The organism is Pseudomonas sp. GD03875, from assembly GCF_029840585.1.
Lineage (GTDB): Bacteria > Pseudomonadota > Gammaproteobacteria > Pseudomonadales > Pseudomonadaceae > Aquipseudomonas > Aquipseudomonas paralcaligenes.
Map to the genome: position 1 here is coordinate 111470 of NZ_JAOCCV010000004.1, position 113019 is coordinate 224488.

The following is a 113019-nucleotide window of genomic DNA, read 5'->3' on the forward strand; positions in this document are numbered from 1 at the left end:
ATGGCCAGCATTTCACCGAGCAGCTGCAACGGGCCGCCGGCAATCCTAAAGGCGCCACTGTGTTCGGATACTGGGTCAAGGACCCGGAGCGCTTCGGCGTCGTCGAATACGACGAGCAGGGTCGCGCCATCTCCATCGAGGAGAAGCCCGCCAAGCCCAAGTCCAGCTACGCCGTCACCGGGCTGTACTTCTACGACAACGACGTGATCGACATCGCCAAGGCGGTGAAGCCCTCGCCGCGGGGCGAGCTGGAGATCACCGACGTCAACAACGCCTACCTGAAGCGTGGCGACCTGCGCGTCGAGAAGCTCGGTCGTGGCTTCGCCTGGCTCGACACCGGCACCCACGACAGCCTGCTGGAGGCCTCGCAGTACGTGCAGACCATCGAGCACCGCCAGGGGCTGAAGGTCGCCTGCCTCGAGGAGATCGCCTACCAGCAGGGCTGGATCGACCGCGAATGCCTGCTGCAGCAGGCCAAGGCCTTCGGCAAGACCGGTTATGGCCAGTACCTCTACCAGCTGGCGGGAGAGACGCGGTGAAGGCCATCCCGACCCGGCTCGCGGAGGTGCTGATCCTCGAACCCCGTGTGTTCGGTGACGAGCGCGGCTTCTTCTACGAGAGCTTCAACGCCCGCGCCTTCGAAGAGGCCACCGGCGTGCGCCGGGACTTCGTGCAGGACAACCACTCCCGCTCCGCCCGCGGCGTGTTGCGCGGCCTGCACTACCAGATCGAGCAGCCCCAGGGGAAACTGGTCCGCGTGGTCGCTGGCGAAGTGCTGGACGTGGCCGTGGACATCCGTCGTGGTTCGCCCGGTTTCGGCCAGTGGGTCGGCGTGCGCCTGTCCGCCGAGAACAAGCGCCAGCTCTGGGTGCCGGAAGGCTTCGCCCACGGCTTCGTGGTGCTGAGCGAACACGCCGAGTTCCTCTACAAGACCACCGACTACTACGCGCCGGCCCACGAGCGCTGCATCCGCTGGGACGACCCGGAACTGGCCATCGACTGGCAGTTCGACGGCGTGCCGCAGCTGTCGGCCAAGGACCAGGCCGCGCCCACCCTGCGCGACGCCGAGCTGTTCCCATGAGAGTGCTGATCACCGGCCGCCACGGCCAGGTCTCCCGCGAGCTGCAACTGGCCCTCGGCGCCGAGGCGGAGCTGCTGGTGCTGAGCCACGAACAACTCGACCTGGCCGATGGCGACGCCATTCGCCGCCAGGTGCGCGAGCTGCAGCCGGACCTGCTGATCAACGCCGCGGCCCACACCGCGGTGGATCAGGCCGAGAGCGAGCCCGAGCTGGCCCATACGATCAACGCCAGCGCGCCCGGCGTGCTGGCGGAGGAAGCCGCTGCGCTGGGCGCTCCGCTGATCCACTACTCCACGGACTACGTGTTCGACGGCCGCAAGGCCTCGGCCTACGTCGAGAGCGACGCCACCGGCCCGCTGGGCGTCTACGGCCGCAGCAAGCTGGCCGGCGAGCAGGCGATCCGGGAGGTCGGTGGCCAGCACCTGATCCTGCGCACCAGCTGGGTGTACTCGCTGCACGGGCGCAACTTCCTGCTGACCATGCAGCGCCTGCTGCAGGAGCGCGAGGAACTGCGCGTGGTGGCCGACCAGATCGGCGCGCCGACCTGGGCCGGCACCATCGCCCGCGCCACGGCCGAGCTGGTCCGTCACTGGCGCGAGGGCCGCGTCGGCGCATGGGGCACCTACCATCTGACCGGGCAGGGCGAGACCTCCTGGTTCGGCTTCGCCGAGGCCATTGCGGCCCAGCTGAAGGCCCAGGGCAAGCCCTGCGCGCGCCTGCTGCCCATCGCCACCAGCGACTACCCGACACCGGCGCAACGGCCGGCCAACTCGCGCCTGGACTGCTCGCGCCTGCAGCACGAATGGCAGATCGAGCTGCCCGACTGGCGCCAGGCCCTGCTGGAGTGCCTGAACAGCCCGCGCTGAGGGCTGGCGGTGCATAATGCGCCGATCACCCCGGCGCACCGTCATGACCCAGCCTGCCACTCCCTACCGCCCCCGCTGGCGCAGCCTGATCCTGCTGGCCCTGCTGCTCGTCCCGCTGATGTGGCCGCTGCAGTACTTCGCCGAGCGCTACTACCGTGGCGAGCTGCTCGAGCAGAACCGGCAGACCCTCGACCTGTATGTCGCCAACCTGTACGGCACCCTGCGCCGCTACGAGACGCTGCCCTACATCCTGGCCGACCTGCCGCCCCTGCGGGCGCTGCTGGCCGCGCCGGACGACGATGAGCTGCAGGAGACGGCCAACCTGCTGCTGGACCGGGTGCGCCGCGAGACCGGCGCCGACGTGATCTACCTGATGAGCCCGCAGGGGCTGACCCTGACCTCGTCCAACTGGGACCAGATGGACAGCTTCATCGGTCGCGACTTCACCTATCGCCCGTATTTCCGCGAGGCCCTGGCCGGCAAGCACGGGCGTTTCTTCGGCCTCGGTACCACCTCGCGCAAGCGCGGCTACTTCTTTTCGAGTCCGGTACGCGATGGCGACGAGGTGATCGGTATCCTGGTGGTCAAGGTCGATCTGGACGACTCGGAGCGGCTCTGGGGCAGCACCCCCGAGCAACTGATGGTCACCGACAGCAACGGCGTGGTGATCATCGCCTCGCGCCAGGACTGGCGCTTCCGCGCCACCCGCGAGCTGGACAACGCGGAGCGCGCCGCCATCGTCGCCAACCAGCCCTATCCGACCCAGGCGCCCGCGCCGCTGCGCCTGGACGAGCGCGCCTGGCTGATCCAGAGCCGGGAGCTGGCGGAGAGCGGGCTGACCGTCAGCCTGCTCGCGCCACGCCAGCTGGTGGACCGCCCGGTGCGGACCACCCTGGTGGTGGGCGGTGCGGTGCTGCTGGCCGGGCTGCTGATGCTCGGCCTGCTGCTGCAGCGGCGGCGCCACTACATCGACCGTATCGCGCTGGACGCCAAGGCGCGGCGCGAGCTGGAGATGCGCGTGCTGGAGCGTACCCGCGACCTGGAGACCCTGAACAACCGGCTCAAGGACGAGGTGCTGGAGCGCGAGCAGACCCAGCAGGAGCTGCTGCGCACCCAGGACGAGCTGGTGCAGGCCGGCAAGCTGACCGCGCTCGGCACCATGAGCGCCAGCATCAGCCACGAACTCAACCAGCCGCTGGCGGCGATCCGCAGCTACGCCGACAACGCGGGCGTGCTGCTCGACCACCAGCGCCTGGACGACGCCCGCGGCAACCTGCGGCAGATCAGCGAGCTGACCGGGCGCATGGCCTCGATCATCGCCCACCTGCGCGCCTTCGCCCGGCGCGACCGTCACGCGCCGGAGAGCGTGGCGCTGCAACCGGCGCTGGAGGACGCCCTGGCCCTGGTGGCCAAGCGCCGCCGGGCGCTGGAGGTGGAGCTGATCCGCGACCTGCCGGACGCCACCCTGTGGGTGCAGGCGGGCGAGACGCGGCTGCGCCAGGTGCTCGGCAACCTGCTGTCCAACGCCCTCGACGCCCTCGCCGAGAAGGCGCCGCCCCGGCGCATCTGGCTGAGCGTGGAGACGACCGCGGAGGGCGTCGACCTGACCCTGCGCGACAACGGCCCCGGCTTCAGCGAGCAGGCCCTGGCCCATGCCCGCGAACCCTTCTTCACCACCAAGACCCGCACCCAGGGCCTGGGCCTCGGCCTGGCCATCTGCGAGACGCTGATGCGCGCCCTGGGCGGCGAGCTGCTGCTGGCCAATCACCCGGACGGTGGCGCGCGGGTCACCCTGCGGCTGCGCGGCGCCGAGCCCGGCGCCAACCTGCAACCTCCCGAGGAGTTTTCATGAGTGCCATCGACGACCGCGCCCAGGTCCTGCTGATCGACGACGACGAACACCTGCGCCAGGCCCTGGCGCAGACGCTCGATCTGGCCGGCCTGCGCGTCGAGACCCTGGCCGACGCGCGCGGCGTGGCCGAGCGCATCGCGCCGGACTGGCCGGGCGTGGTGGTCAGCGATATCCGCATGCCCGGCGTGGACGGCATGCAGCTGCTGGAGCAGCTCCACGAGCGGGATGCCGGACTGCCGGTGCTGCTGATCACCGGCCACGGCGACGTGCCGCTGGCGGTGCAGGCCATGCGCGCCGGCGCCTACGATTTCCTGGAGAAGCCGTTCGCCAGCGAGGCCCTGCTCGACGGCGTGCGCCGCGCGCTGGAGCTGCGCCGCCTGGTGCTGGAGAACCGCAGCCTGCGCCTGGCCCTGGCCGACCGCGACGAGCTGGGCGGCCGCCTGATCGGCCAGTCCCCGCCCATGCAGCGCCTGCGCGAGCAGGTGGGCGCGCTGGCCGCCATCCATACCGACGTGCTGATCCTCGGCGAGACCGGTGCCGGCAAGGAGGTGGTGGCCCGCGCCCTGCACGATCTTTCCGCGCGCCGTAAGGGGCCCTTCGTGGCGATCAACGCCGGCGCGCTGGCCGAATCGGTGGTGGAGAGCGAGCTGTTCGGCCACGAGCCGGGCGCCTTCACCGGCGCGCAGAAGCGGCGCATCGGCAAGTTCGAGTTCGCCAACGGCGGCACCTTGTTCCTCGACGAGATCGAGAGCATGAGCCCGGACGTGCAGGTCAAGCTGCTGCGCCTGCTGCAGGAGCGCGTAGTCGAGCGGCTGGGCGGCAACCAGCTGATCCCGCTGGATATCCGGGTGATCGCCGCGACCAAGGAGGACCTGCGCGCCGCCGCGGACCAGGGGCGCTTCCGCGCCGACCTGTACTACCGGCTCAACGTCGCGCCGCTGCGCATCCCGCCGCTGCGCGAGCGTGGCGCGGACATCCTGTTGCTGTTCCAGCACCACGCCGAGGCCGCTGCCCGGCGCCACGGCCTGCCGCCCCGCGAACTGCAGACGGGGCAGCGCGCCCAGCTGCTCAGCCACGCCTGGCCGGGCAACGTGCGCGAGCTGCAGAACGCCGCGGAGCGCTTCGCCATGGGCCTTGACCTGGGCCTGGACCTGCCCGGCGGCGCGTTGCCGGCCGGCGACGACGGGCAGAGCCTGGGCGAGCGGGTGGAGGCCTACGAGAAGGCGCTGATCGCCGCCGAGATGGCCAAGGGGCACAGCTCCGTGCGCAGCCTGGCCGAGGCCCTGGGCCTGCCGCGCAAGACGCTGCACGACAAGCTGCGCAAGCACGGCCTGGATTCCGGCGGCGACGAAGACTAGCGCTTCAGGCTGAGGCGTGCAGGTCCAGCCGGCGCAGCTCGATCCCGGCCGTCAGTTCGTCGAAGCCCGTCGCCGGAGCGTCCCCGGCGCCCTCCAGCAGTACCGCCCGCACCCGGAAGTCGCCCAGGTCCTCCACTTCCAGCAGCAGCGCCTGGATGACGCTGCCGTCGGCCAGGTCCAGCGCGGCCAGCCGCTGCAGCTGCGGCCACACCCGCGCCCCGGCGCCGATGAACAGGTTCGGCCCCTCCAGCCCCAGCTGCTGGGCGACATGGAAGCCGGCGGCGTTGCTCACGCTGTTGACGAACTCGAAGGGCTTGGGCTGGCGCTGCTGCACGCACACGGCGTCGAGCAGCGCGCCCATGGTCGGCCGCGCCGGGTGGCGCGAGGCCAGGTACAGGCCGCAGTCGCTGCGCACCCGGTCCTTGAGCAGGGCGGCGCCGAGCAGGGCCTGGAAGATCAGGCGGTCGATGCGCCGTGGTGGGCTGCTCAGGTACTGGCCCAGGGCGGCTTTCAGCGCCTTGTCGTCGAGCGCGGCGCTGCCGCTGATCTCGCTGGCGGCGATGACGGTCATGACGGTTCTCCCGCAAGACAACCCTGCAGGACCAGGCTGGCGTTGTTGCCGCCGAAGCCGAAGAAGTTGGCCAGCAGCAGGGCATCCGGGGCGATGGCCGTCGGCGTGGCCGGCAGCGGCAGCAGCGCCTCGCCGGCGTAGTCCAGCGCCGGCAGCGCGCCCCGGCGCAGGGCGGCGAGCAGCAGCAGGGGCTCGCTCAGGCCGCAGGCGCCGAGGGTGTGGCCGAGCCAGGGCTTGAGCACGGTCAGCGGTGGCATGGCCTCGGGGTAGAGCAGGCGCATGCCGGCGCTCTCGGCCAGGTCGTTGGCGCCGGTGGCGGTGCCGTGCAGCTTGGCCAGGCCGATCTGCCCGGCCGTGACGCCGGCTGTGTTCAGAGCGCGCTGCATCACCCAGTCGATGTGGCTGCCGTCCTCGCGGGTGGTGGTCAGGCTGCTGGTGTCGCAGGCGCTGAAGCCGCCGAGCAGTTTGCCCAGCGGTGCCGGGCCGGGCTCCGGGCCGAGCAGGGCAGCGCAGTAGCATTCGCCGAGGATCAGGCCGTCGCGCTGCGGGTGAAAGGGACGGTAGGCGCCGCTGGGGCTGGTCAGGTCGAGGGCGCCGAAGCCCTGTTGGGCGATGGCGCTGGGTGTCTCGAAGGCCAGCACCAGCACTCGGGCGTACTGGCCGGCGCTGATCAGCCGCGCGCCGTAGAGCAGGCCGTTGGCGGCGCTGGTGCAGGCGGTGTTGAGGGTGAAGGCGTCGAGGAAGCCGTGGCGCTGGCGCAGCCGCTCGGCCATCAGGTCCAGCGGCGTGGAGTGCTCGAAGCGGAAGCCGTCTTCCTCGGCCGCCCGCGCCTCCAGCTCGGTGATGTCCAGCGCGGTGCTGGCGACGATCAGCAGGCAGTCGTCGGCCGGCGCGTCGTCCAGGGTCTCGGCCAGCAGGCGATCCAGGCGTGCATCCAGCGTCTCGTCGCCGGCCACGGCGAAGTAGGGGCGCTCCTGCCGCAGCTCATGCAGCAGGAACGGGCGCGGCTGCGGCTTGCGGTCGGCCAGCAGGTTGCCCGCCACTTCGCCCAGGTCGGCGCCCAAGGCGCTGTGCAGGGCGCCGCGCTGCAGGTAGACCGGCTTCACCGCTGCTTACGGATAAAGGCGGCGATGTCGGCGATGCTGGCGAGGATCTTGCGGCCGTCCTTGGCGCCCTCAATGCGTACGCCGTAGTGCTGCTGCAGGGCCAGCGACACCTGCAGGGCGTCCAGGCTGTCCATTTGCACGCGGCTCTTGGCGCCGAACAGCGGCTCGTCATCGCTGATGCTCTGCCAGTCGATATCGTCTTCCTTGTCGCACTCACGAATCAGCAGTTGCTTGAGTTGTTGTTCTAGTCGTTCGTCCATTGCGTTTGCTGCACTCGTCTGCGGAACAGAAGCCAGCCACCGCCGCCCAGCAGGGCAGCCATCAGCAGCAGGCGGAAACAGTAGGGGGCGATGTCGGCGAGCGAGCCCTGGCCCACCAGCAGGGTGAGGAAGGCGTCCAGCGCCCAGCTCATCGGCGAGACTTCCGCCAGCTGGCCCATGGCCGCCGGCATCACGCTCTTGGGTACCATGATGCCGCCCAGCGCGGCGAGGATGATATTGATCCCGCCGCCGAGCAACAACGCCTGTTCGGCGCTGCGCGCCAGGCCGGCCAGCAGCAGGCCGAGGCCGCAGGTGGCGAGGGTCAGGCTGATGGCAAGTAGCAGATAGGCCGCCGGGCTGCCGGGCAGGGTCAGGCCCTGCAGGCCGAGCAGCGGCAGGCCGTAGACGCCGATGGCCAGCAGCAGGGCGAACTGCACCAGGTTGATGGCGAGATACGGCAGCAGCTTGCTCAGGGCCAAAGTGGCCAGGCTCAGGTCGAGAGCGCGGAAGCGCAGCAGCGCGCCGCTCTGCTGCTCGCGCTGGAAGCCGCCGGCCATCGGCAGTGCGACGAAGAACATGCCGAAGATCAGCCAGGCCGGCACGCTCAGCTGGCTGGCGTTGGCCCGGCCGCTGAGGTCGCCGCTGGCCAGCAGCTCGTGTTCCTCGACCCGGCTCTGGGTGCGCTGCTGCACCAGGGCCAGGCGCTCGGCCAGCGGCAGCCTGGCGTCCACGTCGCCACTGTCCTCAAGGAAGGCGAGCAGACGGGTCTGGGCCAGGGCGATGCGCACCGCGCCGCGCAGGTGCTGGCGCGACAGCTTGTCCAGCTGCGGCGGGAAGCTCAGGGCCAGCCCCGGCTGCTCGTCTTGCAGCAGGGTGTCGGCGAAGTCGGCCGGCAGGTCGATCCGCGTGCTGCGCGCATCGCCGTGGTCCAGCAGCTCGCTGCCCGGCAGCTGGGCGGCCAGGGCGGCGTGGAAGAATTCGCTGTAGGCGCTGGCCTGGGGCGTTTCCAGCGTCAGGCGCAGGGCCGGCGGCTTGTCCTGCAGGTAGTTGGACATGGCGCCGGCCATCAGCACCAGGAACAGGGTCGGCATGATGAACAGCACGGCCAGCGCGTGGGGGTCGTGCAGCAGCAGGAGGAATTCCTTGCGCACCAGGGCCAGCAGCCTCATAGGCGGCCTCCGTTGAGGCGCAGGTAGAGCTGTTCCAGCGACGGGCGGCCGAAGCGCAGCAGGCGCGGCAGTCCGGGCCGGTCGGCGAGGAAGCGGGTGATCTCCAGCAGCTGCGGGCCATCCAGGGCAGGAATGCGCAGGCCGCCCGGCAGCGGCTCGGCCACCAGGTGCAGGCGCGCCAGCAGCTCTTGCAGGCCGGCCGGCTCGGCGTCCTGCCATTCCAGCAACAGGCCGTGGCCGTCGTCGAGCAGCTGGCGGCTGTCCAAGTCCAGGCGCACCCGGCCTTCGTGCAGCAGCAGGATGCGCTGGGCGACCCGCTCGACCTCGTCCAGGTAGTGGCTGGTGTAGATCACCCCGTGGCCCTCGGTGGTCAGCCGCTCCACGGCGGCCAGCAGCAGCTGGCGGCTGGCGGCGTCGACGCCGACCGTGGCCTCGTCGAACAGGTACAGGCGCGCCGGTTGCAGCAGGCCGATGGCGAAGTTCAGGCGGCGCTGCTCGCCGCCGGACAGGCGCGCGGCGCGGCGCGGCAGCTTGTCTGCCAGGGCGGTGCTGGCGATGCACAGTTCCAGGCGGCGGGCGCGCTCGGCGCCGCGCAGGCGGTAGAGGTCGGCGAACAGTTCGAGGTTCTCGCGCACCTTCAGCTCGGCATAGAAGGCCAACTGCTGCGGCACCAGGCCGAGGCTGCGCTCGCCGTTCCAGCGGATTTCGCCCCGCTGCAGCGGCAGCACGCCGGCCAGCAGGGACAGCAGGGTGGTCTTGCCGGCGCCGTTGCTGCCGAGCAGGCCCAGACACTGGCCGGCCTGCAACTGCAGGTCGATGCCCTGCAGGGCCGGGGCATCGGCGCCGGGGTAGCGGTGGGAAAGGTCGATCAGCTCAAGCACGGACCAGCACCAGCAGGAGCTTGCCGTCCAGCAGCAGGCGCTGCCCGGCGTGGATGCTGAAGGCGTAGAGGGCGCCGGCCGGGCTCAGCGCCTCCTGAGTGGCGGCGACACGCAGCTCGCCCTCGCGGCGTGGCGGGTCGAAGTGCAGTTGCAACTGGGACAGCTTGCCCACCAGCGCCATGTCGATGGCGCTATCCTCGCCATATAGGGCACCATGCGCGGCGCACAGCTGGGCGGCGGCCTCGAACAGCAGGCAGGGCGAGGCGTCCGCGCCGAAGGCCGCCAGGTGGTGCCAGGCGGACAACCCCTCGATGCGGCCGGAGTCGTGGCCGAGCAGGGCGTCCAGCCACAGGGCGGGGCCCTGGTGCGGCAGCAGGCTGTGCAGTTGGGTGCGGTCCATTGCGTACGCCAGGAACTGTGAGGCCGGCAGTGTATCAGAGGCCTGGACGCGGCTGGCGAAGCGGCAGAGGGAGGAACGAGGGATGTGGATGCAGGTGGTGGGTTTTCTGGTCGGTTCGCTGATATTGCTCGGCATTTCCTGGCGCACGCTGCGCAACCCCCGGTCCCACGGCTTCTATCGCTTCCTCGCCTGGGAGGCGATGCTGGCGCTGCTGGTGCTCAACGCACCGGTCTGGTTCGAGGACCGCTACGCGCTGCACCAGAAGGTGTCCTGGGTGCTGCTGTTCGGTTCGCTGACCGTGTTGTTCCTCGGCCTCTACCAGCTGCGCCGCGACGGCCGGCCCGGCGAGCAGCGCCAGGACGACGAGCTGTACGCTTTCGAGCGCACCTCGCGGCTGGTCACCGGCGGCATCTACCGCTTCATCCGCCATCCGCTGTTCTGTTCGCTGCTGCTGCTGACCTGGGGCATCGTCTGGAAGGACCTGCACGGCGTCACCCTGCTCTTGGGCCTGGTGGCCAGCGTGCTGCTCTACCTGGCTGCGCGACGCGACGAGGCCGAATGCCTGGACTACTTCGGCGAGGCCTACCGCGAATACATGGGGCGCAGCCGGATGTTCATCCCCTACGTCTTTTAGCAGACGTAGGGCGGGTGAAACCCGCGTATTCCGAACTGAAACGCGGGTTTCACCCGCCCTACGGTCATTCCCAGTCCAGCCGCGCCAGCTTCCACTCGTCGCCCTCCCGCCACCATTCCAGCTTCACGCTGTAGTGGCGGGCGCTGTCCGGGATCAGTCCCTCGGCGCCGGTCAGGGCCACCTCGGCGCGGGTGTGGCCCCGGTCGCTGTAGGTGGGGTCGAGTTCGCTGCGGGTGCCGATGGCGATCACCCGCACCTGCTTGTGGCGCAGGAACAGCAGCGCCATGGTGCGCCGCGCCCAGTCCCGGTCGAATTCCTGGCGGGCGCTGAATTGCGGGTGCAGCAGGTCCAGTACCTCGTCGCTGCGCTTGGCCTCCAGCTCGTCCTGCAGGCGCTGGACGGTCGCCTCCAGCTCGGCCTGCGGATCGCTTGGCGCACAGCCGACGAGCAAGGCGCAGATCAGCAGAAAAGGCAGGGCAAATCGCTGGGTAGGCATGTTCAACTCCCGATTCATGGTTATGATGCCCGGCAGGGTCGGTCCGAGGTGGACCCAGGGAAACTACGCACAGACTCGGGAGTGCGCCATGCTGACTTTGTATCCGGAGATCAAACCCCACGCCCGCCATGAACTGGCGGTGGCGGAGCCGCACGTCCTCTACGTGGACGAGAGCGGTTCTCCGGACGGCCTGCCGGTGCTGTTCGTCCACGGCGGCCCCGGCGCCGGCTGCGATGCCGCCAGCCGTCGCTACTTCGATCCCAACCTGTATCGCATCATCACCTTCGACCAGCGCGGCTGCGGCCGTTCCACCCCGCACGCCAGCCTGGAGGGCAACACCACCTGGGACCTGGTGGCCGACATGGAGCGCATCCGCGAGCACCTGGGCATCGACAAGTGGGTGCTGTTCGGCGGCTCCTGGGGCTCGACCCTGTCCCTGGCCTATGCCCAGAGCCATCCGGATCGCGTGCATGCGCTGATCCTGCGCGGCATCTTCCTGTGCCGCCCGCAGGAGTTCGACTGGTTCTACCAGGAGGGCGCCAGCCGCCTGTTCCCCGATTACTGGGAGGACTACGTGGCGCCGATCCCGGCCGAGGAGCGCGGCGACCTGATGCAGGCCTTCTACAAGCGTCTCACCGGGCCGGACCAGATCGCCCAGATGCACGCGGCCAAGGCCTGGTCCTGCTGGGAGGGCCACACCGCCACCCTGCGGCCCAATCCGCAGGTGGTCGACCGTTTCACCGAGCCGCATCGCGCCCTGTCGATCGCACGCATCGAGTGCCACTACTTCGTCAATAACGCCTTCCTCGAGGAAGACCAGTTGCTGCGCGACATGCCGAAGATCGCCCATCTGCCGGGCGTGATCGTGCACGGCCGCTACGACGTGATCTGCCCGCTGGACAACGCCTGGGCCCTGCACCAGGCCTGGCCCAACAGCGAGCTGCAGATCATCCGCGACGCCGGCCATGCCGCCGCAGAGCCGGGCATCACCGATGCCTTGGTGCGCGCCGCCGACCAGATGGCCAGGCGACTGCTCGACCTGCCCCTAGAAGACGCGTGAAGCTGCTGATCCAGCGGGTGCGTGGCGCCCGCGTCGAAGTTGCGGGAGAGATCGTCGGCGCCATCGACCAGGGCCTGCTGGTGCTGGTCGGCATCGAGCCGCAGGACGACGCGGCGACCCTCGCCAAGGGCCTTCAGCGGTTGCTCAACTACCGGGTGTTCTCCGACGCTGTGGGCAAGATGAACCTGTCGCTGACCGATGTGAGCGGCGGGCTGCTGCTGGTCTCCCAGTTCACCCTGGCCGCCGACACCAAGAGCGGCCTGCGCCCGAGCTTCTCCAGCGCGGCGCCGCCGGCCCAGGGCCTGGCCCTGTTCGAGCAACTGGTGGCCCTGGCCCGCGAACAGCATCCGCAGGTGGCCACCGGCCGCTTCGGCGCGGACATGCAGGTACACCTGGTCAATGACGGGCCGGTGACCTTCCTGCTTGAGGTCTGAGCGCTTCGCTACCGGTCGTCGGCGCGGCGACCTGGCCCGATTCCTGCCTGCTTTGCGACTCGCCATCCACTGTCCGGGCGGTTAGGATTGCCCGCCTTGCCCCGGTGTCCGTGGGGGCGCGTCCTTGAAAATCGAGTTGTCCCCTAGGAGATAGGAATGAAGAAGTTTCTCGCATCTCTGCTGCTTTCCGCCTGTGCGGTGACCGGCCTGGCGCACGCCGGCATGGTCGACGATGCGGTCAAGCGCGGCACCCTGCGCGTCGGCATGGACCCGACCTACATGCCGTTCGAGATGACCAACAAGCGCGGCGAGATCATCGGTTTCGAAGTCGACCTGCTGAAGGCCATGGCCAAGGCCATGGGCGTCAAGCTGGAACTGGTGTCTACCAGCTACGACGGCATCATCCCGGCCCTGCTCACCGACAAGTTCGACATGATCGGCTCCGGCATGACCGTGACCCAGGAGCGCAACCTGCGGGTCAACTTCCCCGAGCCCTTCATCGTGGTCGGCCAGACCCTGCTGATCCGCAAGGAGCTGCAAGGCGAGATCAAGTCCTACAAGGACCTTAACGACACCAAGTACCGCATCACCTCGAAGATCGGCACCACCGGCGAGATGGTCGCCAAGCGCCTGATCGCCAAGGCCCAGTACCACGGCTTCGACAACGAGCAGGAAGCGGTGATGGACGTGGTCAACGGCAAGGCCGACGCCTTCATCTACGACGCGCCGTACAATGTGGTGGCGGTGAACAAGGCCGGCGCCGGCAAGCTGGTGTTCCTCGACGAGCCGTTCACCTTCGAGCCGCTGGCCTTCGGCCTCAAGAAGGGCGACTACGACAGCATCAACTGGATCAACAACTGGCTGCACCAGATCAAGCACGACGGCACCTACGAGCGCATCCACACCAAGTGGTTCAAGAAGAACGACTGGCTGAAAGAGATGGAATAAGCCCCGCGTCGGACTTCGGTCCTCGCTGGTGACGACAGGCCCGGCCCACAAGGTCGGGCCTGTTTCTGTTCCCCGCCATGAGCGAGATTTCCCGTGATTAGAAAACATCGTCGTACCTGGCCCTGGCACATCCTCACCGGGCTGATCCTGGCCCTGGTGGCCTGGGGCCTGTGGTACTCCACCTCGCTGATCTCCTACGAGTGGCACTGGAACCGCGTGCCGCAGTACTTCGCCTACCAGGCCGAGGAAGCCCAGCGCGCCGCCGACTACGGCAGTGTCAGCGCCGTCACCGAAGCGGACGATCTGAGCCGCGTGACCCTGACCGCCGAGGGCGGCGAGGAGCAGGTGCTCGAAGTCGCCAGCGACAGCCTGCGGGTGGCCGAGGGCGACGATGTCAGCGAGGGCGACGAGATCGGCGTCACCCGCCAGTGGGCCGCCGGCCCGCTTCTCTGGGGCCTGTGGACCACCCTGTGGATCTCCGTGGCCTCCGGGGCGATGGCACTGGTGATCGGCCTGGTCACCGGCCTGTGCCGGTTGTCCAGCAACCCGACCCTGCGCGACCTGTCCACCGTCTACGTCGAGCTGGTGCGTGGCACGCCGCTGCTGGTGCAGATCTTCATCTTCTACTTCTTCATCGGCACCGTGCTCAACCTGTCCCGCGAGTTCGCCGGGGTCGCCGCACTGGCGCTGTTCACCGGCGCCTACGTCGGCGAGATCGTCCGTGCCGGCGTGCAGTCGGTGGCCCGCGGCCAGGGCGAGGCGGCGCGTTCGCTGGGCCTGACCGCCGGCCAGTCGATGCGCCACGTGATCCTGCCGCAGGCCTTCAAGCGCGTGCTGCCGCCGCTGGCCGGGCAGTTCATCAGCCTGGTCAAGGACACCTCGCTGGTCTCGGTGATCGCCATCACCGAACTGACCAAGAGCGGCCGCGAAGCCATCACCACCTCGTTCTCCACCTTCGAGATCTGGTTCTGCGTCGCCGCGCTCTACCTCGTCATCAACCTGCCGCTGTCGCAAATCGCCAGCCGCCTGGAGCGGAGGCTCGGGAAAAGTGATTGAAGTCCGCAACCTGGTGAAAGTCTTCGACGCCCGCGGCCACGAAGTACGCGCGGTGGACAACGTCAGCACCACCGTCCGGCGTGGCGAGGTGGTGGTGGTGATCGGTCCGTCCGGCTCCGGCAAGTCCACCTTCCTGCGCTGCCTCAACGGCCTGGAGGAGCTTGACGATGGCTCGGTGAGCATCGACGGCGTCGACCTGGCCAACCCGAAGACCGACGTGAACGCCTACCGCCGCGAGGTGGGCATGGTGTTCCAGCACTTCAACCTGTTCCCGCACATGACCGTGCTGGAGAACCTGTGCCTGGCGCAGAAGATCGTGCGCAAGCGCGGCAAGGCCGAGCGCGAGGCCAAGGCTCAGGCGCTGCTGGCCAAGGTCGGCATCGCGCAGAAGGCCCACGAGTACCCGTCGCGCCTGTCCGGCGGCCAGCAGCAGCGCGTAGCCATCGCCCGCGCCCTGTGCATGGAGCCCAAGGTGATGCTGTTCGACGAGCCGACCTCGGCCCTCGACCCGGAAATGGTCGGCGAGGTGCTGGACGTGATGAAGCAGCTGGCCCAGGAAGGCATGACCATGGTCTGCGTCACCCACGAAATGGGCTTCGCCCGCGAGGTGGCCGACCGCGTGCTGTTCTTCGACCATGGCAAGCTGCTGGAAGACGCGCCGCCGGCACAGTTCTTCGCCCAGCCGCAGGATGCGCGGGCGCAGAGCTTCCTGCGCCAGGTGCTGTAGGGCGTTCTCGCCGGGGCTTGGGCGTCACTCCTGCGCGTGAGCGTCCGGCTCGGGCACACGCAGGCGCAGCAGGGTCCGGTCGTGTACCAGTATTTCGTCGCCAGAGGGAGAGATGGCCAGCAGGCGGGGGAAGGTGTCGGTGGCGATCCGTCCCAGCAGTTTTCGGCTGGGGATGTCCCATACCTCGACGGCATCCTGCTGGCTGGAGATGGCCAGTCGCCCGTTGGCGGAGAGCGCCATGGCCAGCACGTTGTTGTTCATCTCCAGCTCGAAGGTGCGCTGGTAAGGCTCGACCTGGTAGACCTGCACGCGCTTGCGCCATGCGGCGGCGAAATGATCACCGGCGGGATCGGTGACCAGCTCGACGTTGCCATCGCTGGCGAACCAGGGCGCGCGGCCGCAGTGTTGCACCGGTTTCAGCTCGGGCAGTGGCCAGACCCGGCATGCACCATCCGAATCCTGTGCCACGACATGGCGGCTGCCGCGCGTGAGCACGATTTCTCCGGGAGAGATGCCGAGCTTCCACTGGATGCTGTTGTCGCTGAGCGGGTCGTAGAGCATCGCCCAATTGCTGGGGTAGCTGCGTGAGAAGATCTTGCCGCTGTCTGTCAGGGCATAGTCGAAGCCGGCGGGGCTGAATGTTCTGACGGGATATTCCTGGCCGGTATGCCAGTTGACCAGGGTGTCAGGGTAGTTGATGTAGGTGCGGTTCGCGCGAACCGGGCGAGTGTCGCTTAAACCGGGGGGGCGGTGGGTATGCAGGCGCTTGGGTGGGTTTATCTGCTGGATGTTCACCCGGAAATCGTGGGGTTTGTTACGCATATCCCCAGCAGCGTAGTAATAGGTGTTGTCGTCAATGATGCCTGCATACCAGAGGTGAGGAATCGTAGAGCTTTTGGGATCTCCTGTTGGATTTCCGATGAAGAGCGACTCAATGGGTTCTTTCGTGACCAAGGCTGCGGTTTTGACCTGGAAGATGTCCACACCGGCGTACAGATCGCCTATCAGGTAGTGTTCACCGTCCGGGGTATAGGCCATCGTTTTCGGGGCCTGGGAGGTCGATCCGCTGCTGATGGGGATCAGCGGCTTGGCGCTGGCGCGCTGGCTCTCGATATCGTCGTCGCCCAGGGCATGGTTTGTGACCAGTCCGAAAGCCAGAAGAGATAGGGGGATGAGTCGCAGCATGGTGATGTCTCGCGAATGGTTATAGGACTACGTGCACGTAGCCGTAGAAGTACGGCAGGAACTGCCTGACGGTGAGGTTCGCGATCCTGTGGCTGGAGCGGCGATTGCCATCGCCCCAGGTGTAGCATTCGAACTCCAGGAGGGAGTCGAGAAAACTATCCGAGCCGTAGGCGGAGGGCGCCCAGCAGAAGCTGGATCTGCCGACCCGGATGGGAGAGCACAGCACGATCCAGTGGTCGGGCGTGCCCAGAAGGGTTTTCGGAGTGCCCTTGTTCAGCTTGTTGAGCGGTACTTCTCCTCCGACAGGACCGATGATCGCTGCGCGGATCAGCAGGCAGACCAGCCCGCCCATGCCAAAGTGCTGATTGGCCTCCATCAGGGTCTTGGCCGAGCCGCCGAAAACATAGTTGACCTTGCTGTCGGCGCCGCTGAACAGGCCGCAGGATTCGAACCACTCGACCATCTGACCGGCCATGGTGATACCGGCTATTTGCGAATCACCGCTGTTCATACTCAACAAGCCGTTGGATGAGTCGCGCAGGCTGGCCAGCGCCACCCAGTCCACTGGGTGCATTCCTGGCGCCGAGCCATTGCGGCAGGCCTGGCTGGGCTTGACGTGCAGTTGCCCCAGTTTCGCTTCGCCATGGAGCAGCAGTTCCGCCACGTAGCGCTTGTAGACTTCCTTGTGATGTTTGGCCAAGCAGTACATGAAAGCGGCCGGACCACAGAGAGGTGCAAGACCTTGAGCAATGTGGTGCGGGTTTTCGGCGCGCGTATTGATGGCTTCAACCAGGCCAGTGTTGGTATGTGCGCAGACAAAGGCGAGATCGGGATATCCCACACCTGGTGCGTTCAGGAACTCTTCAACGGACGGTTTCTTCGACATGGCGCAATCCTTTGCGTTGGCGGGAGCTGTTTTTCCTGGCGGCTGTGATCAAGGCGAGGGCAAGATCGATCCGGCGTAGGAGGGGTTCCAGCTTCCGTGCTGGCCATAGAGGCGGGTGAGATTCGTTTCCACTGCATTTCAGGGCAGTGACATTCTGCACAGCGCGCCCGGACTTTCCATGGGCCTCGTCACGCTTTGGGGCGTGCTTGAGTGCTCCGAGGCGAATCTCAGAACAGCCGCGCCAGCAGCGCCGTGACCGCCGTTTCCACCCGCAGGATGCGCTCGCCCAGCTGCACCGGCGCGAGTCCTGCTTCGCGCAGTTTGTCCACCTCGTAGGGAATCCAGCCGCCTTCCGGGCCGATGGCCAGGGTGACGGGGGCGGTCACTGCGCGGGGGCAGGGCGGGAAGTCGCCGGGGTGGCCGACCAGGCCCAGGGTGCCGGTTGCGATGGCCGGCAAGCGGTCTTCGACGAAGGGCTTGAAGCGTTTTTCGATGACGACCTCGGGCAGCACCGTGTCGCGGGCCTGTTCCAGGCCGAGGATCAGTTGCTCGCGGATGGCGGCGGGTTCGAGGAAGGGGGTCTGCCAGAAGCTCTTTTCCACTCGGTAGCTGTTGAGCAGCACCAGGCGCGGCACTCCCATGGACGCCACGGTCTGCAGCACACGCTTGAGCATCTTGGGGCGTGGCAGGGCCAGCAACAGTGTCAGGGGCAGCTTGGCCGGTGGCGGTTGATCCAGCTCGATGCGCAGCTCGGCGTGGCGCTCGTCCAGCGCCAGCAGCGTACCGCGGCCCATCGCGCCTCCGAGGCGGCCGACCCGCAGCTGGTCGCCGGTCTCGGCGCGATGCACTTCGTGCAGGTGCTTGAGGCGCCGGCCTTCGAGCACGGCGCGGTCTGCCGCGACGAAGTCGGCGTCCTCCAGCAGCAGCAGGTTCATTGCAGCGGTGCGGGTGGCTGGTCGTCGGGTTGGTCTTCGGGCTGGGCTTCCTCATGGTCGCTGCGCTTGCGCACCAGGCCGCCGAAGAACACGCCGACCTCGAACAACAGCCACATGGGTACGGCCAGCAACGTCTGCGAGAAGATGTCCGGCGGGGTGAGGACCATGCCGACCACGAAGCAGCCGACGATCACGTAGGGCCGGCTCTTGCGCAGGGTGTCGATGTCGACGATGCCGACCCAGAGCACCAGGAAGGTCGCCACCGGTATCTCGAAGGCCACGCCGAAGGCGAAGAACAGGGTCAGGACGAAGTCCAGGTATTCGTTGATGTCCGTCATCATCGCCACCCCGTCCGGGGTCACGCTGGCGAAGAAGTGGAACATCAGCGGGAAGACCAGGAAGTAGGCGAAGGCCATGCCGCCGTAGAACAGGAAGATGCTGGAAACCAGCAGCGGCAGGGCGACGCGCTTCTCGTGCTTGTACAGCCCTGGGGCGATGAAGCCCCATACCTGGTACAGGATGATCGGCACGGCGAGGAACAGCGAGCACCAGGCCGTCAGCTTGAACGGGGTGAGGAAGGGCGATGCGACGCCGGTGGCGATCATCGTCGCGCCTTCCGGCAGGTAGGCACGCAGCGGCGCCGAGACGAAGGTGTAGATGTCCTGGGCGAAGTAGAACAGCCCGGCGAACGCGATGAAGATGGCGATCACGCAGCGCAGCAGGCGCGAGCGCAGCTCGGTGAGGTGCGCTACCAGGGGCATCTCGGTATTCGGATCGGTCATGGCTGGCGCGGCGGCTCCGGGTTGGCCGGGGGAGTGGCGTTGTCGGCGGGCGCGGGCTGAGCCGCGGGCGGCACTTCCTGCGGGGTGGCCGCCGTCGGCTCGGGCGCGACCGGCGTCGGCGGCTGGATCGACTGCTTCAGCTCGCGCTCTAGTTGCAGGATCTGCTCGTTGTGCAGCTGCCGGCGGATTTCATCGGCGCCGACTTCGCGCTCCACTTCCGCCTTGATGGCGTTGAAGCTGCGCTTCAGGCGGCCGATCCACAGGCCGGCGGTGCGCACGGCGCCGGGCAGGCGCTCGGGGCCGAAGACGATCAGCGCCACCAGCCCGACCAGCAGCAGTTCCGAAAAGCCGATATCGAACACGCGTCAGTCCTTGCGCGCCGGCTCTTCGACCTTCTGCGCCTGGGCATCGATGGTCTGCGGCTTGTGCAGCTGTTCGCTGGCAGCCGGGGCCGGCTGTTGCGGCTCGGGTTTCTCGTCGTCGGTGTTCATCGCCTTGCGGAAGCCCTTGATGGTCTCGCCCAGGTCGGAGCCCAGGTTCTTCAGGCGCTTGGTGCCGAATACCAGCACCACCACGATCAGGATGACGACCCAGTGTTTCCAGTCAAAAATGCCCATGCAATCAGTCCTCGCAATGAATTCAGGAAGTGGGGCGCGCCGCTTTCTCGTCGTGCCCGGAAAGGCCGAAGCGCCGGTCCAGCTCGTCCAGCACGGCCTGCGGGTGCTGGCCGAGGGCGGCGAGCATGACCAGGCTGTGGAACCAGAGGTCGGCGGTTTCGTAGATCAGGTCGCTGCAGTCGCCGCTGGCGGCGGCGTCCTTGGCCGCCAGGATGGTCTCGACCGACTCCTCGCCGACCTTCTCCAGGATCTTGTTCAGGCCCTTGTGGTACAGGCTGGCCACGTAGGAGCTGTCCGGCGCCGCGCCCTTGCGCGCCTCCAGCACCTCGGCCAGGCGGGTCAGGGTGTCACTCATGCTTGTGTTCCTGGTAGATGGCGTGCGGGTCTTTCAGCACCGGGTCGACGGTGTGCCACGCACCGTGCTCGAAGACCCGGTAGAAGCAGCTTTCGCGCCCGGTGTGGCAGGCGATGCCGCCGAGCTGCTCGACCAGCAGGATGATCACGTCGGCATCGCAGTCCAGGCGCAGCTCGTGCAGCTTCTGCACGTGACCGGACTCCTCGCCCTTGCGCCACAGCTTGCCACGGGAACGTGACCAATAGATGGCGCGCTGCTCGGCGGCGGTGAGCGCGAGGGCTTCGCGGTTCATCCAGGCCATCATCAGCACCCGCCCGGTCTTGTGGTCCTGGGCGATGGCGGGAACCAGGCCATCCTCGTTCCAGTTGATTTCGTCGAGCCAGTCGGTCATTTCTGCATTCCGCCCGTTTCGGGGCTCTTTCCAGGGCGCTTGCGTACGCCGGTTATGAAAGGCCAAGTGTGCCAGCCATGGACGGCACTGGCTATCGGCGCAGGATCAATGCCAGGCCGGCGCCGAGGCTGAGCCAGGCGGCCCAGGCCGCCGGGGCGAGCACAAGTCCCTGGCTGACTCCGCCGGCCACCAGCGCCGCGCCGAGCAGGCGCAGCGGCCACGGGTTGCGCTGCTCGCGCCACGGCGCCGGCGGGTCGCTGGCGTGGGGTTGGCTCATGCGTTCGAGCAGGTCACGGGTCATGTTGGCGAGGTGCGGCACCTGCTCGACCTGGGTCTGCAGGTTGTGCAGCAGGTTGCGCGGGCTGACCCGCTCGCGCATCCAGCGCTCAAGGAACGGCTGCGCGGTGTTCCACAGGTCCAGGTCCGGGTACAGCTGACGGCCCAGGCCCTCGATGTTGAGCAGGGTCTTCTGCAGCAGGACCAACTGCGGCTGCACTTCCATGTTGAAGCGGCGCGCGGTCTGGAACAGGCGCAGCAGCAGCTGGCCGAAGGAGATGTCTTTCAGCGGCCTCTCGAAGATCGGCTCGCAGACGGTGCGGATGGCCGCCTCGAACTCGTTGACCTTGGTTTCCGCCGGCACCCAGCCGGAGTCGATGTGCAGCTGCGCCACCTTACGGTAGTCGCGCTTGAAGAAGGCCAGCAGGTTGCGCGCCAGGTAGTCCTGGTCCTCGTCGGTGAGGCTGCCGACGATGCCGCAGTCGATGGCGATGTACTGCGGGCTCCAGGGCGTGCGGGTGGCGACGAAGATGTTGCCGGGGTGCATGTCGGCGTGGAAGAAGCTGTCGCGGAACACCTGGGTGAAGAAGATTTCCACGCCGCGCTCGGCCAGCAGCTTCATGTTGGTGCGCTGGTCGGCCAGGGTCGCCAGGTCGGTTACCGGCACGCCGTAGATGCGCTCCATCACCAGCACCTTGGGTCGGCACCAGTCCCAGTGCACCTGGGGCACGTAGAGCAGCGGCGAGCCCTCGAAGTTGCGCCGCAGCTGGCTGGCGTTGGCCGCCTCGCGCAGCAGGTCGAGTTCGTCGTAGATGGTCTTCTCGTAGTCGGCCACCACTTCCACCGGGCGCAGGCGACGGGCGTCGGCCGAGGCCTTCTCGGCGATGCGTGCGGCGAGGAACAGCCAGGCCAGGTCGGAGCGGATGATCGGCCGCAGGCCGGGGCGGATCACCTTGACCACCACTTCCTCGCCGCTCTTGAGCTGCGCCGCGTGAACCTGGGCCACCGATGCGGAGGCCAGCGGGGCCACGTCGAAGCGGGCGAAGGCGGCGTCGATGCTCACGCCGAGCTGCTGTTCGATCAGCGCCACCGCGTGTGCCGGGTCGAAGGGCGGCACCTGATCCTGCAGACGTGCCAGTTCGTCGGCCACATCCGGCGGCAGCAGGTCGCGGCGGGTGGACAGCAGCTGGCCGAACTTGATGAAGATCGGGCCGAGGTCTTCCAGCGCCAGGCGCAAGGCTTCACCGCGGCTGCGCTCGAGCGGCTGGCGCGGCAGCCAGCGCCAGGGCAGGGCGAAGCGCAGGGCGCGCATCCAGGTGGGCAGCGGCAGGGTCAGCAACAGGTCGTCCAGGCGATAGCGGATGACCACGCGCAGAATGCGCAACAGGCGGCGGGCAGCGAGCAGGCTCATGGGTTCTTGTTCAGGTTGCGTGCGAGGCGGTCGATGCGCGCGTCGAGGCGATCGAGGGCCAGCTTGAGGTCGTCCAGTTCGTCGAAGCGGGCCTGGGCTTCGCGCTCGCCGACCAGGCTGCGCGACTCCTCGGCCAGGTAGTCGGCCAGGGTCTGGCGCAGGCTGTCCAGGCTGTCGCCGGCCCAGTTCACGCGGCTGCGCAGGTGGCCGGCGAGCAGCTGGCTGCCGACCGGGCCGAGCCAGCGCGAGAGTTCGTATTCCCAGTCCAGCTCCAGGTTCTGGAGGATGCCGGCCAGCTCCAGCAGCACGGCGCTGTCACCGCTGAGGGTGACTTCCGGGCGGTGCAGGATGGCGGTCTTGTCCTTGGCCAGAGCCAGGCGCAGCAGGCTGCCGGCCGGGGCGCTGAGGATGCAGTCGGCCTCACCCCACTGGCTGGCCAGTTGCAGGCCGTCCGCGCCAGGAAGGATGAACAGCTTGAGCGCCGGACTCTGGCAGTCGACCTCGATCACCTTGCCTTCCAGTCGGGCCAGGCGGGGCAGCGCGGTGCTGTCCATCTGCAGCACGCGGTTGAGGCCGTACTCGACGCCGGCCAGCAGACCGGTGACCAGCATCAGGGTTTGATACCGCGGTGCAGGGCGACGATGCCGCCGGTCATGTTGTGGTAGGTGACGCGCTCGAAGCCAGCCTCGACCATCATCGCCTTGAGGGTTTCCTGGTCCGGGTGCATGCGGATCGACTCGGCCAGGTAGCGGTAGCTGTCAGAGTCGTTGGTGATCAGCTTGCCGGCCAGCGGCATGAAGCTGAACGAATAGGTGTCGTAGGCCTTGGCCAGCAGCGGGTTGCCGGGTTTGGAGAATTCCAGCACCAGCAGGCGGCCGCCCGGCTTGAGCACGCGCAGCATGGAGCGCAGGGCGTTTTCCTTGCGTGTCACGTTGCGCAGGCCGAAGGCGATGGTGACCACGTCGAAGTGGTTGTCCGGGAAGGGCAGCGCCTCGGCGTCGGCCTGGACGAAGGCGACATTGCCGGCCACGCCCTTGTCCAGCAGGCGATCGCGGCCGACCTTGAGCATCGAGTCGTTGATGTCGGCCAGCACCACCTCGCCGGTCGGGCCGACCAGGCGGGAGAACTGGCGGGTGAGGTCGCCGGTACCGCCTGCGATGTCCAGCACGCGATTGCCCGGGCGCACGCCGGACAGCTCGATGGTGAAGCGCTTCCACAACCGGTGCAGGCCGCCGGAGAGCACGTCGTTCATCAGGTCGTACTTGGCCGCGACCGAGTGGAAGACTTCGGCGACCTTCTCCGCCTTCTGGCTTTCCGGAACGTCCTGGAAGCCGAAGTGGGTGGTCTTTTCCTGCTCTGGAGCCTTGCGCGGATCGTTCATGTCGCGGTCACCTGAATCGAAGTGGCGGCCATTCTAAACCCGTGGCCGGCCTTTGTCTTGACGCGGGGCGGAGCTGATATAGTCGCGTGACACAAGGTCGCAGCAGGAGTCGCCCATGTCCCGCATCACCGTCGAACGCACCCACTGCCTGGGCCTCGCCGCCGCCCGCAAGAAGGCCGAGGCGCTGGCCCAGCGCCTGGCCAGCGAGTACGACGTGAAATACCGCTGGAACGGCGACAGCCTGCAGTTCAAGCGCAGCGGCGCCGATGGCCATATCGACGTGGCCGCCGACAGCGTGCGCGTGGAGCTGAAGCTCGGCCTGCTGCTGTCCGCGCTCGGCGGCACCATCCGCCGCGAGATCGAGGAGACCCTCGACAAGCACCTCCAGGCCTGAAGTGCCGCGCCCCTAGTATGTGATTTCTAATTTTTCCCACTACCTTGCGCTCACGTCCTGGAAAGGGACGACCAGTCCATCACTTTGAACGTGAGGTGCACCATGGCCACTAAAGTTGCCGCCAAGAAGAAAGCCGTAGTCGCGAAAGTCGAAGACAAAGCTACCGTTCTCACCGATGTCAAAGCCTATGCCCGCCGGGTATGGCTGGCGGGCCTGGGTGCCTATGCTAAGGCCGGTGCCGAGGGTGTCGACTACTTCAAGGAGCTGGTCAAGGCCGGCGAAGGCGTCGAGAAGCAAGGCAAGAAACTGGTGAACGAGCAGGTCGATGCCGCCAACAGCCAGATCGAAACTCAGATCAAGACCGTCAAAAACAGCGTTTCCGAAGTCAAAGGCAAGGTCGAAGTGCAATTCGACAAGATCGAGAAGGCCTTCGACAATCGTGTCGCCAGCGCGCTCAACCGCCTGGGTATTCCCTCCAAGCAGGATGTTGAGGCACTCTCTGCTAAGCTGGACGAGTTGAATGCTTTGCTTGAGCGAGTGGCGCGTACCCAATAAGGAGAGCAGGATGGCTGTTAAGAAAACTACCGCGGTAAAACCGGCGGCAAAACCGGCAGTGAAGAAGCCGGCTGCCAAGAAGGAAAGCAATTCCTGGATCGGCGAGATCGAGAACTACTCGCGGCAGATCTGGCTGGCCGGCCTCGGCGCCTATTCCAAGATCAGCAAGGACGGCAACAAGCTGTTCGACGGCCTGGTCAAGGATGGCGAGAAGGCCGAGAAGAAGGCCAAGACCGAAGTCGACAAGCAACTGGACGTGGTCAAGTCCAGCGTCGGCACCACCGTCGGTTCGGCCAAGTCGAAGGTCGACGAGGTCAAGGGCAAGGCCCTGGGCAAGTGGAACGAGCTGGAAGAGGCCTTCGACAAGCGCCTGAACAGCGCCATCTCCCGTCTGGGCGTGCCCAGCCGCAATGAGGTGAAGGCGCTGCAGACCAAGGTCGACAGCCTGACCAAGCAGATCGAGAAGCTCACCGGCGTTTCGGTGAAGTCGGTCAAGCCCGCTGCCGCGAAGCCGGCCGTCAAGCCTGCGGCCAAACCCGCCGCCAAGCCTGCTGCGAAAGCGGCTGCCAAGCCGGCAGCGAAGCCTGCGGCCAAACCGGTGGCGAAAGCTGCCGCAAAGCCTGCGGCCAAGCCCGCTGCGAAACCGGCCGCCAAGCCGGCTGCCGCGAAGAAGCCGGCGGTGAAGAAACCCGCTGCGCCGAAGCCGGCCGCCAAACCGGCCGCTGCCGCCAAGCCCGCTGCTCCGGCACCGGCTCCGGCTGCTGCACCGGCAGCTCCGGCCGCCGCACCAGCGACGCCCGCAACACCGTCCTGATTCTTTCAGGATGTGCAAACGCCCGGCCCAGTGCCGGGCGTTTGCATTTCAGGCCTCAGGCTTCCAGATAGCGGCGGGCGATGCGTTCGGCGGCGTGGCGCGATCCGTCGGTGAGGTGCGGGGCGACCAGCATCATCACCTGGAATACCACCAGCCGCACTTCGCCATCCGCGCCGAGGATGCGCTGGTAGTCCAGGGAGAACAGCAGGGTCAGGGTGATCTGCTCGACCAGCTGGCCGAGCGCCTCGGTGTCGCTGCGCAGCTGGTCCTGGGCCTTGAGCCGCGCCAGCAGGCTGGCCAGGGTGCGCTTGAGCAGGTTGAGCCACTGGCGGATGCCGCGGGCCAGCTTGGGCAGGCGGCCGGAGAGGTTGGACAGGTCCTGGAACAGGAACCGGTACTGGGCCAGCCGCTCGACGATCAGGTGCAGGAACAGCCAGTAGTCTTCGGCGCCCAGTTCGGCCTCCGCGGGCGGGTCGAGCAGCGGTGCCAGTTCGCTCTGGAAGCGCTCGAACAGCTCCATCACCAGCGGCTCCTTGCCATGGAAGTGGTAATAGAGGTTGCCCGGGCTGATGCCCATCTCGGTGGCGATCTCGAGGGTCGAGACGTTCGGTTCGCCCTGCTCGTTGAACAGCTGCAGGGCACATTCGAGGATGCGGTCGCGGGTCTTCATTCCATGATCTTGTTCTGGCCGCCGGAGCAGCGACGATAACTGGCCGGGCGGTCGCTCGGCCAGTGCTTTGTCGGCGGCTCAGCGAACATGCACGTAGATGCCGGGCGCTGCTTCCATGGCCGGGTACTTGTTGCTGCCGACGCTGAAGATGGTCTCGCGCTGTTCACCCGAGCGCTGCTGGATCCATTCCAGCCACTGCGGCCACCAGCTGCCTTCCTTCTTCTCCGCGTCGTAGTACCAGGCGCGTGGGTCGCTGGTCAGCTTGCCGTTCTCGAAGTAGTTGGCCTTGGGGTTGCCCGGCGGGTTGAGGATGCTCTGGATGTGCCCGCTGTTGGACAGGATGAAGCGGCTGTTGCCGCCCAGCAGCAGGGCGGAGCGGTAGACCGTGTCCCAGGGGGTGATGTGGTCGTTGATGCCGGCGACGCTGAAGCTGTCCAGGTTGACCTTGGACAGGTCGATCGGCGTGCCGCACACCTCCAGGCCGCCACTGCGGGTCAACGGGTTGTGCTTGAACAGGTCGAGCAGGTCGCCGTGCAACGCGGCCGGCAGGCGGGTGTTGTCGTTGTTCCAGTAGAGGATGTCGAAGGCCGGCGGCTCCTTGCCCATCAGGTAGTTGTTGACCCAGTAGTTCCAGATCAGGTCGTTGGGGCGCATCCAGGCGAACACCCGGGCCATGTCGCGGCCGTCCAGCACGCCGCTCTGGTAGGAGCGGCGCTTGGCCGACTCCAGGGTCTGCTCGTCGGCGAACAGCATTGCCGGGCTTTCCACCTGGGCGTCCATCAGGCTGACCAGGTAGGTGGCGCAACCGACCTTGCGCAACTGGCGCTTGGCCTGCAGGTGGCCCTGCAGTGCGGCGATGGTCAGGCCGCCGGCGCAGGCGCCCAGCAGGTTCACTTCCTTGCTGCCGGTGATCGCGCGGCACACCTCGGTGGCGTCGTCCACCGCCTGGACGTAGCTCGACAGGCCCCATTCGCGGTGGCGTGCATCCGGGTTGCGCCAGCTGATCATGAACAACTGCAGGCCGTTCTTCAGGCAGTACTGGATGAAGCTCTTCTCCGGGCTGAGGTCGAAGATGTAGAACTTGTTGATCTGCGGCGGCACCACCAGCAGCGGGCGCTGGTACTGCTTCTCGCTCATCGGCTTGTAGTGGATCAGTTCGAACAGCTCGCAGCGGAACACCACCGAGCCCGGGGTGGTGGCCAGGTTGCGGCCGATCTCGAAGGCCTGCTTGTTGACCTGCCGTGGCATGCCGCTGTTGTGCAGCAAGTCGTCGAGCATGTGGCGCAGGCCACGCACCGCGCTGCTGCCGCCGCTGTTGAACAGCTCCTTGAGCGCCAGCGGGTTGAGCAGGGTGTTGGTGGGCGCCAGGGCGTCGTTGAGCAGGGCGAACAGGAAGTGCGCGCGAGTGCGGTCGTCCGGCGATAGGTCGCTCTCGTCGATCCAGGCCTTGAGCTGCTTCTGCCAGGCCAGGTAGGCCTGCAGGGTGCGTCGGTAGAAGGGGTTGAGGTGCCAGGTGGGGTCGGCGAAGCGCTGGTCCTGCGGGTTGGGCTGGTGCGGTGTGTCGCCGAGCATCACCCGGCCCAGTTGTCTGCCGAACGACAGCAGGTGTCGCGTGCTGTGCACCGGTTGGCGCAGTCCTTGGAACGCCAGGTTGCGCAGCGTGGAAAAGAGATCGCGGCCGCGCAGGCCGACCATCGCGCTTTGCGCGTTCATGAAGTGTGCGGGGACCGGCATGGATCCCGGTGCAGTCTTGTCTCGCATGAGGGCAGGCTCCGTCGTCGAACTGTCACATCCGGTGACAGCAAGGCTTGTACCAAGGCGCGCCGGAGAGCATTCCAGACTGCCGCGCAAAAATCATCCCTGTCCGGCATGCCCCGTTCGGGGGCGAAGCGTGCCGGAGTCGGGCGATCAGTGACTGCGAACGGGCTGTGGCTGCGGATGCATCACCGCGCGTTGCCGTTCCTCCTGGAGGAATTTCATGATGATAGGCGCCACCGCTTCGGCGCGCGTCACGAGGAATAGGTGACCGTCGTCGATGACGTGAAGTTCCGAGTTGGGGATGCGCCAGGCGAGCAGGCGCATGTTGACCAGCGGGATGAGCGGGTCATCGTCGCCGGCCAGTACCAGGGTAGGCTGGCGAATGCGATGCAGCCAGTGGATGCTGGTCCAGCCGAGGCCGGCGAACAGCTGCCAGTAGTAGCCCATCTTGCCGCCGGAACGCACCTTGCTGGCATGCGCCAGGGCCAGCTTGGGATCGCGGCGGAAGGCACCGCCGTAGATGTCCGGTGCGATGTGCACGCCGTAGGACGGCTGGATGTAGCGCCGCGGGCTGGCCATGCGCCAGAGCACCTTGGGCTTGCCCGGCACCATCACGGCGCCGGCCGAGGTGGCGGCCAGCACCAGCTTCTTGCAGCGTTCCGGGTAGTCGTGGGCGAACTGTTGCGCCAGCGCGCCGCCCCAGGAGACGCCAATGGCGTTGACCTGGCCGTAGTCCAGGTAGTCGAGCATGCGTGCGGCCAGCTTGGCCAGGCCGGGGAAACGGTAGGGTGTGGACGGTGTCGACGAGCCGCCGACACCGGGGACATCGAAGGCGATCACCTCCAGGTCCGGGTCGAGCGCGCGGACGAAGGGCATGACCAGCTCGAGGTTGGCGCCGATGCCGTTGAAGATCAGCAAGGGCGTCAGGCTGCTGCTGCCCGGGCGGACCGCGGTGCGGATGGTCTGGCCATCCAGCTCGATGGTGCGAAATACGAAAGGTTGCGGCATGCACTAGGCCCTATACATGGATCAGCGGAGAGCGACCTTCCGGGGCCGCTCGCCAGTCTCCCGCCGCTTGGCGGGCGCCGCCCGGGCCACTGGCCTGGGCGGCGTGCGGCACGTCCGGGTGCCGCGGGCAGTACTGCGCAAGGTGCAGCGTTGCCGGTTTCAGCGTTCGTGCACGTAGGTCCCCGGCGAGGCTTCGCCCGGCGCGTGGGCCTTGTTGCCCAGGCTGGTGGGCGCCTTCTTCAGCTTGCCCGAGCGTTCGGCCAGCCATTGCTGCCAGTGCAGCCACCAGGAGTCGGCGTGCTTGGTCGCATGTTCCAGCCACTGCTTGGAGGTCGCGGCCTGCTCGCTGTTGGTGGAGAAGCGCGCCTTGGGGTTGCCCGGCGGGTTGAGGATGCTCTGGATGTGGCCGCTGTTGGAGAGCACGAACTCGACCTTGCCGCCGAACAGCAGCGAGGACTTGTAGCAGGCTTCCCAAGGGGTGATGTGGTCGGTGGTGCCGGCCACGCAATAGATGTCGCTGGTGACCTGCTTGAGGTCGATCGGCGTGCCGCAGACCTCCAGGGCGCCGGCGCGGGTCAGGGGGTTGGTCTTGAACAGCTCGATCAGGTCGCCGTGCAGGGCGGCGGGCAGGCGGGTGGTGTCGTTGTTCCAGTAGAGGATGTCGAACACCGGCGGCTCGTTGCCCAGCAGGTAGTTGTTGACCCAGTAGTTCCAGATCAGGTCGTTGGGGCGCATCCAGGCGAAGACTTTCGCCATGTCCTTGCCTTCCAGCACGCCGGACTGGTAGGAGCGGCGCTTGGCGGCTTCGAGGGTCTTCTCGTCGGCGAACAGGGCGACCTGGGTGTCCAGCTTGGTGTCGAGCACGCTGACCAGCAGGGTCATCGAGTTGACCTTCTGCTCGCCGGTGGCGGCGTAGTGGCCGAGCAGCGAAGAGATGGTGATGCCGCCGGAGCAGGCGCCGAGCAGGTTGACGTCCTTGCTGCCGGTGATGGCGGTGACCACGTCGACGGCTTCCTTGAGTGCCTCGATGTAGGTCGACAGGCCCCACTCGCGCTGCGCCTTGGTCGGGTTGCGCCAGCTCACCACGAAGGTCTGCACGCCGTTGCGCAGGAGGAAGCGGGCGACGCTCTTCTCCGGCGACAGGTCGAACACGTAGAACTTGTTGATCTGCGGCGGCACCACCAGCAGCGGGCGCTCGTGCACCTGCTCGGTGATGGGCTTGTACTGGATCAGCTCCAGCAGGTCGTTGCGGAAGATCACCGCGCCTTCGCTGGTGGCCAGGTTCTTGCCGACCTCGAAGGCGTCCATCTTCACCTGGCTGGGCATGCCGCCGTTGTTGACGATGTCCTTGGCCAGGTGGGAGAGGCCGTCGAGCAGGCTCTTGCCGCCGGTTTCGAAGAAGCGTTTCACGGCCGCCGGGTGGGCCATGCTGTTGGTCGGCGCCATGGCTTCGGTCATCAGGTTGATGACGAAGTGGCCGCGGCTGGCGTCCTGTTCGGAGAGGTTGCTGTCCTCGATCCACTCGTGCAGTTCCTTGCGCCAGGCCAGGTAGGTCTGCAGGTAGCGGCGGTACAGCGGGTTCTGGCTCCAGGCCGGGTCGCTGAAGCGGCGGTCGTCGGCGTCGGGGGCAAGGGTGGACTGGCCGAGCACCACGTTCTTCAGCTCGAGGGCGAAGTGGGTGACGTGCTTGGCGCTGTGAAAGGGTTGCTTGATGGCCTGAGCCAGCACCATCCGGGCAGAAGTGAGTAGATCCTTGCCGCGCAAGCCGATCACCGGGTTCAGGCCCAAGGTGTTTTCCGAGGCTTGGCGATGCAGGTCATCATTATTCTTTTGGGTCATCTACGACGCTCCATTGTCCTGAGACGAATACCAACTGCAGCTGTGTGACGGCACAGGGCGAAGGGCTGGTACTGCTCGGGTTTACCGGGTGCGGAGCCAACTCCGCGCTTTCTTCGCATTTGCGCTGGGCAAATGCATGGAACCTGCCAGTTCCTTGGTTACCCGAGTTTCCATTTTTGCGCAAGTTCGCGAGTACCGAATGCGCGGCGCGCGGGAGTATGCCGGGCACGATTAGAAAATGCGCCCTAGGTGTGACGTGGATATGGCGGAGGTGCGAGACAGAGCGATCGCGAGCGGAGCTAGAGCATCAGTCTGACGACCGACTCGTTCGGATCGCGGGATTTGCCGGCCTGCTCGAGTTCGTGCAGGTAGTCGGCCCACAGCGTGTCCTGACGGGTGGCGAGCTGGTAGAGGTAGTCCCAGGTGTAGAGGCCGCTGTCGTGGCCATCGTCGAAGCACAGTTTCAGTGCGTAGTTGCCGGCCGGCTCGACGCGCTCCAGCGCCACGCCCTGCTTGCCGTGCTGGAGGATGGGCCGGCCGTGGCCCTGCACCTCGGCCGAGGGTGAATGCACGCGCAGGAATTCGGCGCCGAGGCTGTAGCGCTCGTCACCATAGACCAGCTCCAGGGTGCGGGAGGCCTTGTGCAGTTTGATGGCGGTGGGCATGCGCATCGCGGGGAGTCCTGAAGCGGGGTGGATAACGCATTATCCACCCCGCGCGCGCATCAGAGAATGTAGCGCGACAGATCCTCGTCCTGGGCCAGTTCGCCCAGGTGGCCGTTGACGTAGTCGGCGTCGATGCGGATCGGCTCGCCGTTCTGCTGGCCGGCCAGGTCGCCGGCGCTGAAGGAGACCTCCTCCAGCAGGCGCTCGAGCAGGGTGTGCAGGCGGCGGGCGCCGATGTTCTCGGTCTTCTCGTTGACCTGCCAGGCGATCTCGGCGATGCGCTTGATGCCGTCGGCGGCGAACTCGATATTCAGCCCCTCGGTCTTGAGCAGTTCGCTGTACTGCTCGGTCAGCGCCGCGTGGGGTTCGGTGAGGATGCGCTCGAAGTCCTGTGGCGACAGCGCCTTCAGCTCGACGCGGATCGGCAGGCGCCCCTGCAGCTCCGGCACCAGGTCGCTGGGCTTGGCCAGGTGGAAGGCGCCCGAGGCGATGAACAGGATGTGGTCGGTCTTGACCATGCCCAGCTTGGTATTGACGGTGCAGCCCTCGATCAGCGGCAGCAGGTCGCGCTGCACGCCCTCGCGGGACACGTCGGCGCCACCGACGTTGGCGCGCTTGGCGACCTTGTCGATCTCGTCGATGAACACGATGCCGTGCTGCTCGACCGCTTCAAGGGCGCGGGCCTTGAGGTCTTCCTCGTTGACCAGACGCGCGGCTTCCTCGTCGCGGACCAGCTTGAAGGCCTCCCTGACCTTGAGCTTGCGGGTCTTCTTCTTGCCCTTGGTCAGGCCGGAGAACAGGTTCTGCAGCTGGCTGGTCATCTCCTCCATGCCCGGCGGGGTCATGATCTCGACGCCGGCCGGCTGCTCGGCCACCTCGATGTCGATCTCCTTGTCGTCCAGCTGGCCTTCGCGCAGGCGCTTGCGGAACAGCTGGCGGGTGTTGGAGTCCTGGCTCGGTGCCGGGTCCTCGTTGAAGCCGGCGCGCGGCGGCGGCAGCAGGGCATCGAGGATGCGCTCCTCGGCGGCGTCCTCGGCGCGGTGGCTCATCTTCTGCACTTCCTGTTCGCGCAGCAGCTTGAGCGCGTTGTCGGCCAGGTCGCGGATGATCGACTCGACGTCGCGGCCGACGTAGCCGACCTCGGTGAACTTGGTCGCTTCCACCTTGAGGAAGGGCGCGTTGGCCAGCTTGGCCAGGCGCCGTGCGATCTCGGTCTTGCCGACGCCGGTGGGGCCGATCATCAGGATGTTCTTCGGCGTCACTTCCTGGCGCAGTTCGGCCGGCAGCTGCATGCGCCGCCAGCGGTTGCGCAGGGCGATGGCCACGGCGCGCTTGGCGTCGTCCTGGCCGATGATGTGGCGGTTGAGCTCGGAAACGATCTCGCGGGGCGTCATGGACATGCAGGCTTGCTCCAGCAGAAACCGCGCTTACTCAGCGCAGTCTTCCTCTTCGATGGTCAGGTTCTGGTTAGTGAAGACACAGATGGAGCCGGCAATGTTCAATGCCGCCTCGGTGATTTCGCGGGCGGACAGCTCGGTCTTCTGCAGCAGCGCGAGGGCCGCGGCCTGGGCGAAGCCGCCGCCGGAGCCCATGGCGATCAGGCCGTGCTCAGGTTCGACCACGTCGCCGTTGCCGGTGATGATCAGCGAGGCGTCCTTGTTGGCCACGGCCAGCATCGCCTCCAGGCGGCTCAGCGAGCGGTCGGTGCGCCAGTCCTTGGCCAGCTCGACGGCGGCCCGCACCAGGTGGCCCTGGTGTTTCTCCAGCTGGCCCTCGAAGCGCTCGAACAGGGTGAAGGCATCTGCGGTGGCGCCGGCGAAGCCGGCCAGCACCTGGCCGTGGTAGAGGCGACGGACCTTCTTGGCGTTGCCCTTCATCACGGTGTTGCCGAGGGATACCTGGCCGTCGCCGCCCATGACGACTTTGCCGTTGCGGCGGACTGAAACGATGGTGGTCAAGGGGTGGATCTCCACGCAGCGGGGCGATGTGCCCGAATGGAGATCAGATGGGGTGCCCGGCCCGGCTTTTCAACCGGGTGGGCGTCGAACGCGGTTCAGCGGGACTGGCGCTGCTGTAACAGCAGGTTGCTGAAGCCGCTGCCGGCCAGCTGCTTCTGCGCGCCGGCCAGTTGCTCGCGGTTGGCGTAGGGGCCGACCAGCACGCGGTGCCAGGTTTCCTCGCGGACCTTGCCGGACTCCACCTGCACGTTCTGGCCGAGCAGGAGGATCTGCGCGCGCACCTTGTCGGCGTCCTCGCGCTTACGGAACGAACCGGCCTGCAGGAAGAACTGGGTGGTGACCGGCGCCTTGGCCACCACCGGCGGCGGGGGCGGGGTCTCGCCGTTGAGCGCGGCCTGGGCACGGGCGGCGTCGATCTTGGCGGCTTCCTCCGGCGTCACCGGTTTCTGTTCCGGCGGCTTGGGCGCGTCGGCCGGCGGCAGGGCGTCCGGCGGGACGATGACCTCGGATTCCGGCAGCAGGGTGTAGAAGTCGTACTTCGGCTTGGCCGGCTCGGGAGCGACCTGGGGCTTCTTCTGCGGCTCGGGCGCGGTGCGCTTCTGCTCTTCCGGCTTGGCCCGCTTCACGTCCTCCCGGCCCGGCTCCAGGCTGAACAGGAACATGAAGAATCCGCCGATGACCAGGCCGCAGACCAGCCAGACCCAGCCCGGTACGGGCTTCTTCGCCGGAGCCTGGTAGCGGCTGGCGCCGCGCTTGGGCGCGGGCTTCTTCTTGGTCGCCACTTACATGCGCTCCAGGGTTTCCAGGCCGAGCAGTTCCAGGCCCTGCTTGAGGGTGCGACCGGTCAGCGCGGCCAGGCGCAGGCGGCTGTCGCGGGTGGCTTCGTCCTCGGCGGTGAGGATCGGACAGTTCTCGTAGAAGCTGGAGAACAGCCCGGCGAGGTCGTACAGGTAGCTGCACAGCAGGTGCGGGGTGCCTTTCTCGGCGACGCTGCCAAGCAGTTCGTTGAACTGCGCCAGCTTGGCGCCCAGGGCCTGCTCCTGCTCGGCGACCAGGGCGATCTTGCCGCCGATCTCGTCCACGCCCTTGCCCAGCTTGCGGAACACGCTGGCCACACGGGTGTAGGCGTACAGCAGGTAGGGCGCGGTGTTGCCCTCGAAGCTCAGCATCAGCTCGAAGTTGAAGCTGTAGTCGCTGGTGCGGTGCTTGGACAGGTCGGCGTACTTCACCGAGGCGATGCCGACCACGCGGGCGATCTCGCGCAGTTCGTCCTCGCCGAGCTCGGGGTTCTTGTCCTTGACCAGGGCGTAGGCGCGCTGCTCGGCCTCGTCGAGCAGCTCGACCAGTTTCACGGTGCCGCCATCGCGGGTCTTGAACGGGCGGCCGTCCGGGCCGTTCATGGTGCCGAAGCCCATGTGCTCCATCTCGAAGCCGGCGGGCACGAAGCCGGCCAGGCGCGCCGCGGCGAACACCATCTGGAAGTGCAGGGCCTGGCGCTGGTCGACGAAGTACAGCGCGCGGTTGGCCTTGAGCACGTTGGCGCGGTAGCGGGTCGCGGCCAGATCGGTGGTGGCGTACAGGTAGCCGCCGCCGGCCTTCTGCACGATCAGCGGCAGCGGGTTGCCCTCGGAGTTCCTGAACTCGTCCATGAACACGCACTGGGCGCCATTGTCCTCGGTCAGCAGGCCCTTGGCCCGCAGGTCGGCGACCACGTTGGCCAGGTCGTCGTTGTAGGCGCTCTCGCCCTTGACGTCGGCCATGCTCAGCTTGACGCCGAGGCGGTCGTAGAGCGCCTGGCAGTGGGACAGGGAGATGTCGTTGAAGCGGTTCCACAGGCGCAGGCACTCGGCGTCGCCGGCCTGCAGTTTGACCACCAGCTCGCGGGCGCGGTCGGCGAACTCGTCGGAGTCGTCGAAGCGCTTCTTGGCCGCGCGGTAGAAGCCTTCCAGGTCGGACAGCTCGCTTTCCGCGGCGATCGGGTTTTCCTGCATGTAGGCCAGCAGCATGCCGAACTGGGTGCCCCAGTCGCCGACGTGGTTCTGCCGGATCACGGTGTCGCCGAGGAACTCCAGCACCCGGGCCACGCCGTCGCCGATGATGGTCGAGCGCAGGTGGCCGACGTGCATTTCCTTGGCCAGGTTCGGCGCTGACAGGTCGACCACCACGCGCTGCGCCGGGCCGTTCTTGCGTACGCCCAGGCTGGCGTCGGCCAGTGCGGCCTCCAGGCGCTCGGCCAGGGCATCGCTGTTCTGGAAGAAGTTGAGGAAGCCGGGGCCGGCGATCTCCACCTTGCTGATACCAGCATCGGCCGGCAGCGCGGCGATCAGCTTCTCGGCCAGGTCGCGCGGCTTCTGCCCGGCCGGCTTGGCCAGCATCATGGCGATGTTGCTGGCGAAATCGCCGTGGCTCTTGTCCTTGGTGTTCTCCACCTGGATCGTCGGGCTCAGGCCCTCGGGCAGCACGCCTTCGGCGGTCAGGCGGGCCAGTGCTTGCTGGATCAGGTGGCGAATCGTGTCTTTCATGGTCTGCTCGGTCGGCCGCGGCTGGTCGAAAACTGCGCATTATAAGAGCAGCGGCAAGCTGCAAGCCACAAGCTGCAAGGAAAAGCATGCCCGGGCAATCGGGTGAAGGCCCTGGATGGAGGCAGGGAAAATCCCGTCATTCCTGCGCAGGCGGGAATCCATTGGTGTGTACTTGGGGTCCCCGCCTTCGCGGGGACGACGGAGTGTTGGTGTGCAGTTGCTGTTACACCCGATTCTCCCGATGGTGCGGCAGGGCAATCGGAAGGGCCTATCTGGACAAAGGTAGGTAGGAAATCCCGTTATTCCTGCACAGGCGGTAATCCATGGAGTGCTTGGCTCCGTGTCTCTGGATCCCCGCCCTCGCGGGGATGACGGGGGGAGGTGTGCGTGTCACCCGATTATCCTGATGGTGCAGGCAAGGTAATCCGGCGAATGTCCTGTACGGACAAGGCAGATAAGGAAATTCCGTCATTCCCGCGCAGGCGGGAATCCATGGGGCTGGCACCGTGTATCTGAGTCCCTGCTTTCGTGGGGACGAAAGCGTGTTGGGTTATGCACGCCGCTGCTACAGCTGATTGCTCTGAAAAGCGCACCCTGGCTTTGCTTGAGGCTTGTCGCCTAGAACAGATCGATCGGATCGACATCCAGCGACCAGCGCACCGCGCGGCCACCCGGCATGGCCTCGAGGATCGGCAGCCAGTGCGCCAGCAGCTTGTGCAGCGGCGCGCGGCTGGCGCATTGCAGCAGCAGCTGGGCGCGGTAGCGGCCGGCGCGGCGCTCCATCGGCGCCGGTACCGGGCCGAGCAGTTCGATGCCGGGCAGCTTCAGTTCGCCGCACAACTGTTCGGCGTAGGTGCAGGCCTCGTCGAGGAAGGCTTCGGCCTGCCCGGGCTTGTGCGCCTCGCCGCGCAGCAGCGCCAGGTGGGAGAAGGGCGGCAGGCCGGCGCCGCGCCGTTCGCTGAGGGCCTGCTCGGCGAAGGCCGGGTAGCCCTGCTCGGTGAGCTGGACCAGCAGCGGATGGTCGGCCAGGTGGCTCTGGATGATCACCTTGCCCGGCTCTTCGGCGCGTCCCGCGCGTCCGGCCACCTGCACGATGAGCTGGGCCATGCGCTCGCTGGCGCGGAAGTCGGCGGAGAACAGGCCGCCGTCGGCGTCGAGGATGGCGACCAGGGTGACGCGCGGGAAGTGGTGGCCCTTGGCGAGCATCTGGGTGCCGACCAGGATGCACGGCTCGCCCTTGTTGATGGTGGCGAACAGCTTGTCCATGGCGCCCTTGCGCGCCGTGGTGTCGCGGTCGATGCGCAGCACCGGGTACTGCGGGAAGAGCAGGGCCAGGCGTTCCTCGGCGCGTTCCGTGCCGGCGCCGACCGGGCGCAGGTCGACCTTCTGGCAGTCCGGGCAGTTGCGCGGCGGGCGCTCGACGTGGCCGCAATGGTGGCAGCGCAGTTCGTTGTGGCGCTGGTGCAGGGTCATGCGCGCGTCGCAGCGCGGGCACTGGCTGATCCAGCCGCAGTCGTGGCACAGCAGGGTCGGGGCGAAACCGCGGCGGTTGAGGAATACCAGCACCTGCTGGCCGGTCGCCAGAATCTGGCCGATGGCCAGTTGCAGCGGGCCGGAGATGCCGGCGTCCAGCGGCAGGCTCTTCACGTCCATGCGCAGGAAGCGCGGCGGCTGCGCGCCGCCGGCGCGCTGGTTGATGCGCAGCAGGGCGTAGCGGCCGGCGTGGGCGTTGTGCAGGCTCTCCAGCGAGGGCGTGGCGGAACCGAGGACGATCGGCAGGTTTTCCTGGCGGGCGCGCACCAGGGCCAGGTCGCGGGCGTGGTAGCGCAGACCTTCCTGCTGTTTGTAGGAAGCGTCGTGTTCTTCGTCGACGATGATCAGGCCGGGGTTCTTCAGCGGTGTGAACAGGGCGGAGCGGGTGCCGATGACGATGTCGGCCTCGCCGTCGCGGGCGGCCAGCCAGGCATCCAGGCGCTCGCGGTCGTTGACCCCGGAATGGAGCAGGGCGATGCGCGCGTTGAAGCGCCGGGAAAAGCGTTCCACCGTCTGCGGGCCCAGGTTGATCTCCGGGATCAGCACCAGCGCCTGGCGGCCGGCCTCCAGGCAGCGCCGGATCAGCTGCAGGTAGACCTCGGTCTTGCCGCTGCCGGTGACGCCGTACAGGAGATAGGCGCCGAAGCCGTCCAGGCCGGACTGCACGGCGTTGAAGGCGGCGCGCTGCTCGGCATTGAGCGGCAGCTCCGGCTGCGCCAGCCAGCCGCCGTGGCGCTCCAGCGGCGCGCTGCGGCGGATCTCGACGCGCACCAGGCCCTTTTCCAGCAGCAGGTCGAGGCTGTCCTTGTTCAGTTGCAGCTTGCTCAGCAGGGCGTGCGGCACGCCGTGGTGGTGCTGGGCCAGGGTGCGCAGCGCCTCGCGCTGGCGCGGCGCGCGGGCCAGGCGCGGGTCGTCCGGGCTGGCGCCTTCGAGCACATGCCAGTAGCGCTCCTGGCGCACCTCGGCCGGTTCGCCCTGGCGCAGCAGCACCGGCAGCGCCCAGCTCAGGGTGTCGCCGAGGCTGTGCTGGTAGTACTGCGCGGTCCATAGGCACAGCTTGAACAGCGGTGCCGGCAGCGGTGGGCTGCGGTCCAGCAGTTCGAGGGCGGGCTTGAGCTTGTCCTGCGGCACATCGGTGCTGTCCGCCAGCTCCACCAGCACGCCGATCACCTCGCGCCGGCCGAACGAGACGCGCAGGCGTGCCCCGGGCTGCAGCATCGAACGGGGCACGCCCGCGGGGGCGCGGTAGTCGAACAGGCGGCGCAGCGGCGAGGGCAGGGCGAGGCGCAGGATGGTGTCGGGCACGTGGGGCTCCAGGGTCGAGGCGGCGATGCTAGCACGGCCGCACGTCGCCACGGCCTGGCGGCGGCTTGCGCGCGGGTGGCGGTCTGGTATAGTGCGCGGCCTATTTCCGTGCGGTACTTGGCAGCGAGTCGAGTGGCGGCACACCCAACCGAGGAAAAAGCGATGAAAGCCGAAATCCATCCGCAGTACGACGAAATGGTTGCAACCTGCAGCTGTGGCAACGTGATCAAGACCCGTTCGACTCTGTGCAAGCCGATGAGCCTGGACGTGTGCTCCGAATGCCACCCGTTCTACACCGGCAAGCAGAAGATGCTGGATACCGGCGGCCGTATCGATCGCTTCAAGCAGCGTTTCGGCGTGTTCGGCAGCAAGTAAGCCGAAGCGTGGTTCGTTCCACGTTGTTGAGAAAGGCGTCCCTGGTGGGCGCCTTTTTCGTTTCTGTCTTTCTGGTTTCGCCCGTCCGGGCGGCCTGCCCGCTGGTCGAGAGCCTGGCGCCGCTGCGCGTGGCCAAGGTGGTGGATGGCGATACCCTGCGCCTGGCCGATGGCCGCAGCGTGCGCCTGATCGGCATCAATGCGCCGGAACGGGCGCGGGACGGTCGTCCCGCCGAGCCTTTCGCCGAGGCTGCGCGCAAGCGCCTGCAGACGCTGGTGGCGGCCAACGACGGACGGGTCGGCCTGCGGGTCGGCAGCAGGGCGCGCGACCAGTACGGCCGCACCCTGGCTCACGCGTACGACAGTGCGGGGCGTAATCTGGAGGCGCAGTTGCTCGCCGAGGGGCTGGGCTACCAGGTGGCTTTCCAGCCGGCCACCGGCCTGGAGGACTGCCACCGCGGCGCCGAGGACGAGGCGCGTCGCCAGCGCCTGGGCCTCTGGCAGCAAGCGACCGTGGTGACACCGTTCGACCTGCGCAGCGGCGGTTTCGCCCTGGTGCGCGGCAAGGTCGAGCGGGTGCAGCGCAATCGCGGCGGCCTGTGGATCGAGATGGATGGGCCGCTGGTACTGCGTGTCGAGCCCAAGCTGCTGCGCCACTTCGACGTCGCCGCCCTGCAGCGCCTGGCCGGTCGTGATGTCGAGGTGCGCGGTTGGGTGATTGACCGTTCCCGGCGCGGCGGCGTACAACCGGACCAGGCCCGCTGGATGCTGCCGCTGACCCATGCGGCCATGCTCGAGGTGTTGCCATGAAGAAGTTGCGTCTGTTCCTGCTGCTGTCCCTGCTGGCCCAGCTCGTCGGTTGTGCGACCAACCCGGCCACGGGGCGCACCGATTTCGTGATGATGAGCGAGCAGCAGGAGATCGCCATGGGCCGCAACTACGCCCAGGAGATCGCCCGGCAATATCCGCGCTACGCGGACGAGAAGCTGCAGGCCTACGTCCAGCAAGTGGGCGAGCGGGTGGCGCGCAACAGCCATCGCAGCAATCTCGCCTACAGCTTCACCGTCATCGACACCCCGGACATCAACGCCTTCGCCATTCCCGGCGGGCACATCTATATCCACCGCGGGCTGATGGCCTATCTCGGCTCCGAGGCGGAGCTGGCCGCCGTGCTCGGCCATGAGGTCGGGCATGTCACCGCCCGCCACAGCGTGCGCCAGCAGAGCCAGTCCACCGCCTGGGGCTTGTTTGGCCAGGCCGTGGCCATCGGCACCGGCGTCAGCGCCGCCGGCGATCTGACCAATGTCCTGGGGAGCGCCTTCGTGCGCGGCTACGGCCGCGACATGGAGCTGGAGGCCGACGGCTTCGGCGCCCAGTACCTGGCCCGCAGCAGCTACGACCCGCAGGCGATGATCGAGGTGGTGAAGGTCCTCAAGAACCAGGAGGACTTCGCCCGCGAAGAGGCCCAGGCCAAGGGCAAGGAAGTGCCGCCGGCGGGTTACCACGGCCTGTTCGACACCCACCCGGACAACGACACCCGCCTGCGCCAGGTGGTGGCGTCGGCCACTCCACTGGTCAACGGGCAGGGCGATACCGGGCGCGACGCCTACCTGAAGATGATCGACGGCATGCCGTTCGGCGATTCGGCCGAGGCGGGCGTGCGCCGCGGGCAGCGCTTCTATCATGTCGGCCTGGATTTTACGCTTGCGTTCCCTCCGGGCTGGGAGCTGATCAACCGTCCCGATTCGCTGGTCGTCCACCGCGGCGACGAGCAGGCTTTCATGGTCATGAAACTGGAGACGCTGGGCGAGAAGACCGACTCGCGCGCCTACGTCCGCAAGCGTATCGGCGATCTCAGCCTGAGTGGCGAGCAGAGCTTCAGGCAGAGCGGCCTGGACGTGACCACCGGCGTGCTGCGTGGTAGCGACGCCAAGCGCGTCGCGGTGATTGTCCGTGAGCGCGATGCCTTCCTCGTCGTCGGCGCGGTCAGCGGGCGTACCTCGCTGGCCAGCGCCGACGACCAGTTCATGGCGGTGGTGCGCAGCATCCGCCCGCTGCAGGCCGAGGAGCGCAAGCTCGGCGAGCCATGGCGCCTGCATCTGGTGCGCTACCAGGCGGGGCAGAGCCTGGAGGAGATCAGTCGGCAGATGGGTGGCGAGGGCGACAAGTTGAAGCGCCTGCGCCTGCTGAATGGTCTGTATCCGACTGGTCAGCCACTTCCCGGCGATTGGCTGAAGGTTGTCCGCTGACCCGCTCGGACCCCTGATCTTGTGGGGTTTGGCCTTCTTGCGTATGCTCGCTCGCCTGCCTTTCACAGCAAAGCGGAAATAGCCGAAATGTCCGATCTGAAAACTGCCGCTCTCGAGTATCACGCACAGCCCCGTCCGGGCAAACTGAGCGTGGAACTGACCAAGCCGACCGCGACCGCCCGTGACCTGGCCCTGGCCTACAGCCCGGGCGTGGCCGAGCCGGTGCGCGAGATTGCCCGCGATGCCGAACTGGCCTATCGCTACACCGGCAAGGGCAACCTGGTGGCAGTGATTTCCGACGGTACCGCGATCCTCGGCCTGGGCAACCTCGGCCCGCTGGCCTCCAAGCCGGTGATGGAAGGCAAGGGCGTGCTGTTCAAGCGCTTCGCCGGCATCGACGTGTTCGATATCGAAGTCGACTCGGAAAGCCCGCAGGCTTTCATCGACACCGTCAAGCGCATCTCCATCACCTTCGGTGGCATCAATCTGGAGGACATCAAGGCGCCCGAGTGCTTCGAGATCGAGCGCGCGCTGATCGAGCAGTGCGACATCCCGGTGTTCCACGATGACCAGCACGGCACTGCCATCGTCACCGCCGCGGGCATGCTCAACGCGCTGGAAATCGCCGGCAAGACGCTGCCGGAAGCCAAGATCGTCTGCCTGGGTGCCGGCGCCGCCGCCATTTCCTGCATGAAACTGCTGGTGAGCATGGGTGCCCAGGTCGAGAACATCTTCATGCTTGACCGCAAGGGCGTGATCCACGCCGGCCGCGACGATCTCAACCAGTACAAGGCGGTGTTCGCCCACACCACCGACAAGCGCACCCTGTCCGACGCCCTCGAAGGCGCGGACGTGTTCGTCGGTCTGTCCGGCGCCAACCTGCTGAGCGCGGAAGACCTCAAGCGCATGGCGGCCGATCCGATCGTGTTCGCCTGCTCCAACCCTGACCCGGAGATCAAGCCGGAGCTGGCGCATGCCGCTCGCAACGACGTGATCATGGCTACCGGCCGCTCGGACTATCCGAACCAGGTCAACAACGTGCTGGGCTTCCCCTTCATCTTCCGCGGCGCCCTGGATGTGCGCGCCACCCGCATCAACGAGGAGATGAAGATTGCCGCCGCCAACGCCCTGCGCGACCTGGCCAAGCTGCCGGTTCCGCAGGAGGTGTGTGACGCCTACGGTGGCATCAAGCTGGAGTTCGGCCGCGAATACATCATTCCGAAGCCGATGGATGTGCGCCTGATCACCGTGGTGGCCGATGCCGTGGCCAAGGCCGCGATCGAGACCGGCGTGGCGACCCTGCCCTACCCACAGAACTACCCGCTGAAGTCGGTGGACGATGTGTTCAACGGCTGATCGCCGATACAACGAAAAGCCCCGCTGATGCGGGGCTTTTTGTTTTCCGGCACTCGTCGATCAGAACAGGTCGATCGGAGCCGACTCGTCGGCGGGCAGCGGGCTGCCGGGGATGCCCATGCCCGGCTCCAGCTCGCTCATTGGTGGTGGCGAATCCTCGCTCTTGAACAGCTCGAAGTAGGCGTCCGGCGTGCCGGGGGAGGCCGCGCGACCGCTCACGGGGTCGACCCGCAGGCTGATCAGGCCAGCCGGCTCCGGCGGCAGGTGGTTGGGCTTGTCCTTGAGGGCGGCGCCCATGTAGTCCATCCAGATCGGCAGGGCCACGGTGCCGCCATACTCGTTGCGCCCGAGGCTCTCCGGTTGGTCGAAGCCCACCCAGACCGTGGTCATGTAGTCGGCGTTGTAGCCGGAGAACCAGCTGTCCTTGGACTCGTTGGTGGTGCCGGTCTTGCCTGCCAGGTCGCTGCGACCCAGCGCCAGGGCGCGGCGGCCGGTGCCGCGCTTGATTACGTCCTGCAGCATGCTGGTCATGATGTAGGCGGTGCGCTCGTCGATGATCTGCTCGGCGAGGACCGGTTGCTGGACTTCGGCATCGGGCTCCTCGATCCGCAGGGCGACATTCTGCTCCTCGACCAGCTGGGCGCTTTCCGGGGTGCGTGGCGGGTTGGCGGTGAACAGCGGTTTGCCGTCGCGACTGTCGATCCGCTCGATCAGGTAGGGCTGGACCTTGCGTCCGCCATTGGCGAAGGCGCTCCAGCCTCCGGCGATTTCCAGTGGCGTCAGGCCGGCGGTGCCCAGCGCCAGGGACAGGTTGCGCGGAAGGTCCTGGCGGTTGAAGCCGAAGGTGCTGATGTAGTCGAGGGTGTAGTCGATACCGATGGTCTGCAGCAGGCGGATCGACACGAGGTTGCGCGACTTGTACAGGGCTTCGCGCAGGCGGATCGGGCCGAGGAAGGTATTGTTGTCGTTCTTCGGGCGCCAGGCCTCGCCCATGCCGGCCTCCTGAAACACGATGGGTGCATCGTTGACCAGGCTGGAGGCGGTGAAGCCTGCATCCAGCGCCGCACTATAGATGAAGGGCTTGAAGCTGGAGCCCGGCTGGCGCTTGGCCTGGGCGGCGCGGTTGTAGTTGCTCTGCTCGAAGGAGAAGCCACCGACCAGGGCGCGGATCGCGCCGTTCTGTGGGTCGAGGGATACCAGCGCGCTCTGCGCGGAGGGGATCTGGCGGAACAACAGCGTATCGTCCTCCTCATTGCGTTCTACGCGGACCAGATCGCCGATCTGCGCGACGTCCGCGGGCTTCTGCGGGCGCGGGCCGAGGCTGTTGGTGTTGAGGAAGGGGCGGGCCCATTTCATGCTGTCCCAGGCCACCGGCTGCTCTTCGCCATTGCGCAGCAGCACCATGATGCCGCTTTTCTCCACCTGGGTGACGATGGCCGGTTGCAGGCCGCCGATGCTCTTGTACCTGGCCAACTCCTGCAGCCAGGCTTCGCGGGTGAGGCCGGGCAAGCGCGTTTCCGGGCCGCGGAAGCCGTGGCGCTGGTCATAGGCCACCAGGCCATCGTGCAGGGCCTTGTTGGCCGACTCCTGCAGCGCTGACGGGACGGTGGTCGTGACGCGGAAGCCTTCGGTATAGGCATCGCTTCCATAGCGGCCGACCATCTCGGCGCGCGCCATCTCGGCGATATAGGGAGCGTTGAGCTCGACCGGCTGTACGTGGTGGCGGGCCTCGATCGGTTCCGCCAGCGCGGCTTCGTAGCGGGCCTGGTCGATGGCGCCGAGCTTGTACATGCGGCCGAGGATCCAGTCGCGCCGCTCCATGCTGCGCTGCGGGTTGACCAGCGGGTTGTAGCGAGACGGTGCCTTGGGCAGGCCGGCGATCATCGCTAGCTGGCCGAGGCTGAGGTCGCGGATCGACTTGCCGTAGTACACCTGCGCCGCGGCCTCGATGCCGTAGGCGCGATTGCCCAGGTAGATCTTGTTGACGTAGAGCTCGAGGATCTCGTTCTTGCTCAGCTCGCGCTCTATCTGTAACGCGAGCAGGATCTCATTGGTCTTGCGCGAGAAGCTGCGCTCGCTGGTGAGGAAGAAGTTCTTCGCCACCTGCATGGTGATGGTGCTGCCCCCGGTCTGGATGTGTCCGCTTGCCAATAACTGCGTAGCAGCGCGCATCAGGCTGGTGAAGTCGACGCCATAATGGTTGGCGAAATTGTCGTCCTCGGCCGCCAGCAGCGCGCGGATGAAGTCGGGAGGGATGTCGTCGAAACGTATCGGCGAGCGGCGCATCTCGCCGAATTCGGCAATCAGCTTGCCGTCGGCGCTGTAGATGCGCAGGGGAATCTGCAGCTGTATGCTGCGCAGCGAGTCGACAGAGGGCAAGCCGGGGCTAAGGTAGAGGAAGGCTCCGCTGAAACTGAGCACTATCCCGCAAAAAGCGGCGACGCAGGACCACCAGAAAAACTTCAGCAAACGCATCAAGGTTCTTGGAATTCCAGATAAAAGAATGGGTTAAGTGTTGCGCGGTGCGAAAAGGGGAAAACTGTTCACATTATAAGCGGTTTTTTTGCGGGGGAGCCATTTGCGCTTCTGTCAAGACTGTTATTTAATGTGGAAAAACATAAATAGTCCGTAAGTCTCGGATGCAGATAGGAAATCGGTCGTGCTAGGGCTCTTCAATAAGAAAGCGAATACGCTTCTGGGGATCGACATCAGTTCGACCTCGGTCAAGCTCCTTGAATTGAGTCGCTCCGGAAGCCGCTACAAGGTAGAGGCCTACGCCGTCGAGCCACTCCCTCCTAATGCCGTGGTCGAGAAGAACATCGCCGAACTGGAAGGGGTCGGCCAGGCGCTCTCCCGTGTTCTGAGCAAGTCAAAGACCGGGGTGCGTACCGTTGCGGTGGCCGTTGCCGGCTCTGCGGTAATCACCAAGACCATCGAGATGGAAGCTGGGCTCAACGACGACGAGCTGGAGAACCAGCTGAAGATCGAGGCGGACCAGTACATTCCCTATCCTCTCGAGGAAGTGGCCATTGACTTCGAAGTACAGGGCGTCTCAGCACGCAATTCCGAGCGCGTCGAAGTGCTGCTGGCGGCCTGCCGCAAGGAGAACGTCGAGGTCCGCGAGGCGGCTCTCGGTCTGGCGGGTCTTACGGCCAAGGTCGTGGATGTCGAAGCCTACGCGCTGGAGCGTGCCTTCGGGTTGCTCGACTCTCAGCTGGGCGGCAACGCCGATGAGCTGACCGTGGCAGTCGTCGACATCGGCGCCACCATGACGACGCTCAGCGTTCTGCATAACGGACGCACCATCTATACCCGCGAGCAGCTCTTCGGCGGCCGCCAGCTGACCGAAGAGATCCAGCGTCGCTACGGCTTGTCCGTGGAAGAAGCGGGGCTGGCGAAGAAGCAGGGCGGGCTTCCGGACGACTACGAGAGCGAAGTGCTGCAGCCCTTCAAAGAGGCTGTGGTGCAACAGGTTTCCCGCTCCCTGCAATTCTTCTTCGCTGCAGGTCAGTTCAATGACGTCGACTACATCCTTCTTGCCGGCGGTACCGCATCCATTCCCGACCTCGATCGGTTGATCCAGCAGAAGATTGGCACCCCTACGCTGGTAGCCAATCCGTTCGCCGATATGGCGCTTGGAGGCAAGGTCAATGCCGGCGCGCTGGCTAGCGACGCGCCGTCACTGATGATTGCCTGTGGTCTGGCGATGAGGAGTTTCGACTGATGGCGCGGATCAACCTACTTCCATGGCGGGAGCAACTGCGCGAGGAGCGCAAGCAGCGCTTCCTCGTTGTCATGCTCGGAACACTGATCATCGCGGGCGGTTTGATTTTCTTGGGTGGGCAGTATCTCGATCGGGCCATCGCTCATCAGAACGCTCGCAACGAGTTCATCAAGAAGGAAATCGCGGTACTCGATGCGCGTATCAAGGAAATCAGTGAGCTCAAGGAGCGGCGACAACTGCTTCTCGAGCGGATGAAGATCATTCAGGATCTCCAGGGTAACCGTCCGGTCATCGGCAGGATTTTCGACCAACTGGTGCGCACGCTGCCGGATGGTGTGTATTTCACCGAGCTGAAGAGAACAGGGAAGAGCATCCTGATCGTAGGGGCTGCGGAGTCCAATAATAGGGTCTCTAATTTGATGCGGAATCTAGATGCATCAGATTGGCTTGCTGCGCCCAATCTTACCGAGGTCAAGGCCACTACAGCCGGTGCCTTGGATCAAGCGAATACCTTTCAGTTGACGGTTCAACAGACGCAGCCCGGAGAGGCGGTGGAGTCCGAGCCTGTAACCAAGCAGGCTCCGAAAAAACGGGCAGCGTCGGCTAAGAAAAATGGTGGTAAGAAGCCATGAGCATTGCAGAGTCTATTAATTCCCTTAAGCGAGTAGATCTGTCGGAGTTGGATCTGAATAACCTCGGCTCTTGGCCTCCAGTAGTCAAGGTTATTACCTGTATTCTTTTGCTGATAATCGCGCTTGCTTTGGGTTACAACTTCTATCTAAAGGATTTGCAGACGATACTTGATCAGCAGAGGTCTGGTGAGCAAACGCTGAAAGAACAATTCTCCTCAAAGGCATTTCAGGCTGCCAATTTAGAAGTATATAAGTTGCAGATGAAAGAGATGGAGGAGTCGTTTGGTACGCTGCTGCGTCAGCTGCCTGGGGATACAGAAGTCCCGGGGCTGCTGGAAGATATTACTAGGACGGGGCTTGGTAGTGGCTTGGAGTTCGAGGAAATCAAGCTGCAGCCGGAAGTGGCACAGCAGTTCTATATAGAGCTTCCTATCCAGATAGTGGTAGTGGGTGGCTATCATGATCTAGCCACTTTTGTGAGTGGTGTCGCCAGTCTGCCTCGGATTGTTACACTGCATGATTTTCATGTGGAAATACCGAAACCCAAAAGTGGTGAGGTTGCAAGTACCTCCAAGTTGCGTATGAAAGTTTTGGCTAAGACCTATCGCTACAACGATGAAGGGGGCAAGAAATGAGGTCGGCCCAATTCGCGTGCATGCTTCTCATGTTCTCTCTTGTAAGTGGTTGTGGGGGAGGGGATTTTTCTGATCTTCAGGCATTTATGGATGAAGTCAGGGCTCGCCCTAAAGGTGCCATAGAGCCGTTGCCTAAATTTCAGCCGTATGAGGCTTTTACCTATTCGGCGGCGGGATTGCGTAGCCCATTCCAGCCACCTGTCAAGATTGATCTTTCTTCGGCTCCTAAGGGCAGCAAGGAAGTGAAACCGGATGAGGCGCGTGTCAGGCAATTCCTTGAGGGATTCAACATAGAAACCTTCGAAATGGTCGGTACTCTCGCTAGGGATGGTGGTGTTTATGCGCTGGTTCGCGGGGCTGGAGGGGTTCACCGGGTCAAGGTTGGGGACTACCTGGGGCGAAACCATGGGCGTGTGACCGCGGTTGACGAGGCGGGAATCAGTGTTGTGGAAATAGTTCCCGATGGCGAGGGTGGTTGGCTCGAGCGGCCTCGCAGTCTCACTCTCAAAGAGCGCACATAGCTGCGAGGTTTGTATGAAGAATAAAATCGGATCTGTCGAACGGAACATGCCAATGATCAGCCAAATCTCTCGCCTTGCCGGGGCGCTCATGCTTGCGACTTTCATGCCGTCGGTGCTCGCGGCGGAGCTTCAGAAGATTGATGTTGCTGCTTTGCCGGGCGACAAGGTGGAATTGAAGCTTTCGTTCAACGAGCCTGTAGCCAACCCACGTGGTTATACTATTGAGCAGCCGGCCCGCATCGCGCTGGATCTGCCTGGGGTCTCCAACAAGTTGGGGCAGAAAAATCGCGAGTTGGGTGTGGGCAACGCGCGTAGCGTCACTGTCGTAGAGGCCAAGGATCGTACGCGCCTTATCGTGAATCTGACGACTTTGGTGCCCTATAGCACCCGCTCTGAGGGAAATAACCTTTTCTTGGTAGTCGGCGATGCTAGTGCTCGCCCTGCGTCTGCAGTTACCGCAGCTGCTGCGCCTGTTGCCACCCCAGCCAAAAAGCCATTTGCTTTGTCTGGTCGAGCGATTAACGGCATCGACTTTCAGCGCGGTGAGCAGGGAGAGGGAAGCGTTGTTATCGAGCTTTCGGATCCTTCGGTGAATGCTGATATCCAGGAGCAAGGTGGCAAGATCAATCTCAAATTTGCCAAGACCCAGCTGCCAGAGAATCTTCGCGTCAAGCTCGATGTCAAGGACTTTGCCACTCCTGTGCAGTTTGTTTCTGCCTCCGAATCAAATGGCGTAGTCAACATCTCAATTGAGCCGACAGGTTTCTATGATTACCTGGCTTTCCAAACTGACAATAAGCTGACTATTAATATAAAACCTCTGAGCCAGGATGATGTTGAAAAGCGTAAGGCTGAGCGCTTTGCGTATACTGGTGAAAAGCTGTCGCTCAATTTTCAGGATATTGATGTCCGCTCCGTGCTTCAGTTGATTGCGGATTTTACCGACCTTAATCTTGTGGCCAGCGATACAGTGCAGGGCAGTATTACTCTGCGCTTGCAGAATGTACCGTGGGACCAGGCACTGGATCTTGTTCTGAAGACCCGTGGCCTCGACAAGCGTAAGGTAGGGAATGTGCTTCTGGTTGCGCCCGCGGATGAAATTGCTGCTCGGGAACGCCAGGAGCTTGAGGCGCAGAACCAGATAGCCGAGCTGGCCCCATTGCGCCGTGAGCTTGTTCAGGTCAACTATGCGAAGGCATCCGATATTGCTCAGCTGTTTCAGTCTGTTGCCGCAACTGAAGGTAACGGTAGTAGTGATCGCGGCACGGTGACGGTCGATGATCGCACCAATAGCATTATTGCGTACCAGACTCAGGAGCGATTGGATGAGCTGCGGCGCATAGTTGCCCAGTTGGATATTCCCGTGCGCCAAGTCATGATTGAGGCGCGCATCGTTGAGGCTAATGTAGATTACGATAAGGCACTTGGGGTCCGCTGGGGAGGGAGTTGGTCTAGGGATCGTTGGAGTGTTTACGGCAAGGATGGTGCGACTTCATTTGATGATGATGGAAAAGTTTACCTCCCGGGCACAGATACTGTTGGTAATGTAAAGTTGCAGGACGGGGTTGCGCCGGTTCCTTTTGTTGACTTGGGGGCGATTGGCAGTACATCGGGCATCGGCATCGGTTATCTAGGTAGTAACGTCGTGCTGGACTTGCAATTGTCGGCTATGGAAAAAACCGGCAATGGTGAAATTGTTTCTCGGCCCAAAGTTGTTACTTCTGATAAGGAAACGGCAAAAATCCTTAAAGGAAGTGAGATTCCTTATCAGGAAGCAAGCTCCAGCGGCGCTACAAGTACATCCTTCAAGGAGGCGGCTCTTTCCTTGGAAGTAACCCCGCAAATTACTCCAGATAATCGCATTATCATGGAGGTCAAGGTAACAAAGGATGCGCCTGATTTTTCTCGCTCCCTTAATGGCGTTCCACCTATTAATAAAAACGAGGTTAATGCCAAGGTTCTGGTGAATGATGGCGAAACGATAGTGATCGGTGGTGTGTTTTCCAATACGCAGACTAGAGGGGTTGAAAAAGTGCCACTTCTGGGAGATCTGCCGTTCGTAGGAAGAGTTTTCCGCCGAGATACTGTTACCGACAATAAGGCCGAGCTTTTGGTATTCCTGACTCCGCGGATCATGAATAGCCAAGCTATTGCTGTGAATCGATAGCTCGTGTGCAATGTGGTCCTTGTAGGCCCGATGGGTGCTGGCAAGAGCACCATCGGGCGGCTGCTCGCGAAAGAGCTGAAGTTGCACTTCAAGGATTCGGACAAGGAGATCGAGCAGCGCACCGGTGCCGATATTCCCTGGATCTTCGATGTCGAGGGTGAGCAGGGCTTTCGTGAGCGCGAGCAGGCGATGATCGAGGAGCTTTGCGAGCTTGAGGGAGTGGTGATTGCTACCGGAGGCGGTGTGGTGCTGCGTCCGGAGAATCGCCAGGCACTGCGGGCAGGAGGGCGGGTCGTGTACCTGCATGCTTCTGTCGAGCAGCAGCTGGAGCGCACCTCTCGTGATCGCAATCGGCCGCTTCTGCGCAACGCCGAGCCTGGCAAGGTGTTGCGTAGCCTGATGGATATACGCGACCCGCTCTACCGGGAGATCGCCGACGTGATCATCGAGACGGATGAGCGGCCGCCGCGTCTGGTGGTGCAGGAAATCATTGATCGTCTCAACGCCCTGCCTCCCCGTTAAAGCCGGGGCCCATCTGCGTTATCCTATGCCCTTTCTATCCGGGGGCTTCATGCAGACTCTTACTGTCGATCTTGGCGAGCGCAGCTATCCCATTTACATCGGAGAGGGGCTGCTTGCTCGTCCTGATCTGTTCAAGCCGCACCTCGCGGGTCGCCAGGTGGCGATAGTCACCAACGAGACCGTTGCTCCCCTGTATCTTGAGGCGCTGAAGCAATCGCTGGAGGGCCAGGACATCGCGACGGTCGTCCTGCCGGACGGTGAAAGCTTCAAGACCTGGGAAACGCTGCAGCTGATCTTCGATGGATTGCTCCAGGCGCGTCATGATCGCAAGACCACCATCATCGCCTTGGGTGGCGGTGTCGTCGGCGACATGGCTGGGTTCGCGGCGGCGTGCTACCAGCGTGGTGTCGACTTCATCCAGGTGCCCACTACCCTGTTGTCCCAGGTGGACTCCTCGGTCGGTGGCAAGACCGGGATCAATCATCCGCTTGGCAAGAACATGATCGGGGCCTTCTACCAGCCCAATGCGGTCATCATCGATACGAGCGTGCTTCGCACCCTGCCGCCTCGCGAGCTGTCGGCGGGGCTGGCCGAAGTGATCAAGTACGGCCTGATCTGCGATCTTGAGTTCCTTTCCTGGCTGGAGGAGCGTGTCGAAGCCCTGCTGCAGTTGGAGTCCTCCGCCCTGATCGAAGCCATCGAGCGCTCCTGCGCGGCCAAGGCGCGTGTGGTCGGTGCCGATGAGCGTGAGTCCGGCCTGCGCGCGATCCTCAACCTGGGTCATACCTTCGGTCACGCCATCGAGACCCACATGGGCTATGGCGAGTGGCTGCACGGCGAGGCGGTGGGGGCTGGCACCGTCATGGCGCTGGAGATGTCCTCGCGCCTGGGCTGGATTTCGGATGTGGACCGGGATCGCGGCATTCGCCTGCTGTTGCGCGCGGGCCTGCCGGTGGTGCCGCCTGCCGAGATGGGCCCTGAGGATTTTCTCGAGCATATGGCGGTCGACAAGAAGGTGCTGGATGGCCGACTGCGCCTGGTATTGCTGGGGCGGCTCGGCGAAGCCGTGATCACCGATGATTTCCCGCGGGAAGTTCTGGATGCCACATTGCGTGCCGACTACGGCGCGCTGCGGACTCGGCTGGTACACCAGCCGCTTGGAGAGTAAGAGAGCTACATGACCAGTTTGCATGCCGACGAGGCGTTTCTCGCGCACTACCAGTTCACTCATGACCCCTTCGCTGCGCGGGTGCCTGGCTTCCGCTTCTACCCGGCGCAGCGCAAGCCGGTTCTGGGGCAGCTCCACCATCTGGCTCGCTACAGCCAGCTGCTACTGGTCGTGACCGGCCCCCATGGCAGCGGCAAGACCCTGCTGCGCCAGGCGCTGGTGGCCAGCACCAACAAGCAGACCGTGCAGTCCGTGGTCGTTTCCGCCCGTGGTGCCGGCGATGTCGCCGGTATCCTGCGCCAGGTGGCCCAGGGGCTGGGCATGCAGCAGGCGGATGTGCGTAGTGTCCTGGCCCAGGTCGCCCAGCTGGCGCTGACGGGGCAGGAGGTCTACCTGTTGGTCGACGATGCCGAACAGCTCGCCGACGCCGCGCTGGAAACCCTGTTCACCCTGGCTGCCGGCAATGCCGACGGCAGGCCACACATCTTCCTGTTCGCCGAGAGCGAGATCCTGCCCCGGCTCGAGCTGATGGCCGATGGCGAGGAGCGCTTCCACGCGATAGAGCTGTTGCCCTACGACGAGGATGAGACTCGCGAATACCTGGCCCAGCGGCTGGATGGCGCGGGTCAGGGCATCGATCTGCTGAGCGATGACCAGGTCGCCGATATCCACCTGAGTTCCGGTGGCTGGCCGGGAGCAATCAATCAGGCCGCCCGCGAGGTGCTGGTCGAGGCCATGCTGGCGAGCCGCTCGGCTGCGGGAGCGGGCGGTTCCGGTTTCGGATTGCCGAAGAAGCATCTGCTGGCTGTCGCCGTGGTGGCTGTCGCGCTTGGTGCGGCCTGGCTGATGCAGGGGAAGAAGGACAGCGCGCCACCCACTGTCGCCGAGTCTCCGGTCGAGCTGGTGCCCCAGGGCTCGGCTCCTGCGACCGTCGATGCTGAAAAACAGGCTACCCCGGCGCAGTCGTCGGGCGCATCCGTGGAGTTCAGCGGTACTAGCCAGCCGCTTCCGCTGCCACTGGTAGGGGAGGCGCAGCCGGTGATTCGCGAACCGCTGGCCCAGGCTTCCGGCATGGATGATGGCGAGGACGGTAGTGCCGCGGAGAGCCAGTCGGCGACTCCGCCTATGCCGGCTCCCTCTCCAGCGATAACGCCGGCACCGGTCACTGCGCCGGTAGTGCCGACCGTGGCGAGCGCGCCTGCTCCCGAGCCGGTCAAACCTGCTCCGGTCAAGCCTGTGCCAGCTCCGGCGGTGACGCCTCCGGCCACCAAGCCGGCGCCCGCCGCTGCACCTGCGATCAAGCCGGCGGCTCCTGCGCCCAAGCCTGAGACGACCGTAGCGAGCGCTGCTCCGGCGCCAGGCGCCGAGTGGTATGCCAGCCGTCCGTCAGGAAACTATGCCTTGCAGATTCTCGGCACCCGCTCGGAAAGCAGCGCCAAGGCATTCGTTGGCAAGAACGGCGGGGAATACCGCTATTTCAAGAAGCTGCACCAAGGACAGCCGCTTTACGTGGTGACCTACGGGCAGTTCTCCAGCCGCGCCGCCGCCCAGGCCGCGATCCAGTCGCTGCCGGCTGCGGTGCAGGCGGGCAAGCCTTGGCCGCGCAGTTTCGCCAGTATTCAGCAGGAAGCTCAGGCACGCTGAAATGAAAAGCGGGCGCGTCTGCGCCCGCTTTTTAGATGAGTGCGACATTTTTTCGCATCGTTACGCCTGCGAATTGCTCAATTCGTGATCATTATTGGTGCGCTAATGTTCGATATTGGTGCGCTCTGGTGGGGCTCGTTAACGTCCCTCCTATGTCCCTTCCTGTCTGCGTGCCCGGGTATTCCCCGGTATCTGCCCGCGACGCCGGCTGACGCCGTGTTCCTTCCTGGGGCGCTGGCGGCCTCAATGAATCGAGACTCAATGAAGTTGAGTGCATCAATCTGGTGCGCGTGTGATTTGTTGTCTGCCCTGTTTTGGTGATTTTTATTTTTCCTATCACGCAGGCATCTTTCTTTATTTCGTTTTTGCGACATTCGATGTTCATTGGGCGTCATTTTTGGCTTTGTCCATCCATTTCATCGTGTGTAGAATGGCCCCCCTTTTGCTTAGGCAAAGCGGGCGTATGCGCCAAGCAGATGCTCCGAATTAGAAAGACATTGCCTTCCGGGAAGGCATCCTGGTGAGAGTTCTATGAAAGCCGGCCTATTCCATCCTGATGAGTTCAAGGACAACTGCGGCTTCGGCCTGATCGCCCACATGGAAGGTGAGGCGAGTCATCACTTGCTGAAGACCGCCATCGAAGCCCTGACCTGCATGACCCACCGTGGCGGTATCAACGCCGACGGCAAGACCGGTGACGGTTGCGGTCTGCTGATCCAGAAGCCCGACCTGTTCCTGCGCGCGGTCGCCAGGGAGCAGTTCGGCAGCGAGCTGCCCCAGCAGTACGCCGTGGGCATGGTGTTTTTCAACCAGGACCCGGCCAAGGCCGAGGCCGCCCGCGCCAACATGAACCGCGAGATCGAGGCCGCCGGCCTGCAGCTGATCGGCTGGCGCAAGGTGCCGGTGGACACCAGCGTGCTCGGCCGCCTGGCCTTGGAGCGCCTGCCGCAGATCGAGCAGGTGTTCATCGGCGGCGAAGGCCTGGACGACCAGCCGTTCGCCATCAAGCTGTTCAGCGCCCGTCGCCGCTCCTCGGTAGCCAACGCCGCCGACACCGAGCACTACATCTGCAGCTTCTCGCCGAAGACCATCATCTATAAAGGCCTGATGATGCCGGCGGACCTGCAGCAGTTCTACCCGGACCTCGGCGACGAGCGCCTGCAGACCGCGATCTGCGTATTCCACCAGCGCTTCTCCACCAACACCCTGCCGAAATGGCCGCTGGCGCAGCCGTTCCGTTTCCTCGCCCACAACGGCGAGATCAACACCATCACCGGCAACCGCAACTGGGCCGTGGCCCGTCGCCTGAAGTTCGCCAACGAGCTGATTCCGGACCTGGAAGAGCTGGGCCCGCTGGTCAACCGCGTCGGCTCCGACTCGTCGAGCATGGACAACATGCTCGAGCTGATGGTCACCGGCGGCATCGACCTGTTCCGCGGCGTGCGCATGATCATTCCGCCGGCCTGGCAGAACATGGAGACCATGGACGCCGACCTGCGCGCGTTCTACGAGTACAACTCCATGCACATGGAGCCGTGGGACGGCCCCGCCGGCGTGGTGATGACCGACGGTCGTCACGCCGTCTGCCTGCTCGACCGCAACGGCCTGCGCCCGGCGCGCTGGGTCACCACCAAGAACGGCTACATCACCCTGGCATCGGAAATCGGCGTGTGGGACTACAAGCCGGAAGACGTGATCGCCAAGGGCCGGGTCGGCCCGGGCCAGATTCTCGCGGTGGACACCGAGACCGGCCAGGTGCTGGACACCGATGCCATCGACAACCGTCTGAAATCGCGCCATCCCTACAAGCAGTGGCTGCGCCAGAACGCCGTGCGCATCCAGGCCAAGCTGGACGACGACCAAGGTGTGGCCAGCTACGACGCCGACCAGCTCAAGCAGTACATGAAGATGTTCCAGGTCACCTTCGAGGAGCGTGACCAGGTGCTGCGCCCGCTCGGCGAGCAGGGCCAGGAAGCAGTGGGCTCGATGGGCGACGACACGCCGATGGCCGTGCTGTCGCAGCGCATCCGCTCGCCCTTCGACTACTTCCGTCAGCAGTTCGCCCAGGTGACCAACCCGCCGATCGACCCGCTGCGCGAGTCGATCGTGATGTCCCTGGAAATCTGCCTGGGCGCCGAGCGCAACATCTTCGACGAGTCCCCGGCCCACGCCAGCCGCGTCATGCTTAGCAGCCCGGTGATCTCCCCGGCCAAGTGGCGCGCGCTGATGAGCCTGACTACGCCGGGCTTCGAGCGTCACGTCATCGACCTCAACTACGACCCGGCCATCGGTCTGGAAGCCGCGGTGCGCAACATCGCCGACCAGGCCGAAGAAGCCGTGCGCGGTGGCAAGGTGCTGCTGGTCCTCACCGACCGTCACATCGCCCCGGGCAAGCTGCCGGCGCATGCCGCGCTGGCCACCGGCGCCGTGCACCATCGCCTGACCGAGAAAGGCCTGCGTTGCGACTGCAACATCCTGGTCGAGACCGCCACCGCCCGCGACCCGCACCACTTCGCCGTGCTGGTGGGCTTCGGCGCCTCCGCCGTGTACCCGTTCCTGGCGTACGAGGTGCTGGCCGACCTGATCCGTACCGGTGAAGTGCTGGGCGACCTCTACGAGGTGTTCAAGTACTACCGCAAGGGCATCTCCAAGGGCCTGCTGAAGATCCTGTCGAAGATGGGTATCTCCACCGTCGCCTCCTACCGTGGCGCCCAGCTGTTCGAGGCCGTCGGCCTGTCCGACGAAGTCACCGAGCTGTGCTTCCGTGGCGTTGCCAGCCGCATCCAGGGCGCGCGTTTCGTCGACATCGAGGCCGAGCAGAAGCTGCTGGCCGCCGAGGCCTGGAACAACCGCAAGGCCATCCAGCAGGGCGGTCTGCTCAAGTTCGTCTACGGCGGCGAGTACCACGCCTACAACCCGGATGTGGTCAACACCCTGCAGGCCGCCGTGCAGCAGGGCAGCTACGAGAAGTACCAGGAGTACGCCGCGCTGGTGGACAACCGCCCGGTGTCGATGATCCGCGACCTGCTGCAGCTCAAGCTGGCCGACCAGCCGCTGCCGCTGGATGAGGTCGAGTCGCTGGGTGAGGTGCTCAAGCGCTTCGACTCCGCCGGTATCTCCCTTGGCGCCCTGTCACCGGAAGCCCACGAGGCCATCGCCGAGGCGATGAACCGCCTGGGCGCGCGCTCCAACTCCGGTGAGGGCGGCGAAGACCCGGCCCGCTACGGCACCGTGCGCAGCTCGAAGATCAAGCAGGTGGCCACCGGCCGCTTCGGTGTCACCCCGGAATACCTGGTCAACGCCGAAGTGCTGCAGATCAAGGTCGCCCAGGGCGCCAAGCCTGGCGAGGGCGGCCAGCTGCCCGGCGGCAAGGTCAACGGCCTGATCGCGCGTCTGCGCTATGCCGTGCCCGGCGTGACCCTGATCTCGCCGCCGCCGCACCACGACATCTACTCGATCGAGGACCTGTCGCAGCTGATCTTCGACCTCAAGCAGGTCAACCCGGCCGCGTTGGTCTCGGTCAAGCTGGTGGCGGAAGCCGGTGTCGGCACCATCGCCGCCGGCGTGGCCAAGGCCTACGCCGACCTGATCACCATCTCCGGCTACGACGGTGGCACCGGCGCTTCGCCGCTGACCTCGATCAAGTACGCTGGCAGCCCGTGGGAGCTTGGCCTGGCCGAAACCCACCAGACCCTGCGCGGCAACGACCTGCGCGGCAAGGTACGGGTGCAGACCGACGGCGGCCTGAAGACCGGCCTCGACGTGATCAAGGCCGCCATCCTCGGCGCCGAGAGCTTCGGCTTCGGCACCGGCCCGATGGTCGCCCTGGGCTGCAAGTACCTGCGCATCTGCCACCTGAACAACTGCGCCACCGGCGTGGCTACCCAGAACGACAAGCTGCGCAAGGACCACTTCATCGGCACCGTCGAAATGGTGATGAACTACTTCACCTTCGTCGCCGAAGACACCCGCCAGTGGCTGGCCAAGCTGGGTGTACGCAGTCTGGGCGAACTGATCGGGCGTACCGACCTGCTCGACGTGCTGCCGGGCGATACCGACAAGCAGGGCAACCTGGACCTGACTCCGCTGCTTGGCAGCGACCGTATCCCGGCCGACAAGCCGCAGTTCTGCGAAGTCGAGAAGAACCCGCCGTTCGACCAGGGCCTGCTGGCCGAGAAGATGGTCGAGCTGGCCCAGGCCGCCATCGCCGCTAAGAGCGGCGGTGAGTACGAGCTGGATATCTGCAACTGCGACCGCTCCATCGGTGCCCGTATCTCCGGCGAAATCGCCAAGCAGCACGGCAACCAGGGCATGAAGGACGCGCCGATCACCTTCCGCTTCAAGGGCACCGCGGGTCAGAGCTTCGGCGTGTGGAACGCCGGCGGCCTGTACCTGCGCCTGGAAGGCGACGCCAACGACTACGTCGGCAAGGGCATGACCGGCGGCAAGCTGGTGATCACTCCGCCGGCCGGCAGCCCGTTCAAGACCCAGGAGTCGGCCATCGTCGGCAACACCTGCCTGTACGGTGCCACCGGTGGCCGTCTGTTCGCCGCCGGCACCGCGGGCGAGCGTTTCGCCGTGCGCAACTCCGGCGCCCACGCCATCGTGGAAGGCACCGGTGACCACTGCTGCGAATACATGACCGGCGGTTTCGTCTGCGTGCTGGGCAAGACCGGGGTGAACTTCGGTTCGGGCATGACCGGCGGCTTCGCTTACGTGCTCGACCTGGACAACAGCTTCGTCGACCGCGTCAACCACGAACTGGTGGAGATCCAGCGCATCAGCAACGAGGCCATGGAGGCCTACCGCAGCCATCTGCGCGAAGTGCTGGTCGAGTACGTGGCGGAAACCTCCAGTCCCTGGGGCACTCACCTGCTCGAGAACCTGGAGGACTACCTGCGCAAGTTCTGGCTGGTCAAACCAAAAGCGGCAAGCCTGGGTTCGCTGCTCAGCAGCACCCGCGCCAATCCGCAGTAATTGCGCCTGAGTAGTTTGATGAGGTTTTTGAAATGACTGAACGTCTGAACAACGACTTCCAGTTCATCGAGGTCGGGCGCAAGGATCCGAAGAAGAAGCTCCTGCGCCAGCGCAAGAAGGAGTTCGTGGAAATCTACGAACCCTTCAAACCGGCCCAGGCCGCCGACCAGGCACACCGTTGCCTGGGCTGCGGCAACCCGTACTGCGAGTGGAAGTGCCCGGTGCACAACTTCATTCCCAACTGGTTGAAGCTGGTTTCCGAGGGCAACATCCTGGCCGCCGCCGAGCTGAGCCACCAGACCAACACCCTGCCGGAAGTCTGCGGCCGCGTGTGCCCGCAGGACCGTCTGTGCGAGGGGGCCTGCACCCTCAACGACGGCTTCGGCGCGGTGACCATCGGCTCGGTGGAGAAGTACATCACCGACACCGCCTTCGCCATGGGCTGGCGTCCGGACATGTCCAAGGTCAAGCCGACCGGCAAGCGTGTCGCCGTGATCGGTGCCGGCCCGGCCGGCCTCGGCTGCGCCGACGTGCTGGTGCGCAACGGCGTGACCCCGGTGGTGTTCGACAAGAATCCGGAGATCGGTGGCCTGCTGACCTTCGGCATCCCCGAGTTCAAGCTCGAGAAGAGCGTGCTCAGCCGCCGTCGCGAAGTCTTCACCGGCATGGGCATCGAGTTCCGCCTGAACACCGAGATCGGCAAGGACGTGACCATGCAGCAGCTGCTGGATGAGTACGATGCCGTATTCATGGGCATGGGCACCTACACCTATATGAAGGGCGGCTTCCCGGGCGAGGACCTGCCGGGCGTCACCGACGCGCTGGACTTCCTGATCGCCAACGTCAACCGCAACCTCGGCTTCGAGAAGGCGCCGGAAGACTTCATCGACATGAAGGGCAAGCGCGTGGTCGTGCTCGGCGGCGGCGATACCGCGATGGACTGCAACCGCACCTCCATCCGCCAGGGCGCCAAGGCCGTGACCTGCGCCTACCGTCGCGACGAAGAGAACATGCCGGGCTCGCGCAAGGAAGTGAAGAACGCCAAGGAAGAGGGCGTGAAGTTCCTCTTCAACCGCCAGCCCATCGCCATCGTCGGCGAGGACAAGGTGGAAGGCGTCAAGGTGGTCGAGACCCGTCTCGGCGAGCCGGACGCCCGTGGCCGCCGCAGCCCCGAGCCGATCCCGGGCTCCGAGGAAATCATCCCGGCCGAGGCCGTGCTGATCGCCTTCGGCTTCCGTCCGAGCCCGGCCGCCTGGTTCGCCGACTTCAAGATCGACACCGACAGCCAGGGCCGTGTGGTGGCGCCGGAGCAGAACCAGTTCAAGCACCAGACCAGCAACCCGAAGATCTTCGCCGGTGGCGACATGGTCCGTGGTTCCGACCTGGTGGTGACGGCGATCTTCGAGGGCCGCAACGCCGCCGAAGGCATCCTGGACTACCTCGGGGTCTGACCGGGGGGCTCCGGCGGTGCGCATGGCGCACCCTGCGGTCGCGGCAAATCGTCGCGATGGACAAAAGGCACGGCACTCGCCGTGCCTTTTGTTTTTGGGTCTGCGAAAATGCCCGCACTTTTTCTGCGCCAAGGCGCGCGGCCTGCCTGTGATCCAGCAGCCCGCCCGGAGGAGGGGGCCGCCGCCTTGTGCCGCCTGCATACTCCCGCCGCAACGCTCCCTGCCGATTTCCAGGAACCCTGCCGATGTCCGCCCTGAAGAACGACCGTTTCCTGCGCGCCCTGCTCAAGCAACCCGTCGACGTCACCCCTGTGTGGATGATGCGCCAGGCCGGTCGTTACCTGCCGGAGTACCGCGCTACCCGCGCCAAGGCGGGTGACTTCGTCAGCCTGATGAAGACCCCCGAGCTGGCGTGCGAGGTCACTATCCAGCCGCTGGATCGCTACCCGCAGATCGACGCCGCGATTCTCTTCTCCGACATCCTCACCATCCCCGACGCCATGGGCCAGGGCCTGTACTTCGAGACCGGCGAGGGGCCGCGCTTCAAGAAAGTCATCAGCTCGATGGCCGACATCGAGGCGCTGCCGATTCCCGATGCCGAGCAGGACCTGGGCTACGTGATGGACGCCGTGCGCACCATCCGCCGCGAGCTGAACGGTCGCGTGCCACTGATCGGCTTCTCCGGCAGCCCCTGGACCCTGGCCACCTACATGGTCGAGGGCGGCTCCAGCCGCGACTTCCGCAAGTCCAAGGCGATGCTCTATGACAACCCGCAGGCCATGCACGCGCTGCTCGACAAACTGGCCCGCTCGATCACCGTCTACCTCAACGGCCAGATCGAGGCCGGCGCCCAGGCCGTGCAGATTTTCGACTCCTGGGGTGGCGCGCTGTCGTCGGCGGCCTACCAGGAGTTTTCCCTGCGCTACATGAAGCAGATCGTCGACGGCCTGATCCGCGAACACGACGGTCGCCGCGTGCCGGTGATCCTGTTCACCAAGGGCGGCGGCCTGTGGCTGGAATCCATGGCGGAGACCGGCGCCGAGGCCCTGGGGCTGGACTGGACCTGCGACATCGGCAGCGCGCGTCAGCGTGTGGGTAGCAAGGTGGCCCTGCAGGGCAACATGGACCCAGCCGTACTGCACGCCAAGCCGGAGGCCATCCGCGCCGAAGTGGCGCGTATTCTCGCCGCCTACGGCCCGGGCACCGGCCAGGTGTTCAACCTGGGCCACGGCATCACCCCGGAAGTGCCGCCAGAGCACGCCAAGGCCTTCTTCGAGGCCGTGCACGAACTGTCGGCGCAGTACCACCAGTAACGCCAAGGGCCGCAGACGCGGCCCTTGTGCTATTCGGGCTCAGGTTCAGTCGCGAGCGTAGCCCGCTCTTGCGGACGTTTCGGCCAGCAGCCGGTCGATCACCGGCGTCATCTTGGTTTCCGTGCTCTGATACTTCTTGACCGCCAGCAGACCGCGGCCACGGAAGCGGTAGTAGGCGCTGGCCAGCACGCGCCCCTGGGGATCGCGGATGCGCAGTTCGGCCATCGACAGGTAGGTGACCACCGACCAGGAGCGCCGCGCCGTGTAGTCGAGTATCTGCGGGCAGCCGCTGGCGGGTATCTGCCTGTACAGGCGGGTTTCTATGCCGTGGCGGGTGAAGCCGCGCTGCAGGGTGCCGAGGAAGTCGTCCACCTGCACCTCGGGGTTCTCCTCGATGCAGACGACGGTGGCGGGCGTCTTCAGGGGATCGACGCGGATGGTGGTACAGGCGCTGCTCAGGGCGATCAGCGGCAACAGCAGGCACAGGCGCGGTAGCGACATGCGGAGTCCTCGAAGGGCCGCATGGAACAGCGGATGCGCCCGGATGGGGTAGGCCGGCCCGAGCCGGCTGGGTAGCAACGATCTCGCGAGCTAGCGTCAGGCCAGGCGAAGTCGGGCGGGGGCGCGCAGTTTACGAGGTGTAAATGAGCAGCCCGAGCCCGGCTTCAACGACGCCTGGCCGACGCGCAGCAGATCGTTACTTGACGTTGGCCAGGTCGGCCTTCAGGGCGACGCCTGCCATCACCGCGCCGGCGTGGCACTCGTACTTCTGGACGTCGGAATAGACCACGTTCTTGTAGTTGCTGACGATGTTGACCACGGCGTTGGCGCCGGCCTGCTTGGCGGCGTTCTGCATGCGGATCAGGGCGGACTGCAGGGCCCAGGAGCAGGCGGCCTCGTCGCTCTTGTTGAAGGCGTTGGTCTTCTGGCTGGTGGTCACGCCGGACCTGACCACGCTGGCCTTGACCGGGTTGCCGGCCAGGTAGAACTTCACGCTGCCGTCCAGGCGACCGGCATTCAGGGCCTCCTGCACAGCCTGCTCGAACGGCAGGAAGTGAGTGGTGTCGCGCGCCTGGCTGATGCCCGGGATGACGGCGAAGAACAGGGCGGCCAGGGTCCAGGTTTTCAGTTTCATGGTCGTCTCCTTGACGATAAGTGACTCATGGGTTTTTCGGGAGATTCAGCTGATGCTGGATGTCCGCACGCAGGCTGTTGACCCAGCGATTGTAGTTGCGATGAATCTTGCCGTTCTTGTAGTCCAGGCCCTGACTGCTGCGGTAGCGGATCTGGATATCGAACGGACTGTACTCGACCGCGATCGAGGCGTGGTGGCGCTGGCGCACGTTTATGGAGGCGTAGATCACGCCCGGGTCCACGCGGCGGACCTGCCAGCGGCGCGCCTCCAGCACCGTGACGATCGCCTGCTGCAGTTCGACCTGGCTGAATTCCCGCTCCGGCGGCAGGCCGATGGCGGGATTCAGCACGGGCTTGGACGTGCTGCAGGCGGTGATGGCGAGCAGGCCGAGCACCAGCAGGACCGACTTCATCACGTGTCTCAAGGGCTCAGCTCCAGCGCCGGAAGATCAGCGAGGTATTGACCCCGCCGAAGGCGAAATTGTTGTTCATCACGTACTGGTGGCTCATCTGGCGGAATTCGCCGCGCAGGTAGTCCAGCTCGCCGCATTCCGGGTCTATGTCGTCCAGATTCAGGGTGTGCACGTAGTTGTCGCCGTTCATCATCTCGATGCTGAACCAGGATTCCAGCGCGCCGCAGGCGCCCAGGGTGTGACCGAGGAAGCTCTTCTGCGAGCTGATCGGCATGCGCGGGCCGAACAGGCTGCTGGTGGCCAGGCTCTCGGCCACGTCGCCCTGGGCGGTGGCGGTACCATGGCCATTGACGTAGCCGATGACGGAAGGTTCCAGTCCCGCATCCTCCAGGGCCAGCTCCATGGCGCCGCGCATGGTCGCCTGCTCCGGCTTGGTGGCGTGGATGCCGTCGGAGTTGCAGCCGAAGCCGACGATCTCGGCGTGGATTGTGGCGCCACGCGCCAGGGCGTGTTCCAGCTCTTCCAGCACCAGGATGCCGGCGCCCTCGCCGATCACCAGGCCGTCGCGGCCGGCGTCGTAGGGGCGTGGCGACAGGTGCGGGGTGTCGTTCTTCAGGCTGGTGGCGTAGAGCGCGTCGAACACCATGGCCTCGGTCGGGCACAGCTCTTCGGCGCCGCCGGCCAGCATCATCTTCAGGCGGCCGTACTTGATCGCCTCGTAGGCGTAGCCGATGCCCTGGCTGCCGCTGGTGCAGGCGCTGGACGTCGGAATCAGGCGGCCCTTGAGGCCGAAGAAGATGCTGATATTGGCCGCCGTGGTGTGCGGCATCATGCGGATGTAGGAGTTGGCGTTGAGGCCGTCGGCGACGGAGTTCAGCAGCATGTTGCCGAACGCCTTGATCTCGTCGGTGCTGCCGGTGGACGAACCGCAGGCCACGCCCATGCGGCCGTCCTGAATGCGCTCGTCGCCGAGCAGGCCGGCGTGTTCCAGGGCGCGCTCGGCGGCGTACACCGCCAGCTTGGAGACGCGGCCCATGCTGCGGGTCTGCTTGCGCGTCCAGTGTTTGGGCTGGACGAAGTCGTCCACCGGGCCGCCCAGGCGGGTGTTCAGTTCGGTGAAGCGATCCCACTCGCCCATGCGGCGGATGCCGCTGCGGCCTTCCTTGAAGGCGGCCGAAATGGTCGGCCAGTCGCTGCCCAGGGAGGTGATGCCGGCCATGCCGGTGACGACGACACGTTTCATCAGCACAGACCACCGTTCACCGCGAGGACTTGGCGGGTAATGTACGCCGCCTCGTCGGACATCAGGAAATTCACCGCCCCGGCCACTTCTTCGGGCGTGCCCATGCGGGCGGCCGGGATCATCTTGAGGATTTCCTCCACCGGCACCTGCTCGTCGAGGATCTCGGTGTCGATCAGCCCCGGCGCCACGCAGTTGACCGTGATCCGGCGCTTGCCCAGCTCGATGGCCAGGGCCTTGGCGGCGCCGATCACGCCGGCCTTGGAGGCGCTGTAGTTGACCTGGCCGCGGTTGCCGATCAGCCCGGAGACCGAGGTGATGCAGACGATGCGGCCCGGCGCGCGGCGGCGGATCATCGGCATGGTCAGCGGGTGCAGCACGTTGTAGAAACCGTCCAGGTTGGTGCGCAGCACCTGGTCCCAGTCGTCGTCGGTCAGCGCCGGGAAGGCGCCGTCGCGGGTCAGGCCGGCATTGCACACCACGCCGTAGTAGGCGCCGTGCTGCTCCACATCGGCTTCCAGTGCTTCGCGGCAGGCGGCGCGGTCGGATACGTCGAACTGCAGGATGCGCGCCTGCTGGTGGCCGAGTTCGGCGATCTGCGTCTGCACGGCCTCTGCTTCGTCACGGCGCGAGCGGCAGTGCAGGACGATGTCGTAACCGGAGCGGGCCAGGCGCAGGGCGATGGCCCTGCCGATGCCACGGCTGGAGCCGGTTACCAGAACTGTTTCAGTCATTGCGATTGCTCTTGTAGATAGCTCGCCACTTCCGGCGGGCGGAACACATTGAGGCGGGCGGAGGCGGCGATGTCGGGGCCGTCCAGATGACACTCGAAGACGCCCATGCCGTTGTCGTCCTGCAGCGAGCGCAGGGCCCTGATGCGCAGCTCCGCACCGGCGGGGAAGCGCTCGACGTTGCAGTCGTACTTGCGCGTGCCGAGGAGGAAGCCCAGCTCCACCGGCAGGCCGGCCTGGCGTGCCTGGCAGCCGGCATAGGCGGCCACGCTCTGGGCCATCAGCTCGATACCGACCCAGGCCGGCAGGCTGCCGTCGGCCAGACTGAACAGGCCGCCTGGGCGCACGGTGAGGCGGGTCTCGATCTCCTCGGCGCCGAAGCTCACGACCTCGTCAATCAGGATCATGTCGCCGGCATGGGGCACCAGCTCGGCGACGGGCCACAGACTCATGGCGCATCCCCCAGAACCAGTGCCACGTTGTTGCCGCCGAAGGCGAAGGAGTTGCTCATCAGCCGCCGGCCCTCGGCGCGTGCCAGGCGGTCACCGGCGCCGACCAGTTCCAGCGGCGCCAGCGCCGGATCGGCCTGGCCGTCCCACAGGTGCGGCGGCAGCAGGCCGTCGCGGTTGTGCTCGCTCAGGGCCAGCCAGCAGAAGGCCGCTTCCAGCGCGCCAGCGGCGCCCAAGGTGTGACCGGTCAGCGGCTTGGTCGAGGAGCAGGCCACGCCGGCGGGGAACAGGCCGCGCACGGCCTGGCTCTCCATGGCGTCGTTGTGCGCCGTGGCGGTGCCGTGCAGGTTGAGATAGTCGATATCGGTGGGCTCCAGGCCGGCGCTGGCCAGGGCCTTCTCCATCGCCGCGCGGGCGCCGAGGCCCTCGGGGTGCGGTGCGGAAATATGGTGCGCGTCGGAGGTGGCGCCGCCGCCGAAGAAGGCGATTGGGCTGCGCTCGCGGGTCATCAGGAACAAAGCCGCGCCCTCGCCGATATTGATGCCGTGGCGGTTCACCGAGAAGGGATTGCAGGGCTCGGCGGACACCGCTTCCAGCGCCGAGAAGCCGTTCAGGGTCAGCCGGCACAGGCTGTCCACACCGCCGCAGATCACCGCATCGCACAGACCCTGCTGCAACAGGCGATGGGCGCTGAGCAGGGCGCGGGCGCTGGAGGTGCAGGCGGTGGACTGGCAGTACACCGGACCGGCCAGGCCCAGCCAGTCGGCGAGGAAGGTGGCCGGCGCGGCCATCTCCTGCTGGGCGTAGTCGTACTCGGGCGGCACTTCGCCCTCGCGGATGAAGCGGGCGATGCCGTCGCTGGCCTCGCGGATGCCCGAGGTGCTGGTGCCCAGCACCAGGCCGACGCGGGCGGCGCCGTAGCGGGCGATGGCGGCGCGCAGCTCGGGTTCGATCTGTTGGGCGGCGGCCAGCAGCAGCTGGTTGTTGCGGCTGTGGGCGGCTTCGAGACCCGCCGGCATTGCCGGCAGCGCGGCACGCACGGCGCCGACTGTGAGGCGGCGGTCGCTGACCCAGCCGTCCTCGGCGCGCATGCCGGAGGCATCGCCGGCCAGCAGCGCGTCGGCCACCGCCTGCTTGCCTTCGCCCAGGGCGCAGAGCAGGCCGAGGGCATTGAGATAGCTGGGCATCAGTTGCCTTCTTCTTGATTCAGCGCGCGCACCTGGTAACTCAGGTCGCGGGTCGCGAGGGTGAAATCCAGTGCGGAACGGTAGCGGATTCGCCAGTCCGGGTTAAGCCGGCGCTGACCATCGGCGCCGCGTTGCCAACTGCCCGCGGGGTAGGCGGTCAGCGCGTTATCGGCGGTGAGGGCGAACAGCAGGGCGGCGAACAGCTCGCGGGCCTCGGCATTGGGTGGCAGCAGGCCGTCGTTGTGCCACTCGCCGTGCTCCAGTAGCTGGCGCGCCAGGGGCACGCCGAGCGGGTCGAACAGCGACCAGCGCAGGGCCTGGCCTTCGGCCTGGATCACCAGCAGCCAGTCGCGCTGCTCGGCGTTTTGCGTGCGCTCGATTTGCAGGCTGATCGGCAGCGCGGCGCTCAGGGCAGGGCTGCTCGCCGGCACGGGCGTGTGCCCGGCGCAGGCGCCGAGCAACAGGGTCAGAGCGAGCAGAGCAACCCGTAGCATCACGGCTTGCACGCCACCGCGTTGACCAGCGTCTCGTCGCGCTGGCCGAACGGCTTGGGCTTCATGATGCCCCAGCGCTCCAGCAGGCCGAAGTCCCTGGAGCGGCTCCACCACAGGTAGGGGTAGGAGACGTTGTTCTCGGTGAACTGGAAGCCCTGCTCGCGCAGCATGCCCAGGTATTCCTCGGCACTCTTCTGCACATGCATCGGGTGGCGGAACAGCCAGCGGATCACCCAGGTGTCGATGTAGAACTTGGTCGACTCGGCGAACAGCAGCAGGCCGCCCGGTTTCAGCACCCGCCAGAATTCGGCCAGGGCCTTCTCCTGCTCGACCAGGTGATGGAAGGTCTGGTGGCAGAACAGGATGTCGACGGAGGCGTCGGGCAGGTCGATGGCGGCGCAGTCGCTGGCGATCAGCTGCACGTCGAGGCCCAGGCGCTCGGCCTCGGCGCGGGAGCAGTCGAGGCTGTGCGGGTCGGCGTCGAGACCGATCATCCGCGCCGGGGCGAAGGCCTCCTGCAGCAGGCGGAACGAGCGGCCCTGGCCGCAGCCGGCGTCGAGCAGCACCGGCGCCTCGGGCAGCGGCGCGTCGATCAGGCGCTTGAGGTCGTTGATCGCCACCCGCAGCACATGGTGCTGCCAGACGTGGCTCTGCAGGAACCAGAAACCGAAGCGGGTTTCCTCGACGTAGGTGGGGGCGGCGCGTTCCATCGACAGATGTTCCTCAGTTGCTGGCGCAGATCTCGGCCAGCACGCCCAGGCGGCGCTTGGGCTCGGCGACATAGGGGTTCTTTTCGTCCCAGGCGTAGCCGGCGAGGATCGAGCAGATCATGCGGCGGATGTCCGGCGTGGCCTTCTCGTAGAAGATCACGTCCTGGAAGGTGCCATCGTACCAACCCTGCACGTACACGCGGAACGTATCCACGCCACGCTTGAGCGGGATGGCGAACTCGTTCTCCCAATCCACCGCCTCGCCGCCGAGCTGGCGGTGCAGCAGGCCGGCGGCCATGCTCGCCGAGCGCATGGCGATGGTCACGCCGGAGCTGAATACCGGATCGAGGAATTCGGCGGCGTTGCCCAGCAGGGCGAAGCCCGGGCCATGCAGGCTCTTGACGTTGGCCGAGTAGCCGCCGATGGCGCGGGCCGGGGTATCCCACACGGCGTTTGCCACCACCTTGCTCAGCGATGGGGTTTCCGCGACGAACTGCTTGAGGCAGGCGTCGAGGTCCTTCGGGTAGCCCTCGTAGTGCTCGGCGGCGGAAACCACGCCCAGCGAACAGCGGCCGTTGCTGAACGGGATGGTCCAGAACCACACGTCGCGCAGGGTCGGGTGGGTGGTGATGAGGATCTTCTCGCGGTCGAAGCCGGAGGCCGGGTCGATGCGGTCCTCGATGTGGGTGAACACCGCCTGGCGGATCGGGAAGGACGACGGCGTGTCGAGGTCGAGCAGGCGCGGCAGCACGCGGCCGTATCCGCTGCCGTCGAGGACGAAGGCGCATTCGACCTGGTACTCGTGGCCGTCGGCCAGGCGGCGCACCGACAGGCGCGGGCAGTCGCCGCTGAAGTCGGCGGCGAAGATCTCTTCTTCGTAGCGGATTTCCACGCCCTGACGCGCGGCCTCGTCGGCCAGCAGCTTGTCGAAGTCGGCGCGGATCACCTGGTAGGTCGAACCCTGGCCCTCGGTGAATTTGTCGCGGAAGTCGAACTCGGTGTAGCGCTCGCCCCAGGCGAACGCGGCGCCATGCTTGGTCTGGAAGCCGGCTGCTTTCACCGCGTCGAGCATGCCCGCTTCCTCGACGAAGTCCAGGCAGTGCGACAGCAGGCTCTCGCCGATGGAGAAGCGCGGGAAGCGCTGGCGCTCCAGCACCAGCACGTCGTGGCCCAGGCGCTTGAGGATGGCGGCGGCGATGGCGCCGGAAGGGCCGGCACCGATGACGACGACCTGGCGTTGTTCGAATTCAGGAGACTTCATAACGACCTCTCGCTTCATGGTTATTGGCATGCCGGCCCAGCAGGGCGGGCAGCAGAGTAGAGAACAGGCTCATCAGCAACAGGCCGAAGTACACCAGCGAATCGATCAGCTGGAGTTGCAGGAGCAGGTTGAGGAAGACGATCTCGGTGAGGCCGCGGATGTTCAGCAGCAGGCTCTCGTGCCACTTGATCCGCGCCGCGGCGCTCGGGTCGGCCCAGTGCAGGCCGAGCCAGCTGCCGAGTACCTTGCTCAGCACCGGCAGCAGAATCAGGATAGCGATGACCAGCCAGGAGTAGTGTTGACCTATGCCATGGAAGTCCACGCGCAGCACGCCGAACGTCAGGATCAGCGGCACCGCCAGGCCATTCATCAGCAGCTTCCATGGCCGCGCCGGCAGCGGCAGGACGAACGGCTGCCTGAGCCAGGCCAGGCACAGCATGTAGGCGATGCCGAACACCAGGGCGTTGAGCTTGAGCTGCTGGAACAGCAGCATCAGGGCGAAGAACGGCAGGCTGTAGAGCAGTGGGTGGCGCAGCCCGAGCCCGCGCAGCAGCAGCGGTAGCGCGGCGGCCGCCAGTGGCCAGAGCAGGGCGGCGGGGTGGCTGGTGCCCTGGGCCAGGCCGAACAGGCTCCAGCACAGGAAGTCCATCAGGATCGCCGCGTGCAGCAGGCGCTTGGTCGCCGCCGCGGGGTAGCCGATGCTCTGCAGGAACAGGTACAGCACCGGGATGGCGGTGATCGAGAACAGCAGGCCGATGCCCACCGAGCTGAGCCAGCTGCGCTCGCCGGGCAGCAGCCAGAGCGAGCAGGCCAGGCCGGCCAGCATCGGCACCAGGAAGCTGGGCAGGGCGATCTTCAGGCAGGCCGGACTGAGGTCCAGGTCGATCACGTCGCTGAGGATGTAGCCCAGCAGCAGGGCGAAGCACAGGCCGTAGAGCATGCCCAGCCAGGTCGGCGCCAGCAGGTCCTGGGCGCTCAGTTGCCAGTGTGGCTCGACCCACAACAGCAGCAGGGCGGGAATCGCGATGGCCGCCACCAGCAGCTGGCCGACGATGGGGATCAGCCGGCGCCCGCCGATGACGGCGACCAGGGCATAGATCGCCAGGGCCAGCAGCCAGAATCCGAGCACGGTCACGCGAGCACCTCCTTGTGGGGCCGTGGTGCGGCCCAGGGCGAGAGCAGGAAGCAGAACATCAGGCCGAGGCTGATCGCCAGACCGAAGTTGGCGATGGCCGGGGTCTGACTGAGCAGCAGCAGGCCGAACGACAGCCAGGCGGTGAGCGCCGAGAGCAGGGTGCCGAGCAGGCTGACCGCCGGCCCGCCGATGTTCTCGCGCATCAGGATGGCGTAGTCGACGCCAATGGCGGTGATCAGCAGCAGGCCGAACAGGCTGAATAGGGTCAGCGGCTGGCCCAGCCAGCCGAGGCAGGCCAGCGCTGCCAGGGCCGAGAGCAGCGGCAGGCAGATCACCCGCAGCGCGCCGCCGAGGCCGAACGGCAGGCACAGCAGCAGGAGGATAGCGGCGCTGGAGAGCAGTTTGAGTTCGGCGGCGCTGAGCTGGGTGGCGGCGAACAGGCCGTTCAGCTCGCCCAGGCGGTCGACCAGTTGCACGCCGTCCAGCCCTTCGGCGGCCTGTTGCAGCAGGGCCGCATCGTTCAGGCCCTGCAGGCTGACGATGCCGGCTACTCCGTTCTCATGGCGGCCCAGCCAGAGCGGCCGCCAGGCTTCGCCCAGCGGGCCGGCCAGGGCCTGTTCCAGGCTCGGCTGCGCAGTTTTCAGTAGTTCATCCAGCTCGGCGCGCAGCGCGGCGTCCGGCAAGCCCAGCTCGAGCAGCGGTTGCCAGTGCTGCGGCAGCTGTTCCAGCGCGGCGCGCAGCGGCGCCAGTTCACTGTCCGGCGCGCTGAGCTGGCTGAGGGCGCGGTAGCCGCGCAGGTGGCCATCGGCGACGGCGGCGTCCAGGCGCCGGCTCAGCTCGGCCTGGCGTTGCAGCAGTTGCGCTTCGTCGGCGCCGCGCACCAGGAAGAACTGGCTGGTGGGCTGCTGGCCGGTGAGTTCGGCGATGCGCCGGGCCTCGTCCATCAGCCTTGGTTCCTGGCCCAGCCACTGGCGCAGGTCGTTCTGCGGCTTCAGCTGCCACAGGCCGCCGGCGCAGAAGGCCAGCAGGGCAAGCAGCAGCGGCCAGCTGCCGGTGCGCGCCAACAGGCGCTCACGGCCTCGTACCAGGCGCTCGGCGGCGCGCCGCAGGCTGGGCGGCGGCGCCAGGCGCAGGTTGTTCAGCCAGGCCGGTAGCAGGCACACCGAGCAGAGGAAGGCGCCGATCAGGCCGGCGGCGGAGAACAGGGCGATCTGGGTCAGCGCCGGGAAGGGCGTGAAGGCCAGCGCCAGGTAGCCGGCGAGGTTGGTGCCCAGGCTCAGGGACAGGCCCGGCAGGGTTTCGCGCAGAGCCGCCCAGCTCGACCACTGGCCGTCGCTCCAGCTCTTGCTCAGGTAGTGCTGCGGGTAGTCGGCGGCGACGCCGACCAGGCTGGCGCCGAGCACCAGGGTCAGCGCGTTGATCTGGCCGAACACCAGCACGCAGGCGGTGCAGCCGGCCAGCAGCGCCACGCCCATGGGCAGCAGGCTGACCAGCACGCGCGGGCGGCGGAAGGCGAGCAGGAGCAGCAACAGGGTGCCGAGGGTGGCGCCGCCGCCGATCAGGGCGATCTCGTGGGTGGCCTTGGCCTGGCCGGCCGCCGCGTGCAGCACGCCGCCGGCCGCCAGCAGCTGGCCGCCTGCGGCCTCGACCTGCCGGCGCAGCTCGGCCACGTCGGCGGCGATCTGCGGCGGTGCCTGCATGTCGAAGGCGTCGCCGCGGGTGCGCAGGCGCAGCAGCGCCCAGGTCATGCCCGGCTCCTGCAGCAGCAGGGCGCCGCTGCCCAGGTCGGCCTGGATGCGGCTGCCGGGGTTGAGCGTCTGCTGGGCGCGCAGGCCGAGGCCGAGCCAGTCCTGCTCGGTGGGCAGCAGGCCGAAGCCGGAGAAGGTGTCGAACAGCTGCTGCGCCCGCTGCTCGACGAAGGCGTCCGGTTGCTCGATCAGCAACTGGCGGTCGCTTGGCGCGAGCAGAGCCAGGCGGCTGGCGCGCAGCTGCTGGCGGATGCTGTCGAGGTCGGCCTGCAGGCTCCACTGCACCTTGTCGAAACCGCCGCCGGCCTGCCACTGCTCGCCGGAGCGGCGCACCAGTTCGATGGCGCGCTCGCGCTGCGGGTGGCCGACCAGGATCAGCAGTTCCCGCGACAACGGCTCCTGCATGCGCTGCTCGGCCTGCTGCACCAGCGCATCGCCTGCGCCCTGGGGCAGCAGGGCAAGCATGCTGGCCTGCACCGGCGGGCCGTCGCGCCACTGCCAGGCGGCCAGCGCCAGCAGGGCCAGCAGCAGGGCGCCGAACAGACGCGGCAGGGCTTTTTGCAGGCTAGTGGACAAGGTCGGCGCGCTCCTGCGCGGTCAATGCGTCGCCGGCCTGGCTCTGCGGCAGCTTGAGGACGGTGCGGTCGCCCTGGGTCTCGATCAGCTCGATGCGCTCGACCAGCGCACCGCCGTCGATGCGGATGGCGCTGAAGATCTGCTTGAGCAGCAGGGAGTGGGGTGTGAGCTGGAGCTGCCAGGCGTTCTGCTCGCCGCTGAGTTCGAGGTCGAAGTCGCGCTCCAGGCCGGAGCGGTCGCCCTTGAGCACGGCGAGGAACAGGCGGCTCTGCTGGGCGGCGACGTCCTGGCCGGGTTGCTGCTGCCAGCCATCGGGCGTGCGGCGGGCGATACCGGTGTCGTCGATGCGGTAGTCCTGTTTGAGGGGCTTCTGCAGCAGCCAGAGCAGGCCGTGGTCGCGGGACAGGGTGAACTGGCCCTGGCTGGTCAGCGGAGTGGGCAGGGCGCGCAGGTGCTTCTCCTGCACGAAGGGGCCGCGCACTACGGTGGGCTTGGCCAGCTGGGCGCTGAGGTCGGCCAGGTCGAAGGCGTGGGCGTATGGGGTGCATATGCTCAGGAGCAGCAGGCCAGTGGCTTTGATTTGTTGGCTGATTGCCGAGCAGGCCCGATTCGAGGGTTTCGCCCCCCCGGGCGAGTTACTTTCTTCTTGCTTGCCCAAGAAGAAAGTAACCAAAGAAGAAGGGCCCCCCGGCATCCGGGTCTGGCCTGCGGCCAGACTCCCCTCGCTCCGGCACCGCTCCGGGGGCACGCCACGAAGGGACGTCCCTGTCCCTTCGTGCCTCGCTCGGCGTCCTGCCTCGCGTCCCCCTGCGCAGTGCCTGCGCTCGGCCTCCTGACGGGGAGTCTGCGCGCCTGATACTTCGTAGGGCGAGTGAAACCCGCGAGCGGTCTGTAGGAGCGAACTCTGCTCGCGAACGGGTACTCCCTCACCGATACGCCGGCCACCCCAACCCTCTCCCGGAGGGAGAGGGGGGTGTCCGTGCAGGGCTAGAGGTTGATGCCAGCTATTCGCTGCTGATTGGACAATGAAGATTGGGCCGGGAAACGGGGTCCCCTCAGAAGGCCGAGTGGAGTTGCTCTGTAGGGGGATGAGCCGCATGGATGCGGCGAAAGGCGTAAAGGGCCATGGATGGCCCTTGTACGCCGGCCCCCGGAAGAGCAACGGAGCGAGGGAAGTCGAGCGGAGCGAGACCCGGATGTGGGGCGCGCTTTCTCTTTGGTTACTTTCTCTTTGCGCGTGCAAAGAGAAAGTGACTCGCCCGGCGGGGCGAAACAGAACGTTCAGCAAGCGTAGAAAACCAGCCGGGCGCAAACCATTCACGCAATAGCCCTCTCCACCGCCTCAACAAATACCTTTGGCGAGGCTAGCAGCATCTCCCGCGTGGCGATCTCCACCGCCACCTGCACACTGCTGCCGCGCGTCATGCGCTCCCCAGTCGCCACGTCGGTGATCAGGTAGTTGATCTTCAGCCGGCTCTCCCACTCCACCAGATCGGCCCGCACCCTGATGCGCTGGCCGAACTGCGCCCCACGGATATAACGCACCTGCAGATCGATGATCGGCCAGGCATAGCCCGCATCGCGCATCTGCCGGTAGTTGTGGCCCAGCTTGTCGAGCAGGGCGCAGCGCGCCTCCTCGAAATACTTCACGTAGTGGCCGTGCCAGACCACCTCCATCATGTCCACGTCGAAGAACGGCACGAGGATCTCGATCTCCGCCTGCAGCACGCCTTCCTTACGCATGATGAAGACTCCCGTAGGGCGGGTGAAACCCGCGAACGGCCAATGCGGGTTGCACCCGCCCTACGCAAGAGACGTTACGCATAAAGCCCCCAATGGCGGCTGCGGATGCGTTCCAGGCACAGGCGCAGCTCGCTTTCCAGGGCGCGGTCCTCGATCACCGGTGGGAAGTCCTCGGCCAGCTGCGCGCGCATGGCGGCCAGCGGTGCCGGGATGTCGGTCTTGCCGGCGCGCTCGCGCAGCCACACGCCCTGGTTGGCGGCCAGCAGGGTGGCGGCGGCGACCTGCTCGGTCAGCTCCAGGCTGCGCAGGGCATCGCGCGCGGCGATGGTGCCCATGCTCACCTTGTCCTGGTTGTGGCACTCGGTGGAGCGGGAGAACACGCTGGCCGGCATGGTGTTCTTCAGCGCTTCGGCGGTCCAGGCGCTGGTGCCGATCTGTACGGCCTTGAAGCCGTGGTTGATCATCGCGGTCTCCGCCGGGGCGCCGGACAGGTTGCTCGGCAGGCCGTGGTTGTAGCGGGTGTCGACCAGCAGGGCGAGCTGGCGGTCGAGCAGGTCGGCGACGTTGCCGACCAGGTTCTTCAGGCTGTCCATGGCGAAGGCGATGTGCCCGCCGTAGAAGTGGCCGCCGTGCAGGGTGCGCTCGGTCTCGGCGTCGAACAGCGGGTTGTCGTTGGCGCTGTTCAGTTCGATCTCGATGAACTGCCGCAGCAGGCCCAGGCTGTCGGCCAGCACGCCGAGCACGTGCGGCGCGCAGCGTAGCGAGTAGCGATCCTGCAGGCGGTGCAGCGGCGGCAGCGGCTCGGCCACGGCCAGGTCCTGGCGCAGCCAGGCGGCGATCTGGGTCTGGCCCGGGTGTGGCTTGGCGGCGAACAGGCGCTCGTCGAAGTGTTCCGGATTGCCCTCCAGCGCCACCACGTTGAGCGCTGTGATGCGGGTGGCCAGCTGCAGCAGGTAGTCGGCGCGCGAATAGGCCAGGCAGGCCAGGGCAGTCATCACTGCGGTGCCGTTCATCAGCGCCAGCGCTTCTTTCGGGCGCAGGGTCAGCGGCGTCCAGCCGAGTTCCTTATGCACGTCCGCCGAGCTGCGCCGTTCGCCCTTGTACAGCACCTCGCGCTCACCGCTGAGGGTGGCGGCGACGTAGGACAGCGGGGTCAGGTCGCCGCTGGCGCCGACCGAACCCTCTTCCGGGATCAGCGGCAGCACGTCGTGCTCGAGGAAGGCCTGCAGGCGTTCCAACAGCTCCACGCGCACGCCCGACACGCCATGGCACAGCGACTGCAGGCGCGCGGCCAGCACGGCGCGGGTGCTGGCCTCGTCGAGCAGCTTGCCCAGGCCGCAGCCGTGGAAGGTGAACAGGTGCTTGGGCAGCGCCTCGACCTGGTGCAGCGGCACGGCCACCACGCAGGAGTCGCCGTAGCCGGTGGTGACGCCGTAGATCACGCCTTCCTTGTCCAGCAGGGTGTCGAGGAAGCGCGCGCCCTTGGCGATCTTCTCGCGATAGGCGGCATCGTTCTGCAACTGGGCTCGGGCGTCGCGCTGGGACAGGGCGACCACCTGCTCGATGGTCAGCGGTTGTTCGCCGAAGGTCACGTGGTCAAGCGGATAGGTCGTCATGCTCGTTCCAGAACGGGTAGAAGTTGAACCATTGTCGCGGAGCGTTCAGGCAGCGTTCGCCAAGACGCTCGGCATAGCGTTGTACCCAGCCGCGGATCACCTCGTCGCGCTCCCGGCGCGTCCACCGCACGCGCTCGGCGAAGGGTTCTAGGAGCACCTGGTAGCGGCCGTCGATCTTCAGGCAGCTCATCAGGTTGACCGGGCATTGCAGGAGCCCGGCCAGCAGCCAGGGCCCCTGGGGGAAAGCGGCGGGCTTGCCGAGGAAGTCCACCGTGACGTTGCGTCCGCCGTGCAGCGGCACGCGGTCGCCGGCGATGGCCAGCCACTCGCCGCGCTCCAGGCGCTCGGACAGCTGCAGCATGATCGCCGCGTCCAGTTCGCTGACCTGGATCAGCCGCACGTGGCTGGCGCCGGCCTCGCCCAACAGGCGGTTGAACTGCTCGGCGTGCTTGGTGTGCACCAGCACGTTCATCTGCACCTTCTCGCCCAGCTCGGCCAGGGCGCGGCAGACCTCGAGGTTGCCCAGGTGGGCGCCGACCAGCATCTGCCCACGCGGATCGCGGTGCAGATGGTCGCGCAGGCCGTGGGGATCGACCAAGGTGATCCTGTCCAGGCCGAGGCGGCCGTTCCATACGTCGAGCTTGTCCAGCAGGGCGTCGGCGAAGGCCATGAATTGGGCGAATACCGAGCCGAAGCGCGGCGCCAGGTCGGCGCGGCCGCTCCAGGCCGCCAGGTTGCGCTGGTACTGGTGGATGCTGCGCCGCGCCTGGCGGCCACGCACGAAGAAGTACAGGACGATGAGGTAGAGCAGCGGGGTCAGTGCGCGGCGGCCGAGCACACGCACGGCGCCGGCGGTGAATTTCATCAGCAGGAAGCTGCCGCGCTCGCGTTGGCCGGCCCAGTGTTCGGCCTTCTGCGCGTTCATCCACGCCACCTGCGCCAGAGGATCAGCGGTGCGCGCAGGAGCATGCCGAAGAACAGCTTGGCGTGCATCTTGGAGATCAGCGCGTTGTCGTGCAGCAGGCGGAAGTGCGACAGGCCGTCGAGCGGGTAGTGCACCTTGGTCGGCAGCCACTGCATCGGCTGGTTGCGCCAGGCCAGGCGCACCAGGATTTCCGGGTCGAAGTCCATGCGCTTGCCCAGGTTGCTGGCCTCGATCAGCGCCACCGTGGCCGGCAGCGGGTAGACGCGGAAGCCGCACATGGCATCGCGGATCGACAGCGACAGGCTGTTGATCCACACCCACACGTGGGTCAGGTAGCGCGCGTACAGACGGCCCTTCGGCACGCTGGCGTCGTACTGCGGGTAGCCGCAGACCAGCGCCTGCGGATGATCGCGGGAGGTGGCGAGGAAGGTGGCGATATCGGCCAGGTCGTGCTGGCCGTCGGCGTCCACCTGCAGGGCGTGGGAAAAGCCCAGGCGCTGGGCCTCGCGCAGGCCTGCCATCACTGCGCCGCCCTTGCCCTGGTTGAGCGGCAGGCGTACCAGATGGGTGTCCGCCTGTCTGGCCAGGTCATCCATCACCGCCGCGCACTCCGCGCTGGAGGCATCGTCCACCAGCACGCAGGGCAGGCCCGCTTCGTGCAATGCGGCGACCACTACAGGCAGGGCATGCTCGTGGTTGTACACCGGGATGACGGCGCAGGGCTTATGCATGAATGAGCTCCCCACTTCTCGTCATTCCCGCGCAGGCGGGAATCCAGTGGGCACGGAGATCGGTGCGGGCCTGGTCTGGATTCCCGCCTGCGCGGGGATGACGGAAGAATGAAGCGGCGCGGGGTCGCATGCCGGGCTTATGCACTGGCGGCCCCCAGCAGGATGCGGCCCGACGAGCAGGCCGCCTCGCCGTTGCGGTAGGCGAAGTACAGCTTGCCACGCTCGGCGTCGAAACGCAGGGTCAGTTGCAGGCGGTCGCCAGGGCGGACCAGCTGCTGGAACTTCAGCACTTCCATGCCGCAGAAGCGCGGCGGAAGGTCGTCGATCAGACCGCGTGCGAGCTGCTGGGCCCAGTCGACCTGCACCACGCCGGGCAGCACCGGGGTCTGGGGGAAGTGGCCGGTGAAGTGGGCCAGGTCCGGCGGCACGTCCAGTTCCAGCTGCCACTCGCCGTCGATCAGTTCGGCCTTGCGCGGCTCGACTCGGATCGGCCGTGGCGCGGCGACCAGCTCGTCGACCTGGCTCTGCGCCAGCTTGCCCTGGCTGCTGTAGGGCAGCTCCAGCAGCAGGCGCCAGCGGCGCGGCAGGGCGATAGCCTCGCAGTGGCCGGCCAGGTGGCGGCGCAGGGTTTCGGTGAGGGTCTTGCGGCCCTGGTTGCGCAGGGCGTGCAGGCCGGCCGGGCTCAGCGCCAGCAGGGCGCCGAGGAAGGCGCGGCCTTCCTGGATCACGCCGAGGCGGGCGTCGGTCACCCATTCATGATTGAGCAGGGCCTGTTCCAGCATGGGCAGGGAGATGCGCTTTTCTTCCAGTTTGACGATGCGGTCCAGCCGTCCGCGCAGGGCGAAGTGACCGTCGGCCCGCAGCTCGGCGGCGTCGGCGCTCTGCTCGATGTGCCCGGCCGGCAGGTAGGGCGAGGCGATGCGCAGGGCGCCTTCGTCGTTCAGGCTCAGCTCCACGCCGACGAACGGCGTCCACAGCTCGCCGCCCTGGCGCCAGGCGATGCCGCCGGTCTCGGAGCTGCCGTAGATTTCGGTAGGGCTCTGGCCGAGCTGCTCGCCCAGCTCGGCGGAAACGTCCGCCGGCAGCGCGCCACCGGAAGAAAACACCCGGCGTACCGAGCCCAAGGCCTGCCAGTCGAGGTTGTCGCCCATTCGTTTCAACAAGGCGGGGCTGGCGACCCAGGCGAAGGCCGGCTGGCCTAGGCTCTCGCGCTGCAGATCCTCGGGGAAGGGCAGGGCACGGCGCCAGAACGGGCGGCCGGCGCACAGCGGCCAGAGCACGCGGAACAGCAGGCCGTAGATGTGCTGGGCGGCGACGCTGCCGAGGATGGTCGCGCCGGCCAGATCGGCGCCCCACAGCCGCTCCAGGGCCTCGACCTCGTTGGCCAGCTGGCGCAGGGACTTGTCGATCAGCTTGGGTTCGCCGCTGGAGCCGGAGGTGCACAGGGTCAGGCGGCAGGTGTCGAGGTCGAGGGCGGCGGGAGACAGCGGCTCGCCATCCAGCTCGTCGAGCGAGTCCAGCCACAGATCGGCCTGTTCGGCGAGACGCTGGCGGTTCTGCTCCTGGGCGTCGGCCGGCAGCAGCACGGCGGCGCCGGCGCGCCAGGCGCCGAGCAGGGCGATGGCCAGTTCGCCGGCATCCTCCAGGTACAGCGCCACGCGACGCACGCCGCGTGCCTTCAGGGCGCCGGCCAGGCGCAGGGCGCGCTGCTGCAGCTGGGCATGGTCGAGCGCCGGCTCCAGCGCCACGGCGCGGCCGGTCAGGGGTTGCAGCAGCTGATCGGCGATTCCCAGCCAGCTCATCCATCTCTCCTTACCCGCTGGCGGATCAGCCACTCAGCGGCGAACAACAGCCCCATCAGGGCATAGGCGATCAGCCCGGTGTAGAGCGTCCACCAGGCCAGCGGCGCCCACAGGGTCAGTGCCACCACCACCAGGGCGTTGGCCAGGAAGAACCCTGCCCAGACCCCGGTCACCTTGCGCGTGTAGCGCACCGCGTGCGCCGGCAGTTCCGGCTCGCGCAGGCGCGCCAGGCGCTCGACCAGCGGCGGGCCGTAGATCAGGCTGAGGCCGAACAGGGCCAGCAGCATCAGGTTCAGCAGCACCGGGTACCAGCGCAGCAGCGCCGGCTCGCCGGCCAGGCCGAGCAGGACGCAGAAGGCCAGCGCGGCACCGGCCATCCAGCGGCTGCCCGGCTTGCCCTGGCTCAATGCCCGGGCGAGCCACAGGCCGCCGAGCAGGACGGCGAACAGGCGCGGCGACAGATGCTCCATCCCGTAGTACACGGCGAACGGATAGAGCAGACCGGCCAGCACCAGCAGCAGGCCGAGCAGGCGTCCCATGGGTCAGCTGGCGGCCGCTTCGGCGTTGATCAGCTGGTACACGGCCTCGACCACGTCGCCGACGGTGCGCACGGCCTTGAATTCCTCGGCGGCGATCTTCTTGCCGGTCTGGCGCTTGATGTGGTCGATCAGGTCGACGGCGTCGATGCTGTCGATCTCCAGGTCCTGGTACAGGTTGGCTTCGAGGGTGACGCGCTCGGCGTCCAGCTCGAACAGCTCCACCAGGGCGTCACGCAGGGTGGCGAAAATCTCATCACGGCTTTGCATCGCGAACGTCCTCAGGCTGCCTGTTTCGAGGCGACGAAAGCCGCCAGGCTGGCCACGTTGGCGAAGTGTTGGCGGGTGTCCTTGGCCTCGGCGTCGATCTTGATGCCGAAACGCTTCTGGATGGCCAGGCCCAGTTCCAGTGCGTCCACCGAGTCCAGGCCCAGGCCTTCGCCGAACAGGGTCAGGTCGGCGGCGATGTCCTCGGCGGCCATGTCTTCCAGGCCGAGGGCGTCGATGATCAGGTTCTTGATCTCAAGCTGCAGATCGCTCATCTGTTGCGAGCTCCTTCATGAAGTGTTGATGCAGGTGGTCATTGAGCTTGCGCGAGGCAATCGGCAGCGGGGCCTGCTCGGTGTATTGCCGCGGGTCGATATCCTCCCCGACCCGCAGGCGAAAATGGAAACGACGCGACGGAATGCTGTACCAGGGTTCGGCCTTGGTCAGCGTGGTCGGCGTCACACTGATCGCCACCGGGGTGACGATACGCGCGCCGCGCACCGCGATGGCTGCGGCGCCGCGGTGGAACTCCGGGGCCTGCCCCGGCGTGGTGCGCGTGCCCTCGGGGAACACGATCAGGGTCTGGCCCTGCTGCAGCGCGCCGGCGGCCTCGTCGAGCATGTCCATGCTGCCGCTGTTGCTGATGTACTCGGCGGCGCGGATGGGGCCGCGCATGCAGGGATTGTCCCACAGGCTCTGCTTGACCACGCAATTGGCGTCGCGGATGAAGGCGATCAGCACCACCACGTCGATCAGCGAGGGGTGGTTGGCGATCACCATCTGCCCCGGACGGCCCAGGCGCTCGGCGCCCTCGACCTCGTAGGTCAGCACGCCGCTGCGGAACATGAACTGGACGAACCAGTAGAAGACGCGGCTGACCACGGCCCGGGCGCGGGTGCGGCGGGCCAGGGCGTCGCCCGGCAGCAGCGCCAGCAGCGGGAACACCACCAGGCGCAGCAGCACGCCACCCATGCCGAACAGGGTGAAGCTCAGCGCGGTGGCGATCAGGCGCCACCAGTAGGGCGCGCTGTACGGGCTCAGGCCCTGATGCGTGACCAGTTCCATTGCCGGCGTTTCCAGTGGTGTTGCAGGGAGCCCGCGTCGCTCGTCAGCGCACGGACCAGTTCGAGGGCATGGGGCCAGTCGGCTCGTGGACCGCGGCCTTCGGCCAGGTCCAGTCGCCATTCTTCGCCCGGGCGCAGCAGCAGGGCTACGGCATAGGGGAAGGGCACGTCGTCGATATAGGGGCCGTACAGCGCGGGCGGGGTTTCCTCGGCGACGACCAGCAGCACGTCCGGGGCGCCTTCGCCGAGCAGGACGGCGGCTTCCAGCAGGGCCTGCTCCAGGCCGTCGCCCTCGGCCGCCAGGGCGGTCATCTCGCTGGTGTCGCCACGCTGGATCGACCACAGGCCGATGATGGCGTTGTGCACCGAGAGGCTGAACTGGGTCGGCGACAGGGGCTCGTCCCGGGCCAGGTCCTCGAGGATCGCGAGGGTGCGCGGCGTTTCGCCGTGGCGCGAGGCGAACACCAGCGGCATGGGGCCGTATTCTTCGGCCAGCGGCCAGGCGACGTGGAAGGCCATCCGCGCCAGGCGGCTCAGGCGGCGACGCTGCAGGGCCGGAAGGAAGCCGACATCGGGCTGTTCGCCGCCGTCACGCGGGGCGAAGGGGGCCTGTTGCCAGGCGTGCCAGTCGGCTGCGCTGTCCAGGCCGGGAGCCCAGGCGCGCCATTGTTCGATCCTGAAATTCGTCACGCTGAGAGCTCTATCTCGGCCCTGCCGAGGGCATCCTTGTGTACTGCGATCTGCCCGTGGGAAAGGGTGCCGGGAAAATGGCGAGGTGGGCCGCATTATCCAGACGGTGCGCGGGCCGTGCAAATCTTGACAGGTCCGTCCTGACCGGAGGTCGGCCGCCGCCGGTGCTTATTCCTCGCCCTTGCGACGGGGTTTGCATAGAATCCCCAACCATCTGCGATCAGGGAGGTGTGACATGCGGCGCGTGGTGTTCAATCAGAAGGGCGGCGTGGGCAAGTCCAGCATTGCCTGCAACCTGGCGGCGGTCAGCGCGGCCGAGGGCTACCGGACCCTGCTCATCGACCTGGATGCCCAGGCCAACTCCACCCACTACCTCACCGGCCTGACCGGCGACGACATCCCCATGGGGATCGCCGACTTCTTCAAGCAGACTCTCTCGGCCACTTCCTTCAAGAAGGGCAAGGTGGACATCTACGAGACGCCCTTCGACAACCTGCACGTGATCACCGCCACGGCCGAGCTGGCCGAGCTGCAGCCGAAGCTGGAGCAGAAGCACAAGATCAACAAGCTGCGCAAACTGCTCGAAGACCTGGCCGAGGACTATGACCGGATCTACCTGGACACCCCGCCGGCGCTGAATTTCTACACGGTTTCCGCGCTGATCGCCGCCGATCGCGTGCTGATCCCCTTCGATTGCGACAGCTTCTCGCGCAATGCGCTGTACGGCCTGCTGCAGGAAATCGAAGAGCTGAAGGACGACCACAACGAGGATCTGGAAGTGGAAGGCATCGTGGTCAACCAGTTCCAGCCGCGCGCGACCCTGCCGCAGCAGCTGCTCGACGAGCTGATCGCGGAAGGGCTGCCGGTGCTGCCGGTGAACCTGATGAGTTCGGTGAAGATGCGTGAGTCCCACCAGGCCTGCACCCCGCTGATCCATCTGGACCGCAGCCACAAGCTGACCCAACAGTTCGTTGAGCTGCACAACCTGCTGGAAAGCTGATTTCCTGCGATGCGCCCTGTGTATTACTGATGGTGCGGAGAGGGCTGCCGTAGGGTGCGCCGTGCGCACCAGCAGGCCCGTACAGGGAGCGCACCCTACATGAGCAAAAGGCGCCTTCGGGCGCCTTTTTCGTGGGCTGGGTGCAACCCGCGTGGTGTCGATTTCGGCGGCGCGGGTTTCACCCGTCCTACCGCACCACGAAGATGTCGCAGGGCGCCTTGTGCAGGTAATGCTGCGCCAGGCTGCCGAGCAGGGCCTGGGACAGGGCGCTGCGCCCGTGGCTGCCCAGTACCAGCAACTGCGGCTGGTGGGTGGTGATGTGCTCCTGCAGGGTGCGCAGGATGCCGCCGGTGCGCACTTCGTGGCTGAGCCTGGGCGCCTCGGGCGGCAGGCGCAGCGATTCGTCGTGGATCAGCTGGTCGATCAGCGCGCGCTGGGTCAGCAGCTCGGCTTCCTGGGCATTGCCCTTCTGCGGCTCGAACACGTGCAGGGCATGCACGTTCGCCTCGCCGGGCAGCAGCAGGCAGGCCTGGTGCAGGGCGGTGCAGGCGCACAGGGAGAAGTCGATGGCGGCCACGGCGCTGCGGTAGGGCTCGGCCTCGTCGCGGGCGGCGAGCAGCAGCGGCACCGGGCAGCGCCGGGCGATGCGGTCCAGGGTGGTGCCGGAGAAGAATTCGTGGCGCTGGTGGTGGGCGCCCAGCACCAGCAGGTCGGCGCCGGTCTGCTGCACCTGCTCCAGCACGCCGTCGGCGGGCTTGCCCTGGCACAGGCGCAACTGGCTGCCGGGCGGCGCGTATTCGGTGAGGTTGCGGTCCAGGGTCTGCTCGATGCGCTCGCGCTCGGCCTGATCGAGCTTGGGGTCGAACACGTGCAGCAGCGTGAGTCTGGCGTTGTGCTGGCGGGCCAACTGGCTGGCCCGCCGCAGTGCGAGGTCGGCAGTACTGCGCAAATCATGGGCAATCAGAATGTGGCCTGTCATTTCGTCCCCTCTATGGCGCGATTGTGGCGCCGCGCTGTGAACCTCTGAGGGTTCTTACTGTGGTCTCCTTTGATAGACCCGCTTTTGATTCAGGGCAAGTTCCGTGTGTCAGTGTTTGCGCAATTGATACAGAGCGCTCGTTTCTGCCACCACTTCGCCAGCCGTATCGAGCAGTTGCAATTCGAGGCGGTAGTCGGCCTTGCCGGCGCGCTCGGCCTCGGACTGGATGCGTTCGATCTCCGCCCCATCGAGGCGCGCCTCGACCGAGATGTCGCTGGTCGCCGGGCGGCGGAAGCGCAGGTTCATTTCCTTGATCAGCGGATAGAAGCGCTGCACGTCGAAGCTGGTCAGGAACAGCGCGCCGCCGGGAATCTCGGCCAGGGTGAACAGGGCGCCGGCGTAGAGCGTACCGATGTGGTTCTGGTTGCCGGCCAGCGGCATGCGCAGGCGGACGAAGCCCAGCTGCAGCTCCTCGGCCTTGAGGCCGCTGCGTCTGACGAAATCGATCTTCTCTTCGGTGAATGCGCGGGCCATCTCGGCGGGTAGCGGCATGGCGGGGCTCCTCGTGTGGATGTCCCGAGACTAGCCGCTGCCTGCCGTGGAGCAATGACCGCGGCGCTCGCCGCGGCTGACCGATCCGCTCAGGCGATGCCCTGGCCGCGCAGCCAGCCGAGCAGCTGCGGCAGGGGCAGGGCGCCGGACTGGCGGCCGACCTCCACGCCTCCGCGGAACAGGATCAGACTGGGAATGGAGCGGATGCCGAGTTGGCCGGCCAGCTGCGGGTTGGCCTCGCTGTCCAGCTTGCCCAGGCGGCAGCGTCCGCGCAGCTGGGCGGCGGCCTGGGCGAAGGTCGGCGCGAATGACTTGCACGGCCCGCACCAGTCGGCCCAGACATCCACCAGCAGCGGCAGGTCGCCCTTGAGCTGCGCCGCGAAGCTGGCCTGGGACAGTTCGAACGGGGTGCCGGGCAACACCTCGCTCTTGCAGCGGCCGCAGTGCGGCGCGTCGCCCAGGCGCTCGGCCGGGATTCGGTTGAGGCCGGCGCAACTCGGACAGGGAATCAGCAGGGGATCGCTCATGATCGGCTCCAGTGAGGAATCCTGTCCTATCTGGAGCCGATCCCGGCGCTTTGCAAGGGCCGATCAGCCGCGCGCGGCCTCCAGCGCCTGCTCCAGGTCGGCGCGGATGTCGTCGAAGTGCTCGATGCCGATCGACAGGCGCACCATGTCACGCGGCACGCCGGCCTTCTCCAGTTCCTCGTCGTTGAGCTGGCGATGGGTGGTGGAGGCCGGGTGGCAGGCCAGCGACTTGGCGTCGCCGATGTTGACCAGGCGCACCACCAGCTTGAGCGCGTCGATGAAGCGCGCGCCGGCCTCCTGCCCGCCCTGGATGCCGAAGGACAGGATCGCCGCCGGCCTGCCGTCCATGTAGCGCTGCGCCAGCGGGTATTCCGGATGGTCCTCCAGGCCGGCGTATTTCACCCAGGCCACCTGCGGGTGCTGGCGCAGGTACTGGGCGACCTTGAGGGCGTTCTCGCAGTGCCGCTCCATGCGCAGGGCCAGGGTTTCCAGCCCCTGCAGGATGAGGAAGGCGTTGAACGGCGACAGCGCCGCGCCGGTGTTGCGCAGCGGCACCACGCGGCAGCGGCCGATGAAGGCGGCGGGGCCGAAGGCCTCGGTGTAGGTCACGCCGTGGTAGGACGGGTCCGGCGTGTTGAGCAGCGGGAAGCGCGCCTTATTCTCGGCCCAGGGGAATTTGCCGGAGTCGACCACGATGCCGCCGATGCTGGTGCCGTGGCCGCCGATGTACTTGGTCAGCGAGTGCACGACGATGTCGGCACCGTGATCGAAGGGGCGGCAGAGGATCGGCGTGGCCACCGTGTTGTCGACGATCAGCGGCACGCCGTGGCGGTGCGCGGCATCGGCCAGGGCCTGCAGGTCGACGATGTTGCCGGCCGGGTTGCCGATGGACTCGCAGAATACCGCCTTGGTCCTGTCGTCGATCAGTGCTTCAAGCGCGGCGATGTCGTCGTGGGCGGCGAAGCGGGTCTGGATGCCGAAGCGCGGCAGGGTGTGGGCCAGCAGGTTGTAGGTGCCGCCGTACAGCTTGGCCACCGAGACGATGTTGTCGCCGGCCTCGGCGACGGTCTGGATGGCGTAGGTGATGGCCGCCATGCCCGAGGCCACGGCCAGCGCGCCGACGCCGCCCTCGAGCGCGGCGATGCGTTGCTCCAGCACGTCGTTGGTGGGGTTCATGATGCGCGTGTAGATGTTGCCGGCGACCTTCAGGTCGAACAGGTCGGCACCGTGCTGGGTGTCGTCGAAGGCGTAGGAACTGGTCTGGTAGATCGGCACCGCCACCGCCTTGGTGGTCGGGTCCGGGCTGTAGCCGGCGTGGATGGCGAGTGTTTCCGGTTTCATGCAAGGCGTTCCTTCAGAATGGGAAGGCACGCAGCATGTGGAAAACGCTGAGGCCCGGTCAATGCGCTGAGTCAATGAAGCGGGCCCGGGGGCTAGAACGTTTTGGTCGATGCTTAGATCAACGCAGTGCCATATAGATGTTGAAGGCGCTGATCAGGGTGATCAGGCAGCCGACGATGGTCATCAGGGTGCGCGCCGGCAGCTTCTTGCACAGGTAGGCGGCCAGCGGCGCGGCGAACAGCCCGCCGAAGACCAGGCCGGCCACCATCAGCCAGGTGTTCAGCTCGCCGGCCAGCAGGATGAAGGAGGCCGCGCTGGACAGGGTGAGGAAGAACTCGGCGAAGTTCACCGAGCCGATGGTGGTGCGCGGGTCGCTGCCGGAGCCGAGCAGGCTACTGGTGACCACCGGGCCCCAGCCGCCGCCGCCCGCCGCGTCGACGAAGCCGCCGAACAGGGCGAGCTTGGCCACGTGCTTGGGCGCCTTGCGCTGGGTGGCCACGTGGCGATAGGCCTTGTGCAGGATGTACAGGCCCATCAGCAGCAGGTAGGCGGAAATGAAGGGTTTCATCACATCGCCATCGAACTGGGTGATCAGCACGGCGCCGAGTACCGCGCCGATAATGCCCGGTAGCAGCAGGCGCAGGAACAGCGACTTGTTGACGTTGCCCAGCTTGGCGTGGGAAATGCCGGACAGGCCGGTGGTGAAGACTTCGGCGATGTGCACGCTGGCGCTGGCGGCGGCCGGCGAGGCGCCGGCGCTGAGCAGGAAGGTGGTGGCGGTGATGCCGTAGGCCATGCCCAGGGCGCCGTCGACCACCTGGGCGAGGAAACCGACCGCCACCGCGCTCCAGAAGGTCGGGCTACTCAGTGCGCTCTCGATGATCTCCAGGCCGCTGTGCCCGCCGTTGTCGCCGAAGAACAGGCGCCAGGCCAGGAAGCCGAGCAGGCTCACCAGAATCAGCACGGCCGCCCACATGGCGGCGCGCAGCACCGGATGGTCGTCGGGGTGGCTGACGTAGTCTTCGACGGGAGGCAGGCCGAGCGCTTCATGCTCGGCATTGAGCGGGCTCTGGCTGAGGTCGAGGTCGCGAATTTTCATGCAGCGGCTGCCTGACAGTTGGTGGTAGAACAGGCTGGAATAAGCAGGCAGCGAAGATAATGGGCTGTATTTAGATAGTCTAAGAATGTTTCTGTAGGTTTATATTCTTTTAAGTTCTGAGTCGCCACGACTCTTCCCAGGATGCCACATGACTTCCAGCGATCGCCCCGGCAATGCCACCCTGGTGCTTCTGGCCTCCCTCTATTGCGCCCAGGGCCTGCCCTCGGGGCTGGTGGCGCATTCGCTGCCGGTGCTGCTGCGCCAGAACGGGGTCGATCTGGCTCTCATCGGCCTGCTGAAGCTGCTGGCCCTGCCCTGGCTGCTCAAGGCGCTCTGGGCGCCCTGGGTCGACCGCGTCGGCTCGCGCCGGCTGGGCCATCGCCGGGGTTGGATCCTGCCGATGCAGGCCGTGGTCATCACCTGCCTGCTCGGACTGGCGCTGATCGAGCCGCAGGCGCTGTTCGGTACGGCATTCTGGCTGCTGGTGGGCACGCTGCTGATCATCAACCTGGCCGCCGCCACCCAGGACATCGCCACTGACGGCCTAGCTGTGCGCCTGCTGCCGGAGCGCTGGCGCGGCCTGGGCAACAGCCTGCAGGTGGGCGGCTACAAGGTGGGCATGCTCGCCAGCGGCAGCGGCCTGCTGCTGGTGGTCGACCCGCTGGGCTGGAACCTGTCGGTCGGCCTGCTGGCCGCGGCGCTGATCCTGCTGACCCTGCCGATCTGGCTGTTCCCCGAGAAACGGCTGCTACCGCAGCACGTCGAGCAGGCCGAGCCTGCCGGCCCCGGCCTGCTGTGGCGCCACTACAAGGGCCTGCTGGCGCAGCCGGGCATGCTGGCCTGGCTGGCGGTGGTGCTGACCTTCAAGCTCGGCGACACCCTCGGCTCGCCGATGATCAAGCCGATGCTGGTGGACCAGGGCTGGTCCACCGCCGACCTCGGCCAGCTGACCCTGATCAGCAGCGTCGCGGGCATCGGCGGCGCGCTGCTCGGTGGCCTGCTTTACGCCCGCCTCGGCGCGCTGCGCTCGCTGCTGACCTTCGGTTCGCTGCAGGCCCTGGGCATCGCGGCCATGGCATTGCTGGTGGGGCGCGGTGGCGAGACCGTGCTGGTCTATGCGGTGTCGCTGTTCGAGCAGGTCGCCGACGGCATGTCCACCGTGGCCCTGTTCGCCGTGATGATGCGCATGTGCCGCCCCGAGCACGAAGGAGCCGACTTCACCCTGCAGGCCAGCGCCCAGCTGCTGCTCGCGGGCCTGGTGGGCGGCTGCAGCGGCCTGCTGGCCAAGGCCGTCGGCTTCGAGACGCTGTTCGTCGGCGCCGGCGCGCTGGGCGCGGCCGTGCTTGGGGTGGTGGTGTGGTGTTTCGCACGCCAGGCGCGGGAGCGGCTCGCCTAGCCGATCAGGATCATCGGCCTGTCTTCGGGTAGCCGCCCCGCTTGCTAGAGGCCTCGCACAGGCCGCCCTTGTTGCCAGCGGCGGCGTGCCGCAAAATCCGCAGTGATTTCGGCCGCCCGGGCGAATTTTCTGGTAGTCGACCGGTGTTTGCGCCGTAGCGGTTGACCTGGAAAAGGATGGGAAAGGCTGTATCGTGAGCGACTTGCCCTTTTTGTGTTGTCCAAGCGTGCGCAGAGGGGTGATATGACTATCCGGGGTTGTCTTTGTGAGTCGAACTGATGTTTTGCAGGAGGTCCGTTCCGCCAAGGCCGAGGCATGCGTTTCGATCCTGATGGCAACCTATAACGGTGCGGATTTCATCCGGGAACAGCTGGACTCCATCCTGCGGCAATCCCATCGAAACTGGGTACTGCACGTATCCGACGACGGCTCGACCGATGCCACGCTGGACATCGTTCGCGAGTACGCGGGGCGTCTGCCGGATGGACAGGTCCTGTTGTACGAGGGGCCGCGCGACGGATTCGCCCAGAATTTCCTGTCCCTGCTCCGCCGCCCCGAGGTCAAGGCGGATTTCTACGCCTTCTGCGACCAGGACGACATCTGGCTCGAGGACCGGCTGGCCCGTGCATTGAGCCGGATGGCCCCGGTCCTGGCGGCGGATGTGGGGGTGCTGTACTGCTCCCGGACCTGCCTGGTGGACGAGGTCGGCAACGCGATTGGTTTCTCGCCCCTGTTCCTGAACCGGCCGGACTTCCGCAATGCGCTGGTCCAGAGTGTGGCGGGTGCCAATACGATGGTGTTCAGCAACGCCGTGCGCGATCTGCTGGCCCGGGTGCCCAGGGGGGCCGACGTCATCTCCCACGACTGGCTGGCCTATATCCTGACCAGCGGCAGCGGTGGCGCGGTCATCTATGACCAGGAGCCTTCCATCTACTACCGCCAGCATGGGGACAACCTCATGGGCGCTAACGCCACCCTGCGCGGGCGGCTGGAGCGGCTGTTCAAGATGCTGCGCGGCGAGTTCCGCGCGTGGAATTCCAGCAACCTGCGCATCCTGGCGGACTTCGTGGACGACCTCACCACCCAGAACCGTCGGGTTCTGGAGCTGTTCTCCCGCGCCCGCGACGCTGGCTTCTTCAGCCGCGTGATCTTTCTGAGGCGTTCCGGCGTGCGCCGCCAGACCCGCCTGGACAATGTGGCGCTGCTGATCGCCACGATCCTGGGAAGGATCTGACGCCGCTCGGCTGGGCGCGCATGGCGCCCCTCGCGCAAATCACTGCCTCACGACGAACAACTGATCTCCAGCCGCTTGCCCCATTCCGGTGGGCGCTCGGTGTAGCGTTGCATGCCGGGTTGCTCCTCGAACGGGCGTGACAGCACCGTGTGCAGTTCGCGGACCGGGCCGTAGTCGCCGCGCTCGGCGGCCTCGATAGCCTGCTGGGCCAGGTAGTTGCGCAACAGGTAGAGCGGGTTGACGGCGTGCATGCGCGCGCGGCGGGCGTTCTGGTCGGCGCCTTCCCGGGCCGCGCGTTCGCGATAGGCCTGGCCCCACTGGTCGAAGCCGTTCAGGTCGATGAAGTCGTCGCGCACTACGGCCAGTGCCTGCGCAGGCGCCTGGTCGCCCAGGCGACGGAAGAACAGGCTGTAGTCCACCGCGCCGTTCTGCATCAGTTGCAGCAGGCGCTCGATCAGTTCGGCGTCGCCGTCCTCGGCCCGGATGAAGCCCAGGCGGCGGCGCATCAGGTCCAGGTAGTGGGCCTGGAACAACGGCAGGAACAGGCCCAGGGTCTCGCGCAGTTGCTCCACTTCGACGAAGGGCGTCAGCGCCTGGGCCAGGGCGCTGAGGTTCCAGTGGGCGATGGGTACCTGGTTGCTGAAGCTGTAGCGGCCGGCGTCGTCGGAGTGGTTGCAGATGTGGTTGGCGTCGAAGTCATCGAGGAAGGCGTAGGGGCCGAAGTCGAAGGTGATGCCGAGGATGGACATGTTGTCGCTGTTCATCACCCCGTGGCAGAAGCCGTAGGCCTGCCACCTGGCGATCAGCTCGGCGTTGCGCTCCACCACTTCGCGGAACATCGCTGCCCAGGGGTTTTCGTCCGCCAGGCAGGCGGGGAAGTGGCAGGCCAGCACATGCTCGCCCAGTTCCTTCAGCCGTTCGTGCTGGTTGGTGTAGTAGAAGTATTCGAAGTGGCCGAAGCGCACGTGGCTGGGCGAGAGGCGCAGCAGCATGGCGCCGGTTTCCTGCTTCTCGCGCCACACCGGCGTGCTCGATCCGGTCACGCACAGGGCGCGGCTGGTGGGGATGCCGAGCGCGTGCAGGTATTCGCTGGCGAGGAATTCGCGGATCGAGCTGCGCAGCACGGCGCGGCCGTCGCCCATGCGCGAGTAGGGCGTCTGGCCGGCGCCCTTGAGGTGCAGGTCCCAGTGCTCGCCGGCCTGGTTGACCACTTCGCCCAGCAGCAGTCCGCGGCCATCGCCGAGGCGCGGGTTGTAGACGCCGAACTGGTGGCCGGAATAGACCATGGCGCGCGGTTCCGCGTCGGACCACAGCTTGTGCCCGGTGAACAGCTCGGCGAACAGGGTGGTCTCGGCCACTGCCGGGTCCAGGTCGAGCAGGGCGAAGGCCGCCGGGCTGGCCACCACCAGGCGGGGGTTGTCCAGCGGCTCGGGCAGCACCGGGGTGGAGAAGGCGTCGCCGAGGCGGGCGAAGCGGTTGTCGAACTGCAGCGCGTCGAGAGTCTTCATGGGCTCAGCTTGTCACGGGCACGCGGCCCTGGGGAGGTCGCGGGGATGGGCGGTCCCCGCGCGGTACATCAGCGAGGCGGCTGTTCCAGCACGTGCTCCTCGCCGGTTTCTTCCGGGGCGGTGGCGCTCTGGCGGCTGAGGATGATGTCCATCTTCGGCACCGAGGCGATGTTGATGTCGTTCTCCTGGAACAGCTGGTCGATGCGCCGGTTCAGCTCGTCGGTGGCCAGGCCACGGTCGCCGAGCTCGCGCACGTACACCTTCAGCTCGTGCTCCAGGGCGCTGGCGCCGTAGGTCTTGAGCTGCACGTTGGGAGCCGGGTCGCGCAGCACCCGGCTGTTTTCCTGGGCGGCCTGCAGCAGCAGCTTGCGCACCAGTTCCAGGTCCGCGCCGCGGTTGACGTTGTAGACCAGCACGATGCGGGTGACGGTGTCGGTCAGGGTCCAGTTGATCAGCTGGCTGGTGAGGAGGATCTGGTTCGGCACGATTACTTCCTTGCGGTCGCTGTCAGTGATGTGCGTGGCGCGGATGCGGATGCGGTTGACCGTGCCGGTGACGGTGCCGATGGTCACCAGGTCGCCGATGCGGATCGGCCGCTCGAACAGCAGGATCAGACCGGAGATGAAGTTGGCGAAGATCGCCTGCATGCCGAAGCCGATGCCCACCGAGAGCGCCGCCACCAGCCATTGCAGCTTGTCCCAGCTGACGCCGAGGGTGGACAGCGCGGCGACGAAGCCGAGGCCGCCGATGGCGTAGGAGAGCAGGGTGGTGGTGGCGTAGGCGCTGCCCTGGGCCAGCCTCAGCTTGGACAGCACCAGCACTTCGAGCAGGCCGGGCAGGTTGCCCGCCAGGGCGATGGTGATGACGGCGATGATCAGCGCGCCGAGCACGTCGAGCAGGCTGATGGGAATCTGCGTGGCGTTGGCGCCGGTGCCGGCGGAATACTGGTAGAGGGTGATCTGGTCGAGGTAGGCGAACACGCTGATCAGGTCCGCCCAGACCAGGTACATGCAGGCGATGAAGCCGCCGAGCAGGGCCAGGCGGATCAGGCGCAGCGACTGCTGGTTGATCTGCTCGATGTCCATCACCGGCTCCTCGACCACCACTTCGTCGCCTTCGGCGTTCTCCTTGGTCTGCGCCTGGCGCTTGGCGAGCACCCGCGCATAGGCCAGCCGGCGCGCGGCGACGGCCATGCCACGGACGAAGGTGGCCTCGATCAGCAGCACCAGGATCAGCAGGTAGAGGGTATTGATCAGGCGGTCGGTGAGCTTGAGCGAGGTGTAGTAGTAGCCGAAGCCGACGGCGACGATAAAGGCCAGCGGCAGCAGGGTGACGCCGATGCCGACCAGCAGGCGGAACGGCGGCGTCTGTTCGCGCATCGGCTCCGCCAGCAGCAGGTTGCTGAGGATCAGCGTCATCAGGGCGTAGCCGGTGATCACCACGAGGATGCCCACGGCGTCGTCGGCTAGGGCCTGGGGCTGGTGCTCGGCGACGGTCACCACCGCCACCAGGGCCATCACCACCAGGCCCAGGCGGCGGATCTGCTTGTTCAGCAGCGCCACCTGCGGTCGCGGCCAGCGGAAGTGCAGCTCGGCGACGCCGCCCGGCGAGAGGATGCGGTAGAGGGTGTAGAACACCAGCCAGGCCTGGGCCATTTCCAGCAGGGCGCTGCCGAGGGTGGCGTTCTGGCCGCGGGCGTCGAGCAGCAGGGAGACGCCGCAGAGGGCGAGCAACAGGGTGACCGGCAGGGCCAGCAGCACGTTGATCAGGATCGCCAGCGGCGTGTGCATCTGACTGTCGCGCTTGTAGTGGCCGATGTCCTCGTGCAGCGCCTGGAGCTTGTCGTACAGCCAGCGGCGCCGCCAGAGCAGTGCGCCGATCACCAGCAGCAGGGGGATGAACAGCCAGGGGCGGTCGACCAGGCCGGCGCGCAGTTCGCTTACTCCGGCGCTCCAGGGCATGGTGGTCAGCTGGCGCTCCAGCTGGCGCGGCAGCTGCTCCAGCCAGGACAGGTCGAGGGGCCGGTTGCTGGGAATCCAGAACATCTGTTCATCGAGCGTGGCGCGCAGGGTGCCGATCATTTCCTGCAGCTGCTTCTGGTTGAGCTGCAGGGTGATGGATTCGTTGAGCAGCGCGTTCAATTCGCGGTTCATGTGCTGCAGCAGGTCGTTGCGGGTGGTGACCAAGTCCAGCAGCGTCTTGCGCAGCTCGGGTGTCACCTGCTCCTTGGGCTGGCCGGCGAGCAGGTCGTCGACGTAGCCCTGCAGGTTGCCCAGCTTGTCGCGCTCCTGGTTCAGCTCGAACTGGTAGAGGCGGATGTCGGCGATCTCGTCGGCCAGGTCGCGGTCCACCTGGGGCTTGGGCAGTGCCTGTTTCTGCTCGTAGAGGATCTTGGACAGCAGCAGGCTGCCCTTGAGCACGGCGATCTGCTCGTCCAGGGCCTGGTCGACCTGGCTGACGTTGTCGAGCTGCTGCTTGGTCTCCAGGTTCATCCGGGTCAGCTGGTTGAGCCGGTCGGTGGCGCGCAGCAGATAGTCGGAAATCTTCAGGTTGATCGCGCTTTCCTTCGCCACCAGGCTGTCCGGGGTGGCCTTCTCGGCCTCGCGGGAGAGTTCGGCGACCGTTTCCTGCGAGCTTTTCCGGCGCTTCTCGCTGATCAGGGCCTGCAGGTCGAGATTTTCCTGGTCGAGGCGGCGGATGCGTTCCTGCAGCAGTTCGTGGCGGGCGCTGCCGAGGTCCTGCAGCAGGCTGTTGCCGGCCAGCTCCTGGCGGCGCAGTTCGGTCTGCGCCTCTAGGGCGGCCAGCTCCGCGTTGAGCTGGCCGCGGCGCTCGGCGGACAGCGGCTTGCCGGCCTCCTTGCCGGCCTTGAGCAGGCCGTTGATCTGCAGGGTGCGGGTCTGGTTGCTGCTGATCTCGGCCTGGGCCCGCTCCGGGCGGGTCTGCGCGGTGATCAGCAGGCTGTTGGCCTCGGCCAGCGACTGCTGCCAGTTACCGAGCTTGGCGCTGCGCTCGTTGAGCTGCTGTTCCAGCTGCTCGACGTTGGCCCAGCCATAGCGGGTGGCCACGTTCAGCGGCGGCAGGTTCTTCAACCGGCCGAGTTCGCGCTGGGCCTCGCCGGTCAGGCGCGGGGCGTCGCGCAGCTGAATCTTCAGCGCCTCGAGCTTCTGCTGGCTCTCGTCGCGGGCCGCGAGCAGGACCAGGGTCTGTTCGAGCTGGTTCTTGATCTCGCTCTGCTCGGCCTCCGGCAGCTTGCGGTCGGCCAGGGTGCCGAGGCTTTCCTGCACCACCTTGGAGGTGGGCGGTTCGGCGGCGGCGAGCGGATTGGCGGTCAGGCAGAGGCCGATGAGCAGAGCGGTGAGCAGGGGGCGCAGGAAAGACATGGTCGCGGATGCGGTCCGTGGGCGAGTTGCGGCTAATGATATGCCAGGCGCCTCAGCGGCGCCCGGCCGGTTCTCAGAGGAAGAGTCCGGGCTTGGCCTGACCTTCCGGGAATCGGACGCCGACCTTGCGCACCTTGTTCCCTTCCATCAGGGCGACGGTCCAGGTCAGGCCGTTCCACTCGACCTGGTCGCCGAGGATCGGCTGGCCGCCGATCTCGTGGGCGATGAAGCGGCCCAGGGGCGTCTGTCCGTCGGTATCGCCCAGCGGCAGGCCGTAGAGCGTGGCGATGGCCGCCAGCTGGGCGTCGCCTTCCAGCACGAAGTCGCCGAAGAAGCGCATGTCCTGGCCGCGCTGGGGCGCCTGGCTGAACAGCTTGCCGAGGGCCGGCAGGTCGTGTTCGTGGCCGATCACGCAGAGGATGTCGCCGGCGTCCAGGGTGGTACTGCCGGACGGGTGCAGCAGTTCGGTGCCGCGGAACAGGGCGGCGACGCGGGTGCCGCCGGGCATCTTCAGGTCGCGCAGCGGCGCGCCGATGCACCATTTCTCCGGGCCGAGGCGGTAGACGAACAGCTCCCACTCGCTGGTCGGGTGCACCTCCAGGCCGCTGCGCGAGATCGGTGCCGGCTCCGGCGGCACCGTCACCCGCAGCAGTCGGGCCGCCAGCGGCAGGCTGGCGCCCTGCAGCAGCAGCGACACCAGGACGATGAAGAAGGCCAGGTTGAAATACAGCTGCGAGTGCGGCAGCCCGGCCATCATCGGGAACACGGCGAGGATGATCGGCACCGCGCCGCGCAGGCCGACCCAGGCGATGAAGGCCTTCTCGCGGTCGTGGAAGGCGCGGAACGGCAGCAGGCCGACCACCACTGACAGCGGGCGGGCGAACAGGATCATCCACAGCGCCAGGGCCAGGGCGGGAATGGCGATGGGCAGCAGGTCGTGCGGGGTCACCAGCAGGCCGAGCACCAGGAACATGCCGATCTGCGCCAGCCAGGCCATGCCGTCGAGCATGTGCAGGATGCTGTGGCGCGAGCGGATCGGCCGGTTGCCCAGCACCAGGCCGCACAGGTAGGCGGCGAGGATGCCGCTGCCGTGCAGGAAGTTGGTCAGGGCGAACACCAGCAGGCCGCTGCTGACCACCAGCAGCGGGTAGAGGCCGTTGGGCAGGTTGACCCGGTTGATCAGCTGCAGCAGCACCCAGCCGCCGCCGAGGCCGAGCAGGGCGCCGATGCCGAACTCGCTGAACAGGTGGCCGACGAAGGCGATGCTGATCTCGCTCTGGCCCTTGGCGAGCATGTCGATCAGGGTCACGGTGAGGAACACCGCCATCGGGTCGTTGCTGCCGGACTCGATCTCCAGGGTGGCGGTCACCCGCTCGTTAAGGCCCTTGCCACCAAGCAGGGAGAACACCGCCGCGGCGTCGGTGGAGCCGACGATGGCGCCGATCAGCAGGCCCTGCATCGGGTTCAGGTCGAACAGCCAGGCGGCGGCCATGCCGGTCAATCCGGTGGTGATCAGCACCCCGACCGTGGCCAGCGACAGCGCCGGCCAGAGCGCCACGCGGAAGCTCGACACCCGGGTGCGCAGGCCGCCGTCGAGCAGGATGATCGCCAGGGCCAGGTTGCCCACCAGGTAGGCCAGCGGGTAGTTGCTGAAACCGATGCCGCCGGGACCGTCGATGCCGGCGACCATGCCGACGGCGAGGATGATCACCAGGATCGGGATGCCCAGGCGCGAGGAAATCGAACTCACCAGGATGCTCGCGCCCACCAGCAACGCGCCGATCAGGAACAGGCTATTGATGGAGGTGGCGTCCACGGGCGGAGCTCCAGGCGTTTGCGGCGGCGATGAGTGGTGAGGCAGGGAACGATCGCGCAGGGACGCGCGGTGCATGCCGGATTCTAACCTGAGGCGGGCGCGGGGCCGCAAGCGGGAGATAGAGGACTGCCGGGAGAGGTGGCTGCTTGGACTGATGGCCTTTTGCAGGCTATGTCCCTGTTATGTGTTGGTGGAGCAATCCTGCTGTTGTGGGAGCGGCTGGGTGGCATTCCGATTGGCCGAGAAATTCGCGGATAAATCCGCTCCCATAAGGCGTGCAACATTCAACGGGGTGTAGCCCGGATGAAATCTGGGATGCTCCTCCTCGGACTCACATAGGGTGCGCCGCACGCACCGCTGGCTCCGCGGCTGCACCCTGCACCGGCCAGCCAGGCCGGATGCAGGGGCAAGAGCGTGACGTTTAGAACCAGTCCGCCCGCATCTCCAGGCAGGTATCGTCGCGCGCCTCCAGCAGCGCCAGCTCGTGATGGCAGGCCGGCACTTCCCAGGTCAGGAAGTAGCGGGCCGCCTGCAGCTTGCCCTGGTAGAACTCGGCGTCCGCCGCGTTGTTGCGGGCCAGGCCTTCCTCGGCGCGGATCGCCTGTTCCAGCCAGCGCCAGCCGATCACCGCGTGGCCGAACACCTTGAGGTACAGCGCCGAGTTCGCCAGGCCCTGGTTGACCTTGCCGGCCATCAGGTCGCCAATCAGCGCCAGGGTCACGCTGCCGAGGCGGTTGACCAGTTGCTCCAGCGGCTGGCGCAGGCGGCCAAGCGACTCGAAGGCTTCGGCGCGGCGGCAGGTGTCCTGGATCAGGCCCATCAGGCGCTTGAGCGCGGCGCCACCGTTCATCGATACCTTGCGGCCGAGCAGGTCGAGCGACTGGATGCCGTGGGTGCCTTCGTGGATCGGGTTGAGGCGGTTGTCGCGGTAGTACTGCTCCACCGGGTATTCGCGGGTGTAGCCGTGGCCGCCGAGAATCTGGATGGCCAGCTCGTTGGCCTTGAGGCAGAACTCCGAGGGCCAGGACTTGACGATCGGCGTGAGGAGGTCGAGCAGCTCCAGGGCGCGGGTACGGTCCTCGGCGGTCTCCAGGGTATGAGTGTCGTCGAACAGGCGGGCGGCATACAGGCCCAGATCGAAGGCGCCTTCGACGTAGGCCTTCTGGGTCAGCAGCATGCGCCGCACGTCGGCGTGTTCGATGATCGCCACCTGCGGGCTGGTCGGGTCCTTGCCGTCCGGCTGGCGGCCCTGCGGACGCTCGCGGGCGTATTCCAGCGAGTACAGGTAGCCGGCGTAGCCGAGCATGACCGCGCCCATGCCGACGCCGATGCGCGCCTCGTTCATCATCTGGAACATGTAGCTCAGGCCATGGTGCGGCTTGCCGACCAGGTAGCCGACGCACTCGCCGTTGTCGCCGAAGTTCAGCGCGGTGGAGGTGGTGCCGCGCCAGCCCATCTTGTGGAACAGGCCGGCCAGGGTCACGTCGTTGCGCGCGCCCAGCGAGCCGTCGTCGTTGACGTGGAACTTGGGCACGATGAACAGGCTGATGCCCTTCACCCCGGGCGGCGCGTCCGGCAGCTTGGCCAGGACCATGTGCACGATGTTCTCGGAGATCGGCTGGTCGCCGCCGGAGATGAATATCTTGTTGCCCTTGAGCCGGTAGCTGCCGTCGGCGTGCGGCTCGGCGCGGGTGCGGATGTCCGACAGCGAGGAGCCGGCGTGCGGCTCGGTCAGCGCCATGGTGCCGAAGAAGCGGCCGTCGATGATCGGCTGCAGGTAGCGCGCCTTCTGCTCGTCGCTGCCGAAGGCCTCGATCAGGTTGGCCACGCCCATGGTCAGCATGGAGTAGGAGCTGGTGGCGCAGTTGGCCGACTGGAAGTGGGCGAAGCAGGCCTGCGACAGCAGGTTCGGCAGCTGCATGCCGCCGGCCTCGAAGTCGCGGGTGGCATTGAGGAAGCCGGCGTCGTGGAAGGCGCGCAACGCCGGCTCGACCTCGGGGATCAGCACGGCGGCGCCGTCCACGTACTGCGGCTCGTGCTCGTCGTTCTTGCGGTTGTGCGGGGCGAACAGCTCCTCGGCGATGCCTCGCGCGGTGGCGATGGCGGCATCGAACGTCTCGCGGTTGTGGTCGGCGAAGCGCGGGCGCTGGGTCAGGGCTTCGGCGTCCAGCACTTCGTAGAGTTCGAAGGCCAGGTTGCGGGAACTGAGCAGGGACTCGGACATGAAAGGACTCCTGTGAGATGGCCGAAGTCTAGTTCGGTGAATGAATGTCGCCTAGCAACATCCATAAGCGTGATAAAGGCGCAAAACATGTAGGAGCGAGCTCTGCTCGCGAAATCGACAGCGCACACGTTTCGCGAGCAGAGCTCGCTCCTACAATTGCGCGTGCGGGCTACAATTCGCGCCCCGTTCCAGGTAAAGCGTCCATGAACTACCGCCACGCCTTCCATGCCGGCAACCACGCCGACGTGCTCAAGCACCTCGTCATCAGCCGCATCATCGCCCTGCTGTCGCGCAAGGAGGCGCCCTTCGCCTACCTCGACAGCCACGCCGGCGTCGGTCTCTACGACCTGCAGGGCGACCAGGCCAGCCGCACCGGCGAGTGGCTGGAGGGCATCGGCCGGCTGTGGCAGGCGCCGGACCTGCCCGAGGCGGCCGCCGACTACTTCGGCGTGCTGCGGGACCTCAACCCGGATGGCCGGCTACGCTACTACCCCGGCTCGCCCGAGCTGGCGCGCCAGCTGACCCGCGAGCAGGACCGGGTGCTGCTCAACGAGAAGCACCCGGAAGACGGCCAGCTGCTCAAGGACAACATGAAGGGCGACCGCCGCGTGGCCGTGCACCTGGGTGAGGGCTGGCACGTGCCGCGTGCCCTGCTGCCGGTGGCGGAGAAACGCGCCCTGCTGCTGATCGACCCGCCGTTCGAGAAGGCCGACGAGCTGGAGCGCTGCGTAGCCGCGCTGGACGAGGCCATCGGCCGCATGCGCCAGACCGTGGTCGCCATCTGGTATCCGATCAAGGACGAGCGCCAGCTCAGGCGCTTCTACCAGGGCCTGGAGAAATCCAGCGCGCCCAAGCTGCTGCGCGCCGAGCTGTTCGTCCATGCCCCGGACGACGCCGGCCGCCTGGCTGGCTCCGGCCTGGCCATCGCCAACGCGCCCTGGGGCCTGGAGGACGAGCTGAAGCAACTGCTGCCCTGGCTGGCCGGCAAGCTGGCGCAGAGCCAGGGCGACTGGCGCCTGGACTGGCTGATCGCCGACTGACCTGCACTCAAGGCCCGGCGCGCTCGAAGGCGCCCAGGTCGCAGCGGGCGATGCCGTCGCCATCGCCGTCGCGAGGGCGGGTCAGGCCGCGCTGGTCGTGGCCGGGGCAGGCGCCCTCGGCGCTGTCCAGGGCGGCGCTGGTACGGCGCAGGGCGTGGGCCAAGGTGCCGTTGTTCTCCGCCAGCGGGAACAGCTCGCGGGTGAGCACCTGGTCGTTGTCCACACTGATGCTGCCGACGCAGTTGCCGGCGTCGCTGCCCAGCAGCAGGCCGCGCACGTTCATGGCGACGGCGCTGTCCCGCTGGTGGCAGTTGCGCGGCTCGCCGGTCTCGCGCTGGCGATTGCCGGCGACGATGACGTTGCGCAGGTCGACCGTGCCGTCGTAATTGAGCAGGCCGTAGCCGTCGTTCTCGGCGATGGTCACATGACTCAGCGTGGCGCTGGGCGTGCCACTTAGCTGCGGGTTGTAGCGGTCGCCGTTGTCCAGCGCGGCGCCCTTCTCGCCGCTGTAGTTTTCGCTGAGGGTCGAGTTGACCAGGCTCAGGCGGCCCAGGTTGAGGATGGCCCCGCCCATGCCGTCCGGCGCGGTGCGATTGCCGACCAGGGCGACCCGGGCCAGGTCCGCCGTGCCCTGGTTGAACAGGCCGCAGCCCATGCCCACCTCGTGGTAGTCGATGCAGCGGTTGAGTTGCAGGCGGCTGTCGCGCACCAGCAGCGTGCCTTCGTTGTACAGGGCGCCGCCCTTGCCCATGGTGGTTTCGCCGCCGTCCACCAGGTTGTTTTCCGCGCGCACGTGATGCAGCCGGGCCGTGCCGAAGTTGGCCAGCGCGCCGCCCCGGCTCTCGGCCAGGTAGACGTAGGAGCGGTTGTCGATCAGGTTCACGTCCGTCAGTTGCAGGGTGCCGCGGTTGCGCAGCGCGCCGCCGTCGTGCTGCGTGAGGCCGTTGTGCAGGCTCAGCCCGCGCAGGGTGAGGCTGGCGCCGCTGTGCACGTCGAGCAGGCGGTCGACCCGCTCGGCGTCCAGCACGGTGCGCCCCGCGCCGGCGCCGACCAGGGTGATCTGTCCGAGCACGTCGAGGTCGCCGACGAGGTTGGCGTCCTCTTCGATCACCTCGTCCTGGGCGCCCCGGCGGTTGGCCAGGGCCAGCCGGTAGGTGCCGGGGCCGAGCAGGATCAGGCTCGCCTCGGAGGGCGCGGCATTGGCGGCGGCCACCGCCTCGCGCAGCGAGCAGTGCTCCACGGTGCAGGCGCCGTCCGTCTCGTCGAGCGGGGTGGTGACGCGCAGCTCCTGGGCTAGGCTTGGTAGGGCCAGGCAGGTGAGCAGGCCGAGACAGGATGAAACGCGGGATGAGCGGGGAAGGGACATGGCAGCCCTCGCGGAGTCGGGTGGACGGGGACTGCTGGGTTCGTCGATGGACCCTGCGCCGCGCGCCCGGGTTCCCGTTCCGGTGCGGGTGGTGGCGGTCGTCCGCCCACGTGGGTGGCGGAGTCCGGCCAGTTTCCCCGTCGGCGCGGTGGAGCGCAGCCCCGCGCCATGCGGTTTTCGCCGCCGGCACCGGATTTGCTAATGGCTGCGCGACCTTTTGTCCCCCGCTGGCACAAAAGCCGTCAACTCCCGGCTCGTTTGGCGGTCAACCGACCGAACGGCCCCTGTCTCGACTCCCCACCCGTCGACCGCGACGGATCGGCGAACGCGCCTCGCAGAGCGCGGCCCGAGCGTGGGGCCGGTCGATCCGCCTTGCCAATCGCACATAGGTCATTGCCATGAAGAAACTCCTGCTGGTCCTGTTCTGCCTCGTCGCGGCGGGCTGCTCCGAGCCGCCCAAGCCGGAACGCTCCGTCGACGTGCTGCTGATCGGCGGCGGCGTCATGAGCGCCACCCTGGGCACCTACCTCAACCAGCTCGAACCGGGCTGGACCATCGACATCTACGAGCGCCAGGACAAGGTCGCCGAGGAGAGTTCCAACGCCTGGAACAACGCCGGCACCGGCCACTCGGCGTTCTGCGAACTGAACTACACGCCGGAGACCGCCGATGGCGGCATCGACATCAGCAAGGCCGTGGCGATCAACGAGTCGTTCGAGATCTCCAAGCAGTTCTGGGCCCACCAGGTGGACCTGGGCGTGCTCAAGGAGCCGAAGTCGTTCATCAACAACGTGCCGCACATGAGCTTCGTCTGGGGCGACGACAACGTCGCCTACCTGAAGAAGCGCCATGCCGCCCTGCAGCACAGCACGCTGTTCCGCGGCATGGAGTACTCCGAGGACCCGGCGCAGATCGCCCGCTGGGTGCCGCTGGTGATGACCGACCGCGACCCCGCGCAGAAGATCGCCGCCACGCGCATGCCCATCGGCACCGACGTCAACTTCGGCGAGATCACCAAGCAGCTGATCGGCTCGCTGACCCAGCGCGAGGGCGTGTCCCTGCACCTGAGCCACGAGGTGCGCGACCTGGTGCGTAACGACGACGGCAGCTGGACGGTGGTGGTCGCCGACCTCGCCAACGACGAGAAGGAGAGCAGCATCAAGGCCCGCTTCGTGTTCATCGGCGCCGGCGGCGCGGCGCTGCCGCTGTTGCAGAAATCGGGCATCGAGGAGGCCGATGGCTACGCCGGCTTCCCGGTGGGCGGCCAGTTCCTGCTGACCCGCAACCCGGAGATCGTCGCTCAGCACCAGGCCAAGCTGTACGGCAAGGCCTCGGTGGGCTCGCCGCCCATGTCGGTGCCGCACCTCGACACCCGGGTGATCGACGGCGAGAAGGTGCTGCTGTTCGGGCCCTTCGCCACCTTCTCCAGCAAGTTCCTCAAGCACGGCTCGCTGTGGGACATGTTCGCCGCCATCAGCACCGACAACATCGGCCCCATGACCCACGCCGGCTGGGACAACCTGGACCTGACCCGCTACCTGATCGGCCAGCTGATGCTGAGCCAGGAAGACCGCATGCACGCCCTGCGCGAGTACTTCCCCGACGCCCGCGACGAGGACTGGGAGCTGATCACCGCCGGCCAGCGCGTGCAGGTGATCAAGAAGGACGCGGACAAGGGCGGCGTGCTGCAGTTCGGCACCGAGGTGGTGAGCTCCGCCGACGGCAGCATCGCCGCGCTGCTCGGCGCTTCGCCGGGCGCCTCGACGGCGGCGCCGATCATGCTGACCGTGCTGGAGAAGTCCTTCAAGGACAAGGTGCAGACGCCGGAGTGGCAGGCGCGTCTGAAGGAGATCATCCCCTCGTACGGGCAGAAGCTGAACGACGACCTGGAACTGACCAACCGCATCCGCGCCTCCACCAGCGAGCGTTTGCAGCTGATCCATGTGCCTGTCCAGCCGGAAACCGTGGTGGCGGGAGGCGATACCGCCCGGTGACGGCGCAGGCCGCGATGCCTGTTGCCTAGGAGAACGCCGCGACTTCCTCTACGGAGTCGCGGCGTTTTGCTTTTCGGGCGCGTAGGGCGGGTGAAACCCGCGTGTCGGCTCGCGGGTTTCACCCGCCCTACCGGCCGCGCTGGTTCGGATCGACGTAGTAGGTCAGCTGCTGGCGCGGGTTGAGGTATTCCAGCGCCTCCGGCGGCAGCTGCGATGGGCGCAGGCTGCGGGCGATCGCCAGTTGCGGCTCGTGCTCCAGGTTGACGATCAGCGCCTCGGCCTTGGGAATGCTCGGCTCGTACAGGATCAGCGTCGGCCTGAGCGGCAGGGTGGGGTGCATGGCCAGCACCAGGGCATGGCGCTCGTCCTCCAGCTGCACCAGGCTGCCCGGCGGGTAGATGCCCATGCAGCGGACGAAGGCCCGCAGGGCCACGTCGTCGAAGCGCTCGCGCTGCTGCTTGAACATCAGCGCCAGGGCCTCGTGAGGGCTCAGGCCGTCGCGCGGGTTCGGTGGGTTGCACAGGTTGTCGAAGGTGTTGGCGATGGTCACCAGCCGGCTCAGCCGGCCGATGGCCGCCTCGCGCAGGCCGCGCGGGTAGCCGCTGCCGTCGCAGTGTTCGTGGTGTTCGTGGATGATGCGCAGCACCTCGTCGTCGAGCATCAGCTGCTGGCCGCGGCGCACGCCGAACTCGCAGTGCATCTGCAGCAGCTTCTGCTCTGGGCGGGTGAGCGGCTCGGTCTTGAGCAGCACCTTGCTGGGAATCTCCAGCTTGCCGATGTCGTGCAGCAGCGCGCCCAGGCCCAGGCTGTGGCAGGCCTCGCTGTCGTAGCCGAGCTGGCGGCCGAGCATCACCGACAGCACGGTCACGTTCAGCGAGTGGAAGTAGGCGTCTTCGGAGGCCTTGCCGTTGATGCTGTGCAGCGCCGCGCCATCCTCGCCGGACAGCGCGTCGACCAGGTCGCGCACCACCTCGCCGGCCAGCTTGACCGCCTCCTCCGGCTGGTTGCGTAGCGTCTGGTTGAGCGACTTGACTCGCTGGCTGGCCTGGATGAAACGGCGATCCACCTCGGCCAGGCGCTTGCGCAGGACACCCAGTTTGGCGGCGCGTGCCTGGCGCGCCAGTTCCTCGGCGCTGGCTGGCGCCTGGGGCGCGGGCTCCGGCCGGGTTTCTGGCGGCGGCAGCGGGAGGGGATCGCAGTCACTGCGCGCCGGCTCGTAGCGGAGCTGTTCCAGACCGAGGTCGCGCAGGGCCTTGAGCTGGTGCTCGTCCCTGATCTTGAAGTTGCTGAAGGTGAAGTCGTGCTCCCACCAGCTCAGGTCCAGGTGCACGTAGAGGCCTACGCGCAGCTGTTCGGGCGAGATGGGGACGGTGGTGGCGGGCATGCCGGGCTCGCTGGGTGATGGCTTCGTGATGGCAGTCTAGCGGCTTGCCAGGGGCCTGGCAGCCGGGGCTAGGCCATCACGTCGATCGAGTTGCCCAGGTTGGGCGGGTTGCTCGGCGGGGTGACCTGGGGAATGGCCTGGATCAGGCCGATGGCGCTCTCGGCCTGGAGGTCCAGCGTCTTGCGAAGCAGGAGGACCGCCGCCATGGCCGACGCCTGGGCGGCGCTGGCGTTGGAGACGGCGCTGGCGATGCTGCTCAGTTCCATGGGGGTTCTCCGGAGAATCGGCCTAAGCGGTCGACTGCGCGGCGGGAGCGGAGGTTCCCTCTCACGCCGGCAGGCACACCCCGGTCCCGCCCAGCCCGCAATAGCCGTTGGGGTTCTTCGCCAGGTACTGCTGGTGGTAGGCCTCGGCGTAGTAGAAGGCCGGTGCCTCGGCGATCTCGGTGGTGATGGCGCCGAGCCCGGCCTTCTCCAGTTCGGCCTGGAAGCGCTGCTCGCTGGCCTCGGCGGCGGCCAGTTGGGCGGCGTCGGAGCAGTAGATGGCCGAGCGGTACTGGGTGCCGATGTCGTTGCCCTGGCGCATGCCCTGGGTCGGGTTGTGGGCCTCCCAGAACACCTTGAGCAGTTGCTCGTAGCTGGTCTGCTGCGGGTCGAACACCACCAGCACCACCTCGGTGTGGCCGGTCAGGCCGGAGCAGACTTCTTCGTAGGTCGGATTCGGCGTGTGCCCGCCGGCGTAGCCCACTGCGGTGGTCCATACCCCCGGCTGCTGCCAGAAGCGGCGCTCGGCGCCCCAGAAGCAGCCGAGGCCGAAGACCGCCTGCTGCAGGCCGGCGGGGAAGGGCGGCTTGAGCGGGTTGCCGTTGACATAGTGCCGCTCGGGCACCTGCAGGCTCTCGGCGCGGCCCGGCAGGGCCTGCTCGGCGCTCGGCAGTTCGAGCTTGTGGGCGAGGATTTGCGAACGCAGCACCATGACGGGCTCCTGTGAGAGGGCGGAGTGGAACATAGCTTACTCCGCCGGTGCGGCGGTTGAAGCGGGAAAGGCAGGCAGCTCGTCCGGGAACCGGCTCAGGCGCCGCCACGGCAGGGATAGCGGCGCAGGCTGTCCAGCAGTTCGCGGCCGGGAATGGGCCGGTCGAACAGGTAGCCCTGGCCGACGTCGCAGTGCTGGCGGCGGAGGAAGCCGAGCTGGGCAGCGGTCTCGATGCCTTCGGCCACCACCTTGAGCTTGAGGTTGTGGGCCATGGCGATCACCGCGGAGGTGATCTCCATGTCGTCCTCGTTCTCGGGGATGTCCTTGATGAAGCTGCGGTCGATCTTGATCACGTCGATGGGGAATTTCTTCAGGTAGCTCAGCGACGAGTAGCCGGTGCCGAAGTCGTCCATCGTCAGTGTCAGGCCCAGGGCCTTGAGCCGCGCCACCTGCTGGCGGGTGGCGTCGTCGCCTTCGAGCAGCAGGCTCTCGGTGAGTTCGAGTTCCAGCAGGCGGGCCGGCAGCTGTTCCTCGTCGAGGATGGCGGCGATCGAGCCGACCAGGTCCGGGTCGGTGAACTGCTTGGCCGACAGGTTGATCGCCACCTGCACTTCGCCCATGCCTAGGGTGGCCAGTTCCATGCTGGTGCGGCAGGCCTGACGCGCGACCCACTTGCCGATGGGGATGATCAGCCCCGTCTCCTCGGCCACGCTGATGAACTGGTCCGGGCTGATCATGCCCTTCTCCGGATGGCGCCAGCGCAACAGCGCCTCCAGGCCCACCAGCTGGCCGGTGCGCAGGCACAGCTGCGGCTGGTAGTAGACCTCCAGCTCGTTCTGGGTCAGCGCCCGGCGCAGGTTGTTCTCGACGAACAGCTTGTGGCTGGCCTCGGCATTCAGCACCTCGGTGAAGATCTGCACCTGGTGCTTGCCGTTGGCCTTGGCCTTGTGCAGCGCCAGGCCGGCGTGCTTCATCAGGGTGTGCGGGTCGGCGCCGTGCAGCGGGGCGCAGGCCAGGCCGACGGTGCCGGTGACGCTGATCAGCTGGTTGTCGACGAACAGCGGCTTGTCCAGGGTGCCCAGCAGTTCCTGGGCCAGCTTGAGGCCCGCGTCCTGTCCGGCGCCATCGAGCAGCACGGCGAACTCGTTGCTGGCGAAGCGGGCCAGGCTGGTGCCCTGGGTCAGGCTGTTGCGCAGGCGCCGGGCCAGGTTGGTGAGCAGCTTGTCGCCCGTCTGGTGGCCGAGGCTGTCGTTGATCCGCTTGAAGTTGTCGATGTCCACCAGCAGCAGGCTGAAGGCCTGGCTGCCCTGGCGGGCGAAGCGTTCCTCCAGGCAGCGGATGAAGTAGGGGCGGTTACCCAGGCCGGTGAGGTTGTCGCTGTAGGCCAGGCGCTCGATGCGCTGCTGGGCCAGCTTGCTCTGGGTGATGTCTTCGTAGATGCCGATGTAGTGGGTCAGCTCGCCGTCGTCGTTGTACACCTTGGAGATCGACAGCTGGGCCCAGTAGGGCTCGAGGTTCTTGCGCCGGCTGCGGAACTCGCCCTGCCAGCTGTTGCGCTCGGCCAGCCCGGCCTGGGCGTCGAACAGCAGGTCGCCGAGGTTCTCCAGGGCCGGCAGCTGGGACACCCGCCGGCCCTGCACTTCCTCGGCGCCGTACTGGGTGATCGAGGTGAAGCTGGGGTTGACGTACTGCACCAGGCCGTCGCGGTCGAACAGCAGGAAGGCGCTGGCGCTCTGTTCCACGGCGCGCTGGAACAGGAACAGGGCGCTGGTGGCGTCGCGCCGCTGCTGGTTGCTCATGGCCTGGGCGAACTGGTCGGCCAGCTCGCCGGCGAAGGCCACCTCGTCGGCCTGCCAGGTGCGTGCCGGCCCGACGTGCTCCAGGCAGAGGATGCCCACCACCTCGCCGCCGAGGCGGACGCTGGCGTCGAGCAGCGCGCCGATGCCCAGCGGCTGGAGGTAGTCGGGCGCCAGCTCGCTGGTACGCGGGTCGGCCTGGGCGTCGTGAGCGTCGATGGCGCGGCCGCTGTGCAGGGCTTCCAGATAGCGGGGGAACTGGCTGGCATCGATGGCGGCCGGCAGTTCGTGGCGGTCGATGTCGCGGCGATACAGGGCCACCGGCTCCAGCTTCTCGCCGTGCAGGTGCCAGATGCTGGCGCGGGCCACGTCATAGGTTTCGCAGGCTGCCCGGGTGATCAGCTCGGCCGCCTCGCGCAGCGGGTCCAGCGCGTTGTAACGGTGGCGGGCCAGCTGCACGATCAGGTTCTGCTGGGCGCGCGAGCGGGTCAGGTGTTGCAGGTGGTCTGCCTGGGTCTGCTGGTGCAGTTCCAGTTCCGCCCTGAGCCGGGTGTTCTGCGCCTGCAGTTCTTCCAGGCGCTGCGTGGCCAGCGTGTCCCCGGTCTCGGCGGTCACCTGCAGGTAGCCCCGCAACAGCGACCTGCCGCGCTGCCGGAACGGCTCGCCGATCTCCAGCATGTGCAGCGCGCCATTCGGCGTGTGCAGGCGATAGCGCACGGAATAGTGCTGGGTCTGCGCCACTTGCCGCTGGATTTCGTCATGCAGACGGTAGCGGGCCTCGGGCTCCATCAGGCTGGCATAGGGGGAGTCGAGCAGGGCGCAGAGTTCGCTGGCGCCGACGCCGAGCTGGCGTTCGCATGAGGGATCGAGGAACAGCAGGGTCCAGCTGGGTTCGTTCAAGCGTTCGAAGCGCAGCATGCCGAGGCGCGAAGGCACTGGCAACTGCGTCACAACCTCGGCCGCCTGACGGCTGGCGGCATCGGGATGGCTTTTCATCGAACGGTTGGCTTCCAGTATGCTGCCGGTCGGGGCAGGCTAGAGTCTGTTACATCAATCGAGTTCGGCAAGGGTGCATCATGCGGCTGGGACTGACAAGAAGACTGAGCGGGTTGCTGCTGTTGCTGAGCCTGGGCGTGGGAGCACCGGCGCAGGCCAGCGAGAGTCAGCTGAGCGGAGAGGAGCAGGCGCGCTATCTCGCCGAGCTCAAACGGCTGTATCTGACCAAGGACGATCGCAAGGCGCTGCTCGACCACAGCAACGCGCTGCTCGATACCTACGCATTGCGCGCGGGCTACCAGATCGGCAAGTCGCCGGCACAGCGCAGCGACCTGCGCTACCAGCTGAGCATCGCCGGAGCGGGCGAGCTGCTGTTGCGCCAGGAGACCCGCCAGGCGCAGAGCAACAGCCTGACGGTCAGCAACCAGCGCCTGTCGGTGTTCGGCGTCGACCCCTACATTCATTACGATTGCCCGTATGGAGGAATCACCTGCGTGCTGAACAACCCGGCCGATGGCAGCCCCTGGATCACGGTGCTGCGCGACCACCAGGGCGCCGCCGACCTGGCCAAGGCGATTAGTTTCCTGATTCGCAATCTGCAGAAGAACTGACGCGGCACTCCATCCCCGCCTGTAGGAGCGGCCTTGGCCGCGAAGCCCTTGACCAAGAGCTTCGCGGCCAAGGCCGCCCCTACAACAGGTTTGCTGCGGATTAGAGCAGCAGGGTGCGGATATCCCCGAGCACCTCGCCCAGGCGCTTGGTGAAGCGGGCGGCGGCGGCGCCGTTGATCACGCGGTGGTCGTAGGACAGCGACAGCGGCAGCATCAGGCGCGGCTGGAAGGCCTGGCCGTCCCACACCGGCTGCATGGCAGCCTTGCTGACACCGAGGATCGCCACTTCCGGCGCGTTGACGATCGGTGTGAAGCCGGTGCCGCCGATGTGGCCGAGGCTGGAGATGGTGAAGCAGGCGCCCTGCATGGCGTCCGGCGAGAGTTTCTTGGTGCGCGCCTTCTCGGCCAGCTCGGCGGCCTCGCCGGCCAGTTGCAGCAGGCTCTTGCGGTCGACGTCGCGGATCACTGGCACCAGCAGGCCGTCCGGGGTGTCCACGGCGAAGCCGATGTGCACGTAGCCCTTGCGGATCAGCGCCTTGCCGCTCGGCGCCAGCGAGCTGTTGAAGTCCGGCAGTTCCCTGAGCAGATGGGCGCAGGCCTTGAGCAGCAGCGGCAGCACGGTCAGCTTGACCCCGGCCTTCTCCGCCACCGCCTTCTGCGCCACGCGGAAGGCTTCCAGCTCGGTGATGTCGGCGTTGTCGAACTGGGTCACGTGGGGCACGTTGAGCCAGCTGCGGTGCAGGTTGAGGGCGCCCACCTGCATCAGGCGGGTCATGGCCACTTCTTCCACCGGGCCGAACTTGCTGAAGTCCACTTCCGGGATCGGCGGGATGCCGGCGCCGCCGGTGGCGCCTGCCGGCGCGTCCTTGGGCCGCTGCAGCGCGGCCTTGACGTAGGCCTGCACGTCTTCCTTGAGGATGCGGCCCTTGGGGCCGGTGCCGGGGACGACGGCCAGGTCGACGCCGAATTCGCGGGCGATCATGCGCACGGCAGGTCCCGCGTGCACCTTGCTGCCGTCGCGCACGGGCGCGGTGACCGCGGCCGCCGCTGCGGACAGGGCGGCGATGGCACCGACCTCGGCGGCCACCTCGGGCCGGGCGCCGGGCGGGGTGCGGTGCACGGTCGAGTCGGCAGGTGCGGCTGCTTCTTGCGGAGCGGCCGGCGCGGCAGCGGCTTCCTGCGGGGCGCCTCCCGCCACTTTCAGTTTGAGGATCGGGTCGCCGGTGCCGACCTCGGCGTCCAGCTTGACCAGCACTTCCTCCACCACGCCGGCGGACGGCGAGGGGATTTCCATGCTGGCCTTGTCCGACTCCAGGGTGATCAGCGACTGGTCGGCCTCGATGCTGTCGCCGACCTTGACCAGCACTTCGATGACCTTGGCCTTGCCGGCCGAACCGATGTCCGGCACGCGGATGTCCTGCACGCTTTCGCTGGCGGGGGCGGCGGCCGGTTGCGGCGCGGCGGCGCCGGGCGCCTCGGCTTCGTCGGCGGCCTGGGTCGGCGCGCTCGGTTCGGCAGCGGCGGCGGGCTCGGCCGCCGGGGCATCGCCCTCGACGTCCAGCACCAGCAGCTCGTCGCCTTCCTTGAGGCGGTCGCCCAGCTTGACCTTCAGCTCCTTGATCACCCCGGCCTTGGGCGAGGGGACCTCCATGGAAGCCTTGTCCGACTCCAGGGTCAGCAGGCTCTGTTCGGCCTCGATGCGATCACCGACCTTGACCAGCAGTTCGATCACTTCACCTTCGCCGCCGATATCGGGTACGCGAATCAACTCGCTCACAATGCGTCTCCTCAGCAGTCCAGGGGGTTGGTTTTTTCGGGGTCGATGCCGAACTTGGCGATGGCGTCGGCCAGTACCTTGGCTTCGATTTCACCCCGGTCGACCAGCGCCTCGAGCGCGGCCAGCACCACCCAGTAGCGGTCCACCTCGAAGAAGTGGCGCAGTTTCTTGCGGCTGTCGCTGCGACCGAAGCCGTCGGTACCGAGCACCTTGTATTCCTTGCTGGGCACCCACTGGCGCACCTGCTCGGCGAACAGCTTCATGTAGTCGGTGCTAGCCACCACCGGGCCCTTGCGTCCGGACAGGCATTCCTGGATGAACGCCTGGCGGGGCTTCTGGCCCGGGTGCAGGCGGTTCCAGCGTTCCACGGCCAGGCCGTCGCGGCGCAGTTCGTTGAAGCTGGTGACGCTCCACACGTCCGAGCCGATGTTGAATTCGTCACGCAGGATCTTCGCCGCCTCGCGCACCTCGCGCAGGATGGTGCCGCTGCCCAGCAGCTGGACGTGGTGGGCGGCCTCCTTCTTGTCTTCTTCGAGCAGGTACATGCCCTTGATGATGCCGTCCTCGGCGCCGGCCGGCAGGGCCGGCTGCTGGTAGGACTCGTTCATCACGGTGATGTAGTAGAAGACGTTCTGTTGCTGTTCGATCATCTCCTTGATGCCGTGGCGGATGATCACGGCCAGCTCGTAGCCGTAGGTCGGGTCGTAGGTGCGGCAGTTGGGGATGGTCGAGGCCATGATGTGGCTGTGGCCGTCCTCGTGCTGCAGGCCCTCGCCGTTGAGCGTGGTGCGCCCGGCGGTGCCGCCGACCAGGAAGCCGCGGGCGCGGCTGTCGCCGGCGGCCCAGGCCAGGTCGCCGATGCGCTGGAAGCCGAACATCGAGTAGAAGATGTAGAACGGCAGCATCGGCTGGTTGTGCGTGGAGTACGAGGTACCGGCGGCGATCCAGCTGGACATGGCGCCGGCCTCGTTGATGCCTTCCTCGAGGATCTGGCCCTTCTTGTCCTCGCGGTAGAACATCACCTGGTCCTTGTCGACCGGCTCGTAGAGCTGGCCCACCGAGGAGTAGATGCCGAGCTGGCGGAACATGCCTTCCATGCCGAAGGTGCGCGCCTCGTCCGGTACGATGGGCACGATGCGCGCGCCCAGGTCCTTGTCCTTGACCAGCTGCGAGAGGATGCGCACGAAGGCCATGGTGGTGGAGATGTCGCGGTCGCCGGTGCCGTCGAGGATCGCCTTGAGGGTGTCCAGCGGCGGGGTCGGGATGCTGAAGCTCTGGGTGCGGCGCTGCGGCACGAAGCCGCCGAGGGCGCCGCGGCGCTCGTGCAGGTACTTGTATTCCGGGCTGCCCGGCTCGGCCTGGACGAAGGGCAGGTTTTCCAGCTCGTCGTCATTGACCGGGATGTCGAAGCGGTCGCGGAATTTCTTCAGGCTGTCGATATCGACTTTCTTGGTGTTGTGCGCGGTGTTCTTCGCCTCGCCCGCGCCGGTGCCGTAGCCCTTGATGGTCTTGGCCAGGATCACGGTCGGCTGGCCCTGGTGATTCACCGCCTGGTGATAGGCCGCGTACATCTTGTAGGGGTCGTGGCCGCCGCGGTTGAGGTTCCAGATCTCCTGGTCGGAGAGGTCCTTGACCATCTCCTTCAGCTCGGGGCTGTTGAAGAAGTGCTCACGCACGTAGGCGCCGTCCTTAGCCTTGTAGTTCTGGTACTCGCCGTCGATCACCTCGTCCATGCGTTGCTGCAGCAGGCCGTCCTTGTCCTTGGCGAACAGCGGGTCCCAGAAGCGGCCCCAGACCACCTTGTTGACGTTCCACTCGGCGCCGCGGAACACGCCTTCCAGTTCCTGGATGATCTTGCCGTTGCCGCGCACCGGGCCGTCCAGGCGCTGCAGGTTGCAGTTGATGACGAAGATCAGGTTGTCCAGCTTCTCGCGGCCGGCCAGGGAGATGGCGCCGAGGGATTCCGGCTCGTCGCACTCGCCGTCGCCCATGAAGCACCAGACCTTCTGCTTGCCGGCGGGGATGTAGCCGCGGCTCTCCAGGTACTTCATGAAGCGCGCCTGGTAGATCGCCTGGATCGGGCCCAGGCCCATCGATACGGTGGGGAATTGCCAGAAGTCCGGCATCAGCCAGGGGTGCGGGTAGGAGGGCAGGCCCTTGCCGTCCACCTCGCGGCGGAAGTTGTTCATCTGCTCTTCGCTGATCCGCCCTTCGAGGAAGGCGCGGGCGTAGATGCCGGGGCTGGCGTGGCCCTGGTAGAACACCAGATCGCCGCCGTGCTCCTCGGTCGGGGCCTGGAAGAAGTAGTTGAAGCCGATGTCGTAGAGGGTCGCGCTGGAGGCGAAGCTGGAGATGTGGCCGCCGAGATCCGGGTCCTGCAGGTTGGTGCGCATCACCATGGCCAGGGCGTTCCAGCGCACCAGCGAACGGATGCGGCGCTCCATGAACAGGTCGCCGGGCATGCGTGCCTCGTGGCCGACCGGGATGGTGTTGCGGTAGGGCGTGGTGATCGCGTAGGGCAGCTGGGTGCCGCTGCGGGTGGCCAGTTCGCCCATGCGGGTCAGCAGGTAGTGGGCGCGGTCTTCACCCTCTTTGTCGAGGACGGACTCGAGGGCGTCCAGCCATTCCTGGGTTTCGACGGGATCGAGGTCTTGCATGGCTTGCTCCAGGGCGGAAAGGCTTCCAGAATCGGAGGCCTGG

At 66.7% G+C, this 113019-nt stretch carries 103 protein-coding genes (1 of these 103 running past the window's edge); 35 read left to right on the forward strand and 68 right to left on the reverse strand.

The genetic code is table 11. The features are described from left to right. The 5 genes in view from rfbA to dctD are tightly spaced (at most 43 nt apart) and all read left to right on the forward strand, a layout consistent with a single transcriptional unit that may run on beyond the window. Positions 1–539: the 3' portion of a glucose-1-phosphate thymidylyltransferase RfbA gene (rfbA, locus tag N5D30_RS04810; RefSeq protein ID WP_279907933.1), read on the forward strand. Its footprint begins 334 nt before the window's first position; the window shows 539 of its 873 coding nt (coding positions 335–873); its start codon lies off the left edge, out of view; it ends in the stop codon at positions 537–539. Continuing rightward, on the forward strand, positions 536–1081 hold the full coding sequence (gene rfbC, locus N5D30_RS04815) for a dTDP-4-dehydrorhamnose 3,5-epimerase (RefSeq protein ID WP_279907935.1): 546 nt from the start codon (positions 536–538) through the stop codon (positions 1079–1081). Before rfbA ends, rfbC begins: the two co-directional genes overlap by 4 nt. Next, on the forward strand, positions 1078–1947 hold the full coding sequence (gene rfbD / locus N5D30_RS04820) for a dTDP-4-dehydrorhamnose reductase (RefSeq protein WP_279907937.1): 870 nt from the start codon (positions 1078–1080) through the stop codon (positions 1945–1947). Before rfbC ends, rfbD begins: the two co-directional genes overlap by 4 nt. Positions 1948–1990: 43 nt before the next feature. Then, positions 1991–3799, forward strand: a complete 1809-nt coding sequence (locus N5D30_RS04825; RefSeq protein WP_279907939.1) for an ATP-binding protein — start codon at positions 1991–1993, stop codon at positions 3797–3799. Next, the gene (gene dctD / locus N5D30_RS04830) at positions 3796–5157 is read left to right on the forward strand and encodes a two-component system response regulator DctD (RefSeq protein ID WP_279907940.1); all 1362 of its coding nucleotides are present in this window, start codon (positions 3796–3798) and stop codon (positions 5155–5157) included. Before N5D30_RS04825 ends, dctD begins: the two co-directional genes overlap by 4 nt. 4 nt (positions 5158–5161) lie before the next feature. On the opposite strand, the gene N5D30_RS04835 is transcribed toward dctD, so the two are convergent. The 6 genes from N5D30_RS04835 to N5D30_RS04860 are packed head-to-tail and all read right to left on the reverse strand — an operon-like array spanning position 5162 to position 9544. After that, positions 5162–5728: a hypothetical protein gene (locus N5D30_RS04835; protein WP_279907941.1), complete on the reverse strand. Its 567-nt coding sequence runs from the start codon at positions 5726–5728 to the stop codon at positions 5162–5164. Beyond that, positions 5725–6834, reverse strand: coding sequence for a beta-ketoacyl synthase N-terminal-like domain-containing protein (locus N5D30_RS04840; protein ID WP_279907942.1), 1110 nt, complete (start codon positions 6832–6834; stop codon positions 5725–5727). The genes N5D30_RS04835 and N5D30_RS04840 overlap by 4 nt, the downstream gene beginning before the upstream one ends. Further along, positions 6831–7094, reverse strand: coding sequence for an acyl carrier protein (locus N5D30_RS04845; RefSeq protein WP_279907944.1), 264 nt, complete (start codon positions 7092–7094; stop codon positions 6831–6833). The genes N5D30_RS04840 and N5D30_RS04845 overlap by 4 nt, the downstream gene beginning before the upstream one ends. Then, the gene (locus N5D30_RS04850; RefSeq protein WP_279907946.1) at positions 7079–8263 is read right to left on the reverse strand and encodes an ABC transporter permease; all 1185 of its coding nucleotides are present in this window, start codon (positions 8261–8263) and stop codon (positions 7079–7081) included. The genes N5D30_RS04845 and N5D30_RS04850 overlap by 16 nt, the downstream gene beginning before the upstream one ends. Continuing rightward, positions 8260–9144 (reverse strand): ABC transporter ATP-binding protein, encoded by an 885-nt coding sequence (locus tag N5D30_RS04855; protein WP_279907948.1) that lies wholly within the window; start codon positions 9142–9144, stop codon positions 8260–8262. Before N5D30_RS04855 ends, N5D30_RS04850 begins: the two co-directional genes overlap by 4 nt. Further along, positions 9137–9544, reverse strand: coding sequence for a beta-hydroxyacyl-ACP dehydratase (locus N5D30_RS04860; RefSeq protein ID WP_279907950.1), 408 nt, complete (start codon positions 9542–9544; stop codon positions 9137–9139). The genes N5D30_RS04855 and N5D30_RS04860 overlap by 8 nt, the downstream gene beginning before the upstream one ends. Positions 9545–9626: 82 nt before the next feature. Between N5D30_RS04860 and N5D30_RS04865 the strand changes: the two genes are divergently transcribed. Then, positions 9627–10178: an isoprenylcysteine carboxylmethyltransferase family protein gene (locus N5D30_RS04865; protein WP_279907952.1), complete on the forward strand. Its 552-nt coding sequence runs from the start codon at positions 9627–9629 to the stop codon at positions 10176–10178. 64 nt (positions 10179–10242) lie between these two features. On the opposite strand, the gene N5D30_RS04870 is transcribed toward N5D30_RS04865, so the two are convergent. Beyond that, positions 10243–10674 (reverse strand): hypothetical protein, encoded by a 432-nt coding sequence (locus tag N5D30_RS04870; RefSeq protein WP_279907954.1) that lies wholly within the window; start codon positions 10672–10674, stop codon positions 10243–10245. Between the two features lie 88 nt (positions 10675–10762). On the opposite strand from N5D30_RS04870, the gene pip reads away from it, so the two are divergent. From pip to N5D30_RS04895, 5 genes are all read left to right on the forward strand, one after another. After that, positions 10763–11734, forward strand: coding sequence for a prolyl aminopeptidase (gene pip / locus N5D30_RS04875; RefSeq protein WP_220816150.1), 972 nt, complete (start codon positions 10763–10765; stop codon positions 11732–11734). After that, entirely contained in the window at positions 11731–12168 is a 438-nt protein-coding gene (gene dtd / locus N5D30_RS04880; protein ID WP_279907955.1) for a D-aminoacyl-tRNA deacylase, read from the forward strand. Before pip ends, dtd begins: the two co-directional genes overlap by 4 nt. Before the next feature lie 156 nt (positions 12169–12324). After that, a complete protein-coding gene (locus tag N5D30_RS04885; protein WP_279907956.1) occupies positions 12325–13116 on the forward strand; it encodes a transporter substrate-binding domain-containing protein in 792 nt (263 codons plus the stop codon). 93 nt (positions 13117–13209) lie between these two features. After that, positions 13210–14172 (forward strand): amino acid ABC transporter permease, encoded by a 963-nt coding sequence (locus N5D30_RS04890; protein WP_279907958.1) that lies wholly within the window; start codon positions 13210–13212, stop codon positions 14170–14172. Continuing rightward, on the forward strand, positions 14165–14899 hold the full coding sequence (locus N5D30_RS04895) for an amino acid ABC transporter ATP-binding protein (protein WP_279907960.1): 735 nt from the start codon (positions 14165–14167) through the stop codon (positions 14897–14899). The genes N5D30_RS04890 and N5D30_RS04895 overlap by 8 nt, the downstream gene beginning before the upstream one ends. Positions 14900–14923: 24 nt before the next feature. On the opposite strand, the gene N5D30_RS04900 is transcribed toward N5D30_RS04895, so the two are convergent. The 11 genes from N5D30_RS04900 to ubiE form a co-directional block, all read right to left on the reverse strand. Further along, entirely contained in the window at positions 14924–16084 is a 1161-nt protein-coding gene (locus N5D30_RS04900) for a hypothetical protein (protein ID WP_279907961.1), read from the reverse strand. Positions 16085–16103: 19 nt separating this feature from the next. Beyond that, positions 16104–16970 carry a hypothetical protein gene (locus tag N5D30_RS04905; protein ID WP_279907962.1) on the reverse strand — a complete coding sequence of 289 codons (867 nt, stop codon included), beginning with the start codon at positions 16968–16970 and terminating at the stop codon, positions 16104–16106. A gap of 227 nt (positions 16971–17197) precedes the next feature. Further along, positions 17198–17905 (reverse strand): 16S rRNA (uracil(1498)-N(3))-methyltransferase, encoded by a 708-nt coding sequence (locus N5D30_RS04910; RefSeq protein ID WP_279907963.1) that lies wholly within the window; start codon positions 17903–17905, stop codon positions 17198–17200. Continuing rightward, positions 17902–18687, reverse strand: a complete 786-nt coding sequence (gene tatC, locus N5D30_RS04915) for a twin-arginine translocase subunit TatC (protein ID WP_279907964.1) — start codon at positions 18685–18687, stop codon at positions 17902–17904. Before tatC ends, N5D30_RS04910 begins: the two co-directional genes overlap by 4 nt. Continuing rightward, complete coding sequence (gene tatB / locus N5D30_RS04920) at positions 18684–19049, reverse strand: Sec-independent protein translocase protein TatB (protein ID WP_279907965.1); 366 nt, start codon at positions 19047–19049, stop codon at positions 18684–18686. Before tatB ends, tatC begins: the two co-directional genes overlap by 4 nt. A 3-nt stretch (positions 19050–19052) precedes the next feature. Further along, a complete protein-coding gene (locus tag N5D30_RS04925; protein WP_279901784.1) occupies positions 19053–19304 on the reverse strand; it encodes a twin-arginine translocase TatA/TatE family subunit in 252 nt (83 codons plus the stop codon). Positions 19305–19326: 22 nt separating this feature from the next. Then, a complete protein-coding gene (locus N5D30_RS04930; protein ID WP_043311115.1) occupies positions 19327–19659 on the reverse strand; it encodes a phosphoribosyl-ATP diphosphatase in 333 nt (110 codons plus the stop codon). Next, positions 19652–20050 (reverse strand): phosphoribosyl-AMP cyclohydrolase, encoded by a 399-nt coding sequence (gene hisI, locus N5D30_RS04935; protein ID WP_279907968.1) that lies wholly within the window; start codon positions 20048–20050, stop codon positions 19652–19654. The genes N5D30_RS04930 and hisI overlap by 8 nt, the downstream gene beginning before the upstream one ends. A 91-nt stretch (positions 20051–20141) precedes the next feature. Further along, positions 20142–21737: a ubiquinone biosynthesis regulatory protein kinase UbiB gene (gene ubiB / locus N5D30_RS04940; RefSeq protein ID WP_279901785.1), complete on the reverse strand. Its 1596-nt coding sequence runs from the start codon at positions 21735–21737 to the stop codon at positions 20142–20144. Further along, complete coding sequence (locus N5D30_RS04945) at positions 21734–22348, reverse strand: SCP2 sterol-binding domain-containing protein (protein WP_279907969.1); 615 nt, start codon at positions 22346–22348, stop codon at positions 21734–21736. Before N5D30_RS04945 ends, ubiB begins: the two co-directional genes overlap by 4 nt. Further along, the gene (gene ubiE, locus N5D30_RS04950; RefSeq protein ID WP_220816136.1) at positions 22348–23118 is read right to left on the reverse strand and encodes a bifunctional demethylmenaquinone methyltransferase/2-methoxy-6-polyprenyl-1,4-benzoquinol methylase UbiE; all 771 of its coding nucleotides are present in this window, start codon (positions 23116–23118) and stop codon (positions 22348–22350) included. The genes N5D30_RS04945 and ubiE overlap by 1 nt, the downstream gene beginning before the upstream one ends. A gap of 115 nt (positions 23119–23233) precedes the next feature. Here ubiE and N5D30_RS04955 point away from each other — a divergent pair, with 115 nt between their 5' ends. From N5D30_RS04955 to N5D30_RS04965, 3 genes are all read left to right on the forward strand, one after another. Next, positions 23234–23512 (forward strand): polyhydroxyalkanoic acid system family protein, encoded by a 279-nt coding sequence (locus tag N5D30_RS04955; protein WP_279907970.1) that lies wholly within the window; start codon positions 23234–23236, stop codon positions 23510–23512. 102 nt (positions 23513–23614) lie between these two features. Next, positions 23615–24067: a phasin family protein gene (locus tag N5D30_RS04960; RefSeq protein WP_220816134.1), complete on the forward strand. Its 453-nt coding sequence runs from the start codon at positions 23615–23617 to the stop codon at positions 24065–24067. 10 nt (positions 24068–24077) lie between these two features. Further along, positions 24078–24881, forward strand: coding sequence for a phasin family protein (locus N5D30_RS04965; RefSeq protein ID WP_220816169.1), 804 nt, complete (start codon positions 24078–24080; stop codon positions 24879–24881). A 55-nt stretch (positions 24882–24936) separates the two neighbouring features. Here N5D30_RS04965 and N5D30_RS04970 read toward each other — a convergent pair whose 3' ends face one another. From N5D30_RS04970 to N5D30_RS05015, 10 genes are all read right to left on the reverse strand, one after another. Beyond that, positions 24937–25551, reverse strand: a complete 615-nt coding sequence (locus N5D30_RS04970) for a TetR/AcrR family transcriptional regulator (RefSeq protein WP_279907971.1) — start codon at positions 25549–25551, stop codon at positions 24937–24939. Positions 25552–25629: 78 nt separating this feature from the next. Continuing rightward, positions 25630–27312, reverse strand: coding sequence for a class II poly(R)-hydroxyalkanoic acid synthase (gene phaC / locus N5D30_RS04975; RefSeq protein ID WP_279907972.1), 1683 nt, complete (start codon positions 27310–27312; stop codon positions 25630–25632). A gap of 147 nt (positions 27313–27459) precedes the next feature. Next, positions 27460–28317, reverse strand: coding sequence for a poly(3-hydroxyalkanoate) depolymerase (phaZ, locus tag N5D30_RS04980; RefSeq protein ID WP_220816131.1), 858 nt, complete (start codon positions 28315–28317; stop codon positions 27460–27462). Positions 28318–28476: 159 nt separating this feature from the next. Further along, complete coding sequence (phaC, locus tag N5D30_RS04985) at positions 28477–30156, reverse strand: class II poly(R)-hydroxyalkanoic acid synthase (RefSeq protein WP_279901791.1); 1680 nt, start codon at positions 30154–30156, stop codon at positions 28477–28479. Between the two features lie 299 nt (positions 30157–30455). Beyond that, positions 30456–30827 carry a DUF971 domain-containing protein gene (locus N5D30_RS04990; RefSeq protein WP_279907973.1) on the reverse strand — a complete coding sequence of 124 codons (372 nt, stop codon included), beginning with the start codon at positions 30825–30827 and terminating at the stop codon, positions 30456–30458. A gap of 53 nt (positions 30828–30880) precedes the next feature. Next, positions 30881–32221: an ATP-dependent protease ATPase subunit HslU gene (gene hslU / locus N5D30_RS04995; RefSeq protein WP_220816128.1), complete on the reverse strand. Its 1341-nt coding sequence runs from the start codon at positions 32219–32221 to the stop codon at positions 30881–30883. Positions 32222–32248: 27 nt separating this feature from the next. Next, a complete protein-coding gene (gene hslV / locus N5D30_RS05000) occupies positions 32249–32779 on the reverse strand; it encodes an ATP-dependent protease subunit HslV (RefSeq protein ID WP_043311127.1) in 531 nt (176 codons plus the stop codon). A 95-nt stretch (positions 32780–32874) separates the two neighbouring features. Further along, positions 32875–33561, reverse strand: a complete 687-nt coding sequence (locus N5D30_RS05005) for an SPOR domain-containing protein (RefSeq protein ID WP_279907975.1) — start codon at positions 33559–33561, stop codon at positions 32875–32877. Then, positions 33562–35301 carry an arginine--tRNA ligase gene (argS, locus tag N5D30_RS05010; protein WP_279907976.1) on the reverse strand — a complete coding sequence of 580 codons (1740 nt, stop codon included), beginning with the start codon at positions 35299–35301 and terminating at the stop codon, positions 33562–33564. A gap of 618 nt (positions 35302–35919) precedes the next feature. Continuing rightward, entirely contained in the window at positions 35920–38139 is a 2220-nt protein-coding gene (locus N5D30_RS05015; protein WP_279907977.1) for a primosomal protein N', read from the reverse strand. Positions 38140–38301: 162 nt separating this feature from the next. Between N5D30_RS05015 and rpmE the strand changes: the two genes are divergently transcribed. The 4 genes from rpmE (at position 38302) to N5D30_RS05035 (ending at position 42118) form a co-directional block, all read left to right on the forward strand. Next, on the forward strand, positions 38302–38514 hold the full coding sequence (rpmE, locus tag N5D30_RS05020; RefSeq protein ID WP_220816123.1) for a 50S ribosomal protein L31: 213 nt from the start codon (positions 38302–38304) through the stop codon (positions 38512–38514). Between the two features lie 8 nt (positions 38515–38522). Continuing rightward, the gene (locus N5D30_RS05025; RefSeq protein WP_279907978.1) at positions 38523–39323 is read left to right on the forward strand and encodes a thermonuclease family protein; all 801 of its coding nucleotides are present in this window, start codon (positions 38523–38525) and stop codon (positions 39321–39323) included. Further along, positions 39320–40762 carry a M48 family metalloprotease gene (locus tag N5D30_RS05030; RefSeq protein ID WP_279907979.1) on the forward strand — a complete coding sequence of 481 codons (1443 nt, stop codon included), beginning with the start codon at positions 39320–39322 and terminating at the stop codon, positions 40760–40762. The genes N5D30_RS05025 and N5D30_RS05030 overlap by 4 nt, the downstream gene beginning before the upstream one ends. An 87-nt stretch (positions 40763–40849) precedes the next feature. Beyond that, complete coding sequence (locus N5D30_RS05035; RefSeq protein ID WP_220816120.1) at positions 40850–42118, forward strand: malic enzyme-like NAD(P)-binding protein; 1269 nt, start codon at positions 40850–40852, stop codon at positions 42116–42118. 60 nt (positions 42119–42178) lie between these two features. Here the strand turns inward: N5D30_RS05035 and N5D30_RS05040 are convergent, their stop codons facing one another. Further along, positions 42179–44596, reverse strand: a complete 2418-nt coding sequence (locus N5D30_RS05040) for a penicillin-binding protein 1A (RefSeq protein ID WP_279907980.1) — start codon at positions 44594–44596, stop codon at positions 42179–42181. 181 nt (positions 44597–44777) lie between these two features. On the opposite strand from N5D30_RS05040, the gene N5D30_RS05045 reads away from it, so the two are divergent. From N5D30_RS05045 to hemE, 11 genes are all read left to right on the forward strand, one after another. Then, complete coding sequence (locus N5D30_RS05045) at positions 44778–45842, forward strand: pilus assembly protein PilM (protein ID WP_220816118.1); 1065 nt, start codon at positions 44778–44780, stop codon at positions 45840–45842. Next, positions 45842–46474 carry a PilN domain-containing protein gene (locus N5D30_RS05050; protein WP_279907982.1) on the forward strand — a complete coding sequence of 211 codons (633 nt, stop codon included), beginning with the start codon at positions 45842–45844 and terminating at the stop codon, positions 46472–46474. Before N5D30_RS05045 ends, N5D30_RS05050 begins: the two co-directional genes overlap by 1 nt. After that, the gene (pilO, locus tag N5D30_RS05055; RefSeq protein ID WP_279907985.1) at positions 46471–47109 is read left to right on the forward strand and encodes a type 4a pilus biogenesis protein PilO; all 639 of its coding nucleotides are present in this window, start codon (positions 46471–46473) and stop codon (positions 47107–47109) included. Before N5D30_RS05050 ends, pilO begins: the two co-directional genes overlap by 4 nt. Next, positions 47106–47630, forward strand: a complete 525-nt coding sequence (pilP, locus tag N5D30_RS05060; protein ID WP_279907986.1) for a type 4a pilus biogenesis lipoprotein PilP — start codon at positions 47106–47108, stop codon at positions 47628–47630. The genes pilO and pilP overlap by 4 nt, the downstream gene beginning before the upstream one ends. Positions 47631–47682: 52 nt before the next feature. After that, the gene (gene pilQ / locus N5D30_RS05065; RefSeq protein WP_279907987.1) at positions 47683–49797 is read left to right on the forward strand and encodes a type IV pilus secretin PilQ; all 2115 of its coding nucleotides are present in this window, start codon (positions 47683–47685) and stop codon (positions 49795–49797) included. Positions 49798–49800: 3 nt separating this feature from the next. After that, positions 49801–50319, forward strand: coding sequence for a shikimate kinase AroK (gene aroK, locus N5D30_RS05070; protein WP_279907989.1), 519 nt, complete (start codon positions 49801–49803; stop codon positions 50317–50319). A gap of 49 nt (positions 50320–50368) precedes the next feature. Beyond that, positions 50369–51487 (forward strand): 3-dehydroquinate synthase, encoded by a 1119-nt coding sequence (gene aroB / locus N5D30_RS05075; RefSeq protein ID WP_279907990.1) that lies wholly within the window; start codon positions 50369–50371, stop codon positions 51485–51487. A gap of 9 nt (positions 51488–51496) precedes the next feature. Next, positions 51497–53131 carry an AAA family ATPase gene (locus N5D30_RS05080; RefSeq protein ID WP_279907992.1) on the forward strand — a complete coding sequence of 545 codons (1635 nt, stop codon included), beginning with the start codon at positions 51497–51499 and terminating at the stop codon, positions 53129–53131. A gap of 531 nt (positions 53132–53662) precedes the next feature. After that, entirely contained in the window at positions 53663–58108 is a 4446-nt protein-coding gene (gene gltB / locus N5D30_RS05085; RefSeq protein WP_279907993.1) for a glutamate synthase large subunit, read from the forward strand. Between the two features lie 32 nt (positions 58109–58140). Next, positions 58141–59559: an FAD-dependent oxidoreductase gene (locus N5D30_RS05090; RefSeq protein ID WP_279901819.1), complete on the forward strand. Its 1419-nt coding sequence runs from the start codon at positions 58141–58143 to the stop codon at positions 59557–59559. A gap of 245 nt (positions 59560–59804) precedes the next feature. Continuing rightward, a complete protein-coding gene (gene hemE, locus N5D30_RS05095; RefSeq protein ID WP_279907994.1) occupies positions 59805–60872 on the forward strand; it encodes a uroporphyrinogen decarboxylase in 1068 nt (355 codons plus the stop codon). Between the two features lie 45 nt (positions 60873–60917). On the opposite strand, the gene N5D30_RS05100 is transcribed toward hemE, so the two are convergent. The 23 genes from N5D30_RS05100 to N5D30_RS05210 form a co-directional block, all read right to left on the reverse strand. After that, positions 60918–61373: an Sbal_3080 family lipoprotein gene (locus N5D30_RS05100; protein WP_279907997.1), complete on the reverse strand. Its 456-nt coding sequence runs from the start codon at positions 61371–61373 to the stop codon at positions 60918–60920. A gap of 196 nt (positions 61374–61569) precedes the next feature. Beyond that, on the reverse strand, positions 61570–62007 hold the full coding sequence (locus N5D30_RS05105) for an excinuclease (RefSeq protein ID WP_279907999.1): 438 nt from the start codon (positions 62005–62007) through the stop codon (positions 61570–61572). Between the two features lie 25 nt (positions 62008–62032). Next, a complete protein-coding gene (locus N5D30_RS05110) occupies positions 62033–62419 on the reverse strand; it encodes a hypothetical protein (RefSeq protein ID WP_279908000.1) in 387 nt (128 codons plus the stop codon). A 16-nt stretch (positions 62420–62435) separates the two neighbouring features. After that, positions 62436–63662: a beta-ketoacyl-ACP synthase gene (locus N5D30_RS05115; protein WP_279908001.1), complete on the reverse strand. Its 1227-nt coding sequence runs from the start codon at positions 63660–63662 to the stop codon at positions 62436–62438. Further along, positions 63662–64393, reverse strand: coding sequence for a 3-oxoacyl-ACP reductase FabG (fabG, locus tag N5D30_RS05120; protein ID WP_279908002.1), 732 nt, complete (start codon positions 64391–64393; stop codon positions 63662–63664). The genes N5D30_RS05115 and fabG overlap by 1 nt, the downstream gene beginning before the upstream one ends. After that, on the reverse strand, positions 64390–64842 hold the full coding sequence (locus N5D30_RS05125) for a hotdog family protein (protein ID WP_279908003.1): 453 nt from the start codon (positions 64840–64842) through the stop codon (positions 64390–64392). Before N5D30_RS05125 ends, fabG begins: the two co-directional genes overlap by 4 nt. Further along, positions 64839–66026, reverse strand: coding sequence for a beta-ketoacyl-[acyl-carrier-protein] synthase family protein (locus tag N5D30_RS05130; protein WP_279908004.1), 1188 nt, complete (start codon positions 66024–66026; stop codon positions 64839–64841). The genes N5D30_RS05125 and N5D30_RS05130 overlap by 4 nt, the downstream gene beginning before the upstream one ends. After that, positions 66026–66520 (reverse strand): hypothetical protein, encoded by a 495-nt coding sequence (locus N5D30_RS05135; protein WP_279908005.1) that lies wholly within the window; start codon positions 66518–66520, stop codon positions 66026–66028. Before N5D30_RS05135 ends, N5D30_RS05130 begins: the two co-directional genes overlap by 1 nt. Then, positions 66520–67230: a class I SAM-dependent methyltransferase gene (locus N5D30_RS05140; protein ID WP_279908006.1), complete on the reverse strand. Its 711-nt coding sequence runs from the start codon at positions 67228–67230 to the stop codon at positions 66520–66522. Before N5D30_RS05140 ends, N5D30_RS05135 begins: the two co-directional genes overlap by 1 nt. A gap of 13 nt (positions 67231–67243) precedes the next feature. After that, positions 67244–68491: an NAD(P)/FAD-dependent oxidoreductase gene (locus N5D30_RS05145; RefSeq protein ID WP_279908007.1), complete on the reverse strand. Its 1248-nt coding sequence runs from the start codon at positions 68489–68491 to the stop codon at positions 67244–67246. Next, on the reverse strand, positions 68478–69626 hold the full coding sequence (locus N5D30_RS05150) for a sodium:proton antiporter (RefSeq protein WP_279908008.1): 1149 nt from the start codon (positions 69624–69626) through the stop codon (positions 68478–68480). Before N5D30_RS05150 ends, N5D30_RS05145 begins: the two co-directional genes overlap by 14 nt. Beyond that, positions 69623–71950, reverse strand: a complete 2328-nt coding sequence (locus N5D30_RS05155; RefSeq protein WP_279908009.1) for a hypothetical protein — start codon at positions 71948–71950, stop codon at positions 69623–69625. Before N5D30_RS05155 ends, N5D30_RS05150 begins: the two co-directional genes overlap by 4 nt. Continuing rightward, the gene (locus tag N5D30_RS05160) at positions 71940–72515 is read right to left on the reverse strand and encodes an outer membrane lipoprotein carrier protein LolA (protein WP_279908068.1); all 576 of its coding nucleotides are present in this window, start codon (positions 72513–72515) and stop codon (positions 71940–71942) included. Before N5D30_RS05160 ends, N5D30_RS05155 begins: the two co-directional genes overlap by 11 nt. Before the next feature lie 752 nt (positions 72516–73267). Beyond that, entirely contained in the window at positions 73268–73693 is a 426-nt protein-coding gene (locus tag N5D30_RS05165; protein ID WP_279908010.1) for an acyl-CoA thioesterase, read from the reverse strand. Between the two features lie 74 nt (positions 73694–73767). Next, positions 73768–75309 carry an aromatic amino acid ammonia-lyase gene (locus tag N5D30_RS05170; RefSeq protein ID WP_279908011.1) on the reverse strand — a complete coding sequence of 514 codons (1542 nt, stop codon included), beginning with the start codon at positions 75307–75309 and terminating at the stop codon, positions 73768–73770. After that, entirely contained in the window at positions 75290–76234 is a 945-nt protein-coding gene (locus N5D30_RS05175; RefSeq protein WP_279908012.1) for a glycosyl transferase, read from the reverse strand. Before N5D30_RS05175 ends, N5D30_RS05170 begins: the two co-directional genes overlap by 20 nt. Further along, positions 76231–76965 (reverse strand): glycosyltransferase family 2 protein, encoded by a 735-nt coding sequence (locus tag N5D30_RS05180; RefSeq protein ID WP_279908013.1) that lies wholly within the window; start codon positions 76963–76965, stop codon positions 76231–76233. Before N5D30_RS05180 ends, N5D30_RS05175 begins: the two co-directional genes overlap by 4 nt. A 137-nt stretch (positions 76966–77102) precedes the next feature. Continuing rightward, a complete protein-coding gene (locus N5D30_RS05185; protein WP_279908014.1) occupies positions 77103–78767 on the reverse strand; it encodes an acyl-CoA synthetase family protein in 1665 nt (554 codons plus the stop codon). Next, positions 78764–79306: a hypothetical protein gene (locus N5D30_RS05190; protein ID WP_279908015.1), complete on the reverse strand. Its 543-nt coding sequence runs from the start codon at positions 79304–79306 to the stop codon at positions 78764–78766. Before N5D30_RS05190 ends, N5D30_RS05185 begins: the two co-directional genes overlap by 4 nt. Positions 79307–79309: 3 nt before the next feature. Then, positions 79310–79573 carry an acyl carrier protein gene (locus tag N5D30_RS05195; RefSeq protein WP_279908016.1) on the reverse strand — a complete coding sequence of 88 codons (264 nt, stop codon included), beginning with the start codon at positions 79571–79573 and terminating at the stop codon, positions 79310–79312. An 11-nt stretch (positions 79574–79584) separates the two neighbouring features. Beyond that, positions 79585–79845 (reverse strand): phosphopantetheine-binding protein, encoded by a 261-nt coding sequence (locus N5D30_RS05200; protein WP_279908017.1) that lies wholly within the window; start codon positions 79843–79845, stop codon positions 79585–79587. Then, on the reverse strand, positions 79826–80635 hold the full coding sequence (locus N5D30_RS05205; RefSeq protein WP_279908018.1) for a lysophospholipid acyltransferase family protein: 810 nt from the start codon (positions 80633–80635) through the stop codon (positions 79826–79828). Before N5D30_RS05205 ends, N5D30_RS05200 begins: the two co-directional genes overlap by 20 nt. Beyond that, positions 80608–81324 (reverse strand): beta-ketoacyl synthase chain length factor, encoded by a 717-nt coding sequence (locus tag N5D30_RS05210; protein ID WP_279908019.1) that lies wholly within the window; start codon positions 81322–81324, stop codon positions 80608–80610. The genes N5D30_RS05205 and N5D30_RS05210 overlap by 28 nt, the downstream gene beginning before the upstream one ends. A 235-nt stretch (positions 81325–81559) precedes the next feature. Between N5D30_RS05210 and N5D30_RS05215 the strand changes: the two genes are divergently transcribed. Continuing rightward, entirely contained in the window at positions 81560–82324 is a 765-nt protein-coding gene (locus N5D30_RS05215; RefSeq protein ID WP_220814698.1) for a ParA family protein, read from the forward strand. Between the two features lie 187 nt (positions 82325–82511). On the opposite strand, the gene N5D30_RS05220 is transcribed toward N5D30_RS05215, so the two are convergent. The 5 genes from N5D30_RS05220 to N5D30_RS05240 all read right to left on the reverse strand — a co-directional run bounded on the left by N5D30_RS05220 (position 82512) and on the right by N5D30_RS05240 (position 86822). Then, positions 82512–83303 carry a universal stress protein gene (locus tag N5D30_RS05220; RefSeq protein ID WP_220814697.1) on the reverse strand — a complete coding sequence of 264 codons (792 nt, stop codon included), beginning with the start codon at positions 83301–83303 and terminating at the stop codon, positions 82512–82514. 108 nt (positions 83304–83411) lie between these two features. Further along, the gene (locus tag N5D30_RS05225; RefSeq protein ID WP_279908020.1) at positions 83412–83855 is read right to left on the reverse strand and encodes a YiiD C-terminal domain-containing protein; all 444 of its coding nucleotides are present in this window, start codon (positions 83853–83855) and stop codon (positions 83412–83414) included. 89 nt (positions 83856–83944) lie between these two features. Continuing rightward, positions 83945–84382: a thioredoxin TrxC gene (trxC, locus tag N5D30_RS05230; protein WP_279908021.1), complete on the reverse strand. Its 438-nt coding sequence runs from the start codon at positions 84380–84382 to the stop codon at positions 83945–83947. Positions 84383–84445: 63 nt separating this feature from the next. Continuing rightward, positions 84446–85723 (reverse strand): bifunctional O-acetylhomoserine aminocarboxypropyltransferase/cysteine synthase, encoded by a 1278-nt coding sequence (locus tag N5D30_RS05235; protein ID WP_279908022.1) that lies wholly within the window; start codon positions 85721–85723, stop codon positions 84446–84448. 118 nt (positions 85724–85841) lie between these two features. Then, the gene (locus N5D30_RS05240; protein WP_279901861.1) at positions 85842–86822 is read right to left on the reverse strand and encodes a sulfite exporter TauE/SafE family protein; all 981 of its coding nucleotides are present in this window, start codon (positions 86820–86822) and stop codon (positions 85842–85844) included. A 148-nt stretch (positions 86823–86970) separates the two neighbouring features. On the opposite strand from N5D30_RS05240, the gene N5D30_RS05245 reads away from it, so the two are divergent. Both N5D30_RS05245 and N5D30_RS05250 read left to right on the forward strand, forming a co-directional pair. Beyond that, entirely contained in the window at positions 86971–88218 is a 1248-nt protein-coding gene (locus N5D30_RS05245; protein ID WP_279908023.1) for an MFS transporter, read from the forward strand. A gap of 283 nt (positions 88219–88501) precedes the next feature. Continuing rightward, entirely contained in the window at positions 88502–89452 is a 951-nt protein-coding gene (locus N5D30_RS05250) for a glycosyltransferase family 2 protein (protein ID WP_279908024.1), read from the forward strand. Positions 89453–89499: 47 nt separating this feature from the next. Here N5D30_RS05250 and selO read toward each other — a convergent pair whose 3' ends face one another. From selO to N5D30_RS05270, 4 genes are all read right to left on the reverse strand, one after another. Continuing rightward, positions 89500–90960, reverse strand: a complete 1461-nt coding sequence (selO, locus tag N5D30_RS05255; RefSeq protein ID WP_279908025.1) for a protein adenylyltransferase SelO — start codon at positions 90958–90960, stop codon at positions 89500–89502. A gap of 68 nt (positions 90961–91028) precedes the next feature. Beyond that, positions 91029–94340: a mechanosensitive channel MscK gene (gene mscK, locus N5D30_RS05260; protein WP_279908026.1), complete on the reverse strand. Its 3312-nt coding sequence runs from the start codon at positions 94338–94340 to the stop codon at positions 91029–91031. Between the two features lie 73 nt (positions 94341–94413). Next, positions 94414–96156, reverse strand: coding sequence for a potassium/proton antiporter (locus tag N5D30_RS05265; RefSeq protein WP_279908028.1), 1743 nt, complete (start codon positions 96154–96156; stop codon positions 94414–94416). A 421-nt stretch (positions 96157–96577) separates the two neighbouring features. After that, positions 96578–98380 carry an acyl-CoA dehydrogenase gene (locus tag N5D30_RS05270; protein ID WP_279908029.1) on the reverse strand — a complete coding sequence of 601 codons (1803 nt, stop codon included), beginning with the start codon at positions 98378–98380 and terminating at the stop codon, positions 96578–96580. A gap of 203 nt (positions 98381–98583) precedes the next feature. On the opposite strand from N5D30_RS05270, the gene rlmJ reads away from it, so the two are divergent. After that, on the forward strand, positions 98584–99420 hold the full coding sequence (rlmJ, locus tag N5D30_RS05275) for a 23S rRNA (adenine(2030)-N(6))-methyltransferase RlmJ (protein ID WP_279908030.1): 837 nt from the start codon (positions 98584–98586) through the stop codon (positions 99418–99420). A gap of 7 nt (positions 99421–99427) precedes the next feature. Here rlmJ and N5D30_RS05280 read toward each other — a convergent pair whose 3' ends face one another. After that, positions 99428–100786 (reverse strand): choice-of-anchor Q domain-containing protein, encoded by a 1359-nt coding sequence (locus tag N5D30_RS05280; RefSeq protein ID WP_279908031.1) that lies wholly within the window; start codon positions 100784–100786, stop codon positions 99428–99430. 398 nt (positions 100787–101184) lie between these two features. Between N5D30_RS05280 and N5D30_RS05285 the strand changes: the two genes are divergently transcribed. Then, positions 101185–102780 (forward strand): malate:quinone oxidoreductase, encoded by a 1596-nt coding sequence (locus tag N5D30_RS05285; protein WP_279908032.1) that lies wholly within the window; start codon positions 101185–101187, stop codon positions 102778–102780. A 127-nt stretch (positions 102781–102907) separates the two neighbouring features. Here the strand turns inward: N5D30_RS05285 and N5D30_RS05290 are convergent, their stop codons facing one another. The 4 genes from N5D30_RS05290 to N5D30_RS05305 all read right to left on the reverse strand — a co-directional run bounded on the left by N5D30_RS05290 (position 102908) and on the right by N5D30_RS05305 (position 107931). After that, positions 102908–104164, reverse strand: a complete 1257-nt coding sequence (locus tag N5D30_RS05290; protein WP_279908033.1) for an HD-GYP domain-containing protein — start codon at positions 104162–104164, stop codon at positions 102908–102910. A 68-nt stretch (positions 104165–104232) separates the two neighbouring features. Then, positions 104233–104430: a YjfB family protein gene (locus N5D30_RS05295; RefSeq protein ID WP_220811464.1), complete on the reverse strand. Its 198-nt coding sequence runs from the start codon at positions 104428–104430 to the stop codon at positions 104233–104235. Between the two features lie 61 nt (positions 104431–104491). After that, complete coding sequence (msrA, locus tag N5D30_RS05300; RefSeq protein WP_279908035.1) at positions 104492–105139, reverse strand: peptide-methionine (S)-S-oxide reductase MsrA; 648 nt, start codon at positions 105137–105139, stop codon at positions 104492–104494. A gap of 95 nt (positions 105140–105234) precedes the next feature. Continuing rightward, positions 105235–107931 carry a GGDEF domain-containing phosphodiesterase gene (locus tag N5D30_RS05305; protein ID WP_279908037.1) on the reverse strand — a complete coding sequence of 899 codons (2697 nt, stop codon included), beginning with the start codon at positions 107929–107931 and terminating at the stop codon, positions 105235–105237. Positions 107932–108011: 80 nt separating this feature from the next. On the opposite strand from N5D30_RS05305, the gene N5D30_RS05310 reads away from it, so the two are divergent. Next, on the forward strand, positions 108012–108542 hold the full coding sequence (locus N5D30_RS05310; RefSeq protein ID WP_279908038.1) for a hypothetical protein: 531 nt from the start codon (positions 108012–108014) through the stop codon (positions 108540–108542). 100 nt (positions 108543–108642) lie between these two features. On the opposite strand, the gene aceF is transcribed toward N5D30_RS05310, so the two are convergent. Together aceF and aceE are read right to left on the reverse strand one after the other, a co-directional pair. After that, complete coding sequence (gene aceF, locus N5D30_RS05315) at positions 108643–110319, reverse strand: dihydrolipoyllysine-residue acetyltransferase (protein WP_279908039.1); 1677 nt, start codon at positions 110317–110319, stop codon at positions 108643–108645. A gap of 11 nt (positions 110320–110330) precedes the next feature. Then, positions 110331–112976, reverse strand: a complete 2646-nt coding sequence (gene aceE, locus N5D30_RS05320) for a pyruvate dehydrogenase (acetyl-transferring), homodimeric type (protein ID WP_220811472.1) — start codon at positions 112974–112976, stop codon at positions 110331–110333. Positions 112977–113019 lie beyond the last annotated feature (43 nt).

Coding starts and splice junctions, on each gene's coding strand:
- trxC (WP_279908021.1), bottom strand. CDS start 84,382: ATGAGCGATCCCCTGCTGATTCCCTGTCCGAGTTGCGCCGGCCTCAAC.
- tatC (WP_279907964.1), bottom strand. CDS start 18,687: ATGACCGATCCGAATACCGAGATGCCCCTGGTAGCGCACCTCACCGAG.
- N5D30_RS05125 (WP_279908003.1), bottom strand. CDS start 64,842: ATGAGTCTGTGGCCCGTCGCCGAGCTGGTGCCCCATGCCGGCGACATG.
- hslU (WP_220816128.1), bottom strand. CDS start 32,221: ATGTCCATGACGCCCCGCGAGATCGTTTCCGAGCTCAACCGCCACATC.
- N5D30_RS04965 (WP_220816169.1), top strand. CDS start 24,078: ATGGCTGTTAAGAAAACTACCGCGGTAAAACCGGCGGCAAAACCGGCA.
- N5D30_RS04825 (WP_279907939.1), top strand. CDS start 1,991: ATGACCCAGCCTGCCACTCCCTACCGCCCCCGCTGGCGCAGCCTGATC.
- mscK (WP_279908026.1), bottom strand. CDS start 94,340: ATGTCTTTCCTGCGCCCCCTGCTCACCGCTCTGCTCATCGGCCTCTGC.
- N5D30_RS05165 (WP_279908010.1), bottom strand. CDS start 73,693: ATGCGTAAGGAAGGCGTGCTGCAGGCGGAGATCGAGATCCTCGTGCCG.
- phaC (WP_279901791.1), bottom strand. CDS start 30,156: ATGACCCAAAAGAATAATGATGACCTGCATCGCCAAGCCTCGGAAAAC.
- N5D30_RS05035 (WP_220816120.1), top strand. CDS start 40,850: ATGTCCGATCTGAAAACTGCCGCTCTCGAGTATCACGCACAGCCCCGT.
- gltB (WP_279907993.1), top strand. CDS start 53,663: ATGAAAGCCGGCCTATTCCATCCTGATGAGTTCAAGGACAACTGCGGC.
- N5D30_RS05200 (WP_279908017.1), bottom strand. CDS start 79,845: ATGAGCGATCTGCAGCTTGAGATCAAGAACCTGATCATCGACGCCCTC.
- N5D30_RS05310 (WP_279908038.1), top strand. CDS start 108,012: ATGCGGCTGGGACTGACAAGAAGACTGAGCGGGTTGCTGCTGTTGCTG.
- pip (WP_220816150.1), top strand. CDS start 10,763: ATGCTGACTTTGTATCCGGAGATCAAACCCCACGCCCGCCATGAACTG.
- selO (WP_279908025.1), bottom strand. CDS start 90,960: ATGAAGACTCTCGACGCGCTGCAGTTCGACAACCGCTTCGCCCGCCTC.
- N5D30_RS04900 (WP_279907961.1), bottom strand. CDS start 16,084: ATGCTGCGACTCATCCCCCTATCTCTTCTGGCTTTCGGACTGGTCACA.
- N5D30_RS04910 (WP_279907963.1), bottom strand. CDS start 17,905: ATGAACCTGCTGCTGCTGGAGGACGCCGACTTCGTCGCGGCAGACCGC.
- N5D30_RS05100 (WP_279907997.1), bottom strand. CDS start 61,373: ATGTCGCTACCGCGCCTGTGCCTGCTGTTGCCGCTGATCGCCCTGAGC.
- N5D30_RS05130 (WP_279908004.1), bottom strand. CDS start 66,026: ATGCCCAGCTATCTCAATGCCCTCGGCCTGCTCTGCGCCCTGGGCGAA.
- N5D30_RS05195 (WP_279908016.1), bottom strand. CDS start 79,573: ATGCAAAGCCGTGATGAGATTTTCGCCACCCTGCGTGACGCCCTGGTG.
- N5D30_RS05105 (WP_279907999.1), bottom strand. CDS start 62,007: ATGAAACTGAAAACCTGGACCCTGGCCGCCCTGTTCTTCGCCGTCATC.
- rpmE (WP_220816123.1), top strand. CDS start 38,302: ATGAAAGCCGAAATCCATCCGCAGTACGACGAAATGGTTGCAACCTGC.
- N5D30_RS05235 (WP_279908022.1), bottom strand. CDS start 85,723: ATGAAACCGGAAACACTCGCCATCCACGCCGGCTACAGCCCGGACCCG.
- N5D30_RS05205 (WP_279908018.1), bottom strand. CDS start 80,635: ATGGAACTGGTCACGCATCAGGGCCTGAGCCCGTACAGCGCGCCCTAC.
- N5D30_RS05245 (WP_279908023.1), top strand. CDS start 86,971: ATGACTTCCAGCGATCGCCCCGGCAATGCCACCCTGGTGCTTCTGGCC.
- N5D30_RS05140 (WP_279908006.1), bottom strand. CDS start 67,230: ATGGAACGCGCCGCCCCCACCTACGTCGAGGAAACCCGCTTCGGTTTC.
- N5D30_RS05215 (WP_220814698.1), top strand. CDS start 81,560: ATGCGGCGCGTGGTGTTCAATCAGAAGGGCGGCGTGGGCAAGTCCAGC.
- ubiE (WP_220816136.1), bottom strand. CDS start 23,118: ATGAACGATCCGCGCAAGGCTCCAGAGCAGGAAAAGACCACCCACTTC.
- N5D30_RS04970 (WP_279907971.1), bottom strand. CDS start 25,551: ATGAAGACCCGCGACCGCATCCTCGAATGTGCCCTGCAGCTGTTCAAC.
- hemE (WP_279907994.1), top strand. CDS start 59,805: ATGTCCGCCCTGAAGAACGACCGTTTCCTGCGCGCCCTGCTCAAGCAA.
- argS (WP_279907976.1), bottom strand. CDS start 35,301: ATGAAAGACACGATTCGCCACCTGATCCAGCAAGCACTGGCCCGCCTG.
- N5D30_RS04865 (WP_279907952.1), top strand. CDS start 9,627: ATGTGGATGCAGGTGGTGGGTTTTCTGGTCGGTTCGCTGATATTGCTC.
- N5D30_RS05030 (WP_279907979.1), top strand. CDS start 39,320: ATGAAGAAGTTGCGTCTGTTCCTGCTGCTGTCCCTGCTGGCCCAGCTC.
- N5D30_RS04885 (WP_279907956.1), top strand. CDS start 12,325: ATGAAGAAGTTTCTCGCATCTCTGCTGCTTTCCGCCTGTGCGGTGACC.
- N5D30_RS05190 (WP_279908015.1), bottom strand. CDS start 79,306: ATGGGACGCCTGCTCGGCCTGCTGCTGGTGCTGGCCGGTCTGCTCTAT.
- N5D30_RS04860 (WP_279907950.1), bottom strand. CDS start 9,544: ATGGACCGCACCCAACTGCACAGCCTGCTGCCGCACCAGGGCCCCGCC.
- fabG (WP_279908002.1), bottom strand. CDS start 64,393: ATGACTGAAACAGTTCTGGTAACCGGCTCCAGCCGTGGCATCGGCAGG.
- msrA (WP_279908035.1), bottom strand. CDS start 105,139: ATGGTGCTGCGTTCGCAAATCCTCGCCCACAAGCTCGAACTGCCGAGC.
- N5D30_RS04905 (WP_279907962.1), bottom strand. CDS start 16,970: ATGTCGAAGAAACCGTCCGTTGAAGAGTTCCTGAACGCACCAGGTGTG.
- pilQ (WP_279907987.1), top strand. CDS start 47,683: ATGATCAGCCAAATCTCTCGCCTTGCCGGGGCGCTCATGCTTGCGACT.
- N5D30_RS05175 (WP_279908012.1), bottom strand. CDS start 76,234: ATGAACGCGCAGAAGGCCGAACACTGGGCCGGCCAACGCGAGCGCGGC.
- N5D30_RS04960 (WP_220816134.1), top strand. CDS start 23,615: ATGGCCACTAAAGTTGCCGCCAAGAAGAAAGCCGTAGTCGCGAAAGTC.
- N5D30_RS05135 (WP_279908005.1), bottom strand. CDS start 66,520: ATGCTACGGGTTGCTCTGCTCGCTCTGACCCTGTTGCTCGGCGCCTGC.
- dctD (WP_279907940.1), top strand. CDS start 3,796: ATGAGTGCCATCGACGACCGCGCCCAGGTCCTGCTGATCGACGACGAC.
- phaC (WP_279907972.1), bottom strand. CDS start 27,312: ATGCGAGACAAGACTGCACCGGGATCCATGCCGGTCCCCGCACACTTC.
- N5D30_RS05090 (WP_279901819.1), top strand. CDS start 58,141: ATGACTGAACGTCTGAACAACGACTTCCAGTTCATCGAGGTCGGGCGC.
- hisI (WP_279907968.1), bottom strand. CDS start 20,050: ATGACCGACTGGCTCGACGAAATCAACTGGAACGAGGATGGCCTGGTT.
- N5D30_RS05145 (WP_279908007.1), bottom strand. CDS start 68,491: ATGAAGTCTCCTGAATTCGAACAACGCCAGGTCGTCGTCATCGGTGCC.
- aroB (WP_279907990.1), top strand. CDS start 50,369: ATGCAGACTCTTACTGTCGATCTTGGCGAGCGCAGCTATCCCATTTAC.
- pilO (WP_279907985.1), top strand. CDS start 46,471: ATGAGCATTGCAGAGTCTATTAATTCCCTTAAGCGAGTAGATCTGTCG.
- N5D30_RS05225 (WP_279908020.1), bottom strand. CDS start 83,855: ATGCCGCTACCCGCCGAGATGGCCCGCGCATTCACCGAAGAGAAGATC.
- phaZ (WP_220816131.1), bottom strand. CDS start 28,317: ATGCCGCAACCTTTCGTATTTCGCACCATCGAGCTGGATGGCCAGACC.
- N5D30_RS04990 (WP_279907973.1), bottom strand. CDS start 30,827: ATGCGCATGCCCACCGCCATCAAACTGCACAAGGCCTCCCGCACCCTG.
- N5D30_RS04945 (WP_279907969.1), bottom strand. CDS start 22,348: ATGCTGGTCACCGGTCTGCTGGCCGGCGTCGAGTACGGCCTCAACCGC.
- N5D30_RS05185 (WP_279908014.1), bottom strand. CDS start 78,767: ATGAGCTGGCTGGGAATCGCCGATCAGCTGCTGCAACCCCTGACCGGC.
- N5D30_RS04835 (WP_279907941.1), bottom strand. CDS start 5,728: ATGACCGTCATCGCCGCCAGCGAGATCAGCGGCAGCGCCGCGCTCGAC.
- N5D30_RS05220 (WP_220814697.1), bottom strand. CDS start 83,303: ATGACAGGCCACATTCTGATTGCCCATGATTTGCGCAGTACTGCCGAC.
- N5D30_RS05110 (WP_279908000.1), bottom strand. CDS start 62,419: ATGAAGTCGGTCCTGCTGGTGCTCGGCCTGCTCGCCATCACCGCCTGC.
- N5D30_RS04870 (WP_279907954.1), bottom strand. CDS start 10,674: ATGCCTACCCAGCGATTTGCCCTGCCTTTTCTGCTGATCTGCGCCTTG.
- N5D30_RS05240 (WP_279901861.1), bottom strand. CDS start 86,822: ATGAAAATTCGCGACCTCGACCTCAGCCAGAGCCCGCTCAATGCCGAG.
- N5D30_RS05170 (WP_279908011.1), bottom strand. CDS start 75,309: ATGACGACCTATCCGCTTGACCACGTGACCTTCGGCGAACAACCGCTG.
- rlmJ (WP_279908030.1), top strand. CDS start 98,584: ATGAACTACCGCCACGCCTTCCATGCCGGCAACCACGCCGACGTGCTC.
- pilP (WP_279907986.1), top strand. CDS start 47,106: ATGAGGTCGGCCCAATTCGCGTGCATGCTTCTCATGTTCTCTCTTGTA.
- N5D30_RS04850 (WP_279907946.1), bottom strand. CDS start 8,263: ATGAGGCTGCTGGCCCTGGTGCGCAAGGAATTCCTCCTGCTGCTGCAC.
- N5D30_RS04925 (WP_279901784.1), bottom strand. CDS start 19,304: ATGGGCATTTTTGACTGGAAACACTGGGTCGTCATCCTGATCGTGGTG.
- N5D30_RS05290 (WP_279908033.1), bottom strand. CDS start 104,164: ATGCCCGCCACCACCGTCCCCATCTCGCCCGAACAGCTGCGCGTAGGC.
- N5D30_RS04930 (WP_043311115.1), bottom strand. CDS start 19,659: ATGAGTGACACCCTGACCCGCCTGGCCGAGGTGCTGGAGGCGCGCAAG.
- aceE (WP_220811472.1), bottom strand. CDS start 112,976: ATGCAAGACCTCGATCCCGTCGAAACCCAGGAATGGCTGGACGCCCTC.
- N5D30_RS05270 (WP_279908029.1), bottom strand. CDS start 98,380: ATGTCCGAGTCCCTGCTCAGTTCCCGCAACCTGGCCTTCGAACTCTAC.
- N5D30_RS05180 (WP_279908013.1), bottom strand. CDS start 76,965: ATGCATAAGCCCTGCGCCGTCATCCCGGTGTACAACCACGAGCATGCC.
- N5D30_RS04845 (WP_279907944.1), bottom strand. CDS start 7,094: ATGGACGAACGACTAGAACAACAACTCAAGCAACTGCTGATTCGTGAG.
- N5D30_RS04955 (WP_279907970.1), top strand. CDS start 23,234: ATGTCCCGCATCACCGTCGAACGCACCCACTGCCTGGGCCTCGCCGCC.
- N5D30_RS05295 (WP_220811464.1), bottom strand. CDS start 104,430: ATGGAACTGAGCAGCATCGCCAGCGCCGTCTCCAACGCCAGCGCCGCC.
- N5D30_RS05305 (WP_279908037.1), bottom strand. CDS start 107,931: ATGAAAAGCCATCCCGATGCCGCCAGCCGTCAGGCGGCCGAGGTTGTG.
- ubiB (WP_279901785.1), bottom strand. CDS start 21,737: ATGAGCCTGCTCGCTGCCCGCCGCCTGTTGCGCATTCTGCGCGTGGTC.
- N5D30_RS05080 (WP_279907992.1), top strand. CDS start 51,497: ATGACCAGTTTGCATGCCGACGAGGCGTTTCTCGCGCACTACCAGTTC.
- rfbD (WP_279907937.1), top strand. CDS start 1,078: ATGAGAGTGCTGATCACCGGCCGCCACGGCCAGGTCTCCCGCGAGCTG.
- N5D30_RS05050 (WP_279907982.1), top strand. CDS start 45,842: ATGGCGCGGATCAACCTACTTCCATGGCGGGAGCAACTGCGCGAGGAG.
- N5D30_RS05115 (WP_279908001.1), bottom strand. CDS start 63,662: ATGAAACGTGTCGTCGTCACCGGCATGGCCGGCATCACCTCCCTGGGC.
- N5D30_RS05280 (WP_279908031.1), bottom strand. CDS start 100,786: ATGTCCCTTCCCCGCTCATCCCGCGTTTCATCCTGTCTCGGCCTGCTC.
- N5D30_RS05285 (WP_279908032.1), top strand. CDS start 101,185: ATGAAGAAACTCCTGCTGGTCCTGTTCTGCCTCGTCGCGGCGGGCTGC.